A 114,393-nucleotide genomic window follows, 5' to 3' on the forward strand; every position below is an offset into this window, starting at 1 on the left:
ATCATTCCCACGCTGGCTGTGCCGGTGGTGCTGCTGGGCACGTTCGGCGTGCTGGCGGCCTTCGGTTATTCCATCAACACCTTGACCATGTTCGGCATGGTGCTGGCCATTGGCCTGCTGGTCGACGATGCCATCGTGGTCGTGGAAAACGTCGAGCGGGTGATGGCCGAAGAGGGCCTCACGCCCAAGCAGGCCACGCGCAAGTCCATGAGCCAGATCACCGGCGCGCTGATCGGCATTGCGATGGTGCTGGCCGCCGTGTTCATCCCGATGGCGTTCTTCGGCGGCTCCACGGGCGTCATCTACCGTCAGTTCTCGATCACGATCGTGTCCTCGATGGTGCTGTCCGTGATCGTGGCCATCGTGTTCACCCCGGCCCTTTGCGCGACGCTGCTCAAGCCCATTCCCAAGGGCCATCATGGCGCCAAGAGGGGCTTTTTCGGGTGGTTCAACCGCACGTTCGAACGCAGCAGCAACGGCTACGCCAACACCGTCGCGCGCGGCCTGAACCGCACCAAGCGCCTGATGGTCGTGTATCTGGCGCTGGTCATCGCGATGGGCTGGCTGTTCACCCGCATCCCGACCGCGTTCCTGCCGGCCGAGGACCAGGGCATTCTGTTCGCCCAGATCCAGACGCCCGCCGGCGCCACCGCCGAAGCCACCAAGGCCGTCATCGACGACGCCACCAAGTACCTGCTGACCGAAGAAAAGGACGCCGTCACCTCGGTGTTCGCGGTCAACGGCTTTAACTTCGGCGGCCGCGGCCAGAACGCGTCCATCCTGTTCATCAAGCTGCGCGACTGGGAAGAGCGCGGCGATGCCAGCCTGAAGGCCGCCGCCGTGGCGGGGCGCGCCAACGCGCATTTCGCCCAGACGGAACGCCGTGCGAAATTGTTCGTCGTGCCGCCGCCGTCCGTGATGGAACTGGGCAACGTCACCGGCTTTGACTTCCAGCTCATGGACCGCGCCGGCGTGGGCCACGAGAAGCTGCTTGCCGCGCGCAACCAGCTGCTGGGCGAGGCTGCCCAGAGCCCGGTGCTGGTGGGCGTGCGTCCCAACGGCATCGAGGACGCGCCGCAGTACCAGCTGGATATCGACCGCGAAAAGGCCCGCGCCCTGGGCGTGGCCGTGTCGGACATCAACAGCACGCTGGCCACCGCGTGGGGCTCGTCGTACGTCAACGACTTCATCGACCGCGGCCGCGTGAAGAAGGTGTTCGCGCAGGGCGAAGCGTCCTCGCGCATGCTGCCGGAAGACCTGAACAAGTGGTACGTGCGCAACAAGGATGGCGACATGGTGCCGTTCTCGGCGTTCTCCAGCGCCACCTGGAGCTTCGGCCCGCAGAAGCTGAACCGCTACAACGGCGTGCCGTCGTACAACATCCAGGGCCAGGCGGCGCCGGGCTACAGCTCGGGCGCAGCCATGGAAGAAATGGAGCGCCTGGCGGCCAAGCTGCCGGTGGGTGTCGGCTTTGAATGGACCGGCCTGTCGTTCGAAGAACGCCTGTCCGGCGCCCAGGCGCCCGCGTTGTACGCGATCTCGCTCATCGTGGTGTTCCTGTGTTTGGCGGCGCTCTATGAAAGCTGGACCATTCCGTCCGCGGTCATGCTGGTGGTGCCGCTGGGGATCATCGGCGCGCTGCTGGCCACGCTGATGCGCGGCCTGTCCAACGACGTGTACTTCCAGGTGGGTCTGCTGACGACAATCGGGCTGGCGGCCAAAAACGCCATCCTGATCGTGGAGTTCGCCAAGGAGCACTATGAATCGGGCGCCAGCCTGACGGAATCGGCCATCCACGCCGCCCGCCAGCGTCTGCGTCCCATCCTGATGACGTCCCTGGCGTTCATCCTGGGCGTGACCCCGCTGGCGATTTCCAGCGGCGCGGGCTCGGGCAGCCAGAACGCCATCGGCACGGGCGTGATCGGCGGCATGCTGACCGGCACGTTCCTGGCCATCTTCTTCGTACCGGCTTTCTTCGTCATCATGCTGCGCGTGTTCAAGGTCAAGCGCATGAGCGAAAACGTCGACAAGCACGACACCAGCGCCAAGGGGCCGCAGGACGTGCCGGCGGAGGGTCAACCGTAATGACATTCCCGATGAGAACCTTGCTGTCTGTATCCCTGGCGGCGGCCCTGGCGGGCTGCTCGCTGGCCCCCACCTACGAGCGTCCCGATGCGCCCGTCGACGCGGCTTACCCCACGGGGCCGGCCTACAACGCCGCCCAGACGGCCGCACCGGCCGGCATGGCCGTGGCCGACATCGGCTGGCGCGACTTCTTCGGCGATCCGCTGTTGCAACAGCTGATCGAGCAGTCGCTGACCAACAACCGCGACCTGCGCGTGGCCGCGCTGAACGTCGAGGCGGCGCGCGCGCAGTACCGCATCCAGCGCGCCGACCTGGCGCCCAGCATCGGCGTGGCGGGTCAGGGCTCGGCCCAGCGCACGCCGGCCGACCTGTCGCCCAGCGGCCGGGCCACCACCAGCCATAGCTACCAGGTCGGCGCCGCCATGTCCGCCTGGGAGCTGGACCTCTTTGGCCGCATCCGCAGCCTGAGCGACAAGGCGCTGGAGTCGTATCTGGCGCTGGACGAAACTCGCACCGCCACGCAGCTCACGCTGATCGCCGAAGTTGCGAACGCTTACCTTACGCTGCGCGCGGATCAGGAGCTGCTCAGCCTGACGCGCGACACGCTCAAGAGCCAGCAAGACTCCTTCAACCTGACCAAGCAGAGCTACGACCAGGGCCTGTCCACCGCGCTGGACCTGAGCCAGGCCGAAGTGTCGCTGCGCACGGCCGAGCGCAACCTGTCGCAATACACGCGCCAGGCCGCGCAGGACCGCAATGCGCTGGTGCTGCTGGTGGGCCAGCCGTTGTCGCCCGAGATGGCGGCGGCGCTGGACAACGCGGTCAAGCTGGACGACAGCATGCTGCCGACCACGCTGCCCGCCGGCCTGCCGTCCGATCTGCTGGCCCGCCGCCCGGACATCCGTGCCGCCGAGCATCAGTTGAAGGGCGCCAACGCCAATATCGGCGCGGCGCGCGCCGCGTTCTTCCCCACCATCAGCCTGACGGGCTCGGCCGGCACCGCCAGCGCCAGCCTGGGCGGCCTGTTCGACGGCGGTTCCGGGGCCTGGAGCTTCGCGCCCCAGATCACCGTGCCGATCTTCGCGGGCGGCTCGCTGCTGGCGGGGCTGGATCTGGCGAAGGTGCAGAAGAACATCCAGGTGGCGCAGTACGAGAAATCCATCCAGACGGGATTTCGCGAAGTGGCCGATGCGTTGGCCGGCCGCGGCACGCTGGACGAGCAGATCCAGGCGCAGCGGTTGCTGGTGGACGCCAATCAGCGCGCGTATGACGCGTCCGAGCAACGTTTCCGGCAGGGGATCGACGATTACCTGAGCGTCTTGGATTCGCAGCGCTCGCTGTACACCTCGCAGCAGGCGCTGGTCGACACGCGTCTGGCGCGGCTGACCAATCTGGTCACGCTGTACAAGGTGCTGGGCGGCGGCTGGACGGAACGCACGGTGGCCGCGCCTGCCGCGCCGGCCGCGGCCGCGGGCTGATTGCCTGGCGCGCGTTTGGCGGTTTGCCATGCAAAACGGGCCGATCTTGCGATCGGCCCGTTTTTTTTGCCTGTCGGACGCGCGGACGTCAGGTGCGCTTTCTGGCGATCAGGCCCACCACGAACAGCACGATGATCGCGCCGACGACGGATCCGATCCATCCCGCGGGTTCGCCGGGGGCGTACCAGCCCAGCGATTGGCCCAGGAAGCCGGCCACGACCGCGCCGATGATGCCCAGAATGGTGGTCATGATGATCCCCATGTTCTGGTCCCCGGGCATGATGGCGCGGGCGATCAGGCCCACGATGAACCCGACGATGATCATGATGATGATGCTCATGCGCGTACTCCTTACTAGGGGAAAAGGGGGCAATGTGGACTGATGATACCCACGGATACCCGCGCCCCGCGCGCCACCGTTGTAACAACTGGTGTGCGGACCCCGCCCGTCGGGTCAGGAGGTCAAGTCGATGAGCTGGCGCACGTCCTTGGTCAGCGCCTCGATGCTGTCGGTGTCAGATGCCAGCAGGCGCGCCTTTCCGTCCTTGTCGAAAATGTACACGCCGCGGCTGTGCGTCACTTCGTACATGTCGGCGTCGTCGCCCGGACGGGGCTTTTCGATCTGGTAGGCCACGCGATAGCGGCGCGCCAGGTCCGCGATCTGCCTTTCGTTGCCCGTCACGCCGATGGCGTTGTTGTTGAAGGCATTGACGTAGGCCTGCAGGATGTCTGGCGTGTCGCGGTGCGGGTCCACGCTGACAAAGAGAATCCGCACGTCCTTGGCCTTGTCGCCCAGGTTTTGCAACACCGCGGTCAACTGCGCCATGGTGGTGGGGCAGATGTCCGGGCAGCTGGCATACCCAAAAAAGAGCAGCACCGTCTTGCCCTTCAGGTCGTCGCTGCTGACCGTCTTGCCGCCCGCGCCCGGTAGCGAGAACTTCAGGTCCGGCAGGTGCCCCTTGACGTTGTAAAGCGTCCAGTCCACGTTCCTGTCGCCGCAGGCGGCAAGAAACACACACAAAGCCATCAGCAGTCCGCCAAAGAAGCGGCCGGTAATCGAGTGTCGCATGGGTCCAGTAGCCGGAAGGGGGTAAACCTTTCGGATTCTACCTGCTGGATCCGTGGAGAGTTTGCGCGGCCGCAATGCCTTGTGCCGGCGCAGGCTGAAATCAAAAAAATGGCCCGCTCGATGGCGGCCATCTTCCGGAGAGGCGAAATGTGCTGCAGGCGCTCAAGGTGTCAGACACCCGATGAAGGCCGCCGCGAGGTGCGGCGGTGCATCAGGGGTGTCAGACACCGTCATCAACTGACCGTCATTCCGCTATGGCGCAGCAACGCATCGATACGCGGCGCGCGGCCGCGGAACGCGGCAAACGAATCGGCCGCCGGGCGCGAGCCGCCCACGGCCAGCACTTCGCGGCGAAAGCGCGCGCCGGTTTCTGGATCCAGCGTGCCCAGCGCATTGCCCGCCTGTTTGGCAGCCGCTTCCTCGAAGGCCTCGTACGCGTCCGCCGACAGCACTTCGGCCCACTTGTAGCTGTAATAGCCCGCGCCGTAACCGCCCGCGAACAGGTGCGAGAAGGCGTGCGGCAGGCGATGCCATTGCGGCGGGAACAGCACCGCCACTTCCTGGCGCACTTCCTGCAGCAACGCCAGCACCTCGGAAATCGACGCGCCCTTGCTGCGGTCGTGCATCAGCATGTCGAAGAGCGCAAATTCGATCTGGCGCACCGTCTGCATGCCGCTCTGGTAGTTGCGGGCGGCGACCAGGCGGTCGTAGAGCGCGCTCGGCAGGGGTTCGCCGGTGTCCACATGCGCCGACAGCTTCTGCACCACGGCCCATTCCCAGCAGAAGTTCTCCATGAACTGCGAAGGCAGCTCGATGGCGTCCCATTCGACGCTGGCGAACGCCGCGGCGCCGGGCTCGTCGACTTCGGACAACAGCGCGTGCAGCGCGTGGCCGGTTTCATGGAAGAGGGTGATGACGTCGTCGTGCGTCAGCACGGCGGGACGATCGCCGTTGGGGCGCGAGAAATTGCACGTCAGGTAGGCAATGGGCGTCTGCACCGTGCCGGCCACGACGCGGCGCGTACGCTCGCTGTCGACCCAGGCGCCATTCTGCTTGCCGGCGCGGGCGTACAGGTCCAGATACAGATGGCCGATCAGCGCGCCTTCGGGGCTTTCGACGCGCACGCCGCGCACGTCCCCGTGCCACGACGACACGGGCGTTTCGGTCAGGCGCACGCCGAACAGGGTCTGGATCACGTCGAACAGGCCGGCCAGTACGCGCGGCTCGGTGAAGTACTGTTTGACCTCGTCTTCGGAGTACGCATAGCGCGATTCGCGCAGGCGTTCCGAGGCGTAAGCCACGTCCCACGGCTGCAGGCTGTCCAGGCCCAGTTCGCCGGTGGCGTAAGCCGTGAGTTCGGCCAGGTCACGCTGCGCAAAAGGCTTGGCGCGCGCGGCCAGGTCGCGCAGGAACGCGGTCACTTCCTTGGCGTCGCGGGCCATGCGCGTCTGCAAGCGCAGCGCGGCAAACGTGCCCAGGCCCAGCAGGCCCGATTCTTCGGCGCGCAGCGCCAGCAGTTCTTCGATCAGCGGCGAGTTGTCGAACTTGGCGTCGCCCTGCTCGGACGCCACCGTGCCGTAGCCGCGGTACAGCGCCTCACGCAGCGAGCGATCCTTGGCGTACTGCATGACGGGCAGGTAGCTGGGCATTTTCAGCGTGAGCTTCCAGCCGGCCTTGCCGTCTTCGTGGGCGGCGGCGCGCGCGGCGGCGATCACGTCCGCCGGAATGCCGGCCAGGCGGCTTTCGTCTTCCACGATCAGCGACCACGCGTCGATGGAATCGAGCACGTTTTCCGAGAACTTCTGCGAGGCCTGCGCCTCGCGATCGGAGATCTGGGCATAGCGTTCACGGTCCGCGCCTTGCAGTTCGACCCCGCTCAGGCGGAAATCACGCAGGGCCATTTCCACGATGCGGCGGCGCACCGGCGTCCAGGACGCGAAGTCGGGCGCGGCGGCCAGCCGCTGATATTGCTTGTACAGGCCTTCGTGCAGGCCCACCCAGGTCGAAAACTCGGTGACCAGCGGCAGCGCGGCGTTATAGGCCTCGCGCAGCTCCGGCGTATTGACGACCGCATTCAGATGGCCGGCCACCGACCAGGCGCGCCACAGGCGCTCGGACGCGGTGTCCAAGGGCTCGACCACGGCCTCCCAGGTGGGCGCGAGCGCGGGATCGGCAGCCTGGTCGACGGCCTTGCGGGCGATGCCCAGCAGCTCCTCGACGGCAGGCACGATATGCGCGGGTTTGACGGCCGCGTAATCGACCAGTTCGGACACGGGAGCGAGCAGGGGGTTCTGAGTCATGGTGTTACCGGCTTATTGAGTGGCGGACGACGCGCGCGGCGCGCCGGCGATAAGGATCAGGTGAGGGCGATCGTCCCGAACGCAAGGCCCGCCGGCGGACGGGGAGGGTGTCTGCCCCCAAAGTTGCGGCAGGTGTCTGACACCCTTGAGAGGCCCGCTCAAGCTGAAGCGCGTCTCACACGGGTGTCAGACACCGGGTTTCATGCGGGGCGCCAGGCACCCATTTGCGGCAGGTGTCTGACACCCTTGAGGCGCCCGTTCAAGCTGAAGCGCCTCTCACACGGGTGTCAGACACCGAGGTCTATGCAGTCAGCCCGCAGCGCGTTCCGCCGCTTCGACCGTGTTGACCAGCAGCATGGCGATGGTCATGGGGCCGACGCCGCCGGGGACCGGCGTGATGGCGCCGGCCACTTCCTTGGCGGACGCGAAGTCCACGTCGCCGCACAGCTTGCCGTCGGCGCCGCGGTTGATGCCTACGTCGATGACGACGGCGCCCGGCTTGATCATCGAGCCGTCGATCATGCCCGGCTTGCCGGTGGCCACGACCAGCACGTCGGCGCGGCGGGTCTGGGCCGCCAGGTCGCGCGTCTTGGAGTTACAGATCGTGATGGTGGCGCCGGCCTGCAGCAGCAGCATGGCCATCGGCTTGCCCACGATGTTGCTGGCGCCCACGATGACGGCCTCGGCACCGCGCAGGTTCACGCCTTCCGATTCCAGCATCTTCATCACGCCATATGGCGTGCAGGGACGGAACAGCGGCTGGCCGGTCATGAGCAGGCCCGCGTTGCTGATATGGAAGCCGTCCACGTCCTTTTCGGCCGCGATGGCCTCGATGACCTTGTGGGCGTCCATGTGCTTGGGCAGGGGCAGCTGCACCAGGATGCCGTGGATGCTGGGATCCTGGTTTAGGACCTGGATGCGGGCGAGCAGTTCGGCCTCGGTCATCTCGGCCGGGTATTGCTCTTTCACGGAATGCAGTCCGGCCTTTTCGCAGGCCGCGACCTTGTTGCGCACATACACCTGCGACGCGGGATCCGCGCCGACAAGCACAACGGCCAGGCCGGGGCGGGTGCCCTTGGCGGCCAGGGCCGAGACACGCTCGGCGACTTCTTCGCGAATGCGCTGCGAGAGCGCGGCGCCGTCAATAATCCTTGCGGTCATGCGTGTGCCTCGGGTTTGGCCAGAGCCACTTTCATCAAATCTGCAACGGTGGTCACTTCAAGTTTTTCCATGATGTTGGCGCGGTGCGCCTCGACGGTCTTGATGCTGATGCCCAGGTCGTCGGCGATCTGCTTGTTCAAGCGGCCCGCAACGATGCGCTCCAGCACCTGTTGCTCGCGCGCGGTCAGGCGCGCCAGCATGGCTTCGTGGTCCTTCTGAGCCTGGTGCTTGCTCACGCGCTGCGTGGCCTGCTCCAGCATGCGCGCCACGATCTCGCGCAGGTCGGATTCGTTGAACGGTTTTTCCAGGAAGTCGACGGCGCCCTTCTTCATGGTGGACACCGCCATGGGCACGTCGCCGTGGCCGGTGATGAACACGATGGGCAGCGGGGCATTGCGCGCGATCAGCTGTTCCTGAAGTTCCAGGCCGCTCATGCCGGGCATCCGCACGTCGGCGATCAGCACGCCGATCTGGCTGGCGTCGTAGTCTTCCAGGAACGATTCGCCGCTGGCGTAGGCGCGAACGCGGTATCCATTGGCTTCAAGCAGCCAACGCAGCGAATCGCGGACCGCTTCGTCGTCGTCGACAATGAATACCGTGCTCGACAGGTGGGGCGTGTTCATGCGTGCAACTCCTCGGACTGATCGTTCTGGGCCTGCGTCTGGGTCGCAGCGCAGGGCAGGGTGAAGCGGAAGATAGTACCGCCGGCCGGGTTGGGGTCAGCCCATAGGCGGCCGTGATGCGATTCGATAATGGTACGGCAGATATTCAGCCCCATGCCCAGGCCCTGGGACTTGGTGCTGAAGAACGGTTCGAACAGGCGCTCGGGTTCGGCCAAGCCGTGGCCGCGGTCCACCACGGCCACCTCGATATGCTGGTCGTGGAGAATTACGGCAACCTTAAGCTCGTCGGACTCGCTCTTTTCCATGGCTTCCAGCCCGTTCTTGAGCAGGTTCAGCAGTACCTGTTCAATAAGGATGGGGTCGGCCAGGACGTCGGGCGCGTTGGACGGCACGAAGCTGTCGATGCGGATCCGGCGCTTGCGGGCGTCGATCTCGGCAAAACCGATGGCGTTGTCGACAATGCGGCCGATCGCCACGCGCTGGCGGCGCGGCTCGCTGCGCTTCACGAATTCGCGGATGCGGCTGATGATCTTGCCGGCGCGCTCGGCCTGCGAGGCGGCTTTTTCCAGCGCGGGCAGCAGCATGTTGGGACTGGTGTGGCCGGCCTTGACCAGGGCCACCGCGCCCATGCTGTAGTTGGCAATGGCCGTCAGCGGCTGGTTCAGTTCGTGCGCCAGCGACGAGGCCATTTCGCCCATGGTGGTCAGGCGGCTGGTGAGCTGGATCTTTTCCTGCTGCACGCGCGACGCTTCCTCGTGGCCGCGGCGCTCGGTGATGTCGCGCGCCACCTGCATGCGCACGCGGCGTCCGTCGGTCCAGGCCAGCATTCGGTGGTGGACCTCGAACCAGCGCTGCACGGACGGCGCGAAGACTTCGACCGATTCGTCGGTAAAGCGGCCGCGGCGGCCGGCCAGCAGCTCGTCGTGACCGCCCGTCTGCGCGCCGAACACGCGGCGATAGGTGCGGTTGGCGAACAGCAGCTCCAGCCCGTCATGCGTGTCGGCGGTGACCGAGATGGCGTCGTCCAGGCCTTCCAGCACGGTCATGAAACGTTCGTGGGCGGCGGTCAGGGCCTCGCGGATGCGCTTGGGCTCGGTGATGTCCGTCATGGACGTCATCCAGCCGATCTGGTTGCCGTTGGGGTCCAGGAGCGGCGATACGTACATGCGCGCCGTAAAGCGCGATCCGTCGCGCCGCTGGGCCTCGACCTCCAGGCCGCTGCTGGGCGTCTTGCCCGACATCAGCACGTCCAGCGTGTGCTGGTGCTGTTCGTGGCGGCCCGGCACCCAATAGGGGAAGGGCGGGCTGCGGCCGATCAGGTCGGCCTCGTTCCAGCCGATCATCCGGCAGAAGGCCGGGTTCACATAGGCGATGCGACCCTCCATGTCGAGCACGCGCATGCCCGTGGACATGGAGTTTTCCATGGCGCGCCGGAACCCGGTCTCGGCAATGAGGGCGGCTTCGGCGGTGGACCGGAAGCGGGTATATCGCCACAGCATCAAAAGGCTGATGACGATGACGCACGACAGCGCCAGCACGACCCAGATCAGGCGTTGCTGGCGTAGTTCCTGGTCAATGGTGACAAACATGACGCTGTCGTCATGGATGCGCTGCAACCAGAAGAACACGCCCATCACACAGATATAGAGGATCAGCACCATGGCGGGCGTGACCCAGTACACCCCGCGCCGCCGGGTGCGGGCGTGATCGTGGAAAGGCGTAGGTATGTTGGACTTGGGCGCGCTGGACATGGAATTCGGGGCCGGTAGACCGCGCATTTTAGTGCGTGTTGGAACGGAATTGCCGGGAATCAAGTCCACCATTCGTCCTAGCCCATAAAAACGAGGGTGTTCAGCAATTCAGGTTCTATTCAATTTTCCGCATTATGAAATGCCGTACCGCAACATGAAATTTTCCTTGCGACCGGTTAATCTTCTTTCTTAGAATGCCGCCTGACAGGGAAACCGCCCCTGGCAGGTCCTTAGAACGCCCCGACCCCATTCATCACATGGTAGCCCGGATGATCCCGGCTACCATGCAATGTCCGCGAGCAGATCAATAAGCGGTTTGTGGTCACGAACGAACCCCAACAGGAGACACACGATGTCCTCTAACGCCCAGGCTGGCGCCGTGCAGGCCGCCAACGACGAAGACACCCTTGAAACCCAGGAGTGGCTCGAAGCCCTGGCAGCCGTCCTTGATCGCGAAGGACCGCAGCGCGCCCATTACCTGCTGGAACGCCTGATCGACGAAGCCCGTCGCTCCGGCGCTCACATTCCGTTCTCCCCCAATACCGCTTACGTCAACACGATTCCCCCCGGCCTGGAGCCGGCGCACCCGGGCAACCTGGAGCTGGAATCGCGCATCCGTTCGTACGTGCGCTGGAACGCCATGGCCATGGTGGTCAAGGCCAACAAGCACAACCCGCCCGATGGCGGCGACCTGGGCGGCCACATCGCGTCGTTCGCCTCGCTGGCCACCATGATCGGCTGCGGCCAGAACCACTTCTGGCATGCTGAAGACGAAGGCCACGGCGGCGACCTGGTCTACTTCCAGGGCCACACCTCGCCCGGCATGTATGGCCGCGCCTACCTCGAAGGCCGCCTGACCGAAGACCAACTGAACCATTTCCGCCAGGAAGTGGACGGCAAGGGCCTGTCCTCGTACCCGCATCCGAAGCTGATGCCGGACTTCTGGCAGTTCCCGACGGTGTCGATGGGCCTTGGCCCGCTGATGGCCATCTACCAGGCCCGTTTCCTGAAGTACCTGCACGCCCGCGGCATTGCCGACACCAGCAACCGTAAGGTCTGGGTGTTCTGCGGCGATGGCGAAATGGACGAACCCGAATCGCTGGGCGCCATCGCCCTGGCGGCCCGCGAAAAGCTCGACAACCTGATCTTCGTCATCAACTGCAACCTGCAGCGCCTGGACGGCCCGGTGCGCGGCAACGGCAAGATCATCCAGGAACTGGAAGGCGACTTCCGCGGTTCGGGCTGGAACGTCATCAAGCTGATCTGGGGCGGCTACTGGGATCCGCTGCTTGCGCACGACAAGGAAGGCATCCTGCGCCAGATCATGGAAGAAACCGTTGACGGCGAGTACCAGGCGTACAAGGCCAACGACGGCAAGTTCGTGCGCGAACACTTCTTTGGCAAGCACCCCAAGCTGCTGGAAGCCGTGTCGCGCATGAGCGACGAGGACATCTGGCGCCTGAACCGTGGCGGCCATGATCCCCACAAGGTGTACGCGGCCTTCAAGTCGGCCAGCGACCACACCGGCCAGCCCACCGTCATCCTGGCCAAGACCATCAAGGGCTACGGCATGGGCCACGTCGGCCAGGCCAAGAACCCGACCCACCAGCAAAAGAAGCTGGAGCTGGATTCCATCCGCGAATTCCGCGACCGCTTCGGCATCCCCATCCCGGACGACAAGCTGGCCGATCTGCCGTACTTCAAGCCGGCCGAAGACTCGCCCGAAATGAAGTACCTGCACGAGCGCCGCGCCGCGCTGGGCGGCTACCTGCCGCGCCGCCGCGCCAAGGCCGACGAACAGCTCAAGGCCCCCGCGCTGGACGCGTTCAAGGCCGTGCTGGAGCCCACCGCGGAAGGCCGTGAAATCTCGACCACCCAGGCCTTCGTGCGCATCCTGAACCAGGTCCTGCGCGACAAGGAACTGGGCCCGCGCGTCGTGCCGATCCTGGCCGACGAATCGCGCACCTTCGGCATGGAAGGCCTGTTCCGCCAGATCGGCATCTACGCGCCGGAAGGCCAGAAGTACACCCCGGTCGACAAGGACCAGGTCATGTACTACAAGGAATCGGCCGACGGCCAGCTCCTGCAGGAAGGCATCAACGAAGCGGGCGCGATGAGCTCGTGGATTGCGGCGGCCACGTCGTACTCCTCGAACAACCGCATCATGATCCCGTTCTTCATCTACTACTCGATGTTCGGGTTCCAGCGCATCGGCGATCTGGCCTGGGCCGCTGGCGACATGCAGGCGCGCGGCTTCCTCCTGGGCGGCACCGCCGGCCGCACGACGCTGAACGGCGAAGGCCTGCAGCACGAAGACGGCCACAGCCACATCCTGGCCTCGACCATCCCGAACTGCGTCTCGTACGACCCGACGTTCGGCCACGAGCTGGCCGTGATCATTCAGCATGGCTTGAAGCGCATGGTGGAAGACCAGGAAAACGTCTACTACTACCTGACGGTGATGAACGAAAACTACCCGCAGCCCGGTCTGACCAAGGGCGACGAGGAAGGCATCATCAAGGGCATGTACAAGCTCAAGTCGCACGGCAAGGGCAAGAATCGCGTGCAGCTCATGGGTTCGGGCACGATCCTGCGCGAAGTCATGGCCGCGCAGGAACTCCTGGCCGCCGATTGGGACGTCGCCTCGGACCTCTGGAGCGTCACCAGTTTCACCGAGCTGCGCCGCAACGGTCTGGACGCCGAACGCCACAACATGCTGCACCCCGACGAGAAGAAGCCGCAGGTCGCTTACGTCACGGAACAGCTGGCCAAGACGGAAGGCCCGATCATCGCGTCGACCGACTACATGAAGCTCTTTGCGGACCAGATCCGTCCGTTCGTGCCCAAGGGCCGCGAATACAAGGTGCTGGGCACCGATGGTTTCGGCCGCTCGGATTTCCGCGCCAAGCTGCGCGAGCACTTCGAGGTGGATCGCCACTTCGTCGTCGTGGCCGCCCTGCGCGCGCTGGCCGACGAAGGCAAGGTGCCGGTCGCCAAGGTGGCCGAAGCCATCAAGAAGTACGGCATCAATCCGAACAAAGCCAACCCGCAATACGCCTGAGGGTAAAGAGACATGAGCAACATCGTGCAAATCAAGGTTCCCGACATCGGCGACTTCAAGGAAGTGGAAGTCATTGAAGTGCTGGTTGCCGTGGGCGACACGATCAAGGCGGAACAAAGCCTGATCACGGTCGAATCCGACAAGGCCTCGATGGAGATCCCCGCGTCGCAGGGCGGCGTGGTGAAGTCCATTTCCGTGAAGGTCGGCGACAAGGTCGCCGAAGGCGCGGTCGTGCTGGAAGTGGAAGCCGCCGAGTCGGACGCTGGCGCCGCCAAGGAAGAGGCCGCCAAGGCCGAGTCCAAGCCGGCTGCCAAGGAAGAACCCAAGCAGGCGGCCGCCGCCGCGCCCAAGGCCGAGGCCTCGGCCCCCGCTGCCGCCAGCGGCCCGGTCGAGATCGAAGTGCCGGACATTGGCGACTTCAAGGAAGTCGAAGTCATCGAAGTCATGGTCGCGGTCGGCGACACCATCAAGGCCGAGCAAAGCCTGATCACCGTCGAGTCCGACAAGGCCTCGATGGAGATCCCGGCGTCGCAAGGCGGCGTGGTCAAGGAAGTGAAGGTCAAGGTGGGCGACAAGGTCGCCAAGGGTTCGGTCGTGGTGGTGGTGGAAGGCGGTGCGCAAGCCGCTGCCGCGCCGGCCGCCAAGTCCGAAGCCGCGGCCCCGGCCGCCAAGTCGGAAGCGAAGGCCGAGGCCAAGCCCGAGGCCGCCGCCTCGTCCGCCCCGGCCGCGCGCCCGGCCCCGGCTGCCGCCCTGGAAGACGCCAACCTCAAGCCCGGCCAGCTGCCGCACGCCTCGCCGTCCGTGCGCAAGTTCGCGCGCGAACTGGGCGTGAACCTCTCAAAGGTCAAGGGCACCGGTCCCAAGGAACGCATCACCGCCGACGACGTGCGCGGTTTCGTCAAGCAGGCCCTGTCGGCTGCCCCGGCGGCCGCCGCTGCCGGCGGTTCCGCCGATGGCGCCGCGCTGGGCCTCTTGCCGTGGCCGAAGGTCGACTTCACCAAGTTCGGCCCGATCGAAGCCAAGCCGCTGTCGCGCATCAAGAAGATCTCGGGCGCAAACCTGCACCGCAACTGGGTCATGATCCCGCACGTCACCAACAACGACGAAGCGGACATCACCGACCTGGAAGCGCTGCGCGTCACGCTGAACAAGGAAAACGAGAAGTCGGGCATCAAGGTCACGATGCTGGCCTTCCTGATCAAGGCCGTGGTTGCGGCCCTGAAGAAATTCCCCGAGTTCAACGCCTCGCTGGACGGCGACAACCTGGTGCTCAAGCAGTACTACCACATCGGTTTTGCGGCCGACACGCCCAACGGGCTGGTGGTGCCGGTGATCCGCGATGCCGACAAGAAGGGCATCCTGCAGATCGCCCAGGAAATGACCGACCTGTCCAAGAAGGCGCGCGACGGCAAGATTTCGCCCGCCGAAATGCAGGGCGGCTGCTTCTCGATCTCGTCGCTCGGCGGCATCGGCGGCACCTCGTTCACGCCCATCATCAACGCGCCGGAAGTGGCGATCCTGGGCGTGTCGCGTTCTTCGCACAAGCCCGTCTGGGACGGCAAGCAGTTCGTGCCGCGCCTGATGGTGCCGCTGTCGCTGTCCTACGACCACCGCGTCATCGACGGCGCCTCGGCCGCGCGCTTCAACGCCTATCTGGGTGCGTTGCTGGCCGACTTCCGCCGCATCGCGCTGTAAACGGGGAGCCCTATGAGCAATACCGTTCAAATCAAAGTGCCGGACATCGGCGACTTCAAGGAAGTGGAAGTCATCGAGGTGCTGGTGGCCGTGGGCGACACGATCAAGGCGGAACAGAGCCTGATCACGGTCGAGTCCGACAAGGCCTCGATGGAAATCCCGGCGTCGCAAGGCGGCGTGGTCAAGTCCATCGCCGTCAAGGTCGGCGACAAGGTCGCCGAAGGCGCGGTCGTGCTGGAAGTGGAAGCGGCCTCGGGTGCTGACGCTGGCGCCGCCAAGGAAGAGGCTCCCAAGGCCGAATCCAAGCCGGCCGCCAAGGACGCTTCCAAGCCGGAAGCCCCCAAGGCCGACGCGCCTGCCGCCAAGGCTGCAGCGCCCGCCGCCGCCACCTACAGCGGTTCGGCCGACGGCGAATACGACATGCTGGTGCTGGGCGCGGGCCCCGGCGGCTATTCCGCCGCCTTCCGCGCTGCCGACCTGGGTCTGTCCGTGGTCCTGGTCGAACGCTACAGCACGCTGGGCGGCGTCTGCCTGAACGTGGGCTGCATCCCGTCCAAGGCGCTGCTGCACAACGCCGCCATCATCGACGAAGCGCGCGAACTGGCTGCCCACGGCATCAGCTTCGGCGAGCCCAAGATCGACCTGGACAAGCTGCGCGGCTACAAGGACAGCGTGGTCGCCAAGCTGACCGGCGGCCTGGCCGGCATGGCCAAGGCGCGCAAGGTCACCGTGGTGACGGGCGTGGGCGAGTTCGCCGACGCCAACCACCTGACGGTCAAGGGCGCCGACGGCAAGTCGCAGACCTTGCGCTTCAAGCAGGCCATCATCGCCGCCGGCAGCCAGTCGGTGAAGCTGCCGTTCCTGCCCCAGGACGAGCGCATCGTCGATTCCACCGGCGCCTTGCTGCTGCGTGAAGTGCCCAAGAAGATGCTCATCATCGGCGGCGGCATCATCGGCCTGGAAATGGGCACGGTGTACTCCACGCTGGGCGCGCGCCTGGATGTCGTGGAAATGCTGGACGGCCTGATGCAGGGCGCCGACCGCGACCTGGTCAAGGTGTGGCAGAAGAAGAACGCCTACCGCTTCGACAACATCATGTTGAAGACCAAGACGGTGGGCGCCGAGGCCAAGAAGGACGGCATCTACGTCACCTTCGAAGGCGAGGGCGCGCCCAAGGAGCCGCAGCGCTACGACCTGGTGCTCCAGGCCGTGGGCCGCAGCCCCAACGGCAAGAAGATCGGCGCCGACAAGGCGGGCATCGCCGTGACCGACCGCGGGTTCATCGAGGTCGATCGCCAGATGCGCACCAACGTGCCGCACATCTTCGCCATCGGCGACATCGTCGGCCAACCCATGCTCGCCCACAAGGCCGTGCATGAAGGCCACGTCGCCGCCGAAGCCGCCGCCGGCCAGAAGTCCTTCTTCGACGCGCGCGTCATCCCGTCGGTGGCCTACACCGATCCGGAAGTGGCGTGGGTCGGCCTGACCGAAGACGAAGCCAAGAAGCAGGGCATCAAGATCGAGAAGGGCGTGTTCCCGTGGGCCGCCTCCGGCCGCGCCATCGCCAACGGCCGCGACGAGGGCTTCACCAAGCTCATCTTCGACGCCGAGACGCATCGCATCCTGGGCGGCAGCATCGTCGGCACCCACGCGGGTGACCTGATCAGCGAACTGGCCCTGGCCGTGGAAATGGGCGCCGACGTCGTCGACATCGCCAAGACCATCCACCCGCACCCGACCCTGGGCGAATCGGTGGGCATGGCCGCGGAAGTCGCCGAAGGCGTCTGCACCGATCTGCCGCCGATGAAAAAGAAGTAACGCGCCGCGGCTTGCCGCGGTCGCAACAAAAAGCGCCGCCCCTTTTTGAGGGGGCGGCGCTTTTTTTCGTGTGTGCGTGGTGGATGTGTGCGTTGTGGATGCGTGCGTTGTTTATCCGGCGTCGATTCGCCGATACGAGGCGGGCGAAAACCGCAGGGCCAGCGCCAGCAGCACGACCGCGCCGGCCAGCATCACGATCCATGCCTCGGTCAAACTTGCAAACCGATCGCGCAGGACGCCCGCCAGCAACGGCATGAAGCTTGCAATCAAGTAGCCTCCGCCTTGCACGAAAGCGGCCAGCATTCCCGCTTGCGCGGGATCGTCCAGGTGGTCCATCGCCACGATCAGCGACAACGGAAAGAGCGCGCCGATGCCGATGCCCAGGAGCAGGCACGCCAGCAGCGCCAGCTTGAGGGGGGCCAGGATCAGGCATATCAATCCGCAGATCAGAAGGGTCAACACGGCGGCCAGCGGCTTGCGGCGATCCGCAAACCTGCCGATCCATGCCGACACGGCCAGACCCGCCATCACTTCGGCCAGCGTCAGGCCGCCCAACAGAAAGCCCGCGGCGGAAGGTTCCCAGCCGAGACTGGTATAGAACGGCGGCAGCCACGCCAGCACCAGCGTGTAGGCCCCGGTGCCGATGCCAAAGAACAGCATCAGCTCCCACGCCCGCAGATTGCGCCAGAAGCTTCGCGGCGCCACGCGAGCCGGGCGATGAAGGGGCGATGTCGCGTCGGCTCGACCTTGCGCGGCCTTGAGCCACAGCGGCAGTGCGAGCAGGGCGGGTACGCTCCAGAAGGCCAATGCGGCGGGCCACCCGAAGCTGCCTGCAAGTCCCGCAGCGCTGGCCGCCGCCACGGCCGCGCCCGCCATGATGCCGGTGGTGTACAAGCCAAACACGCGTCCCATGTCATGCGCGAAATTGCGCTTGATGAAGGCAGGCAGCAAGGTCTGCACCAGCGCAATGCCGACCCCCGCCAGCACCGCCGTCAGCAGCAGCCCGTAGGTCTGCGTCCCGACGAAGCGCGCCGCGCAAGCAACGGCCACCAGCGCTACGCCCAGCGCGATCCCGATCCGCTCATTCAACCACCCCGAAATGCGTGCACCCGCCAGCGCGCAGACGCCCATGACGAACACGGGCAAGGTGGTCAACAGGCTGGCCTGCGTATTGGTTGCGCCGGTGGCCGTCTGGATCATGTCCAGCAACGGCCCGATGGCGGCCAGGGCGGGCCGCAGGTTCAGCGCCACGGCCACGATGGCGACGATGGCAAACAAGGGGCGTAACCTTACGCGCGTCATGGATATCTCGACATAAAGTTATTTGATGTCGAAGTATATAGACGACATGGTACGTTCAGCAACGGGATATCATTGCTGCCAACGCAAATAGCTTTACGCCGAGACAACCATGAATGACCGTGCAAGGCGCGCGCAGGAAGAATGGCAGCGCGAGCGGCCCGACATTGACGCCAACGTGATGGCGCTGGTGGGGCGTCTGCTGCAAGCCACGCATCTGCTGGAGCGCAACTGGTTCCTGCCCCTGGCCGCGCAATTCGAACTGCATCAAGGCGAATTCGACGTCATCGCCACGCTGCGGCGGTCGGGCAGCCCCTACGCCATGACGCCCACCGACCTGCATGAAGGCCTGATGCTGTCGTCAGGCGCCATGACCAGCCGCCTGGACCGCCTGGAGCGCAAGGGCCTCATCGAACGCGTGCCATCACCCAACGACCGGCGCAGCACGCTCGTGCGGCTTACCCCGGCCGGTCTGGCGCTCATCGACAAACTGCTGCCGCTGCACGTGGCGAATGAGCAGCAGGCACTGGCGTCGTTGACGCAGAAGGAGCAGGCGCAGCTGGATGGGTTACTGGCGAAGCTGCTTGTGGGGTTAGGGCGCAAGCCGGGGGATTGAAGCGGCGAACCCGGTATTGCGTTGCCAGCGGCGACTGCCGCACCAATGGCGCAAGTGTCTGGCACCGGTCTTCATGCAACGGAGTTTCGTGCTCCACATATTTCGCAGGTGTCTGACACCCTGGAAGCGCCGTCGCAATTTGAGCCGACGTCCCATGGGTGTCAGACACCGGTCTGGCTCAAGCACCATTTTTCATATTCTTTGCGCCTTGCTTGTGGGTCCGGTCCCATCGCTACATACAGGTCATGCAAATCCAGTTGTTTGTCGCTGACGATTCCCATCCGGGCCTGATAACTCGACCATCGGTATTCCGAGGCGGATGCGGTCAGGCCGGCTCGTACCGGATTCAGTTCGATATACATGCAGCATGCAAGCAGATACTGCTCAGTATCGATCACCCGCGATTTGAATCGGGCTTCCCATAGCGAGCCGGCGACGTCCCTGCGCGCATTCCAACGTCGCGTCGCACGTTGCGCGATTCGTTGCATTAGCATCGACACCGTACGCGGGTCGTCCTGCGGCGCGAGCAATAGATGCACATGGTTCGGCATCAGGCACCACGCGTACAACGCGACGCCCAGGGACTGGCGGTAGTCGTGGAGATCCTCAAGGTAAGCGCAATAGTCTTCCGGCTCATCAAACACAGCGCGCTGCCGATGGCCGCGCTGGACCACATGGTGAGGCTGATGCGCAATAAGAATTCGAGGTCTTCTGGCCATGGCTACACGTGAATGAATGGAATAGCAGGCAGGATAGCGATAGCCAGGTCTGCGGGGCGCGTGCGAGAGATAATTTTGGTGCTGCTGATGGCGGTGCGCCGGTGTCTGACACCCTGGAGACGGCGGTGAAATTCGAAGCGGATCTCTCCAGGGTGTCAGACACCTCATCAGATGATGAGCAATTTTGGCCCTGCGAATGCTGCCGCTCGGGTGTCTGACACCCTTGAAGCATTGGTGCAACTTGAAGCGGATCTCTCCAGGGTGTCAGACACCCATCCACTGCCGCGCCCAATAGAAAAGCCGCCCGTGGGCGGCTGTCTGGTGTGCGAGTCGTCGCGGCGTATTGCCGCGGGGTGCTGATTCAGGCGTGGGTGTTGATGCGCGAACCCAGCGTGCCGTCAATCGCCAGCACCGGCAGCGACTGCAGTAGCGTGGCGACCGAGTCGGCTTGCGCGTTGATCGCTTTTTTCGTGACCGAGGCCTGGACTTCCATCATGAGATTCGCGTCGCGCAGGGCCAGCGCGGAATTGACGGTGTTGTTGACGGAAGCATCCATGGTCTAGGTGTCCTGGTGATGTGAGGCCGGGTCAACGGCCGAAGCAAGTCGCATTATGCGGCACGCCGTTGGAATGATGCAAAACATTTCGCAATGATCGCGAGCCGTGTTGCATTGTGGCGCGAGTACGTGGCGGGTATGTGACATGTCCGATCCCTGCGGGTTATGGGCGCGCCGTGTCATGAGCGGTTTTGGCTCATTACGGTTGCGCCGGACATTCCTTCACTTTGCCCCAGCCTTGATTGGGTTCGCAGAATTGCTTGCGCGCTGCCCATGCGCATTCGGGACGCTCGAAGAAACCCAGTTCCGCGCACCGTTCCAGTTCGCCATCCAGCGCGGCGACCCACGCCATCGGGTCCGGCGCGGGAATGACGGTGATGCGCAGCGAAGGCTGCGGACCGGTGGGCGCGTGTTCGGAAGTCGATGGGGAGGCCGCAGCGCGAGCCGGTTCGGCGGATGCGGCCGCCGGGGCGGCATGATCCGACGCCGAAGAAGCCCCGTCGGCGCGTTCCGGCGCTGAAGAAGCCCCGTCGGCATGATCCGGCGCTGAAGAAGTCCCGTCGGCGTGATCCGCCGCTGCAGGAGCCGCGTCTGCACGATCTGGCGCTGAAGAAGCCGGCGCGGCCTGATTCGACGCGGAAGCAGCAGCGTCCGTCTCAGGCCGGTCTGCCGCGGAAGAGGAGGCGTCCGGCGCTGGCCGATCCGACGAGGAATCAGTCGCCTTGTTGTCTTGGCGTTCCTGCGGTGACGGCGCGGCGCGCTTGTTGGCCGCATCCGATTCAGGCGGCTGGGTCGGCAGGGGAGTCAGGGGCACGCGCACCGGACTGGCGGCTGTCGAGCCCGACGTTGCCGTGTTGGGCGAATTCCACGACACGACGAGCAGCACCAGCGCGCCATAAATGGCCAGCGTATAGATCACGGTCACCGCCGCACATCCCACGCTGCGGCGCGTGATGGGTTCGCCATCGTCGCGCCCGAAGAGGCCGCGCCACCCGACCAGCGCCGCGCCGGGCGCCGAGATCAGCCACCAGCCCAGGCGCCGAACCCAGCCCGGGTCCTGCCGCGGCAGCGACGCGTGCACCTGCGCGGCTAGCAATTCGCGCAGGGCGCGGTTTTCTTCCTGCAGGCGCTGGGTCCGCGTGTCCGCCGGCCCCTGGCCGTCTGGATCCGGAGTGCCGTCGTGCTGCGTAGCGAGTGGATCTGGAGGCGTGGCGGTCATCGGGTGAAAAATATGGATACAAAGGCGTGCGAGCGCAATTATGAAGTAAGGAAGAAGCGGGGCAAAGGGAGAATTGGGGGATAAAAGTCACGTTAGGACCGTGTGTCCCGTTCCCTTAAGGCAAGATTGCGCATCCGAACAAGATGGCGGCCAAGACCGGAGGCCGCCGCTGCGCAATAGCTGGCGCTTGTTCGTGAAGCCGTGGCCGTGAGCAGGCCGTGCACAGGGAGAAGGGACGCCTATTCCAGAATGGCGTAGCTGATGTGCGGCTCGTAGGTGAAACGTTGAATTCGCAGCTTGTTCAATCCGAGCTTTTCCATGACGGCGAGGGTTTCGCCTGGCCAGGTGCGGTTGTTCAATTCGTCGAACACGATCACGGCCCCTTTGGGCATGCGGGGTACAAAGTGCTCCAGGCAAATCTTCGTTGGCTCGTACAGGTCCAGGTCCAGGTGTAGCAGCGAGACCACCGTCTGCGGTTCGCGTTCGAGATAGCGGGGCACGCTTTCGGCCACGTCGCCCTTCACCAATTCAACTTTTTGTATATGCCCAATAAAGCGGTTTGCATCAAACAGTTCGATGGCGCGGTGAAGGTCGGAGTAGCTGTCCGCTTCATATCCGTGTACGCGCCGCTCGGTCGTTTGAATCACGGCGTGCTGGTCCTGCTCGGAGATGCCGGAAAAGCCCGAGAACGTATCAAACCCGACGATGCGCCGCTGCAGATTCACAGGTTCGAGCGTGGCGCTGAGTTGGGCAAACGTCATCAATCCACCGCCCCAATTGACGCCGCACTCCATGATGTCGCCCTGCACGTGCAACGCCATCTTGAACAGTTCTGATAGACACAGGAATCGCGCGATGGTTTGGCGTGGGACGAAGCAAGCAAAGTTCTCTAGCTTCTCCACGGCATTGCCGCGGGCGCCATTGAAGAAGTCACCCAGGTCGGCGCGGTAGTTGACTTCGCGGCCAGTGCTGCGGCCATCCTGGCGAAAGCGCGAAGGGTCGATGGTGTCGTTCATGCTGCTGTATTTTCCGTTTCGGCTTGGCGTCGCTTTTCGGCATCATGGCTCGGGTAGTCGACGTAGAAGATGTTGGTCCGGTCGCCGGTGGGAAACCGCTGGCGGCGATACTCTGGATCGGCCAGGTCGGTGACGCGAAGTTGGGTCGTCCAGCGAATTTGCTTGCCCAGATTGGGAGTACTGCGATGCAACAGCATCTGTTTGAAAATCACCACGTCGCCTCGGCTTGCCGTGATGGTTTCAGGCGCCTCGGTCACGTCCCAATCCAGGCTCAGATCCCGTTGCAGGAAGGGCACGTAGGGCGCGATTACCTTGTCGCTAATCCGTTTGAAGGGATAGATGCCGCGCTTGTGGCTGCCCGGGATCACCTGGATCGTACCGGATTGCAAATTGACGTCCTGAAAGGGTACCCAGAGTGTCACGGCGTTCGCGGATCCCAGCAGGTAAAGCGAATCTTGGTGCCAGGCAAAGAGGTGGCGCGAGTCGGCTGGTTTGTCCAGACGCATGTTGCAGCAGCCCATCAACGACGGGTGTGCCAAGCCAAGCTCCCGACATAGTTCATGCACTGCAGGGCTGCCGGACATGCGCGACAACGCGGGCAAATACTTCAGCCTGTCGTACAGGAGCGATTGCGTGGCGGGTTCCAAGTCGTATCGCTCGTAGTCCCGTGCATCGAACCGGGGGCCGACAATGCGTTGGCCCAGCTCCGTCAGCTGGTTCTCCAGTTCGATCAATTCGCCATGTTTCCAAAAGTCCTTCAAGACCAGATAGCCTTCGGATTCAAAGCGATCGCGCAGGGTGGTGCTCATGATGTTGTTACCGTTGTCTGAATTCTTCTGGCGTCTTCAAGCGCCGGTTTCTTCCCGCCAGCCCAGCACCTTCATCGGATTGCCGCCCTGGATGGAAAATGCCTCCACCTCACCGCGTACGACGGTGCCGGCGGCGACCACGCATCCTTCGCGAAGAATGGCGCCGTCCAGCAGCACGCAATTGGCCCCAATCCAGACATCGTCCTCAATGACGATCCCGCCCTTGCTGGGACGAAATCCCTGTTCACGAATGGGCTGGTCGCGGCGACGGAATTCGTGGTTTGCGGGCGCGAATGTGCAGTTCGCAGCGACAGCCACGCGCGCGCCCATGCGGATGCCGTGGCCCGTGTAAAGGACGCAGCCAGCGTTGATGACGCAATCTGGCCCGATCTCGACGTCGCCGGATCCGCCTGCAGGCTTGATCTTCACGAAAGCGTCGATCACTGCATTCGGCCCGATCAGGATGCGCGTGCCGCGTGTGGAATCTTCGATGTCGGCAAGCCGAGATACACGGGCGGTGGGATCGATGTGAATCATGGCGCTATCGGTGTGTCAGGCCACGCGGCGCAGGAAGCCGTCCGGCGCCGACGTGACGAGCAGGCGGTCTTCGACCGAGCGGTCGATCTTGAACTCGGGATGCTGCTTGATCCATTCCCACACGGCCGTCTTGGGGTTGTTGCCCTTGCCCCAGTGGCGGCCCGGCCACTCGTAGTCTGCCGGCATGTCTTCCACGAAGGTGTCGAACACGACGCAGTAGCTTCCCACGCTGACGAGATCCGCGTACGCGTTCAATTCAGCAAGCACGTGATCGTGGGTGTGGTTCGAGTCCAGGCACACCATGATGTTCTTCTTGCCTTCGGCATGCGCGCGCACTTGCGCAATCGTTGCCGGGTCGATGCTGGAGCCCTCGATGAGATGAATGCGCTTGGCCAGCGGATGGGCCTCGATAGCCTTGCGGTTGTGCTCGCGGATTTCGATATCCACGCCGACCACGTCGCCGGCGCCAAGCAGTTGCAGCATGGATGCCGACAGCATCAGCGAACCGCCGTGGGCAATGCCCGTCTCGATGATGAGGTCCGGCTTCACGGCCCAGATCAATTCCTGCATCGCCATGGCGTCCATCGGCAGCTGGATGAGCGGTCGGCCAGCCCACGAGAAGTTGTTCATGTACTTGCGCTCCAGCGCCATCTGGCGCCAGGCGATGGACAGCTCGCGGAACTCCTGGTCTTTGGCGAAGCCGGCAATGCGGGCTTCCTTCTCCTGGCGGTATTCCGGGTGCGCGTCGGGCGTGGTTTCAAGGTAGGACATTCAGATTCCTTTGTGCAGGCGGTACTGCGCTAGAAAATTCGGGAAAAATTCGGAAAACGGAAGGGGGGGGCGGCGGACAAGCGCTTGCGTGCGTTGCACGTCGATGTCGTCGAACGCCCACGCCGGCGCACCGGGCGCCACCGAGAACGGGTAGCCCAGCACGTCCCGCACGCAGGCGGCGACCTCGCGGTTCTCCACGCCGGCGCCGTGCGCGACGTTGAAGATGCCGGTCGCGTCCGACAGGGCGATGGCCATGATCTGCGACACGGCGTCGTCGATGTGCAGATAGTCCTTGCGGGATTCCAGCGCGGTGCGCAGCGTGATGCGGCCGTCGCGCGCCCCTTCCTCCAGCAGTTGGTCGATGAAGCTGTCCGGCGTGTCGCGCAGGCCGACGATGTTGGACAGGCGCGCCACCTTGGCCGGCCGTCCGCCATGCAGGCAAAGCGATTCGCCCATCAGCTTGGACAGGTTGTACAGGTCGCTCGGGTCGTTCGGATTGACGCGCAGCACTGCGTCTTCGCGCGTGCTGGCGGCGCCCGAATACACGCGCGTGCTGGACAGGTAGGTCAGGCTGTCGAAATCCCCGTGCGCGAGCAGGCTGCGCAACAGGCAGACGTGGGCCTCCACGGTATCCAGCGGACGGCTGCGAAAGTCCGACGTGAGGCCGACGGCGTAGATCACGTGTCCCAGCGGCCGGCTGAAAAGGTCCGCATCCTGGCGCGGCGGCGCGTCGCAGGCGACGCCATCGGCGCGCAGGCGCGCGACCAGGTGGCGGCCGATGAAGCCCGAGGCGCCCAGAACGGTGACCGGCCGGTGGTTCATGCGTGCGGACCGCTGTCGATGGAGAGCGACGGGATCGCCGTGACCAGCTTGGCGTTCCAATCATGGCGGGCGTAGGCAAGCTGCTCCGACACCTCGGTCTTCAGGTTCCAGGGCAGGATCAGGATGTACTCGGGCCGGTCCTCGCGCAGCCGGGCTTCGGCGACGATGGGAATATGGCTGCCGGGCAGGTACTTGCCCTGCTTGGCGGGGTTCAGGTCCACAACGTACGGCAAGAGGTCGGGGCGCACGCCGGCAAAGTTCAGCAGCGTGTTGCCCTTGGCCGCCGCGCCGTAGGCGGCGATGCGCTTGCCGCCGCGGCGCAGCTCGACCAGAAACGCCAGAAGGTCGTTCTTGACCCGCTCGGCCTGCTGCTGGAAGCACGCGTAGAAAACCGGTGTGGCGACGCCAGCCCGCTGCTCTTCGTCCAGGGTGCGCGCGACTTCGGCGCTAGTCTCGTGTTTGCCCGTGTCCAGCCGCTGCGCAAAGACACGCAGGCTGCCGCCGTGCGTGCTCAGGTGCTCGACGTCGAACACAGACAGGCCGTTGGCCGTGAAGATGCGCGATACCGCCGTGAGCGACAGGTAGGAATAGTGTTCGTGATAGACCGTATCGAACTGGCCTTCCTGCACCATGCGCAGCAGGTGCGGAAATTCGAACGTCGCCACGCCTTGCGGCTTGAGCAGCGCGGCAAAGCCCGACACGAAGTCGTTGATGTCCGGGACATGCGCCAATACGTTATTGGCGGCGATCAGGTCCGCGGCGCGTCCCGATTCGGTGAGCTCGTCGCCCAGCTCCACGCCAAAGAAACGCTGCACGATGTCGATGCCGCGGTCGCGTGCCGCTTGCGCGGTGCTGGCCGTGGGTTCCACGCCGTAGCAAGCAATGCCGGCGTCCTTGACGTACTGCAGCAGATAGCCGTCGTTGGCCGCGATCTCGGCGACCATGCTGTCCTTGCCCAGGCCGAAGCGGCCGATCATCGCGTCCACGTAGCGGCGCGAATGCGCCAGCCACGACGACGAGAACGAACTGAAGTAGGCGTAGTCGTCGGTGAACAGGGCTTCGCGGCCCGCGTGGTCTTCCGTCTGGACCAGCCAGCAGGATTCGCACACGAGAATGCGCAGGGGAAACCAGGTCTCCGGACCACGCAGCGCCGCTTCGCTCAGGTAGGCATTGGACGGCGGGGCGTGGCCCAGATCGAGAAAGGGCAGGCGCAGTTCGGCCTGGCAATGGCGGCACTTCACAGTGCGACTCCAGAATAAGCAGCGTCCAGGCGCGGGTGTTGCTGATCGCGCTCGGACACGAGGGTAGGGGGGGCGGGCCAGGAGATGCCGACGCGGGCCTCCTGGAAATGCAGGCCGGCCTCGGCCTGCGGGGCATAGGGTGCAGAGTGGCAGTACAGCATTTCCACGTCGTCGCTCAACGTCTGAAAGCCGTGGGCGAAGCCTTCGGGAATCAGCAGCGCGCGGCCGTTGTCCGCTGACAGGCGTTCCGCATGCCACTGCAGGAACGTGGGCGAACCCTGCCGCAGATCGATGGCGACGTCCCAGACCACGCCCCGGATGCAGCTCACGAGCTTCATCTCTGCAAAGGGCGGCAACTGGTAGTGCATGCCACGGAGGGTGCCGGCATGCGCGGTGTAGGTGTGGTTGACCTGGGCGACCGGCCCCGTCCAGCCGCAAGCGGCCAGATCGGATGCATCGAAGAGCCGCGCCAGAAATCCGCGGGTATCGCCGCGCGGATGGCGCTGCACGACCTTCAGGCCCGAAATCGGGGTGTCGAGAACGCCCAGGCTCATGGATGCGCCTCGTACTGGTCGATATCGGCATGGCAGAGCGGCAGCGCGTCCTCGCCCGCGTCAAAGCGACGGTACCAGTCCATGCTGCGCGAGACCGCCTGCGCCAGCGGCCATCGGGGCGCCACTTTCAGCACGGCGCGCGCCCTGGACGTGTCCAGCGTCAGCAGCCCTGCTTCATGGGGGCCTTCGATCTGCTCGGCATAGACCACGCGGCCCTTGCCATACGCGGCCTGGGCCAGATCCACGACGGTGCGCACGGACGCTGCCTCGGCCGCATCGGGCCCGAAGTTATAGGCGTCCGCGAGGTCAGGCGCGTTCCACAACGATTCCGCCAGGGTCAGGTAGCCGGCAAGCGGTTCCAGCACGTGCTGCCACGGGCGCACCGATTGGGGCCGCCGCACTTGAAGATCGCCGCCGCCTTGCCAGGCGCGCACGGCATCAGGCAGCAGGCGGTCAGCCGACCAGTCGCCGCCGCCGATCACGTTGCCCGCGCGCGCGCTGGCCACGGCCAGGCCCTGCTCACGCAGGAAGGCGTCGCGATAGGACGCAATGACCAGCTCGCTGGCGGCCTTGCTGGCGCTGTAAGGGTCGTGTCCGCCCAACGCGTCGTTCTCGCGGTACGGGTAGGGCCATTCGTTGTTGCGGTAGACCTTGTCGGTCGTGACCATGACCGCGACCCGGGCCGAGGGCGTGGCGCGCAGGGCATCCAGCAGATGGGCGGTGCCCATGATGTTGGCGGCAAACGTCTCCACGGGCTGCGCATAGCTCGGGCGCACCAGCGCCTGCGCGGCCAGATGCAGCACGATCTCCGGACGGGCGGCGAGCACCTGCTCGCGCAGTGCGGCAGCGTCGCGGATGTCGCAACGGCGGCTGTCGATCAGGTCGCCGATGCGGGCGGCTTCGTACAAGCTGGGTTGCGTGCACGGCGGCAGGGCAATGCCGGTCACCTGCGCGCCCAGCCGCTGCAGCCAGATCGCCAGCCAGCCGCCCTTGAAGCCGGTGTGACCGGTCACAAGGACGCGCTTGCCGCGCCAGAATCCTGCGCTGGGCGTTACCAGACTTTCCATGGCGCCTTGCCCGTGCTCCAGAGGGATTCCAGCAGGTTCTTTTCGCGCAGCGTGTCCATGGGCTGCCAGAAGCCCAGGTGTTCAAACGCGTGCAATTCGCCTTCCCGGCTAAGCGTTTCCAAGGGGCCAGCTTCCCAGGTCGTGTCGTCGTCGTCGATAAGCGATAGCACGCGGGGCGACAGCACGAAGAAACCGCCGTTGATCAGGCCGCCGTCGCCGCGCGGCTTTTCGGTAAAACCTGCCACTCTGTCGCCTTCGCGGCGCAACGCGCCATAGCGCCCCGGCGGCTGCACGGCCGTGACCGTCGCGGCCTTGCCATGCTTGCGGTGAAACGCGAGCAGGGCGGTGATGTCGATATCGGCCACGCCGTCGCCGTACGTGAAGCAGAACGCCTCGTCTTCCTTCACATAGTCGGCCACGCGCTTTAAGCGGCCGCCCGTCATCGTGCTCTCGCCGGTGTCCACCAGGGTCACGCGCCACGGTTCGGCCTTGCGCTGATGCACTTCCATGCGGTTGTCGGCCATGTCGAACGTGACGTCGGACATGTGCAGGAAGTAGTTGGCGAAGTACTCCTTGATCATGTAGCCCTTGTAGCCGCAGCAGATCACGAAGTCGTTCACGCCGTGGGCGGAATAGGTCTTCATGATGTGCCACAGGATGGGCCGCCCGCCGATTTCGATCATCGGCTTGGGACGCGTGTGAGTCTCTTCGGAAATCCGGGTGCCAAGGCCGCCGGCCAGGATGATTGCTTTCATGCTTGGGTTTCGCACCAGTTCTTGAACATTTCGCGCAGCGCGCCTTCGAACTTGCGCGCGAAGGCGGGTTCGTCCATCAGGGGGCTGGCATGCATTTCGTCGCGCAGGCCGGCGCGTATCTTTGCGAGGGCGGGCAGGTCGCTGGCCAGGGCGACGACCTTCTCCACATAGTCCGCCTCGGTTTGCGCAATCCATTCGGGGCGTCCCACCGCGGAAAGCACGGAGCTTCCGATGCGGCCCACGCTAGGCCTGTCGGCCAGGGTCACGTAGGGGACGCCCATGTACAGCGTCTCGACCAGCGTCACGCCGGAATTGTGAGGAAAGCAGTCCAGACCGATATCGATGCCGCGCAGGACATCCCAGGGAGGGGTGTGGTATCCGATGGACAACTGTTGAGCGCCGATGCCATGTGCCGCGAAGCGTGCAGCCAGCGACTCGCACATGTGACGATCGCGATAACTGTTGCTGTCAACCACAAGGCGGGCGTTCGGCAGGCGGCGCAATATTTCGCTCCATACCCCTATCGTCCGGTGGTTCATGCGGATGGCCCGGCTGAGCGTGCCCAACGTGACAACGCCGTTGCGAAGTGCGGGCAGGTCGCCGGGCGGCCCCATGTCTTGACCCGCGCGGTAAACGAAATTGCTCTGTTCGAGCCGCCAGGGCTTTTCGGCAAACAAGGCCTCGCTGCCAATAGGCGCCATATCCTCGTCCGTCATGATGTAGTCGATGGCGGACAAGCCCGTGGTGTAGCCAAAGCCGAGCCAGGTGAGCGATACCGGAGCGGGCTTGCGCGCAAACACGCCCAGGCGATTTCCCTGGGTGTGCCCAGCGACGTCGATCAGGACATCGATGCCATCAGCACGGATGCGTTCAGCCAGATCGGCATCGGTCAGGCGGGAAGTCGGAACCCAGTGATCGAAGTACGACTTCATGCGCGCCGTCACCAGGTCTTCGGATGCAAGCTCGGCATAGGCAGTGATTTCGAAGCGGCTCCGATCATGATTCGCGAACAATGGTTCGATGAAATGGTTGCCGGAATGCTTCTTGAGATCCGGGGATACGTACCCGATCTTCAAGCGTCGATTCCAATCTTTAGGGTTGGAATGCTTGCGCCATTTTTCCTTGAGATGGCTGAACAACCGGCGGTCGCACTCCTGGTACGCCTGAAACACCTCGCTGGCCGATTTGTCGGGCGCATAGTTGGTCGCGAACAACAAGTTGCTGTAACCGGTCGTGGAATCCGGATAGGCCGCGACCGATTCGCGGGCTGCTTTCTCGGCAGCGACGATATCTCCAGAATCGATCAACACCTTTGTCAGGTTCAGTCGCGATTTTCGGTGGGCCGGATCCCTCGTCAACGCATTTTCATAAGCGATGCGGGCTTCCTTGTAGCGGCGTTCAGCGCTCAGCGAATCGCCTAAGGCGGAATGGGCATGCGCACTGGCCGGCGCAAGTTCCACCGCCCGGCGGCTTGCATTGATGGCTTCCGAGGTGCGCTCCATGCGAGCCAGGCATATGCCTATCAGTACATAGCCACGCATGTCCGCGGGCGCACGTTGCAGCATTTGCATGGCCGCCAGCATTGCTGCTTCCAACTGGTTTGTGTTGAACAGGCATGCTGTCAGCACCTCCCAGGCGTCAATGAACCCCGGCATCGCTTGGGTGAGCTTGCGGGCGATCGTCTCGGCCTGCTGATACGCGTTCTCCCGCATGAGTTCCTGCATGCGGTTGGCTTGATTCAGCAGCGCATTCGGTGGTGGCGGGCTGTTGTCGTTGCCGCACAGCACGCCGGCCTCGAGACACGTCCTGGCCAACGCGCTTACATAAAGCCCGAAATAGGGCGCCTGGCCGTTGGCGGCTGCCAATCCGTCGCGCAACCACACTAGCCATGCGTTGGCGGGCGATTGGAGCAGGCCAAAGCGTTTCAGGAGGTGCAGAAACTCTGCGACGTCGGGCGTACCCGCGCTTAGCCCGAATGCGGAGGCATTATTTCCCTGGGACGTCGCCAGCGCGGCGAGCGCAGCCAACGGCATTTGCGCAGCCAGGGCGGATCCAAGCGCTTGTTGGACTTCGGTGATTTGAAGCTTGACGGGTTCGTGCCAGAAATTGAAGCCAACTTTCAAATTTTCGCCTGGCTGGCTCAGGGTCTTGAGCGACGGCAGAATCCGCAGGACGCCGTCTTTCGCCACGTCGTAGGGACTCGGGCCAAGGCAGTAATGTGCAACGCCGTTCTCGAGCAGTGTCTGCACGGCCTTGTCCAGCAGCTTTCGGGCGGCGGCATCGTCCAGACCCTGGCGAACCATGACGCATGCAAGCAGCGTCGTATAGGGCAGGGAGGCGGGCCATACATGCGCGAGCGTGTCAACGACGATCTGGACGGACTGCTCGGCAGTTGACAGCACCTGGCCGCATTGGTTGACATAGGTAACGGTGCCGGAAGCGTCGCCGCCCGCCAGACGTTGTAGACCGCTAGCCCAGCGCAGGTCCTTGAATCGGGCAGTGTCGAGGTTGAATGGTCCCGCCGTTGAGCGGCTGGCGGATATCCAAAGACTTTGGCGAAAGCCTCGGCCCGTCGCGAAATCAAGATATTGTTGCTTGAGGACGGGAGTCTGCCCCATCGTCAACAGGCTGTTTGACAAGGAAACACCAGGGCCGAAGCCCAGGGCAACTTCAGAGAGCGGCTGCGTGTCGCCGGCATAGGCCAAGCCAGCCTGGACGGCCTGACCCGCAAATTCAACGAAGTAGCATGGGTTGATGGTCAGCGGATTCGGCGCTGTAACTGTCGCTTCATTGAGATGCCCCTCCAGCCTTTTCGCGGTGGCGTTCAGCGCTGACGCGAACGGATTCGCCGGCGCGATGCCGTCCGTGAACAATGTCAGGGCGGCCTGGGCCGCTGCCTTGACCTCGGCGTCCGTCTGCGCCGCGTGCCCATGCAACAGGACGGCATCACGTACGACCTCAAATGCCTTCGCTCCCGGGTAGACGTGGTAGTCCACGTAAAGGACGCCGAGGGGCGAAAGGATTCGACCGCAGAAACTCAAGAGGGCCTGAGCTTCGTCCGCCGGGAGATAGCTATACAGCCCCGACACAATCACGTAGTCGAATGGCGCGAAGCCTTCGTCCAGTTCACCGTAGCCGCAATGGTGAAACACCACGTTGTTCGCATCCAATGCCTTGGCGGCTTCCCGGGCCAGTTCGATGGCCGCGAGTTCCGCGTCAATGCCGACGACTTGAGCCTCGGGATACGCCACCGCGAAAGGCAGCAACCCTTCCCCGCGGCCGCAGCCAATTGCCAGGACTCTTGCCTTGTCCAATGGGACCGACTCGACGCCGTAAAGGTGCGCACTGGCGCGAATGTGCCCGGGCGAATGGCTTGGGGCGAGACGCCCCGGATCCGTGTGGGCTTGGCGTTGAAGAAAGGCCGGAATCGACATAAATAGGGGGACGGGTAGGCGCAAACCGCTAAACAGTGATCGTGCAATTCTAAAAAGCGCCTGCACCCTTCATTCGGCGAATCAGCGTTGGAATTGCCCTTCAGTTTGGACAACATCTCCAAATGCTCGAGGAAATAAAAAAACCCGCCATATGGCGGGTTTCGGGGCGGCCGGTGCTGGCGCGAAGGACCAGCTCCGGCCCACGCTGAGGAGAAACATGCGTTCTCCTGAGCGCTCGGTGCTTTCCGCTGGAATTAACGCAGCAGCGACAGCACGGTTTGCGGCACTTGGTTGGCTTGCGCCAGAACCGAGGTGCCAGCCTGTTGCAGGATCTGAGCCTTGGACATGTTCGACACTTCCGTGGCGTAGTCGGCGTCTTGAATACGCGAACGAGCGTTGGAGAGGTTGTTGACCACGTTGTTCAGGTTGGCGATCGTCGATTCCAGACGGTTCTGCACAGCACCCAGTTCGCCGGTCAGCTTGTCCAGCTTCGTGAAGGCGGCGTCCAGCGTCTTCATCGGATCGGTCGTCTTCGTGCCCTTGCTGGTGTCTTCGGTCGTCAGGTTGCCGGCGCTGTTGACCTTGGCTTCCTTGCCAACTTGGGCAGCGTAGTCGCCCGTGCCCGTGCCGCTCTTGACGGTGACCTTACCCGTGTTGGGGTCAACCAGGTAGTTGGTGTCGTAGGTCTTGGTCGTGGTGAACGTGCCCTTTTCGTCGACGTACGTGTCGGTCGACTTGCCCGACGTGAACGTCAGGGTGGCGCTGGTGATGCCTTGGCCCAGGGTGACGGTCACGTCGTCGGCGGTGGCGTTCGCCTTCACGGTTGCCAGCAGAGCGTCGCTGCTGATCGTGTCGGTGAATTCCAGGTTGTTGGCGGTACCGGTGCTGCTGTAGGTCTTGCCACCGATCGTCACGCTGGCGTCGCCGGCGGTCGAAACGGCTGCAGCGGCCTTCATCACGCCGTCCAGCGTGGCGGCGGTCGTGCCCGTGCCAGCGTTGTTGGTCGTCAGGTTGCCAGCCGAATCCAGGAAGGCGTCTTGGCCGCCGATGGTGACCTTGCCCGTGGCGTCGACTTCGAACGACGTCGAGTTCGAACCGACGTTGTTGTACGTGCCCGAGACGGTGCCGGTGGCGGGGCGCAGCGAGGTGGCCAGATCGCCAACCGCGGTCGTGCCGACAGCCGAGTTCGTGAACGTGAAGTTCTTGTTGGTCGCGTCGTACGTGTAGACCGTGTCAGCGTTGGTGCCGTTGGAAACGGTAACCTTGTTGCCGTTTTCCAGCTTGCCGAAAGCTTGTTCAGCGGTCACGGCTTCGTGCGTCGTGGTGACCTTCCACTCGTTGGCGCCAACGGTGGTGCCGGAAGCGGCTTGCAGGTCGGACACGGTGGCCGAACGGTTCTGGGTCACGCCCGAGCCGTTGACGTTGAAGCCGTCCAGACCCAGGGTCTTGACGCTGATTTCGGTCAGGTTCAGGGTGATCGTTTCGCCGTCGTTGGCGCCGACTTGCAGCGTCAGGGGCTTGGCCGAATCCGACAGAACCTTCACGCCGTTGAAGTCGGTTTGTTGCGAGATGCGATCGATGTCCGACAGACGCTGGTTGATTTCGTCTTGCATCGAGTTCAGCTGTTCTTGCGAGTAGCTGCCGTTGGCGGCTTGCACGGACAGTTCGCGAACGCGTTGCAGGTGGGTGTTGACTTCGGAGGCAGCGCCTTCCGTCGTTTGAGCCAGCGAGATGCCGTCGTTGGCGTTACGAGCGGCTTGGGTCAGGCCCTTGACGTTCGCGGTGAAGCGGTTGGCAATCGCCATACCGGCGGCGTCGTCCTTGGCGCTGTTGATGCGCAGGCCCGACGACAGGCGTTCGATGGCGGTACCCAGGGAAGATTGCGACTTGTTCAGGTTGTTCTGAGCAACGAGCGACAAGTAGTTGGTATTGATGACTGCAGCCATGTTTAGGCTCCCAAGAGAGAAAGGCTTCTTCAAACCGGGCAGCGGGGCCGCCCATCTTTGTAACGGGAAGAACTCGGTGACTTGTGTCTTCGAATTTCTCCGTTGCCAGGATTACGGCAGCCTAAAAACAATCTTTAGGGTTTTTTTTGGGAGCAATCGTATTTCTGGTGGCGAATTACAGATTCCTGCCAATCCCTGGGGAGAAATTGGCAGGAGCACCAGGCTGTCAATTGAGCAAAAGGCCGTTGCGGCGCAGTTTGACCATAAGTGAATTAAGAAACTCCTGGGCTACCGGCTCAAGATTTCGAGCGCCCTTATATGTCTGGCCATTCGGATGAGGGTGCCGACCGGCTGTCAGCGCGTCCCGCACTGCGCTGCGCAATTCGGCCGTCGTGCGGGAACCATCCATCATGCCGATAATCTGCAGGCTGAGCGGATCGGACGGCGGCGTTACGCCTTGATGCCACAGATTGTGCATGCTGATTTGGCTGTCAGGCTTGGTCACTTCGGGCAGCAGATCCAGCGCCCCGGCGATGAGCTGTGGCTTGGGCTGCGAACGTCCATATGACGAGGGTTCCAGCCGATAGCTCAAGGCGTTGGACTGTACGAGGGCAATGACGTGGGCGAGCAACGCGTCGGTGAGCTCTTGCACAGACTTGCCCGTTGCATTTGCGGCCGCGGCTTCGCGAATTGCGTCGAATGTGACCGACTGCGGCCAGGATTCACCTAGCAGGTCCATCAGCGAGTGAGCGACCGGATCGCGAGAGCTCAAGGTCGCCCCGCGCGCGGTCATGTAATCCCGCTGCTGGGGCGGAGCGCCTGCGGGTGTGGGTTGCGGGCGCAGGTCGGCGGCAAAAAACATCTTGGTGAACGCGCCGCCCTCGGGTTGCTCCAGAATTGCGCCGGCGCGTTCAGCGTGTACCAGGAGGCTCTTTCGAAACGATCGGCCAACGGCAAAGTCCAGATACTGTTCCCGCATCTCGCGGCCAGCATTGACCGCCAGCCCGTTCAGACCCAGTGCAACCCTCGAGCCGTAGGTCGAGGGAAAGGTCAGTTGCGGTTCGGCGTCCGTCAGGTAGGCCAGCCCGGCCTGCTGAGCTGCGGCGGCAAACTCCAGGAAGTAGCAGGGCGTGTTGACGGCTTCCAGGTATTCGTGAAGCAGGTAGTGATCGCTCTGGCCCCGCAGCTTTTGCGCGGTGTGCTGCAACGCCGACTGCAAGGGATTGTTTTCCCAAAGCCCATTTTCAATCAGGTTCAGCATGTCCTTGGCGCGCGCCACCTTTTCTTGCGGCGTCTGCGCCCCGAAACTGTTGAGCATCATGGCGTCGCGAAGGACATCCGACGCCTTCCAGCCCGGGTAGGTGTTGTAACTGATATAGGCGATGCCCTCGGGCGCGAGGTTCTCCTTGCAGATGCGCAGGATCGCGTCACGCACTTCCGGCGGCACCCAACTGAAGACGCCGTGGCAGATGATGTAGTCGAACGTGCCGAATTCGGGCGTGATGTCCGTCAGGCTCATGGCGTGCAGATCGAGATTGCGTGCGCCGGCGGCTTCGGCCGCGCGCTGGCCCGCTTCGATCTGCTGGGGCGACAGGTCCACGCCGACCGCGCGGGCGTCGGGATAGGCTATCGCGAACGGCAACAGATTGCCCCCCGCCGCGCAGCCCAGTTCCAGCACGCGCGCGCGATTCAATTCAGGTGCGGAAATGCCATACAGGTGCGCCACGGCGCGCAGGCTGCCGGGCGCCGTGTAGGAAAACGGCAGGGAAAGATAGGGGGTTTCGTCGTAGGCGTCAGAAATGGCCTGCGTCAAGCGGTCGGGTGCGCTCATGGCGAAATTCCGGGAGGGTCGTGGTGCGCTGCGAGGCTTTTGCGGTTCGCGGCGCACAAGTTTGTGGGCTAGTCCGCAAGGCTAGCAGCCCCATCACGGCCCGGAAGGCGTGAACAAGGTCCGATTTTCCCCCTGAATCCGCGCTGGCCGAAAACCGCCCGGATTCCGCCGCCGGAGAAAATCAGATGATCTGCGCGATCTGCCCTTCCTGCGGCAATTCCTGCCAGGCCTGATCCTTCAACCTTGCCCGGATTCGCGCCGTCGCCTGCGACCTCAATTGGCAAACCCGCGCCTCGGTCACATTCATGATCGCGCCGATTTCCTTCAGGTTCAGCCCCTGCTCGTAACACAGCGACAGCAACAGCTTTTCGCGGTCGGGCAGGGCGTCGATGGCGTGAACCAAGGCCTGCCGGAAGTCGCCGGCCAATAGCGAGTCCAGCGGATTGCCGCTGGGCGCGCCGTGATTCAGCGTGGCGGACCAGTCCGCCTGATCCGATGCCGAATCGGGCTCGGTGGTGAAGTCTTCGTAGTGAACGATTTGCACGCCTTGCGCGTCGTGCAGCAGCGTCTGGTATTCGTCCAGCGGCAGTTCTAGCTGCTTGGCGATTTCGGCTTCGGTCGGCGCGCGCATCAAACGCTGTTCCAGAAACTGGATCGCCTGTTCGATCTTGCGGGCTTTCGTGCGCACGCTGCGCGGCAGCCAATCCTGGCCGCGAAGCTCATCGAGCATCGCGCCGCGAATGCGCGTCGTGGCGTAGGTCTCGAACTGAGCGTCCGCGGTTTCCTGGTAACGGCGGACGGCGTCGAGCAGGCCGATCATGCCGGCCTGTATCAGGTCATCGAGTTCGACGCTGGCGGGTAAACGGGCGAGCAATTGCAGGGCCAGCTTCCGAACTAGCGGCGCATATTCGACCAGGCTGTCATCTGCGTGGGGCATTGCGGGAATTCTGGCGGAGTCGATCGTGAAGCGCGGTCGATGTTGTCAATTTGCGACATTGTCGACAAGCGCGGCTACGGTGATGCGGGCGAATCTAGGGAATCGTCAAGATGGCATTGTCGGCAATGGGCGGCCGTTCATTTCAGGAAGTACGCAACGTTTTGAATGCTTATTTGGCAAATTGACCAAAATTTGTCACGAACTTGTATGTCAAGGTGTGTCTAGAAAGGCACGTTGCGCAACATCAACAAAGATTTGTCATATAAGTCATAGAAAATGACATGACCTGTGGTAAATTTTACTTAAATTGCGAACAAATGATACATTTCGCATTAAAACAGGATGCAGCGAGCGGACAGGTAACACACGTTGCCTGCGCTATGAGTAATCAAGCCCCTCGGGTGGGATAGGGATAGGGAGTACGGCGTGCAACAAGTAGAAAATTCTTTGCTGGCAGATATTCGCGAAGTGAATCTGTCATATTTGTTACTGGCTCAGCGGATGTTGCGTGATGACTATGCCGCATCGATGTTCCGCCTGGGGTTCAGCAATGAAGTCGCTGACATTCTCATGCGCCTTTCACCGGCGCAACTGGTAAAACTGGCCAGCTCCAGCTCGCTGCTGTGCCGCTTCCGTTTCGATGATTACAGCCTGCTGTCGGCGCTGACCCATGATGTGCTGGGTGGTGCGCTGCAACAAGCCCACGCCACCATTCTGCTCGCCAAGCAGCCTGTCGAAGAACTGGCCTGACGGCCCGCGAATCCCACTCGGACACACCTGCAATGGCCTCCAAGAGCGTTTCCCAGGAAGCGGACGACATCCTGCTTGCCAGCTCCATGATTACGCTGGGCGCGCGCCTTCAGGTGCTTGAGGCTGAAACCAGCCTCAGCCACGATCGCCTCGCCCGCCTGTATCGCGAGATCCGCGGCTGCTCGCCACCCAAGGGCATGCTGCCTTTTTCGGTCGACTGGTTCATGACCTGGCTGCCGAATATCCATTCCTCTCTCTTCTATAACGTGTATTCGTTTCTGAATACGCGCACCACCAGCAAAGGCATACGCGCCACCATCGACGCGTATCGCCTGTATCTCGAAAACGCGGGGCAGGAAGCCGCGGATGCCGAGCCCGTCCTGAGCTTTACCCGGGCGTGGATGCTGGTGCGATTCTTCGACAGCGGCATGCTGCAGCTTTCTGCGTGCCGGCAGTGTGGCGGCCATTTCATTGCCCATGCCCATGATCCCCAGTCGGATTTTGTGTGCGCCATCTGCCGTCCGCCACCCCGCGCGGGCAAGACGCGCGCGGCCGCCAAGGCACGTGCCGGCACCCGTGCAGCCCCCATTGCGACCGCCGCTCCGACCTGATCGGGCGTCCAAATACAGCAAAAGCCCTGGAAAACACCCCCTAACCCGCCTTTTTGGGGCAGGGGGGACAGGGGATCATTGACGCAAGTTATAGACTTCGTTGGCAGGGGCCCGTTGTGTTGATTGTTATCGGTTTTCTTGTGGTGATCGTGTCGGTCGTCGGCAGCTTCATGGCGCTGGGCGGACACTTGGGCGCGCTCTACCAGCCCTTCGAGCTGACGCTGATCTTCGGCGCGGCGTTCGGGGCTTTCCTGGCGGGCAACAGCAAGAAGTCGCTGATGCTGGTCAAGAAGGCGCTCCCCGACGCGCTCAAGAGTTCGCGCTACGGCAAGGACGTCTACATGGAGCTGATGGCGCTCCTGTACGTGCTGCTGAACAAGGCGCGCCGCGAAGGCCTGATGGCCATCGAATCGCACATCGAGGATCCGGGCTCCAGCCCGATCTTCAGCGAATATCCCCGCATCGCTAAAGACGAGAAGCTCATGGAGTTCATCACGGACTACCTGCGCATCATGATCAGCGGCAACATGAGCTCGTTCGAAATCGAGACGCTCATGGATGAGGAAATCGAAACCTACCGCCACGAGCGCGAAGTGCCGGCTCATGCGCTGCAGCAGATGGCCGACGGCTTGCCCGCGTTCGGTATCGTGGCCGCGGTGCTGGGCGTGATCAAGGCGCTGGCGGCCGTGGACCAGCCGCCCGCCATCCTGGGCGACCTCATCTCCAAGGCCATGGTCGGCACATTCCTGGGTATTTTGCTGGCTTATGGTTTCGTCGGTCCGCTGGCCTCCCGCGTGGAGCGCCGCACGGACGAGGCCATGAAGGTGCTTGAGTGCATCAAGACGACGCTGCTGGCCAGCATGAACGGCTATCCGCCTCAGCTTGCGGTGGAATTTGGCCGCAAGGTGCTGTTCTCGGCGGTCCGGCCCACCTTCGGTGAGCTGGAAGAGCACGTGCGCCAGACCAAGTCGACCGGCAAGGCCTGACGGAGCGGGCCATGAGCACGGTAAATAATCACCGTGTGGTGATCCGCCGCAAGAAGGTCAAGGGCGGCGGGCACCACGGGGGCAGCTGGAAGATCGCGTACGCCGACTTCATTACGGCGATGATGGCGTTCTTCCTGGTGATGTGGCTGGTCAGCATCGTGCCGAAGGAAGAACTCAAGGGGATCGCGGAATACTTCCGCATGCCGCTGCGCGTCGCCATTACGGGCGGGCCCAGCAGTTCGGCTGAAACCAGTGCCGTGCCGGGCGGCGGACAGGATCCGTTGCGCAGCGAAGGCGACGTCCGCCGCGGCCAGGGCAACCGGGTCGAATCCCAGCCCATGGGCGACGCCGAGCGCCGCGAGCAGCATCGCCTGGAAAATCTCAAGAAGCGCCTCGAGAACGTCATCGAGACCAGCCCCGTCCTGAAATCCTTCCGGCCGCAGCTGCTCATCGACCTGACGACCGAAGGCCTGCGCATCCAGATCATCGACAACCAGAACCGCCCGATGTTCGCGACCGGCCGCGCCGAAGTGCAGCCGTACATGCGCGACATCCTGCGCGAGCTGGGGCCGGTGCTCAATGAACTGCCCAACAAGGTCAGCATCTCGGGTCATACCGACGCGTCGCAGTATGCGCGCGGCGAGCGAGCCTACAGCAACTGGGAGCTTTCGGCCGACCGGGCGAACGCCTCGCGCCAGGAACTGGTGGCGGGCGGCATGAACGAAAGCAAGGTCATGCGCATCCAGGGTCTGTCTTCCAGCATGAGTCTGGTTAAAGATGATCCGTATGCAGCCGTTAATAGACGCATCAGCCTGGTGGTGCTCAACCAAAGCACCCAGAAGCGCATCGAGAGCGAGAACGCCGCAGCCGCGGATTTGAGCGCCAAGGATGCGCGCGAGGTGGGGACGGCCGTGCAGGCGGTGCAAGCCGCCAGCAAGGCCGCAACGGCAACCAAGCAGGGCGAGGCGGTGAACACCCCGCCCGCTGAAGGGGTTCGACAGCAATGACGGCAACGATACTCGTGGCGGACGATTCCACGACCATGCGGATGATCGTTCAGGCGACGCTGACCGGCGCAGGCTGGAAGGTGTTGACGGCCTGCAATGGCCAGGAAGCGCTCGAGGTGGCGATGGCCAACCCGGTGGACCTGGTCGTCAGCGACTGGAACATGCCTGTGAAGGGCGGTCTGGAGTTGATCCAGGGGCTGCGCGAAGAGGACCGGTACATGGATGTGCCGGTGCTGGTGCTGACCACCGAGGACGACGTGGACAGCAAGATGGCAGCCCGGGATCTGGGCGTTTGCGGCTGGCTTTCCAAGCCGGTGGATCCCGATGTGCTGGTGGAATTGGCGACCGAGCTGCTCGACGAGCAGGCCGGCGCGTAGCAGGTTCATTTAGAAAGGCGTACGGGTCATGAGTTCTGGTTTGGACCTCAGTCAGTTTTACGAGACCTTTTTCGACGAGGCGGACGAACTGCTTGCGCAAATGGAGCAGCTGTTGCTCGAGCTCGATGTGGGCTCGCCCGACATCGAGCAGCTCAACGCCATTTTTCGCGCGGCGCATTCGATCAAGGGTGGTGCGGCGACGTTCGGCTGTTTCAACCAGCTGGCGGGCACGACCCATCTGCTTGAGAACCTTCTGGACGCGATCCGGCGTGGCGAAATGGCGCTGCGCACGGACATGATTGATATTTTCTTGGAAACGAAAGACGTGCTCAAAAGCCAACTGGACGCCTATCGGGCCTCCGAAGAGCCCGATGACGCCGTGTTTGAGCGTATTTGCGCCGTATTGAGGCAGCTTGCGCTGGAGCATAAGGATCCCGCCGCGGCCGCCGCTGCTGCACCCGCGCCCGCTGCGCCGGCCGCCGCGCCGGCGCCGGCGCCCGCCCCGGTGCAGCAGGCGCCCCAGCCTGCGCCGGCCGCGCCCGCCGAGCCCGTGGCTCCGGCCACGGCGTCCGGTTCGCAGGACGGCCTGCCGCTGCGCGTGCGCATCACCAAGGTGTCGGACAAGGACGCCGCGTCCCTGCTCGAAGAGATGGGCAACCTGGGCACCGTCAAGGCAAGCGAACGCGCCAACGGCGTGCTGACGGTGTGGGTGGACAGCACCTGCACGCCGGAAGACATCGAGGCCGTTTGCTGCTTCATCGTCGACGGCGATCAGCTGAGCATCGCTCGTGAAGCCGCGCCGGCAGGCGGCGACGCCGCACCGGCGGCCGCCGCTTCCGCTGCGCAGCCGGCCCCCGCCGCAGCGCCGGCCGTGGCCGAAGCGCCCGAAGTGCATGCCGCGGAACCGGCCGCCGCTGAAGCCGGCGCCCCGGCTGCCCGCGCCGCGCGTCCCGCTGCGTCCGCTGCCGCGCACGCCGACAAGGAATCGACTTCGATCCGCGTCGGCGTTGAGAAGGTCGACCAGGTGATCAACCTGGTGGGCGAACTGGTCATCACGCAGGCCATGCTGGCGCAGACCGCCTCCACGCTGGATCCGGTGCTGCACGATCGCCTGCTGAACGGCATGGAGCAGCTCGAGCGCAATGCGCGCGATCTGCAGGAAGCCGTCATGTCGATCCGCATGATGCCGATGGATTATGTGTTCAGCCGCTTCCCGCGCCTGGTGCGCGACATCGCCGGCAAGATGGGCAAGCAGATCGAACTGCAGACCTACGGCCGCGCGACCGAACTGGACAAGAGCCTGATCGAACGCATCATCGACCCGCTGACCCACCTGGTGCGCAACAGCCTGGACCACGGCATCGAAACGCCTGAAAAGCGGATCGCCGCGGGCAAGGATCCGGTCGGCCAGCTGGTGCTGTCCGCGCAACACAACGGCGGCAACATCGTCATCGAAGTCAGCGACGACGGTGGCGGCCTGAGCCGCGAAAAGATCCTGAAGAAGGCCATGTCGCAAGGCCTGGCCGTCAACGAGAATTCACCCGACGACGAAATCTGGCAGCTGATTTTCGCGCCCGGCTTCTCCACCGCCGAGAAGGTCACGGACATCTCCGGCCGCGGCGTGGGCATGGATGTGGTGCGCCGGAACATCCAGGACATGGGCGGCCACGTGCAGCTGTCGTGCGAGCCGGGCCACGGCACCACGACGCGCATCGTGCTGCCGCTGACGCTGGCCATTCTGGACGGCATGTCGGTGCGCGTGGGTGAAGAGACCTTCATCCTGCCGCTGAACCACGTTACCGAATCGCTGCAGCCCACCAATGACCAGATCTACTCGGTCGCCGGCAACGAACGCGTCATGCATGTGCGTGGCGAATACCTGCCGCTGGTCGAGATGCACCGGGTGTTCTCGGTGGGCGAAGCCCAGACCGATCCCACCCAGGCGATCGCCGTCATCATGCAGGCCGAGGACCGCCGCTTTGCGCTGCTGGTCGATCACCTGATCGGGCAGCACCAGGTTGTGGTGAAGAATCTGGAATCGAATTACCGCAAGGTCCCGGGCATTTCCGCCGCCACCATTCTTGGCGATGGCAGCGTGGCCCTGATTGTCGACGTATTTGCGCTCGCGCGCGCCAACCGGGAACGCTGGTCGCAGCCCGAAGCCGTTCTGAATTGATGGAGCTCTAAAAATCATGGCAGCCAAACCGCAAGCGCAAGCCGCGCGCAATGAAGATGTCGGCAGCGAATTCCTGGTCTTCACGCTGGGCGACGAAGAATACGGCATCGACATCCTGAAGGTGCAGGAGATCCGCGGCTACGACGCCGACACGGTCACCCGCATCGCAAATGTCCCGCCCTTCATCAAGGGCGTGACGAACCTGCGCGGCATCATCGTGCCGATCGTCGACCTGCGCATCAAGTTCAACCTGGGCCGCGTCGAATACAACGAGCAGACCGTCGTCATCATCCTGAACCTCGACCGCCGTGTCGTGGGCATTGTGGTGGATGGCGTGTCGGATGTGCTGATGCTGAACGCCGGTCAGGTTCGTCCGGCGCCCGAGTTCGGCGCCACGCTGTCGACCGAGTACCTGACGGGTCTGGGCACCGTGGACGAGCGGATGCTGATCCTGGTGGACATTGAAAAGCTGATGACCAGCGATGAAATGGCGCTGGTGGAGAAGGTCGCCTCCTGATCGGAGTTCGGCCGGAATGCGGGGTTAAGGCGCCATATTGATCGCGATGTGGCGCTTTCCTTTAACGATTGCAGTCAAGGGATGGTTCTTGTGATGCGCAAGTTTTTCGCGAACATGACGATACGCAGCAGCCTGTTGTGGGTGCTGGCGTTCTTCTCATTCATGTTGGTGATCGGTGCCGCGCTGGGCGTGCTGTCGTTGCGCGTCAGCAACGGGACGCTGGCCGAGATCAAGCAATCGCAGGAACTGGATGACGCCGTCAGCCGCGTCGTGTCCAGCTACAAGGACACCCTGAACGGCCTGGGCCGTGCCGCGTCCTCCAACTATTCGGACATCGTGCGCAGCATCGGCCAGCCGACCTTGTTGGCGCAGGGGCTGTCCAGCGAGGCCGCAGGCCTCTTGGAGCGCGCCAAGGCATCCCAGAACAAGGGCCAGGCCGAGTTCGATTTCTTCAAGACGCTGCCGCGTCCCGCCGAGGCGGCCGAGGCGCTCAAGGAGATCGACGATTCGTATGTGGCCCTCGTGCAGCAGGGCATCACGCCGCTGGTCGCCGCGCTGGAAAAGGCCGACATGCCGGCCTATCAGACGCAGGTCCAGAAGGTGCAGGACGCGCTGGAAGGCCGCTTCTCGCGCGCCATCGAGAGCTTCGACTTCTGGCGCGCCAGCAAGATGATGGACGCCTTTGAAGTTGCACAGGTGCGCTACCAGTTCGTGCTGATGGCGGTGAGCGCCGGCGGCGTGATCGCCGCGCTGCTGGTCTTTGCCACCTATGTCTTCCTGCGCCGCCGCGTGCTGCAGCCGCTCAAGGAAGCCGGCCATCATTTCGACCGCATTGCCAGCGGCGACCTGACCGCCCGCGTCGAGGTCGGCAACACGAATGAAATCGGCCAGCTGTTTGCGGCCCTCAAGCGTATGCAGGAAAGCCTGACGCGCACGGTGGCCTCGGTGCGCCGTGGCGTGGACGAAATCAACGTGGGCTCGCACGAGATCGCCGCGGGCAACACGGATCTGTCCAGCCGCACGGAGCAGCAGGCGGCCTCGCTGGAAGAGACCGCCGCCTCGATGGAAGAGCTGGCCTCGACCGTCAAGCAGAACGCTGACAACGCCCGCCAGGCCAACCAGCTTGCAGCCAGCGCGTCGGACGTGGCCGAGCGCGGCGGCGCGGCGGTGTCGGAAGTGGTGCACACCATGGAAGGCATCTCTGCCAGCTCGCGCAAGATTTCAGAGATTGTCTCGGTCATCGACGGCATCGCGTTCCAGACCAACATCCTGGCTTTGAACGCCGCGGTGGAAGCGGCCCGCGCGGGTGAGCAGGGCAAGGGCTTTGCCGTGGTGGCGGGCGAAGTGCGCTCGCTGGCCCAGCGCAGCGCGCAGGCGGCCAAGGAAATCAAGGGCCTGATCGAGGACTCCGTGACCAAGGTGGGCGCCGGTTCTCAGCAGGTCGAGCGCGCCGGTTCCACGATGCAGGAAATCGTGGCGTCGGTAAAACGCGTGACGGACATCATGGGCGAGATCTCGGCGGCGTCCGAAGAGCAGTCCAGCGGCATCGACCAGGTGAACCGCGCGGTGTCGCAGATGGATGAAGTGACGCAGCAGAACGCGGCGCTGGTGGAAGAGGCCGCGGCCGCCGCCGGCTCGCTGCAGGAGCAGGCCCAGCGCCTGGCCGAAGCAGTGGCCGTATTCAAGATCAACACGGGCGAGGTCATCGAAGTGCCGGCGCATCGGCTGTCTTCGGTGCACGCCACCTATGACGACGCCCGTCTGCATGCGCCCGATGCGCCTGCACTGGGACGCTGAGGATACGCGTGGCAACTTCGGCGAATACGGCGCCGTCCATTCCGGTGGACCGCCAGTTTGATTTCCGGGACGCGGACTTTTCCCGCGTCCGCAAGATGATCCACGCGCGGGCCGGCATTTCGCTGGGCACGCACAAGCGCGAGATGGTCTACAGCCGCCTTGCGCGCCGCCTGCGTGCGCTGGGCGGGCAGGATTTCGCCAGCTATCTGGATAGCCTGGAGAACGCGCCTGACTCGGCGGAGTGGGAAGATTTCATCAACGCGCTCACGACGAACCTGACCGCGTTTTTCCGCGAATCGCATCACTTTCCCATCCTGGCCGACTTCGCGAAGAAGCGCGGCGGGCCGGTTTCGGTCTGGTGCTGCGCGGCCTCGACGGGCGAAGAACCTTACTCGATCGCCATCACGCTGACCGAGGCCCTGGGGCCGCGGGGCGCGGGTTCCACCGTGCTGGCGACCGACATCGACACCAACGTGCTGCAGCGCGCACGCACGGGCGTCTATCCGAACGAGCGCGTCGCGAAGATGGAGACCGAGCGCCTGCGCCGGTTTTTCCTGAAGGGCCGCGGCGCGAACGAAGGGCACGTGCGGGTGCGCCCCGAGATCGCCGAGATGGTGCGCTACGAGACGCTGAACCTGTTGTCGCCCTCGTGGGGGATCACCGAGAAGTTCGACGTGATCTTCTGCCGCAACATCATGATCTATTTCGACAAGCCGACGCAGGCCAAGATCCTGGAGCGGTTTGTGCCGCTCATGAAGCCGGGCGGCCTGCTGTTTGCCGGCCATTCCGAGAACTTCACGTACATCAGCCGCGATTTCCGTCTGCGCGGGCAGACGGTCTATGAATGCGCAAATAAGGCCTGACCGGGCCAGGGCAGCAAACAAGATGAAGAAAATTAGCGTTTTGTGTGTGGATGACTCCGCGCTGGTGCGCGGCCTGATGACCGAGATCATCAACAGCCAGCCGGATATGGAAGTGGTCGCGACCGCGCCCGATCCGCTGGTCGCCCGCGAGCTCATCAAGCGCCACAACCCTGACGTGCTGACGCTGGACGTGGAAATGCCCCGCATGGACGGGCTGGATTTCCTGGAAAAGCTGATGCGCCTTCGCCCCATGCCGGTGGTGATGGTGTCGTCGCTGACCGAACGTGGCGGCGAAATCACGCTGCGCGCGCTGGAATTGGGCGCGATCGACTTCGTGACCAAACCCAAGCTGGGCATCCGCGACGGGCTGCTTGAATACACGGAACTCATCGCCGACAAGATCCGCGCCGCGTCGCGCGCCAAGCTGCGCGCCCCGACGCCCCATACGGCGCAGGCCGCGCCGGCGCCCATGCTGCGCCGTCCGCTGTCCAGCTCGGAAAAGCTGGTGATCGTCGGCGCTTCCACTGGCGGCACCGAGGCCATCCGCGAAGTCTTGCAACCGCTGCCGCCGGACAGCCCCGCGATCCTGATCACGCAGCACATGCCGGCCGGCTTCACGCGGTCGTTCGCGCAGCGCCTGGACGCGCTGTGCGCCGTGACCGTGCGCGAGGCCGTGCATGGCGAGCGCGTGCTGCCCGGTCACGTGTACCTGGCCCCGGGCGGCGAGATGCACATGCGCCTGGGCCGCAGCGGCGCCAACTATGTCATCGAGCTGGAAGCCAGCGAACCGGTCAACCGCCACCGTCCGTCCGTGGACGTGCTGTTCAACTCCGCGGCCGTCGCGGCGGGCAAGAACGCCATCGGCGTGATCCTGACGGGCATGGGCAAGGATGGCGCCACCGGCATGCTGGCCATGCACCGGGCGGGCGCGCACACGATCGCGCAGGACGAAGCAAGCTGCGTGGTCTTCGGCATGCCCCGCGAGGCCATCGCTATCGGGGCTGCAAGTGAAGTGGTGCCGTTGTCGGCGATGAGCGAACGCATTCTGACTCGCCTGGGCGACCGTGGGCACCGCGTTTAACGCGGACTGACGCCACGATCGATCCCAAGCAAATTTTTTCTGGAGTGAAAGATGGTAGACAAGGGCCTGAAGATTCTGGTGGTGGATGATTTCCCCACCATGCGGCGGATCATCCGCAACCTGCTCAAGGAGCTGGGTTTCGAAAACGTGGATGAGGCAGAGGACGGCGCCATTGGCCTGGAGAAGCTGCGCAACGGCGGCTTCCAGTTCGTGGTGTCCGACTGGAACATGCCGAACCTGGACGGCCTGGAGATGCTCAAGCAGATCCGCGCCGACGCGTCGCTGGCATCGCTGCCGGTGCTGATGGTGACGGCGGAAGCCAAGAAGGAAAACATCGTTGCCGCCGCACAGGCGGGCGCCAACGGTTACGTGGTCAAGCCTTTCACCGCGGCGACGCTGGAGGAAAAGCTGAACAAGATCTTCGAAAAGATTGGCGGCTGAGGTGTGCGATGAGCTCAACGGAAACAGTTGATCCGACAGAGTCGCCCGACCTGATCCATCGGATCGCCTCGCTGACGCGCATGTTGCGCGACAGCATGCGCGAGCTGGGCCTGGACCAGGCGATCAAGGATGCCGCCAACGCGATTCCCGACGCCCGCGACCGCTTGCGGTACGTGGCGCAGATGACCGAGCAGGCCGCCAACCGCGTGCTCAACGCCACTGAACAGGCCGGTCCGATCCAGGACAACATGGCCCGTTCGGCGCAAGCGCTGGATAGCCGCTGGCAGGAGTGGTATGACCAGCCGCTGGAAATGCCGCAAGCGCGCGAACTGGTGAAGGACACCCGTGCCTTCCTGGCCGGCGTGCCCAAGCAGACGCAGCAGACGCAGTCCAAGCTCATGGAAATCATCATGGCGCAGGATTTCCAGGACCTTACGGGCCAGGTCATCATGCGCATGATGGACGTGGTGGGCGCCATCGAACGCGAACTGCTGCAGGTGCTGCTGGACAACGTGCCGCAAGAGCGCCGCGACGAAGCCAACAGCCTGCTCAACGGCCCGCAGATCAACCCGCAGGGCAAGACCGACGTGGTCACCAGCCAGGATCAGGTCGACGACCTGCTGGCCAGCCTGGGCTTCTGAGCCCGCGGCCCGCGATGTCCGCCGGCGGCGGAAAGACGGCGTCTTTCCGCCCGCATGCGCCAGCGCCGTGCGCGTGTCCCTCCTTCTCATGACGTATTCCCTAAGGGCGTAAACGTCTGCTGGCCGATAGACTCCTGCCAACAATAATCGGGGCCTTGCAGCGCGAGACAAGGCGCGCCCAGCGCGCCAGACCACGGATGCCCAAAGCAGGCGGTCCGGGTCAGGGAGAGGAGGTTCATGATGGCCAGATCCGTATTCCGCTTGGGCGGCATGTGGGGATTGTTGCGTCGGCTCAACCGCGGCGACGGGGTGCTATCCGAGCGCCCCTTGTCCTTCAGTCCGGCCGTCTGGCCGCTCTACCGGTTCCTGGCGCAGATCCGGCTTCGGATCATGACCGTGCGCCAATCCAGCATCGAGATTGCGCTGAACGCGGCGCGCACGCAATTCCAGGCGGGGCGCTGCTCATTGCTGGCGCGCGAGCAGGCGAGGGCGGCCGAGGCCCTGGCCGCCAGCGGGGCGCAGATCGCCGATCTGTCTGCGTCGACCTCCACCCACGCCCGCGACATTGCCGCGGTGTCGGGCCAGAACCTGCAGGCGGCGCGGCAGGCGCTGGCCGAGCTGACCGAGGTCAAGACGCGCGTGGACCGCATGACAAGCGAGATGGCCGCCTTTACCGAGGTGGTGGGGCAACTGGCGGCGCGCGCGCAGTCGGTGGGCGACATCAGCAAGACAATCAAGGGCATTGCGCTGCAGACGCAGCTGCTTGCCTTGAACGCCGGCGTGGAGGCCGCCCGCGCCGGGGACGCAGGCCGCGGTTTCGCGGTGGTGGCCAGCGAGGTCGGGCGGCTGGCCGAGCGCGTCAACACCGCCACCAGCGACATCGGCCGCCACACGACGCAGATGCTCGACCTGGTTGGCGCCACGCAGCGCCAGACGGGCACGCTGCGCGAGGACGTGGACGCCTCGGGCGCGGTGCTGGACCGGACCTCCCGCGGCTTCGAGCGCTTCGTGCGTGACTTCGACAGCATGAACCGGCAGGTGAGCGACGTGGTCCAGGCCATTGGCGAGGTCGATGCCACCAACCACGGCATGAGCGAGGAGGTCGGGCGCATCGCGGCCTTGAGCGCGGACGTGTTGGAACGCGTGGGCAGCATGTCGGGCGAGATCGACCGCATCCGGCGGCAGACCGAAAGCGTGCAGGAAGTGCTGGCCGACATGCGCACGGGCGGCACCGCGTTCGACAGCCTGTCGGAATCGCTGGAGGCGTTTGCCGGTGCGGCGGCCGGTCTGTTGCAGGACGCCCGGCGGCGCGGCGTGGACGTGTTCGACCGTCATTACCAACGCATTGCCGGCAGCGAGCCGCCGCGTTATCACACGGCCTACGACCGCGCGATCGACGAGCCGCTCACGCGGCTGCTCGACAGCGTGCTGGAGGCCGTGCCGGGCGCCATCTATACGATTCTGGTCGATAACCGGGGCTACGCGCCCGCTCACAATAGCCGGTTCTCGCTGGCGCCGACCGGCGATCCGAAGGTCGACATCGCGCGGGTGCGCAACAAGCGCATCTTCGACGACCCCGTGGGCGCCCGGCTGGCCGCCAACACCGGCGCGCAGTTGTTCCAGACGTATTCCCGCGACACCGGCGAGATCGTCAACGACATTTCCCTGCCCATTTATCTGGGGCCGGAACACTGGGGCGCCGTGCGCATCGGGCTGGATTACGCGCGCTTTCAGGCCACCCTGGACGGCCACGCCGCCAGCGGCCGGGTGGCTCAGGCGGCGGGCTGAGGCGGCTGCTCCCGGGGGGCTGGCCGGCAGCCGGCGGCGCATCTGGGAATAGCGCCGCTTTCCCCCCTTTTCTTGGCATATCGCCAACCCCCGGCGCCTCCTAGAATCTCGGCGGGCGGCTTGCATTCCCACGTCAGCGAGCCGCAACAATCCCGTAGAGCATGTCCGAAGAAAGCGACCTCGAGAAAACCGAAGCCGCCTCTCCCAGGCGCCTGGAAAAGGCGCGCGAGGAGGGGCAGATTGCGCGTTCCCGGGAACTGGGCACGTTCATGATGCTGGCGGTGGGCGTTGCGGCGATCTGGGCGGGCGGAGGATCGCTGTACCAGGGCCTGACCGGCGTGCTGCGCAGCGGGCTGGCGTTCGATCAACGCGTCGCGCTGGATCCGGGAGTGATGGTCGAGCAGGCGGTGAGCGGCTTCGGTCACGCGCTGATGGTGCTGTTGCCGATCTTTGGGCTGCTGGCGGTGGTGGCGGTGCTGTCCAGCGTCGTGCTGGGCGGCCTGGTCATTTCGACCAAGCCCTTGCAGCCCAATTTCTCCAAGCTCAGCCCGCTGGCGGGCTTGAAGCGCATGTTCTCGTCGCAGACGGTGGTGGAGCTGATCAAGGCGCTGGCCAAGGCCATGCTGGTCGGCGGCGTGGCCGTCTGGGTCATCTGGCGGTATCACGACGACATGCTCGGGCTGATGCACGTGGCGCCGTCGGCCGCGCTGACCAAGGCGCTCAGCCTGGTGGCGATGTGCTGCGCCTTCATCGTGGCCTCGCTCCTCATCATCGTTTTGCTGGACGTGCCCTGGCAGATCTGGAGCCATTTGAAGAAGCTTCGGATGTCCAAGGAGGACGTGCGGCAGGAACACAAGGAAAGTGAAGGCGATCCGCACGTGAAGGCGCGTATCCGGCAGCAGCAGCGCCAGGCCGCCCGCCGCCGCATGATGTCCGAGGTGCCCAAGGCCGATGTCGTCGTGACGAACCCGACGCACTACGCAGTGGCGCTGAAGTACGACGAGTCCAAGGGCGGCGCGCCGCGCGTGCTGGCCAAGGGCACGGGCCTGATCGCCGCGAAGATCCGCGAACTGGCCGCCGAGAACAAGATTCCCACATTGGAAGCGCCGCCGCTGGCGCGCGCATTGCATCAACACGTCGAGCTGGGACAAGAAATCCCGGCCGAGCTGTATACCGCGGTGGCGGAAGTGCTGGCATGGGTATTCCAGCTACGATCCTGGCGCTCGGGCTGGGGGCATGAACCGATGGCCCCCACGAAACTGAACGTGCCAGCCGAACTGGACCCGCAGGCAAAAACCGCAGCACAAGGAGTTTAAGGAATGAGCGCACTGCTCACCATGTTGAAGAGTAACGGCGGCACGCACGCGCGGCTGCTGGCGGGTCCCATCCTGATCGTGATGGTGCTGGGCATGATGGTGCTGCCCCTGCCCACGTTCCTCCTGGACCTGCTGTTCACCTTCAACATCGCGTTGTCCGTGATGATCCTGCTGGTGGCCATGTTCACGCGCAAGCCGCTGGATTTTGCCGCATTCCCGGCCGTGCTGCTGTTTGCGACGCTGCTGCGCCTGTCGCTGAACGTCGCGTCCACCCGCGTTGTGCTGCTGCATGGTCACACGGGTCCGGACGCCGCGGGCAAGGTGATCGAGGCCTTCGGGCACTTCCTGGTGGGCGGCAACTTCGCGGTCGGGATCATCGTTTTCATCATCCTGACCATCATCAACTTCATCGTCATCACCAAGGGTGCGGGCCGTATCGCCGAAGTCGGCGCGCGCTTCACCCTGGACGCCATGCCCGGCAAGCAGATGGCGATCGACGCGGATCTGAACGCCGGCCTGATCGGCGAGGACGAGGCGCGCAAGCGCCGCGCGGAAGTGTCGCAGGAGTCGGACTTCTTCGGCTCGATGGACGGCGCCAGCAAGTTCGTGCGCGGCGACGCCATCGCCGGCCTGCTCATCATGGCGATCAACGTCATCGGCGGCCTGGTCGTGGGCGTGGCGCAACACGACATGTCCATGGGCGAAGCCGGCCGCGTCTACACGCTGCTGACCATCGGTGACGGCCTGGTGGCCCAGATCCCGGCGCTGGTGATCTCCACCGCTGCCGGCGTGGTCGTGTCGCGCGTGTCGACGGACCAGGATATCGGCCAGCAGATCATCAGCCAGCTGTTCTCGAACCCGAGCGTGCTGTTCCTGACCGCCGGCATCATCGGCATCATGGGCCTCATCCCCAACATGCCCCACATCGCCTTCCTGACCCTGGCCGGCGCGCTGGGCTGGGGCGGCTGGGCATTGCTCAAACGCAAGCAGGCCGCCGCGGTGGCGGCCGAAGAGATACCGCCTCAGGCGATCACCCAGGCGCAGGCCGCGGCCGCCGAGGCAAGCTGGGAAGACGTGTCGATGGTGGACCAGCTGGGGCTGGAGGTCGGCTACCGCCTGATCCCGCTGGTGGACCACGCCCAGAACGGCGAGCTGCTGCACCGCATCCGCAGCCTGCGCAAGAAGTTTGCGCAGGACGTGGGCTTTCTGCCGCCGGTCGTGCACATCCGCGACAACCTGGAACTCAAGCCGAACGATTACCGCATCCTGCTGTCGGGCGTGGAAGTGGGCAACGGCGTGGCGATGCCCGGCCAGTGGCTGGCCATCGACCCGGGCGGCGTGACCATGCAGATCAAGGGCACCCCGACGACCGATCCGGCGTTCGGCCTGCCGGCGCTGTGGATCGACAGCTCGCTGCGCGACCAGGCCCAGGTGGCCGGCTATACGGTGGTGGATGCGGGCACGGTCGTGGCCACGCACCTGAATCACCTGATGCACCGCCACGGGTCGAACCTGCTGGGCCGCCAGGAAGTGCAGCAGCTGCTGGACCGCATCGGCCGCGACGCGCCCAAGCTGGTCGAGGACCTGGTGCCCAAGACGCTGTCGCTGACCGCGCTGCAGAAGGTGCTGCAGGGCCTGCTGTCCGAAGAAGTGCCGATTCGCGACATGCGCACCATCATCGACACGCTGTCCGAGCACGGCCCGCGTCTGGCGGCGCTGGCCGCCGGTTCGGGTGGCCAGCCCGACATCAACGAATTGATCGCGCTGACGCGCCGCGCGCTGGGCCGCGCCATCACGCAGCAGTGGTTCCCGGGCGAGGGCGAGCTGCGCGTGATCGGGCTGGATGTGAAGCTGGAACGCGTGCTGTCGCAGGCCATGACGACCAGCGGCGGCCTGGAGCCGGGTCTGGCCGACACGCTGCTGCGCGAGGCGCAGGCGGCGGTCGAACGGCAGGAATCGCAGGGCAATGCGCCGGTGCTGCTGGTGTCGCCGGTGTTGCGCGCGCCGCTGTCGCGCTTCCTGCGCCATCATCTGCCGCAGTTGGGCGTCTTGTCGAATACGGAAATTCCCGATGAGCGCATCGTCCGCGTGACGGCGCTGATCGGCGGGAGCAATGGGCAATGAAGATCAGCCGCTTTTACGGGGCAAACACCCGTGACGTGATGCGCCAGGTGCGCGAGGCCCTCGGGCCGGACGCGTTGATCGTGTCGAACCGCAGCGTCGACGGAGGCATCGAGGTGCTGGCCACCGTTGATGGCGCGTTCGACGATGCGCCGCCACCGCAGACGCCGCCGCGCGAGGCGCCGGCCAACATGCCGGCCATGCCGCCGGGGATGCCGCCAGCCATGTCGCCGGCCATGTCGCCGGCCAGCTACGCGGCGCCGGCGCGGTCCATTGCCGCCTACCAGTCCGCTTATGCGGCGTCCGCGCAGCCTGCGTCGGAAACGTTGGCATCGCCGATGGACTTCGCGCCGGCTTCTGCGATACCGGGTTCGGCAACGGCTGCGCCCGCCGCCGCCGTGCCGGTCGGGTCTCAGCCGGTCGGGTCTCAGCACGCCGCGCCTCAGCAGGTCGCGCCGCAGCCGGTAGCGCCTCAGCCGGCCGCACCTCAGCCGGCCGCGCCTGAGCCGGCCGCGCCCATCCGCGTCGAGTTGCCGCCGCTTGCGCCGATCCGTCCTTTGGCCGCCGCAGCCCCCGTCCCCGCGCCGGCCGCTCGCATGACGCCGGAACACGCCATGCCCGAGCGCATGGCCGCGTCCGTCGCGCCGGCGGCTGCCGCAATGGCCGCCGCGCCCGCGACCGCTTACCAGGCGCCGCGCGGTTACGCCGCGGCGCCCGTCACACCTGCGCAGCCGCCCGCCATGCCGCCGGCCGCGTCGCCCCTGTCCGCCGCGCCACCGGCCTCCTTGTCCGCCGCGCCTTCCATGGGCCGCATGCCGGACGCGCCGGTCCGCCCGCCGCAGGGTTTGCCGCCCGCGCCGCTGGCTGCCGATACCGCCGCCGGTCTGCAGGATGCCATCAGCGCGTTGCGCGGAGCGCTCGAAACCCGCATGGACGGCCTGCTGTGGGGCGGACGCCAGGGTCCGGGCCGGGAGCCGGCCGCCGCCGCGCTATTCCGCAGCCTGCTGGATGCTGGGTTCAGCACCAAACTGGTTCGCACGCTGGTCGAACGCCTGCCGCAGGGCCTCTCCGCCGAGGCGGCGCAGAGCTGGGCGCGTAATGAGCTGGTGACGCACCTGCCGGTGGTGCGTTCGGAAGACGAATTCCTGGCCGGCGGCGTGTACGCACTGGTCGGCCCCACCGGCGTGGGCAAGACCACGACGCTGGCCAAGCTGGCCGCGCGCTGCGTGGCCCGAGAGGGACGCGAGCAGGTCGCCATGCTGACGACCGACCTGTTCCGGATCGGCGCGCTGGAGCAATTGCAGATCTACGGCCGCCTGATGGGCGTGCCCGCGCATTCGGTGCGCGATGCCGGCGAGCTGCGCCGCATCCTGGCCGAGCTGGGCAACCGCAAGATCGTCCTGATCGACACGACCGGCATCAGCCAGCGCGACCGCCTGGTGGCCGAGCAGGCGTCGATGCTGTGCAACGCGGGCAAGCCGGTGCGCCGGCTGCTGGTGCTCAATGCCGCCAGCCAGGGCGACACGCTGGATGAGGTCGCGCACGCCTACCGCAATGGGGTCGGCGAGGATGTCGCCGGCTGCATCATCACCAAGCTGGACGAAGCCACGCGCTTGGGCGCGGCGCTGGACACGGCCATCCGCCACCGCTTGCCGATCCATTACATGTCCGTCGGCCAGAAAGTGCCCGAGCACATGGAGTTGGCGCGCGCAGACGTGCTGATCGACCGCGCGTTCTCGATGGTGGAGCGCGCCCGTGCGCTGTACACCCCGAGCGAGGCCGATCTCGCGTCGCTGGTGTCGTCGTCGCGCGAACCGGACGCCGTGGATCCGGCGCGCCGCCGCCAGCTGCTGGCCTCGGCGATCCTGCCGCAACAGGCGGGCGCGGGGTCGATCGCCGCGGCGCAAAGCCTGGACGACACGATTTCGTGGCTGGACAACGACCCGGCGTGCCTGCAGGCGCGCACCGCCTGGCGTGAATACGTCAGCGACGGCGCCGGTTCCAGCCTGGCCGCGCTGGGCGACGAGCCGTTGTCGATGGCGCGCCGTGAATTCTCCGCCGCCTGCACCCGCAACCTGCTTGTGATGCACGGCAAGACCGCCATGAAGGGCGATGCCTTGCCAGGCGGCGCGCTGCTCGGCGCACTGCTGATGAGCGATCGTGGCGCCGCGCTTGCGGCGCCCGCGCAGCAACTGGTGCTGCCGCACGGCATGCTGAGTTCGTTTGCACCGGCCGCGCCGGCCCAGCCGGATCCGGCGCTGGCCCTGCAATCGCGCGTGGCGTGGCTGGGCGAGCGCCTGCAGTCCGTGCCGCTGGTCCACATGCTGGAGGCAGGCACGGTTGCGCTGTGGCAACCCTTCTCCGAGCAGGGCGTGTCGTGGGTGGCTCGTTGCCCGGGTGGCCTGCGGGTGATCCAGGACGAGTGCCCGACCAACCTGAATGCTGTCGGCAAGAGCGTGGGCTATCTGCCCGTGGGCCAGCCCGGCGACATGCCGGGTCTGCGCCTCGCGGCGGGCGGCAAAACCGTGCCGCTCGCGCTGTGGGCATCGGGCACCGAAGTCGTGCTGCCGGGCAAGGGGCAGGGCGCCAGCGTGCGCCTGATCTGCGCGCGGCTGATCGACACCGTGACCGGCGAGGTCGCGGGCCAGTTGTTCGGCGCCACCAACCTGCCGGCCTCGCAGGCCGACGCCGCGACGATCGCGCGCTGGCTGGTCCTGCAAGACGAGGCCAAGGCCGCGTTCCGCTACATGGCCAATGCGTGGCAAGCGCTGCCCGCGGTCGACGGCGCCCACACGCTGGCGCGCCAGTCGCTGATGGCCGGTCAGCTGGGCGCCGCCTGCTGGCAACTGGCCCATTCGCCAGCGGCCGACGTCGTGCGCGGCCCGCTGTCGGGCATCGTGGGCACGGAACGCAAGCTGTCCGGCAAGATGCTGCCGGTGGCGCTGCTGAAGATGTTTGCGCTGCTGGAGATGACGGGCGGGGCGTGAAGCCGCGCCCGGCGACCGGGCGGCCGCAAACAAAAAAACGGCGTGCCAGGCACGCCGTTTTCTATTGGGAGGCTGGAGCGTTCAGCCCGCCACGATCGGCCGGCGGCCCGGCGCGCTGCGGGCGCCGCGGCCTTGCGCGTCGTAGGTCGAGGCGCTGCCGACGCCGACGTTGCGCAGGGCGTCCAGCGACTGCTGGGTATAGCGCAGGTGCACGTCGATCAGGGCGCCATTGCGCATGTTGATTTCGCTGGCGGAGGCCGACTTGGACAGGAGCGCCTGCCAGACGCCGGAGAGCTGCGGATATTGCGCCGCGGCCTGTTCGGTGCCGACATGGCCCGTGGGCAGGCCGATTTCGGTGAGCAGGGTGTCGCGGGTCTGGCTCAGGTCGACCAATTGCTGCGCGATGCCGCGCTTGCGTTCGGTGATCTGGTTCAGCGCCTCGACGCTGCCCTGGCTGACCAGGACCTCGGTTTCTTCCTCGAGAATCGAGGAGAACTCGGAGATCAGGGTGTCTTCCTGCTTCATGCAGGATTGCAGGGAATCGACGAGGCTCATGACAGACGGCTCTATATAAAGAAAGGGCAGGCTATTTCAGAAGGTCGCGGGCGCTGGCGATCAGGCTGTCGGCGATGCGGCCGGTGTCGATCTTGAGCTGCCCGGATGCGATCGCGGCGCGGATGGCGGCAACGCGCTCGACGTTGATGTCGTTCGAGCCGTCTTGCAGGGCCAGCATCTTGCGCGACGCCGAACTCAGCGCGACTTGCGAGCTGCTCGAGCCGGTGGCGCTGCCGGCGCCATAGGCCTGGCTGACCGCGGACTCGGCGCGTGCACCGACGGCGTCGGCCGCCAGGGGCCGGTTGGTGGTCGAATTGATTTTCAAGGTTTTCTCCGCAGGGCGTCCTGGGTCGGTTTGCGACGGATCCGCCTACTTATGTCTCTGTAACGACAAGGGGCGAAGGAACTTTAGGGTATATACACACCCGCCGCAACGCGATTTGTAACATTATCTAGAGCTGTATTTCCACCAGGGTGGCGTTTCGGACGATACCGCTGACCACTTGACCGCCCGCCGTCTTGACCTGGACCACCGCGCCGGGCGGGGCGTTTTCCAGGGCTTCGCCCTCGCTGCTGACCGTGAATCCCTTGCCTCGCGCGTTGATGCGCACGTTGGTGCCGCGCTGCACCGACTGGGCGTTGCGCAGCGAGGAGCTGCGGATGGGCTGGCCGGCGTTGATGCGGAACGCGGCGGTCATGCCGGCCACCGCCTGCGGGTCGGTGATGGCGCCGGGGGGCAGGGCGACCAGATCGCCGTCGCGGGCGTCCAGGTCTGCCGGGGTCAGGGCCTGGCCGGCGGCAATCAGGCGCGAGGCCACGTAATAGTGGCCGGCCACGCTGACGGTCGCCTGCACATAGGCGGTCCAGCCTTTGGCCGCATTGCAGCGCACGCCGACGGTCATGCGCGAGCGCAGCTTCATGCCGGAAGGCAGAAACGGGGACAAGGTGTCGCAGGGCGCCAGCCGGTCGGTGCGCGGCGGATCAATGGCAATGGACGCCTGGCCGGGCAGGGAGGCCAGCTGCTCCTGCAGATAGGTCTGGGCCGCCATGACGATCGCTTCCGGCGCCTGGGTGGCCGCCGCCTGGGCCTGGGCGGCGCCCGCCGAGGCCAGAAGCAGGACAGCCAGGCCTGCGCGCGCGTGAAGGAGTCGTGCGGAGATTTTCATGATGGATGAATTGTAGAAGTGGGCGGCTTTCGGCAATACGTGAATTGGATGAGAAATGACGGGTTATTTGGCTGATTGTGTTACCAGTCCGGCCCCTATCATGCCGTCATCCAATGGGATAACGGTGTGTCCGGTGTCCCTCGCTTTATCTGATTTGCAACGTATTCAAGGCGCCACGATGCTCGACAGGCTCAACGAAGATTTCCGGTTCTACCAGCAGGCTCTGGCACTGCGCGCGCAGCGCCAGGAAGTGCTTTCCTCGAACATCGCCAACGCCGACACGCCCAACTACAAGGCGCGCGACATCGACTTCAAGGCGGCGATGCAAGCCGCCATCGAAGGCACGATGCGCCTGCCCGACACGTCGCTCAAGCTGACCTCCGCCCGCCACATTCCGGCCAAGGCCGTGTCGCAGGGCCCGACGGATCTGCTGTACCGCCTGCCGTACCAGCCCAGCATGGACGGCAACACGGTGGACATGGACATCGAGCGCGTGCAGTTCGCCGACAACACGCTGCATTACCAGAGCACGATGCAGCTCATCTCCAACCGCATCCGCGGGCTGCAGACCGCCATTCAGGATTGATCTTTAAAGGGAGCAACAGGCAATGTCCTTGTTGAGCATTTTCGATATCGCCGGCTCGGCGCTGAGCGCACAGTCGCAGCGCATGAACGTGGCGGCCAGCAACATGGCCAACGCCGACAGCGTGGTGGGCCCGGACGGCCAGCCGTACCGTGCGCGCCAGGTCGTGTTCCAGGTCAACCCCGCCGCGGGTCAGGCGCTGGGCCAGGAGATCGGCGGCGTGCGCGTGGCCGGCGTGGTCCAGGACCAGTCGCCCCTCAAGCAGGTCTACGACCCGAAGCATCCCCTGGCCGACGCCCAGGGCTACGTCAGCATGCCCAATGTCGATCCGGTGGCCGAAACGGTCAACATGATCGCGGCATCGCGGTCCTACCAGGCCAACGTCGAAGTGCTCAACACCGCCAAGGCGTTGATGCAGAAGACGCTCACCATCGGCCAGTCCTAATTTCCAGCCAGAGTCTATCCATGACCACCGTCGATCAAACCACGAGCACCACGGCCATGGGCCTGGCGCAAACCGGCGCCAACAGCGCGAGCACCGCGCAGGGCCTGCAGGACCAGTTCCTGAAGCTGCTGGTCACGCAGCTCAAGAACCAGGATCCGCTGAACCCGATGCAGAACGCGGAGCTGACGTCGCAACTGGCGCAGATCTCCACGGTGGAAGGCATCACCAACCTGAAGAACACCATGCTGGCCATCAGCGGCCAGATCGACGTGTCCCAGTCGATGAACGCCGTGTCGATGATCGGCAAGGGCGTCCTGATCCCGGGCACGAAGGTCAAGGTCGGCGTGGACAGCGCCAATCCGGCGGACCGCGTGGTCACGCCCTACGGCCTGGACCTGCAGGGCGACGCCGCCAAGGTGCAGGTTCGCATTTCCGATTCGAACGGCGCGGTGGTTCGCACCATCGAGCTGGGCGAACAGAAGACCGGCGTGTACACGCTGGAATGGGACGGCAAGAACGACGCCGGGGTGGCGCTGGAAGCGGGCGCCTACAACGTGTCCGTGCTGGCCACCGACGCGGAAGGCGCGAAGGTGAATACGGAAGTGCTGAGCTACGGCAACGTCAAGAGCGTGGCGTACTCGACCAACGGCCTGCGACTGGATCTTGGCCTGGACGGCCAGACCAGCATGCTGGACGTGCGCAAGGTGATCGGCGCCTGAACGGGCGGATATGAATCGGTGCCGGCGCACGGGCGACGGCTTTTCCACTAAAGATTAGCGAGAGTAAACATGGGCTTCGGACAAGGATTGAGCGGCTTGAACGCCGCTGCGCAGAACCTGGACGTCATCGGCAACAACATCGCCAACTCGGGCACCGTCGGCTTCAAGTCGGCGACCGCATCGTTCGCTGACGTCTACGCCAGCTCGCGCGTGGGCCTGGGCGTCAAGGTTGCGGCCATCAACCAGCGCTTTACCGTTGGCGCGGTGACGGGCGGCGGCGGCGAATACGACATCGCCATCGATGGCGCCAAGGGCATGTTCCGCGTGACCGACCAGAGCGGCTCGGTCATGTACACGCGCAACGGCGAATTCCTCGTCGACAAGAACAACTTCATCGTGAACGCCCAAGGCTATCGCCTGACCGGCTACCCCGCGGGCGCGATCGGCGCGAACCCGGTCGAACTGCAACTGCCGACCGCCAACGTGGCGCCGCAGGCCACCAGCACCGCCACCACCGTGGCCAACCTGGACGCCAACGCCAAGGTCATCTACCAGGTCGACACCGTGACGTCGCCGGCCGTTCCCGGCTCGGTCACGCTGGGCGGCACCGCCTACACGTTCACCAAGGCCGCCGGCGGCGCGCTGACGTGGACCCCGGCAAACCCGCCCGCCAACACGTACGGCACGGCGCCCAACACCGTCACGATCGACGGCACGGGTCAGGTTACCGCTGGCGCGCTGGAAGACATCCCCGGCTTCGTGGACTACACCGCCGCCGTCACGGAAATCGGCAAGCCGTTCGATCCGAAGATCTCCAGCACCTACACGAACGCCTCGCCCATGACGGTGTTCGACTCCCTGGGCAACTCGCACCAGGTCATGCAGTACTTCGTCAAGCGTGAAGCCACGGCCGGCACCAGCGTGTACGACGTGTACTACACGATGGACGGCCAGGCCATGGCGCCCACGACGGAAGCCGGCGGCGTGTGGGGCAACCCCCAGCAGTTCACGTTCAACAACGCCGGCACGCTGACCAGCGCGCCGATCGTTAACCTGACGTTCGCCCAGCCTGGCGGCACCGCCACCCCGGCCGATCCGCTGAACATCGCGGTCAACTACACCGGCACGACGCAATACGGCAGCAACTACAAGCTGGTCGCCAAGCCCGACGGCTACACGTCCGGCGAATTCAGCGGCATCAACATCAGCAGCGACGGCAGCCTGGTCGCCAGCTACACCAACGGCGAAACCCAGGTTGTCGGCACGCTGGTCCTGGCCGACTTCTCGAATCTGCAGGGCCTGCAGCCCGTGGGCAACAACGCCTGGAAGGAAACGGCGGCCTCCGGCCAGCCGATCCTGGGCCAGCCCGGCACCAACAGCATGTCGACGGTGGTGGGCCAGGCAACGGAAGCGTCCAACGTGGACATGAGCCGCGAACTGGTCAACATGATCATTGCCCAGCGCACCTACCAGGCCAATTCGCAGACCATCAAGACCCAGGACGAAATCATGCAAGTCCTGATGAACCTGAAGTAATGCCCGCTGGGCAAGTGACGACACCGACGACACCCACGGAATAGGCAATGGATCGAATCATCTACACCGCCATGAATGGCGCAGCGCGGATCACGGAGCACCAGGCCGCGCTCTCCAACAACATGGCCAACGTGAACACGACGGGCTTTCGCGAGCAGATCGCGCTGTACCGCTCGGTTCCGGTGACGGACGGGGTGAGCCTGCCTACGCGTGTTTCGACGGTGGCGTCCACGCCCGGCAACAGCTTTCAGATGGGCACCATGCAGACCACGGGCCGCGACCTGGACGTGGCGCTGTCCAGCGAAGCCGGCTGGATCGCGGTGCAGACCCCGCAGGGCGAAGCCTATACGCGCGCCGGCAGCCTGCAGGTGGGCATCAACGGCCTGTTGCAGACGTCGCTGGGCCAGCCGGTCTTGTCGGACCAGGGCGGTCCCATCGACGTGCCCGACCAGGCCGCGCTGACCATCACGTCCGACGGCACGATCACGGCGCTGGGCGCCGGCGACGCGCCGAACAACATCCTGAACCTGGGCCGGCTCAAGCTCGTCAATCCGGACAACAAGCAGCTGGTGCACGGCGACGACGGTGTCTTCCGCATGGCGCCGGTCAATGGCCAGCCCGCGCCGCCGCTGCCTGCCGATCCCGGCCTGCGTCTCTTGTCGGGCGTGCTGGAAGGCAGCAACACCAATCCGATGGCGTCGATGGTGGGCATGATCGAAAACGCCCGCCGCTTCGAGCAGCAGATGCAGGTGATTCAGCAGTCGGACCGCAATGCGGAACGCGCCAACGGCATTTTGTCCGTAAGCGCCTGATTTAAATAAACATTTCGCTCGCGGCCAAGCCGCGGCACCGGAGTTTCTCATCATGATGCGTTCGCTGTGGATCGCCAAGACGGGCCTGGAAGGTCAGCAGACCTCCATGGACGTGATTTCCAACAACTTGGCCAACGTCTCCACCAATGGGTTCAAGCGCGGCCGTGCCGTGTTCCAGGACCTGATGTACCAGACGCTGCGCCAGCCCGGCGCCCAGGTGGGCGACGCCACGCAACTGCCGTCCGGCCTGCAGCTGGGCACCGGTGCTCGCGTGGCCGCGACCGAGCGCATCCACTCGACCGGCAACCTGAACAACACGGGCAGCGAAATGGACGTGGCCATCAACGGTCGCGGCTTCCTGCCGGTGGAACTGCCCGACGGCACGCAGGCCTACACCCGTGACGGCGCCCTGCAGCGCGACCAGAACGGCCAGCTCGTGACCGTCAGCGGCTACGTCATCCAGCCGCCGATCAACGTGCCGGACAACGCGCTGTCCATCACCATCGGCAACGACGGCATGGTGTCGGTGACGCAACCCGGCGCGGCCGGCGTGAACGTGCAGATCGGCCAGCTGCAGATCGCCACCTTCATCAACCCGACCGGCCTGCAAAGCATCGGCGAAAACCTGTACCTGGAAACCGACTCCTCGGGCCCGGCGAACCTGCTTCAGCCCGGTGTGGACGGCGCGGGCTCGATCATGCAAAAGTATGTCGAGACCTCCAACGTCAACGTCGCCGAGGAACTGGTCAACATGATCACGACGCAGCGCGCCTACGAAATGAACAGCAAGGCCGTCAAGACGTCGGACGAAATGCTGGCCCGCCTGACCCAACTGTGATGCCCATGTCTGTCCTGCGCCTGGTATTTGCGTCTGCGCTGGCTCTGCTGGCGGCTGGCTGCGCCATCATCCCGCCCGAGCCCATCGTGACCGGGCCGACGACGGCGGCGCCGCCGCCGCCGCCGATGCCGATGGCGCAGCCCACGGGCTCGATCTACCAGCCCACGACATACGGCAATTACCCGTTGTTCGAAGACCGCCGGCCGCGCAATGTGGGCGACATCGTCACCATCGTCTTGAACGAGCGCACCAATGCGTCCAAGAACGTGGCGACGAACACCAACCGCACCGGCTCGGCCACCCTGGGCATCGCCGCCGCGCCGTCCTTCATGGACAGCTGGGCGAACGCCAACCTGAACACGGAAGCCAACGGCGGCAACGTGTCGCAGGGCAAGGGCGACAGCAGCGCCAACAACGCCTTCACCGGCACCATCACCACCACGGTGGTGGGCGTGATGTCCAACGGCAACCTGCAGGTTGCCGGCGAAAAGCAGATCGCCATCAACCGCGGCAGCGAATACGTGCGCTTTGCCGGCGTGGTCGATCCGCGCTCCATCACGGGCACGAACACCGTGTCGTCCACGCAAGTGGCCGATGCGCGCATCGAATACCGCAGCAAGGGCGTCATGGACGAAGTCCAGACCATGGGCTGGCTGCAACGCTTCTTCCTGATCGCCTCGCCGTTCTAAATCATGAAACAACCGACTCCGATATCCACCTTGCTGTCCCTGTTGGCGCGGGTGTGCGTGGCCGTCGGCCTGGCCGCGGGCGCCGGCGCGGCGCACGCCGAACGGCTCAAGGATCTGGCAAGCATCCAGGGCGTGCGCGGCAACCAGCTGATCGGCTACGGCCTGGTCGTGGGCCTGGACGGCAGCGGCGACCAGGTGCGCCAGACGCCTTTCACGCAGCAGAGCCTGACGAACATGCTGTCGCAGCTGGGCATCACGGTGCCCGCCGGCAGCAACATGCAGTTGAAGAACGTGGCGGCCGTCATGGTCACGACCACCTTGCCGGCGTTTGCGCGGCCCGGCCAGACGCTGGACGTGGTGGTGTCCTCGATGGGCAACGCCAAGAGCCTGCGCGGCGGCACGCTTCTGATGACACCGCTCAAGGGCGCGGACAGCCAGGTCTACGCCATAGCCCAGGGCAACATCCTGGTCGGCGGCGCGGGCGCCTCCGCGGGCGGCTCCAGCGTGCAGATCAACCAGCTGAACGGCGGCCGCATCAGCGCGGGCGCCATCGTCGAGCGCGGCGTGCCGACCACGTTCACGCGCGACGGCTACGTGCATGTCGAACTGAACAACACCGACTTCGGCACGGCGCAGAACGTGGCCACCGCCCTGAACCGCAGGTTCGGGCAGGGCACGGCCACCGCGCTGGACGGCCGCGTGATCCAGGTGCGCACGCCCATGGAGCAGGGCTCGCAAGCCCGCTTCCTGTCGCAGATGGAAGACCTGCAGGTCACCCGCGCGCCCACGGTCGCCAAGGTCATCATCAACGCCCGTACGGGATCGGTCGTCATGAACCGCACGGTCATGATCGAAGAGGCCGCCGTCGCGCACGGCAACCTGTCGGTCATCATCAACCGCCAGAACGAAGTGGTCCAGCCGGACACGCCGTTCACGCAAGGCCAGACGGTGGTGGTGCCCAATACCCAGATCGAAGTGCGTCAGGACAACGGTTCGCTGCAGCGCGTGAGCACCAGCGCCAACCTGGCCGACGTGGTCAAGGGCCTGAACGCCCTGGGCGCCACGCCGCAGGACCTGCTGGCCATCCTGCAGGCGATGAAGAGCGCGGGCGCGCTGCGCGCCGAACTTGAAATCATCTGACGGACATGGCTTACACCAACGACGCGGCAGGCGCCAGCACCCGGCAGGACTCGGTCTTCGACATGGGCCGCCTGTCGGACCTGAAGCGCGACGTCAAGAAAGACCCCGCCGGCACCGAGCAGCAAAAACAGGTCGCCAAGCAGTTCGAGGCGCTGTTCCTGCAGATGATGGTCAAGCGCATGCGCGAGGCCACGCCGAAAGAGGGGCTGTTCGATTCCCAGCAGACGCAGATGCTGCAATCCATGGCGGATGAGCAGCTGGCGCTGCACCTGGCCTCGCCCGGCATCGGCCTGTCGCAGGCCATCCTGGCGCAGATGCAGCAGGGCACGCCCGGCGAGATGTCCGACGAAGCGATCAAGCGCATCGGGCAGGGCGGTGATCTGGACTTCCAGACGGGCGGATCGCGTGAGGTGTCCGCGTTGCTGAACGTGATGCGCAACAACCGGCCCGCGGACCGCGCGCTGGCCGCGGCGGAAGGCGCGCCCGGGCACGTGGTCGACTTTGTGTCCAAGATGTCGCGCGCTGCCAATCTGGCGTCGCAGCAAAGCGGCGTGCCGGCCCGCCTCATCATGGGCCAGGCGGCCCTGGAATCCGGCTGGGGCAAGCGCGAGATCAAGCACGCCGACGGCAGCACCAGCTTCAACCTGTTCGGCATCAAAGCCGGTCCAAGCTGGAAGGGCAAGGTCGTCAATGTGCTGACCACCGAATACGAAGACGGCGTTGCCCGCAAGGTGACGCAGCCGTTCCGGGCCTACGCGTCGTACGAGGAATCCTTCGCCGACTACGCCCGCCTGATCGGCAACAGCCCGCGCTACGAAAGCGTGACGACGGCCCGCAACGAGATCGAGGCGGCGCGCCGGATCCAGGACGCCGGTTACGCGACGGACCCGCGTTACGCCCAGAAGCTCATCGGCATCATGGGCCAGCTTCGGGGCGCGGCATCCAATGTGGAAAATTCGCGGCGGATGCTGGAAGGACTCTAAATTTGGGTGAGCTCCTGCCGTAAACGGAGTATCCAGAGATAACAGCTGCGGTTACATACGGGGCATTGTCAGCATGAATTTGTACAAAACGGCACTGGGCGGGTTGAACGCGGCGCAAGCGGGCCTGGCAACCACCGGCCACAACATCAACAATGCCACCACGGTCGGCTACAACCGCCAGCGCGTCATGACCTCGACCGCGGGCGCCCAGGCGACCGCCAATGGCTACATCGGCCGCGGCGTCCAGGTCGACACCGTCGTTCGCAGCTACGACAGCTTCCTGTACAAGCAGCTCGTCGGCGCGAACGGCAGCGGCGCCCAGCTCCAGGCGCAGCTTGACCAGGTTTCGCAGATCAACAACCTGTTCTCCGACCGCACCGTGGGCATCGCCCCGGGTCTGACCAATTTCTTCACCAGCATGAACACGGTGGCCAGCAAGCCGGCGGATCCCGCCGCGCGCGCCGACCTGCTCGGCCAGGCCAACAGCCTGACGACGCAGATCCGCTCGGCCTACTCGGAAATGCAGAAGCAGCGTGAAGGCCTGAACTCGCAGATCAGCACCACGGTCGACCAGGTCAACAGCTACCTGACCCGCATCGACGACCTGAACCAGCAGATCTCGCTGGCGGCCGGCAAGGCGGGCGGCAGCCCCCCCAACGACCTGCTCGACCAGCGCGACCAGGCCGTCATGGAACTGAACCAGCTCATCGGCATCACGACCTACGAGCAGGGCGACAAGATCAGCATCTCGCTCACGAAGGGCGGGCAGTCGCTGCTGTCGGGCAACACCCTCTACCCGCTGCAGGCCGTGCCGTCCGCCTCGGACGCGGGCCGCACGGTCATTGCCTACACGCTGCCCGCGGGCACCGGCAAGACCATCGCGGTCGAGATGAACGACACGGAAATCTCCGGCGGCAAGCTGGGCGGCCTGTTGCAGTTCCGCGCCTCGTCGCTGGACGTCATGCAGAACCAGCTTGGCCAGATGGCCGTCGGCCTGGCGCTGTCGTTCAACGAGCAGCACAAGCAGGGTCTGGACCAGGGCGGCAATCCGGGCACGGACTTCTTCAGTATCGGTTCGCCGCAGAGCGTGCCCAATACGGCAAACAAGAGCAACGCGCAGATCTCGGGCGAATTCACCGACCTGGCAAACGTCAATGCCAAGGACTACGAGATCTCGTTCGACGGCACCAATTACCAGGTCGTGCGCATGCCGGAAGGCTCGCAGGTCTACAACGGCCCGGCCACCGGCACCCCGCCCACCGCCACGCTGAATCTCGAAAGCGAGATGGGCGTGACGCTGACCATCAATGCGCCGCCCCAGGCCGGCGACAAGTGGTCGCTGTCGCCCACGCGTAACGCGGCCCGCGACATCAACGTGCTGATCACCGATCCCGACAAGGTTGCCGCGGCGGACCTGGACGGCGGCGATGCCAACGGCAAGAACGCCTTGAAGCTGGCGCAGCTGCAGACCAGCAAGGTGCTGAGCCACGGCACGATGAGCATCAACGACATGTTTGCGCAGGTCGTGAACACGGTCGGCGTGCAGACGCAGCAGATCAAGACCGCTGCCACGGCGCAGGTCAACCTGATCAAGCAGACGACGGCCGCGCAGCAGGCGGTGTCGGGCGTGAACCTGAACGAAGAATACGTAAGCCTGTCGCTGTACCAGGAGCAATACCAGGCCAGCGCCCGCATCATCGATGTGGCGAGCACCATTTTTGACACGCTGTTGGGCCTGCGCGGCTGATCAGAACGTTGACTGTGAATACTAGAAAGCATTTCGGAGCTGCACCATGCGTCTGAGCACCACGATGATGTACACGAACGGCCTGAGCGGCGTTCTCGCCCAGGAATCCGACATGAATCGCCTGGTGGAACAGGTTGGCAGCGGCCGCAAGTTCCTCACCCCCGCGGACGATCCGCTGGCGGCTTCCCTGTCGATCGGCGTCGCGCAGACGCAGAGCATGAACACGACGTACGGCCTGAACCGCAACACGGCCAAGACCAATCTCGGCCAGGAAGCCAACGTCCTGGACTCGATCACCACCGCGCTGCAGGACGTGCGCACGCGCGTCGTGCAGGCCGGTAACGGCACGTTTGCCGACAGCGACCGCCAGGCGCTGTCCACGGCGCTCAAGAGCGCGCGCGACGCGCTGCTGGGCCTTGCCAACAGCACCGACGGCAATGGCCAATATATGTTCTCGGGTTATGAAGGCAGCGTGGTGCCTTACGCCCAGGACGCGACGGGCAAGATCGTCTACAGCGGCGCCACCGGCGAGCGCACCGTGCAGGTCGACCAGTCGCGCCAGTTGTCCACCAGCGACCTGGGCAGCGACATCTTCAATCGCGCCAATCCGGGTTCGACGGCGTACGTGAGCACGGCGTCTGCGGCCAACGGCGGCACCGCGCAGTTCAGCACGGTCTCGGTCACGCCGGGCAGCCCCAACATCGGCAAGAATTTCAGCCTGCAGTTCGAATCGGACCCCGCCACGGGCAACATGGGCTATCGCGTCATCACGACCGACCCGTCCGCCACGCCGCCCGTGCCGCCGGTGATCACGCCCGCGCCGCCGGCCGGTCCCACGGAATACAAGGAAGGCGCCAGCATCGACTTCGGCGGCGTCGCCGTGGTGGTCAAAGGTACGCCGCAAAATGGCGACGTGATCGATGTCGAGAGCATCCAATCGGCCGATGTGGATCTGTTCAACACCCTGGACAACCTCATCAAGGTCCTGGACTCGCCGATCGCGGGCGATGAAAAGGCGCTGGCGCGCCTGAACAACGAACTGGCAACGGCGAACAAGAAACTCGCGACCAACTACGACAACGTCCTGACCGTGGGCGCGTCGGTGGGCGCCCGCCTGAACGAGCTGGAGGCGCTGGACGCCACCGGCACGCAGAAGGGCTTGTCGTACTCGAAGTCGCTGTCGGATCTGGAAGACCTGGACTACTACGCGGGCGCCAGCCAGCTCGCGCTGCGCCAGGTGGCCTTGCAGGCGGCTTCGGCTGCTTTCATGACCATTCAGGGTTCCAGCCTGTTCAGCCGCAAGTGATGCGGTAGGTTTCAGCGCGGCGCGGCGTGTCCGCACCGCGACAGGCGCACTTTTCGGACGCTGCCGGCCAAGGGCCGGGGCGTCCGTAGTGCGTATAGGGTGGGTTGTGTCGTTCTTCGTTGCTTAACGCTCGGATATTTCATGCTTGGAAATTTGAAAGTTCGCACTTGTATCATTCTGGTGCTGTTGCTCTTCACGGGCGCCATGTTCATTTCGAACGGGGTGGCGTGGATGGGGTTGAACTCCGGCAGCGACAAGCTGGCACAGGTCAACGAAGCCTATGCCAACCAGGCGACGCAACTGCAGCGCGCCTACAGCACGTTCCTGCGCGGACGCCTGCTGCTTGCCAATTCGCTGATGGACATGCAGCAGGGCAAGACCGAACAGTCGACCTCGCAGGCCCAACGCGCCGACGGCCTCATGGCCGATGGTTTGAAGTTGTTCGACGCCTTCCGCAAGGCGCCGCGCATGGCGGGGTCCGAAGAGATCGTGGCCAAGCTGGACGCCGCCTACAAGCAGTTCGATGACGTCTACCGCCGCCAGGCCGCCGCGCTGAAGAATCTGGCCATTCAAGACTACCTGGACCTGAACGACGCCGGCGCCGCCGCGAACACCGCGTTCCGCGAGGCCGTGAACAACGTGCTGCAGTTCACGGACACGCGCACCGACGAGCTCATCGCGCAGGCAGAGACGGATCACAACATTTCCCGCACCGTGACCCTCGTGATGCTGGCCATCGCCCTGGTTCTGGCGCTGGGCTGCTGGATTTTCATCAATCGCACCGTCCTGCGTCCGCTGCATGAAGCCGGCGACCACTTCGAGAAGATCTCGGCTGGTGATTTCACAGGCCGCATCGAAGTGCGCAGCACCAACGAAATCGGTCACCTGTTCGGCGCCATCAAGCGCATGCAGGAAAGCCTGACGCGCACCGTGGCCTCGGTGCGCCGCGGTGTCGAAGAGATCAACCTGGGCGCGCGCGAAATCTCCGCGGGCAACACCGACCTGTCCAGCCGCACGGAGCAGCAGGCCGCTTCGCTGGAAGAGACCGCCGCCTCGATGGAAGAGCTGGCCTCGACCGTCAAGCAGAACGCGGACAATGCCCGCCAGGCCAACCAGCTGGCCGCCAGTGCCTCTGACGTGGCCGAGCGCGGCGGTTCGGCGGTGTCGGAAGTGGTCAACACGATGCAGGAGATCTCCGCCAGTTCGCGCAAGATCTCGGAGATCGTGTCGGTCATCGACGGCATTGCGTTCCAGACCAACATCCTGGCGCTGAACGCGGCGGTGGAAGCTGCCCGCGCGGGTGAGCAGGGCAAGGGCTTTGCGGTGGTGGCGGGCGAAGTGCGCTCGCTGGCCCAGCGCAGTGCGCAGGCCGCCAAGGAAATCAAGGGCCTGATCGAAGACTCCGTGACCAAGGTGGGCGCCGGTTCGCAGCAGGTCGAACGCGCCGGTTCCACGATGCAGGAAATCGTGGCGTCGGTGAAGCGCGTGACGGACATCATGGGCGAGATCTCGGCAGCGTCCGAAGAACAGTCCAGCGGCATCGACCAGGTGAACCGCGCGGTGTCGCAGATGGATGAAGTGACGCAGCAGAACGCGGCGCTGGTGGAAGAGGCCGCGGCCGCCGCCGGCTCGCTGCAGGAACAGGCCCAGCGCCTGGCCGAAGCCGTGTCCGTGTTCAAGATCAACGCCGGCGAAGTGATCGAAGTGCCCGCGCGCCAGTTGGCGCAGCAACGCAGCGCGCCGCTGATGGCCGCGCCTAAGCCCGCACAGGAAGAACCCGCCAAGCCGGCCGCGCAGCCCGAGCCCGCGCCTACGCCTAAGGCCGCGCCGGCACCGCGTTTGACGCAAGTGGCCCGGCCCAAGCCGGCGGGCGCGACCGCCGCGCGCCCGATGCGCCGGCCGGCAGCGCGCGCCGCGGACGCCGCAGACGCGCCGGCAGCCGCGCCCAAGCCCGCCACGCGCCGTCCGCCACCCTCGGACGACGATTGGGAATCTTTCTGACGGTTGTTGTGGGCGTCAGTGCATTGAACAGGCAGTAGAGGAAAACCCCTTTTACGGCCCGGCGGCCACGAAAGCGCCGCCGGGACGGCTACCGGAACTACGGAAATGTTTAGCAATCTGAAGGTGCGCACCGGATTGATGCTGGCCCAGTTGGCAGTTGCCCTGGCCGCGCTCGTTGCCATTGTCCTGGGTTGGAACAGCATGCAGTCCAATACCCGGGCGATAGACGCCTTGGATTCTCTGAGCGTGCAGCAGAGCAATCTGATCAAGGATTCGTACACCCAGATGCTGCGCGCGACCGTGCGCGCCGACATTGCCGCCGCGCAACGCGCCGCGGGCGATACGAGCGGCGCTGCCGAGAACTCGCGCATCGTCCAGCAGTTGATCGCGGACTCCAAGAAGAAGATGGAGACCTTCAAGGCGATTCCGAAGACCACCGACGTCGGCCGCGCGTCGGAAGGCCAGCTGCTTTCCGCGTTCAACGGCTTTGCCGAGTCGCTGGAAAGCATGATGGCCGCCCTGGACAAGGGCGATGCCGCGACCTATCTGTCGCTCAAGAACACCAAGGCGGGCGCCGCCAGCGGCGCGTTCTTCAAGCAGCTCACCGACTTCTCCGCCAACATCAACAAATACAGCCAAGAGATGTTGCAGACGTCGCGCGCGCATGCGTCGACGATGACCTACGTGTATATCGGCCTGGCGCTGCTGATTCTGGCCGTGTCGCTGGGCGCGTTCCTCTTCATGAACCGCGTCGTGCTGCGTCCGCTGCGCGCCGTGGGCGAGAGCTTTGACAAGATCGCCGCCGGCGACCTGACCGTGCGGGTGGACGTCAATTCCACGAACGAGGTCGGCGCGTTGATGGCGGCAGTCAAGCGCATGCAGGAAAGCCTGGCGCGGACGGTGTCCGCGGTGCGCCGCGGCGTGGACGAGATCAACGTCGGCTCGCGCGAGATTTCCGCGGGCAACACGGATCTGTCCAGCCGCACGGAAGAGCAGGCGGCCTCCCTGGAAGAGACCGCTGCGTCGATGGAGCAGCTGGCTTCGACCGTCAAGCAGAATGCCGACAACGCCCGTCAGGCCAACCAGCTGGCGGCCAGCGCATCGGACGTGGCCGAGCGCGGCGGTTCGGCGGTGGCGGAAGTGGTCAGCACGATGGAAGGCATTTCGGCCAGTTCGCGCAAGATCTCGGAAATTGTGTCCGTCATCGACGGCATCGCGTTCCAGACCAACATCCTGGCGCTGAACGCCGCCGTGGAAGCGGCCCGCGCGGGTGAGCAGGGCAAGGGTTTCGCGGTGGTGGCGGGCGAGGTGCGTTCGCTGGCGCAGCGCAGCGCCCAGGCGGCCAAGGAAATCAAGGGCCTGATCGAGGACTCGGTTTCAAAGGTCGGCGCCGGGTCGCAGCAGGTCGAACGCGCCGGCGCGACGATGCAGGAGATTGTGGCCTCGGTGAAGCGCGTGACGGACATCATGGGCGAGATCTCGGCGGCGTCCGAAGAGCAGTCCAGCGGCATCGACCAGGTGAACCGTGCGGTTTCGCAGATGGACGAAGTGACGCAGCAGAACGCGGCGCTGGTGGAAGAGGCCGCGGCCGCCGCCGGTTCGTTGCAGGATCAGGCCCAGCGTCTGGCCGAAGCGGTGGCGGTGTTCAAGATCAATGCGGGCGAAGTCATCGAAGTGCCGGCGCGCCAGTTGGCCCAACAGCATCGGCCGGCCGCCCGCGTGGCGGCGCCGGAGGCTGCCGGGGCACCCGCGCGGGCGGCCGAGCCTGCGCCGGCGCCCGCCGCGCCGGCAGCCAGGCCCGCCGCGGTGCGGCTGGCGCACAGCACGGCCACCAAGTCCGAGCCGGCCGCAGGCGCCTCGGCCGCGCGGCCGCCGCGCAGACCGGCGGCGACGCGCTCCGCGCCCGCCGCGAAGACCGACCCGAAGCCCGCATCCGCACCGGCCGCAAGCCGGCGGCAGGCGCCTTCGGACGACGATTGGGAATCTTTCTGACGCCGGGTAGACCGGCAAATAGGCAGGGTATGCGAGGTTATCTACATCTTCTGGCAGCGGCCGCGATTGCGGCCTTTGTCGCGGGTTGCGCGGCAACGGGTCATAACTTCGATCCGAGCAAGCTGTCGACCCTGACGCCCGGTCAGACGACGGTGGAAGAGGCCGCGCGCGCGCTGACCGCTCCGCCTGCCCAACAGTTCAAACAGAGCGACGGCACGGTGCTGATGCTCTGGTCCCACAAAATCACCTTTGTCGCCGACGGCCTGTACAGCCGCAAGGAAGCGCTGCTGCAGTTCGGCCCCGATGGCCGGCTGATGCGGCTCGTCGACAGCACCAATATTCTGCTGGAACCCTGGGAACGCCAGAAATTGTTGGGACCGGCCCCTGCGCCTGAGATCACTCAGGACTGGGCCCAACCGGCCGTGGCTCCCGAGGTGCAAACCATCTACATTCCGGGTCCGGGAGAACCGGCCGGTCTGGCGCCGCAGGGCAAATAGCCCCGCAGTCCAGCAGAAGACATCGGGCCCCAAGCCCGATGTTCGTCGCCCTGAGTGCAAGCCCTGTGTAACAGGGCGTGTCCCACGGGTGGTTTTTCATTTGGTCAGAGCAGTTCCTGAGGGATGGGGAAATAAATGGAAGCGAGTCTCGAATCCGGCGCAAAGGCCGGCAAGGCGGGCAAGAAAAAAGCCGCGCGCGCACCCAAGGTCAAGCGCAAACTGAGGCTGCGCGATGCGCGCGTCGGCACGATGCTGCTGTGGGTGATGGCGTTTTTCGCGCTGCTGATCGCAGCGGTGGGGGGCTTGGCCGCCTACTTCCTGCAAAGCAACTATGAATCGATCCGAGAGGTCAATGCGCTGACCGAGCGCGCCAAGCAGGTCGAGATCATCAACAGCGACATGCTGCGTGCACGCGTGAGCCTGATGGTGGCCGCCCGCCACTTGCAGGAGTCCGGCTGGGGCAGCGGCGAGAATTCGGCGCGTGACGCGGCCGCCGCGCTCAAGGGCGCGACCGACCTCCTGACCGGCGTGCGCAGCCGCTTTGCCGATTTCCAGAAGAACATGCTCGAGGACGACACCGGCCGCCAGCTGTCGATGAACCTGGTGCGCCGCTATCGCTCGTACATCGACGACGGCGTGGACACGATGGTCGAAGCCCTGCGCAGCGAAGACTATTCGACGTTCTACATGGTGAACAACGAATACGGCACGCCGCGCAGCGCCGCCTTCATCGAGGCGATCGCCCAATTCGACAAGTACATCGCCGATCAGCAGCGCGAGACCATTGAGCAGGCTGAAGCGAACTTCAAGCTGGCCATGATCGCCGTGGGTGTCGCCGTGGTGCTGGCGCTGCTCTTGATGGTGCTTGCCCGCATCCTGTTCGGCCGCCTGGTCGTGCGCCCCTTGGTCGAGGCCGGCCAGCACTTTGACAAGATCGCCGCCGGCGACCTGACGGGCCGTGTGGAAGTGCGTTCGCACAACGAAATCGGCCAGCTGTTCGCCGCCCTCAAGCGCATGCAGGAAAGCCTGACGCGCACGGTGTCGACGGTGCGCCGCGGCGTGGACGAGATCACGGTGGGCTCGCGCGAGATTTCCGCGGGCAACACGGATCTGTCCAGCCGCACGGAAGAGCAGGCCGCTTCGCTGGAAGAGACCGCTGCCTCGATGGAAGAGCTGGCCTCGACCGTGAAGCAGAACGCCGACAACGCGCGCCAAGCCAACCAGCTGGCGGCCAGCGCGTCGGACGTGGCCGAACGCGGCGGTTCCGCCGTGTCGGAAGTGGTCAACACCATGGAAGGCATTTCGGCCAGCTCGCGCAAGATTTCCGAGATTGTGTCGGTCATCGACGGCATCGCGTTCCAGACCAACATCCTGGCGCTGAACGCCGCGGTCGAAGCCGCGCGTGCCGGTGAACAAGGCAAGGGCTTTGCGGTGGTGGCGGGCGAAGTGCGCTCGCTGGCGCAGCGCAGCGCCCAGGCCGCCAAGGAAATCAAGGGTCTGATCGAGGACTCGGTCTCCAAGGTGGGCGCCGGTTCGCAGCAGGTGCAACGCGCCGGCGCGACCATGCAGGAAATCGTGGCGTCGGTGAAGCGCGTGACGGACATCATGGGCGAGATCTCGGCGGCGTCCGAGGAACAGTCCAGCGGCATCGACCAGGTCAACCGCGCGGTGTCGCAGATGGACGAAGTGACGCAGCAGAACGCGGCGCTGGTGGAAGAGGCCGCGGCCGCCGCCGGATCGCTGCAGGAGCAGGCCCAGCGCCTGGCCGAAGCGGTGGCCGTGTTCAAGATCAACGCGGGCGAAGTCATTGAAGTGCCTGCGCATCAGCTCGGCGGTTATGCCGCGCCGTCGCTGAACTGATCGTTGTTGTTCCGGGCCGCGCCCGATCCCGCAAATGTGGGATCGGGCGCGGCTTTTTTACGTCCGTACTGCTCGGATCCGGCAGGAATCGCCTGTCATATTTCCAGCGGTTATAAGGGCGTTGATCGCGGTCATAAGCACGTTAAGTTTTCTGCTTTATGACCGTAAACATTGGCAACGCCTGATGCGTCAGGCCGAAAACACAGGGATCGATGGTGACCGGGGGATCGGGCGCCAGACGAAGCCGGCGGGAGTGCACCGTTGCCTCGCATCGCGTCCGTTGCATGCCGCTCAATCTGCTGTCGTATATGTTGTAAACCCGGAGACAAGCCGTGCGCGTCAACCTACCCGTCACCAATGTGGAAACCAAGCTGCGCGAGGATCAATACCTGATCTCGCGCACGGATACCAAGGGCCGCATCGTCTATGCCAACCCTGCGTTCGTCGATGTCAGCGGCTTCACGCGCGACGAACTCATCGGCAAGCCGCACAACATCGTGCGCCATCCCGACATGCCCCCGGAGGCCTACGCGGATCTTTGGGAGACCCTGGAGGCCGGCGAGTCCTGGCTGGGGGTCGTCAAGAACCGCCGCAAGGATGGCGGCTTTTACTGGGTGCTGGCCAACGCCACGCCCATTGTCGAGAACGGCGAGGTCGTGGCTTATTCGTCGGTGCGCGTGCGTCCGTCGGAAGAGCAGGTCGAGATGGCCGAGGAACTCTATGCGCGCATGCGCGAGGGCACGGCCAAGGGCGTGCGCATCCTGCGTGGCCGTCCCGTGCGCGCCGGCTGGCGCCGCGGGCTGGACGTGCTGGCCTTTCCGTTCCGGTCCGGCGTGCGCAACCGCATGCTGCGCCACGCCACGCTGTCGGCCGGCTTTGTCGCCGCGGCGGGCGCTTATGGGCTGCACGCCAATTGGGACAGCCTGTCGCCGTGGGGCGCGGGGCTGGGCTGCGGCGCGATAGCGCTGGCCGTTGCCGCCATCTACGGCATGGGCTGGAGCCTGTCGCGTTCGCTCCTGGATCCGATGCTGGACGCTGCCAACATGGCGCGCCAGGTCGCGGCTGGCAATCTCACGACGCAGATCGTGCCCGAGTCGGATGACGAGGTGGGCAGCCTGAAGTTTTCGCTGGAAGTGATGCGCAAGAGCCTGATCGGCATCGCGCACGATGTGTACCGCGGCATCGAAGGCACGACGCACGCCGCCGTGCACATTGCCCGCGGCAACCAGGAACTGGCCGGCCGTACTCAGGGGCAGGCGGCGTCGTTGCAGCAGACGGCCGCCAGCATGCAGCAACTGACCTCGACCGTGCGTCAGAACGCCGACAACGCGCGGCAGGCGAACGACCTGGCCGCCAGCAGCATGGACGTCGCGCGGCGCGGCGGCGTGGCCGTGGGGCAGGTGGTCAACACCATGCACGGCATTTCAGACAGCTCGCGCAAGATCGCCGACATCGTCAGCATCATCGAAGGCATCGCCTTCCAGACCAACATCCTGGCGCTGAATGCGGCGGTGGAAGCGGCCCGGGCCGGCGAATCCGGCAAGGGCTTTGCGGTGGTGGCGGGCGAGGTGCGCAGCCTGGCGCAAAAGAGCGCGCAGGCGGCCAAGGAAGTGAAGTCGCTGATCGAAGATTCGGTCGATCGCGTGACGGAAGGCTCGGCACAGGCCGAACAGGCTGGCGCGACGATGCAGGAGATCGTGGACGCCGTGCACCGCGTCACGGCCATCATCAGCGAGATCTCGCGCGCCTCGCAGGAACAGTCGACCGGCATCGAGCAGGTGGACACCGCGGTCTCGCAGATGGACGTGATGACCGAGCAGAACACGGCGCTCGTGCAGGAGCTGGGCGGCGCGGTGACGCAGTTGGGCAATCAGTCGGGCGCGCTGCGCGAGACCATCCGCGTCTTCCGCGTGGTGGGCCAGCACTGAGCGGCTGGCGGCAGGGCCGCTCGCCGGCCCCGCTAGCGTCCCGCCAGGGCGTCCACGACGCGGCTCATCGCGGTCAGGCCCGATTCGAAGAGCGATTCCAGGAACGGGCCGGCGTGAGGCAGCACGATGGTCAACACCGTCACGCCGATGATGAGCGTGACGGGAAAGCCCACCGAGAACACGGAAAGCTGCTGGGCGGCGCGGTTCAGGATGCCCATCGCCAGGTTGATGGTGAGCAGCGCGCAGATCAGCGGCAGCGCCAGCAGCAGGCCCGACACGAACACGGTCTTGCCCCATTCGACGACCGTGCCCCAGCCATTCTGGTGCAGCTGGATCGTGGCAATCGGCAAGGTGTCGAAGGACCGCACCAGGGCCGCCAGGACGAGAAGGTGGCCGTCCAGCGCCAGGAAGGTCAGCATCGCGACGATGTTGAACAGGCGCGACAGCACGGCGGTGTTGGCGCCCGAGCTGGGATCGAAGAACGACGCGAACGACAGACCCATCTGCAGTCCGACGAATTCCCCCGCGGTCTGCACCGCCGCGAACACGATGCGCATCGTAAAGCCCATGGCGATGCCGATCAGCACCTGCTGCATCACCATCCACAGGCCCGCGTACGATCCGGGCGCCACCGGCGGCATGGCATCGAGCGCGGGCCCGATCGCCACGGCCAGCACGAAAGCCAGGCCAATCTTGACCTTGACGGGAATGAGCGATTCGGAGAACAGGGGCGCGGTGGCCACGAGCGCCAGGATACGCACGAACGGCCAGAGAAACTGGCCGACCCAGCCGTTGAGCTGCTCGAGCGTGAAAGAGAACATGGCGTGGCAACCCGTGTCCGGCGGCGGGCGCCGCTCAGGACACCAGCATGGGGATCTGGCCGATGAGCTGCCGGATGTAGTCGACCATGACGCCGATCAGCCACGGGCCCAGCAGCACCAGCACGCCGCACATGGCCAGCAGCTTCGGAATGAACGACAGCGTCATTTCGTTGATCTGCGTGGCGGCCTGGAAAATGCTGATGACCAGACCCACCACCAGCGTGACGAGGAGCAGGGGACCGGCCATTGCCAGGACGACCTTCATCGCCTGGTAGGTCATGGTCATGACGGTTTCGGCAGTCATGGCGATCTCCTTGCGGCGTTACTGGTAGAAGCTCTGGGCAAGCGAGCCCATGAGCAGGTTCCAGCCGTCGGCCAGCACGAACAGCATCAGCTTGAACGGCAGCGCCACGGTGACGGGGGGCACCATCATCATGCCCAGCGCCATCAGGACGCTGGCAACCACCAGGTCGATGATGAGGAAGGGAATGAAGATCGTGAACCCGATCTGGAAGGCGGTTTTCAGTTCGCTGGTGATGAAGGCCGGGACCAGGATGCGCATCGGCACCTGCGAGGGGTCTTCCAGCGCCGGCTGTTTGGCCAGGTTGGCGAACAGCGACAGGTCGTTCTCGCGCGTCTGGTGCAGCATGAACGTGCGCAGGGGACCCGCGGCGCGTTCGACCGCGGCCTCGAACTGGATCGACCCTTCGGACAGGGGCTTGTAGGCGTCGGTGTAGATCTTGTCGAACACCGGCGACATCGTATAGAAGGTCAGGAACAGCGCCAGGCCGATCAGCACGTGGTTGGGCGGCGACATGGCGGTGCCCATTGCGCTGCGCAGCAGGCCCAGCACGATGATGATGCGCGTGAAGCCCGTCATCATCAGCAGCGCCGCCGGCAGGAAGGACAGCGACGTCATCAGCAGCATGGTCTGCATGCTGAGCGAGTACGTCTGCGAGCCGTCCGCGCCCGGCGTGGCCGTCAGCGCGGGCAGCGTGGCCTGGGCCACGACGCCGGCCGGGAAGAAGGCCAGGCCCAGCACCGCGGCGGCGGCCAGCATGGGCAGCGCGCGCTGGCCGGCGCGTGCGAATGTCGTGCGGGTAGGCAAACTCATGGGTATCGCTTGATTCGCGCCGGGGCGTTGTGCCTTAGCGGCGCTTGAGTGCCTGGCCCAGCTTGGCCGCAAAGGCGGCCGTGGGCAAAGGCGAACCCTCCGGCAACTGGCCGGCGGGCAGGGTATGCAGGGTGGTGAGCTGGTTCGGGCCAACGCCCACCACCAGCCAGGTGTCTTCGATCTCGACGACGACGACGCTTTGGCGCGGACCGACCGGCAGGCTGGCAACCTGGCGCAGCAGATTGCCGCCGCCGCGTTGCACCAGTCCGGCGCGCTTGGCTAGCCACGCCGAGACCAGGATGGCGGCCACCACCAGCACGAGGCCGACGATGACGCGCAGCAGAGCAGGTTCGGTCATGGCGCCAGGGTTCAACGACGGTTGTTCAAGCGGTTGATCCGCTCGGACGGGGTGATGATATCGGTCAGGCGGATGCCGTACTTTTCTTCGACGACCACGACTTCGCCCTGGGCGATCAGGTAGCCGTTGACGAAGATGTCCATCGGCTCGCCGGCCAGGCCGTCGAGTTCGACCACGGAGCCCTGGCCCAGCTGGAGCAGGTTCTTGATGGTCAGGCGGGTGCGGCCCAGCTCGACCGTCAACTGAACGGGAACGTCCATGATGAGGTCGATGTCGGTGCCTTGGCCGGACGTGGCGCCAGCCAGCGGCTTGAACACCGATTGCGCCGCGGATTGCGCGGGCGCAGCGGGTGCGGCGGCCGGGACCGGGGCGGCGGGCGCGGGGGCAGCCGCCGCCGGCGTGGCGGCCTGTTCCGCCATCGCGGCGGCCCAGTCGTCCTGCGGCTTCAGACCGTCGGCTTGCGTGGGCGGGTTGGCGCGGGATTGTTCGGCGAGCGCGTCGGCCCAGTCGTCGGCCGGGGACGAGCCAGTGCCGGGCTCGTTCTTGTCAGTCATGGTCAGAGGCCTCGTTGGGTTCTGTATCGTGGGTAAACAGGTTTTGTACGCGCAGGGCGTATTGGCCGTTGAAGACGCCGTAGCCGCATTCCATCAGCGGCACGCCGTCGACGTGGGCGATGACGGTTTCGGGCACGTCCACCGGAAGGACGTCGCCGACCTTCAGGCTCATCAGCTCGCGGATCGACGACGGGATGCGGGCAAATTCCGCGACCACGTCGATGTCGGCGCTGCGCACCTGGCGCGACAGCTGCTGCGACCAGCGCTGATCCACTTCCTCGAGCGTCGTTTCCTGCAACGGGCGCGTCAGCAGATCGCGCACCGGCTCGATCATCGAGTAGGGCAGGCAGATGTTCAGGTCGCCGCCGGTCGCGCCGAATTCAATGTGGAACGAGGAGACGACCACCACTTCGTTGTTGCCGGTGATGCTGGCGAACTTGGTGTGCATCTCCGAACGGACGTACTCGAACTCGATCGGATAGACCGGATCCCAGGACTTGCCGTAGCTTTCCAGGGTCAGGTTGAGCAGGCGCCGGATGATGCGCTGTTCGGTGGTGGTGAAGTCCCGGCCCTCGACCCGCGTGTGGTAGCGGCCATCGCCGCCGAACAGGCTGTCGATGACCAGGAACACCAGATTCGGGTCGTAGGTGAAGAGCGCCGTGCCGCGCAGCGGCTTCATCTGAATCATGTTCAGATTGCTGGGAACGGGCAGGTTGCGCTCGAAGTCCGCGTACTTCTGGATCTTGATCGAGCCGACGGTGATGTCGGCGCTGCGGCGCATGAAGTTCAGCAGAACGTTGCGCATGTTGCGCGCAAAGCGTTCGTTGATGAGCTCCAGCGTCTGCATGCGGCGGCGTACGACGCGCTCGGGCGAGCTCAAGTCGTAGGCGCGCGCGCCGGCGTTCTGGCCGTCGGATTCCTTTTTACTATCGCTCTCGCCGGTGACGCCGGCCAGCAGCGCATCGACTTCGTCCTGCGAAAGAAACGCCTCGTAGGCCATGCTTATTGCACCACGAACGCCGTGAACAGCACGTCGGTCACGTACTGGCCGTCAGGCAGGGGCGAGAAGGGACGGTTCACTGCCTGCTTGATGGCCGCGACCATGTCGTTCTTGCCTTGCTGCGTCTGCACGGCGGTGGGCGACTGCGACGACAGCACCATCAGGATGCGGCTACGCACTTCGGGCATGTACTTTTCCAGGCGCGTGCGGGTCTGTTCGTCGCTCACGCGCAGGGTCAGGCCGACGTGCATGATGCGTTCCGTGTCCGCGTTCTGCAGCGTGACCGTGAAGGCTTCGATCGGCACGAAGATGGGCGCGGGCACGGCGATCGGGGTGGCGGACGGCGCGACGAAGGTCGTCGGCGTGGCCTGCGGGCCTTGGCCGGGCTGGCCTTGCACGCCGCCGGCCTGACCGGGCTGACCCGGCTGGCCGGGTTGGCCGCCAGGCACCTGGCCCACGCCAAGCTGCACCGGGGCGCCGCCTTGCGGCTGCTGCAGGCGCTGCGTGATGAACCAGGTCGCGCCGGCACTGGCCGCGGCAACCAGCAGCAGCACCAGGATCGCCAGCAGCGGCCGAAGGATGCGGCCAATGCCGCCGGAGGACTTCGCGTCGCGCGCCGGCGCGGGAATGGGTTTGATAGTCGCCATCTGGAGTTCGATGCGTGTTTGCCGCTGGTGAAAACGGATTCTTAGTGGATGAAAGCATTCTGCCCGAATTCACGCCGCCGCTTGGAGGCGAAAAACAGGGCGAAAGCCGCGTATCTCAAGCTATTGCTGCACCGCCCGCATCCGTTGCCGGGCGCGGGCTGCCGGATCATTACGCGAACGTGTCGACCAACGCGTTGGCGTTGCGCGACACCGTCACCGCGGGCTGCGCGGACTCTGCCACGCCGTCCGCGACGACGGCATTGCCGCCTTGCTGACGCTGCGAGCCGCTGCCGTTCTGCTGCGCGAATTCCTGCTGCGCGGCCTGTTCGCCGACGCTGGTCTGGCCCAGCGAGATGCCGGCCTGGGCGAGCGCCTGCTGCAACTGCGGAATCGCCACTTCGATCGCCTGGCGCACGGAGGCGTGCGCCGACACGAACGAGGCGCTGGCCACGCCATCGGCCAGGTTCAGGCTGACGCGCAGCGGGCCCAGGTCCGGGGGATCCAGGCGCAGTTCCGCCGTCTGCATGCCCTGGCGCACGTTGTTGCTCATCATGACCATCTGCTGGCCCAGCTCGGTGCCCCAGTGGGTGGCGCCGACGGGCGTGGCCACTTGCAGCACGACGGGTACGACCGGCTGCGCGAGAGCGGCCTGGTTGACGACCGGCAGGGCCTGCCGCTGGGTGGCGGCGGCAAGGGCGGCGCCAAGCGCCTCGTGCGCCGTGGCGCCATGCTGCGGCGCCTGGAATTGCGGGGTTGTGCCGGCCAGCAGATCGGGCAGATCTTCGTCGGCGACGTGGGGCTGCGGCGCGGGCGCGGCGGGGTCCGCGGGCGTCTCGCGCGCGACGCGCGGCAGCGGCAGGTCGGCAGCCGCCTTGGGCGCTTCGGCCTTGACCGTCGCCTTGGGATCGGCAGGCGCCTGGGCAACGGGCGCGGAACCCGGCTTGACCGCGGCGGTGAGGACCGGCAGCGCGGCCTCGGCGTCGCGGGCGATCTGGGCGGCGGCGTCTTGCGCCTGGCCGGCGGTCGCGGCCACCGGCGTCTGCTGCGCGGCCTGCGGCGCCAACGTGTCGGCGGCATTGAGCGCGGCCGTCAGCACGGCGGCGCCCTGGTTCATGGCGGTGACGGCCGCAGCGGCATTGCCGCGGGCAAGCTGCACCTGTTCGGCGGCCTGGGCCGCGATCTCCAGGGCCTGTTGCGGCAGGTCGGACGGGGCCACGGGCAGCTGCGCCGCGACGGCCAGCGCGCCGGCTTCGGCCTGGGCGGCGGTCTGCACCGCGTCATTGATGGCGCCGGCGGCGGCGCCTTCGGCCGTGGCGGCCGGATCGCTGGGCTTGCCGTCCTTGGACGGCGTCTTGCTGTTGCCGGTCGCGGGGCGGGCGTCGGCGGCCTGGTTGGGCCGCTGCTGCGCCGGACGCTGTTGCGCCAGGACGTCGGAGAAGGCGGGGCCTTTATCTTTCTTGTTCCCGGCAGCCGGTTTGGCGCCGAGCGCGTCGTTGACCGGCGCCGGAGAGGCCGGCGCGATCGAAGGCAAGGGCAGGGGAGCGGTCATCTAAAGCTTCCTGTGAGGTATTGCTTAATGCTGCATGCCGCTGGCCTGGCGCTGGACCAGGCGGGCGGAGTATTCGTCGTTGGCGCGCTGTTCACGGCGCGACTCCACCAGCGCCTGGGCGCGCTGTTCGCGCTGCGCCAGGGCATCGTAGGAGTTGAGCTTGCGTTTTTCCTGCTGCCAATAGAGCTGTCCCTTGGACAGGTTTTCCTCGGCTTGGCGCAGCACGCCCTGCTGCTGGCCGATCGCGTCGTCCAGCGTGCCGATGAAGCGCTGATAGTTGTGGCAGTCGCTGGCGGCCATGCCCGTCGTCATCGCCGTCTGAAGGCGCTCGAGGTAGTCCTGGCGGTAGTCGTGCAGCATGGAAAGCTGGCGTTGCGCATTGCTGCGTTCGGCGGTCAGCCGGCCGAGCAGGCGCGCGGCTTCGTCCGTGCTTTCCTTGGCCAGGTTGATCAGCATGTCCAGAGGCAGTTGGCTAGGCATAAGTGTCCCGTGATTCGAAACTGGCTCGCAATTGATTGACGGCGTCTTCGTACCCGACGTTCTCGCCGATGTCCTGCTGCAGGAAGGCTTCCAGGCGCGGGTAGCGCGCGATGGCGTCGTCCAGCTGCGGGTCGTTGCCGGCGGCGTATGCGCCCACGGCGATGAGGTCGCGGTTGCGCTGGTAACGCGACAGGCTTTGCTTGAAGCGGCGCACGATGGAGAACTGCTGCGGCGTGATGAGCGAGGTCATCGCCCGCGAAATCGACGCTTCGATGTCGATGGCGGGGTAGTGGCCCGATTCGGCCAGGTGGCGCGACAGCACGACGTGGCCGTCCAAGATTGCGCGCGCCGAGTCGGCGATCGGATCCTGTTGATCGTCGCCCTCGGCCAGCACGGTGTAGAACGCCGTGATGGAGCCGGCCTTGCCGGACGGGCCGGGCGCGCCCATGCCCGCGCGTTCCACCAGCGTGGGCAGCTTGGCAAAGACCGACGGCGGATAGCCCTTGGTGGCGGGCGGTTCGCCGATGGCCAGCGCGATTTCCCGTTGCGCCATCGCGTAGCGGGTCAGCGAGTCCATGATCAGCAGCACGTCCAGGCCCTGGTCGCGGAAATGCTCGGCCAGGCGCGTGGCGTAAGCGGCGCCTTGCAGTCGCAGCAGCGCCGACACGTCGGCCGGCGCGGCCACCACGACCGAGCGCGCCAGGCCTTCCGGGCCCAGGTTGTGCTCGATGAATTCCTTGACTTCACGGCCCCGTTCGCCGATCAGGCCGACCACGATCACGTCGGCCTTGGTATAGCGGGCCATCATGCCCAGCAGCACGGATTTACCGACGCCGGAACCGGCGAACAGGCCCATGCGCTGGCCGCGGCCGACCGTGAGCAGGCCATTGATGGCGCGCACGCCGGTGTCCAGCACCGTATCGATGGGCGCGCGCGACAGCGGGTTGATCGGTTGGGCAGACAGGGGCGCCAGTTCGGCGCCGGTCAGCGGACCCAGGCCGTCGAGCGGACGGCCCGCGCCGTCCAGCACGCGGCCAAGCAGGGCGTTGCCGACAGGCAGGTGGCGGCCAAGCTGGGGCTTGGCGTTGCCGTTCAGTTCGGCCTTGCGCGGCAGCGGAATCTGGCGCTGCACGGGCGGTTCGCCAGGCACGACGCGCGCGCCGGGCGGCAGGCCGGAAATATCGGCTTGCGGCATCAGGTACAGCGTGTGACCGTCAAAGCCCACGACTTCGGCGTCGGCCCAATGGTCGTGACCGCGCGCGATCTCGATGCGGGCGGCGGCGCCGACGGGCAGGCGCAGGCCGGTGGCATGCAGCACGAGGCCGGTCGCGCGCGTGATCTTGCCGCTGACCAGCCACGGATCGGTGGACGCCGCACGAATCGAGCCGATCTCAAGCTGCGTTTGCCAGCGGTCGAGCACGGGCGCGGTCGGCTTGGCCGACGCGGAAACGGCCGGGGCGCCCGCGAGGGGCGCGCCAGCCTGGCCGGGTTGCTCGGAGGCCGGATTGCCGTTCACACCGGCTCCTCCCAGGAGGCGTTGCGGCCGAGCGAGGCGGCCACGCGGCGCCAGCGGGTCTGCAAGGTGGCGTCGATGTCGCCGAAAGGCGTCTCGGCGCGGCAGCCGCCACGCAGAATGGATTCATCGGCCAGCACGCGCCAGTGGCCTTCCTTCAATTCGTCGGCCAGGTGCAGGCGGATCAGTTCGATATCGTCCGGATTGGCCCACAGGCGCATCTGGCCGCCGGCCGTCGGATTGATGTGCAGCACGTCGCGCACGGCGTTCACCACCGTTTCGGGCTGTTCGGCGAGGGTGGTGCGCACGACTTGCTGGGCAATGTCCAGGGCCAGCGTCAACAGGCTCTGGCCCATCTTTTCTTCCAGCGCGCCGATCGAGACGGCGCAGGCTTCCACCAGCGCATGCAGGCGCTGCGCTTCGGCGGCGCCCTGTTCGCGGCCCTGGGCCAGGCCTTCGGCTTGGCCGGCTTCGCGGCCGGCGGCAAGACCGGCCTCATAGCCCGCCTGCTGGCCAGCTTCGAACCCGGCGGCATGACCGCGCGTGACGCCTTCCTCGTGGCCTTCCGCAATCGCTTGGGCGCGCAACTGCGCCATCACCACGGCGGGATCGGGGCCCGGGTCGGGTTCCGGCTCGGGTTCGACTTCGACGGGCGCCGGCTCGTCGAACGACAGCATCTGCCAGCGCCGCCAGGCGGCGCTGCGCGAGATGAGCGTCGCCGCGCCGTTGTCCGCTTCAGACATACGCGTCGTCTCCGGAGTTGCCCAACACGATCTGGCCGCTTTCCGCCAGGCGGCGGGCGATCTGCAGGATCTTCTTCTGTTCGGTCTCGACCTTCGACATGCGGATCGGGCCCTGGGCTTCCAGGTCCTCGCGCAGCATTTCGGCCGCACGGCTGGACATGTTGCGCAGGAACTTGGCGCGCAGCTCTTCCTGGGCGCCCTTGAGCGCCACCATGAGCGTGTCGTTGTCGATTTCCTTGAGGATGAGCTGGATCGCGCGGTCCTCGACGTCGAGCAGGTTGTCGAAGACGAACATCTCGTCGATGATCTTCTGCGCCAGGTCGTTGTCGCGTTCGCGCAGGCTGGCGACCACGGTCTCTTCCTGCGTCGAGTTCATCATGTTCAGGATCTCGGCCGCGGTGCGCACGCCGCCCATCTTGCTGCGCTTGGCGCCCTGGCCGGCCAGCACGGAGTTCAGCACTTCGGTCAGCTCGGACAGCGCGGCCGGCTGCACGCCGCCGAAGGTGGCGATGCGCAGCATGACGTCGTTGCGCAGGCGGTCGGTCAACAGCGCCAGCACGCCCGCGGCGCGGTCGCGCTCCAGGTGCACCAGGATGGTCGCGATGATCTGCGGGTGCTCGTCGCCGATCAGCTCGGCCACGGTGTTCGGATCCAGCCAGTTCAGCGCGTCGATGCCGCTGCCGCCGTCGCCGGCTTCCAGGATGTCCTCGATCAGGCCAGCTGCGCGGTCGCTGCCCAGCGCCTTGGTCAGGACGCTGCGGATGTAGTCGTCCGAGCCCAGCGTCACGGCCATGAACTGGTCGGCTTCCTGGCGGAACTCTTCCAGCACGACGGCGACGTCGTTGCGCGTGACCTGCTTGAGGCTCGCCATCGCGGCGCCGACCTGCTGCACTTCACGGGCGCTCAGGTACTTGAACACTTCGGCCGCGGCGTCTTCGCCCAGCGACATCATCAGGACGGCGCTGCGCGTCATGCCGTCCATCGGCAGGGAATCATTTTTCATCTTTGGTCATCCAGGTGCGCAGGACCATCGCGACGGCGCGCGGATCCTTGTTGGCCATGGTGCGAGCGCGTTCGAGGTTGTCCTGATAGCGATCGGTTTCCTTGGCGCGGGCCAGGTCCTGGGCCTCGCGGGCGGCTTCGGCGCGCTCGGCTTCGGCCTGCTCCGGATCCACCGGCGGGTACAGGTACTCGGTGACCGAGCGGCGAATCTTGCGGTACAGCCACAGGGCCAGGACGCCACCGACCAGCCAGAGCAGGATCGTCTTGAACAGCGCGATCATTTCCGGATCACGCCACATCGGCAGCGGCGGCGGGCCATCGTTGAACTGGCTGTTGACCAGGTTCAGCGAGTCGCCACGGCCTTCGGAATAGCCCATTGCCTCGCGCACCAGGTTGGTGAGCTTGTTCAGTTCCTCGGGCGGCAAGGCTTGCAGTTCGCCGTCCTTGTCGCGCACGTAGTTCACGACCACGGCCACCGACATGCGCTTGAGGTTGCCCACGGGCTGCTTGATGTGGCTGATGGTGCGGTCGACTTCGTAGTTCGTCGTCGCGTCGCGGCGTTCGTTCAGGTTGCCGGCGGGGGCCTGCGTGCCGGTCTGCTGCTGTTGTTGCTGCTGCTGCGCGTTGGCCGCCTGCGGAGGCTGGCCGGGGCGGGGCGGCTGTTGCTGCGGGGGATTGGTGATGGGCGCCTGCGCGTTGGCGGGCGCCTGGTTCGACAGCGCGCCGGGCACGCCTTGGGCCGGGCCGACGCCACGCTGGGTGGAATCGCTGGTCTGCTGGCTGCGCACGGCGGCCTGGCCAGGTTCCTGGTTCGGACGGTAGACCTCGGACGTTTCCTCGCGGCGCGAGAAGTCGACGTCGGCGGTGGCCTGGGCGTGCACGTTGCCGGGGCCGACCAGGGGATTCAGGATGGTGAGGATGCGCTCGACGGTGCGCTGCTCGATCTCGCGCACGAAGCGAAGCTGGTCGGCGTCCATGCCGCGGCCTTCGCCCAGCGGGGCGGACAGCAGGCGGCCGTTCTGGTCGACGATGGACACGCTTTCGGCGGTCAGTTCCGGCACGCTGGAAGCCACCAGCCAGGAGATCGCGGACACCTGCGCATCGCTCAGGCTGCGGCCCGGGTACAGGTTCAGCAGCACGGAGGCGGTGGGCGCCTGGCGCTCGCGCACGAACAGCGACTGGCGCGGCATGGCCAGGTGGACGCGGGCGCGCTGCACGGTGTTCATGGCTTCGATCGAACGGGCCAGCTCGCCCTCCAGACCGCGCTGGTAGTTGATCTGCTCCGCAAACTGGCTGGCGCCGAAACGGGCGTTGTCCATCAGCTCGAAGCCGACGGAGCCGCCGCGCGGCAGGCCTTGCGAGGCCAGCTGCAGCCGGGCGTCATAGACGCGGTCGGCGGGCACCAGCAGCGCGGTGCCGTTTTCGTTGTAGCGGTAGGGCACGTTCATCGTGCCCAGGGCCGTCACGATGGCGCCGCCGTCACGGTCGTCCAGGTTCGAGAACAGGACCTTGTACTTCGGTTCGCTGCTCCACATGGCCACGGCGACGATCACCGCGACAAGGGCCGCGGCGGCGCCGAGCAGGACGGGCTTGGGAAGCGCGCGGACCCGTTCCAGCACGGGGAACTTGGCCAGAAGCGACGAGCTCAGGGTAGCCTGCTGATTCATTGACGGCTCCCGCTAGCTTCGCGGAGCAGGGAAAATGACTTCATGTCTGGGTAGGGCCGATTACACATGCAACGTGCTTCTGGTCTGGGGAGAGCGTGGATTATTGCCCCTGAGACACCAATCCCAATCGATGAAAACAGCCGTTTTTTGGCGTTACTTAAGCCCTATGTCGATGGCCAGGCGCAAAGCGGGGCCGCATCCCCTGCGGGGGACGTTCGCATTCGTTGAAATATCGGGTTTTTTGGCGGTTCTTGTCGGCTATGGACCGCCCGAATCGGCGTTACGCTGCGTCTTCAATTTGGCGTAATCCCCACCAGCAAGGAATAGGTAATGGCTGTATCAGGCTTGTCCGGCATCGAAGGCATGCTCCAGCAGATGCGCGCGGTCGTGAGCAAGGCGGAGACGGGTAATCTGTCCGCCGGCGAGGGCGTCGCGCAACCCGACGGTTTTGCCGCGGAACTGCAGCGCTCCATCCGTCGCGTGACCTCCGCCCAGAACGCCGCCAGCAACCAGGCCAAGGCCTTCGAGCTGGGCGCGCCCGACATCTCGCTCAACGACGTCATGATCGACCTGCAGAAGGCCAGCTTGGGCTTTCAGACGGCGGTTCAGGTGCGCAACAAGCTGGTTGCCGCCTACAAGGAAATCTCGTCGATGGCCGTGTAAGGCCGGCAAGCAGTTCAAAGGCCTTCCCCGCGGGGAAGGCCTTTTGCGTTGCAGCGGTGCCATCAGGGGCGCGCCATCAGGGGCACGCCACGAGCCCGCAAGACGCCGTTTCAGTTGCGCTGCGCGCCTTTCTCCAGGCGCCACACCACCTGCTGCAGCCAGTTTTCCTGGCGGGCGTTCAGGTTCATGAAGAGGGCGCCCACATGGCTGACCGGGGGTTCGCCCGTCAGTGACACGTGCTTGGGCGCTTCACCGTCGCTGCCGTCGGCGGCGGCCATCGGCTGGCCCGACACCGGATAGATGTTGCGCACTTCCAGGTCGGCGCTCAGCTTGCCCAGTTCGCCGAAATCCAGCTCCACGTCTTGCATCACCGTGCCGCGCTCGGGCAGTTCGCCCACGGCCAGTCCCACGCGCAGGCCCACGCCGTCCACCGAAATGTCGCGCACGGTGAAAGTCAGCGGCTTGTCCGCCGGCGCCGCTTGCCATGTGGCGAAGCACCGGTTGGCGCTGGCGATCATCGAGGCGCGAAACATCTTGCGCCGCTGGATTCGGGCCAGGCGATCGGGGAAGGGCGACATCAGCGCCGCGCTGCCGTCATCGAAGTGGATGACGTCAGGACGCTGGACGCGAAAGCGGATCTGCACGCCGCCATAGGCGGTGGCGTGGAAGTGGAAGTTCGTGCCGCTCAGGAGGCCCATGCTGTCCGACTGCTCGAAGTCCGCGCCATCGTAGTCGCGCGGGCGCCAGAAGAACTGGCGCGTCTGCTTGTCGGCGCCCAGGATCAGCACGGCAATCTCACGGTCCGCGGCATCGCGCACCAGGATGTGGCTGTCGGGGTGCGTCAGCTCGAAAAGGGCTGAGCGCATGTCTTCCGGCCGGGTCAGCAGGAATTCCGGATCGGCGGCATCCAACACGGTGATCGTCCTTAGGTAGAGATTTCGGGCCGCGCGGCCTGGGGTATGTCGCGCGATTCCAGGCGGTAAAGCCAGGCGAGCAATTCTGCCACCGCGACATAGAGTTGGGGAGGAATATGCGCGTCCAGGTCGACCTGCATGAGCAAGCCCACCAGTTCGCGCGATTCGTGCACGTACAGTCCGTTTTCCTCGGCCGCGCGGACAATCGTGTCCGCCAGCTGGCCGTAGCCCTTGGCCACCACGCGGGGCGCGCCGTCGCTTTCGTCGTACGAGATGGCGACCGCCGCGTTGCGGTTGGCGTTCGGGCCGGCGTCCGCGGGGGAGGAAGGGGTGTTCATCAGAAATCGGTCGGGATGACGGGGCGGGGTTCAACCACGCTTACCGTCAGATTGCTCAGGGTCAGGCCGGCAGCCAGAAGGCGCGAGCGTAGCATGTCCGAGGAGTCGTTGATCTCGGAGGCGCTGTGCGGCGCGATGAGCTGCAGCACGATCTGGTCGCCCGCAAGGTTCAGGCGCGCGTCCACCAGGCCCAGGCGCGGCAGGTCCAGCTTCACGCGCGTGGCCCAGGTGGGAACCGCCGATTCGCGGTCGGCGCCGTAGGGGTCGCGTTCGACTTCCCATTCCATCTGCGTGCCGGGCCAGGCTTCGCCTTGCCAGTTCACCGTCTGATTGGCCAGCACGTCCAGCTGCTGGCGCACCAGCACCGTCAGATCCTGATGGATGCCGCTGATCGGCGCGCCGGGCGTGGACGATGCCGCCGAGCCGCCCGAGGACGCCGGCGCTTCTGCGCCGCCGGCAGACCGGCTGGCGCTGGCCGCTTCGGTGCGGCCGCGCGCCTGGACGTTGGCGTGCGAGGCCGTGTCGCGAGACAGGCGCGCTTGCGGCTCGTTCTCCAGCGTGGACGGATTCTTGCGGCCGAAGACCATGTCGGTCAGATGCGATTCGTAGAACAGGCCGCTGGTCTGCAACGCATTGCGCAAGGCCTGGCCGAGGGCGCGGGCAGACGGGCCGCCGGCGGCAAGCGAGGCGTGCGAGACGGCGTCGGCGCCTTTCGCGCCACCGGCTTGTCCTGCCGGATGCGTGGCCGGCTTGGCGCTGGCGGCGTCGGCGGCCGCAGAAAGCGGGGCGCCCGGGGTAGCGCCCGGAGTGGCGGCAGACGTGGCTGCAGACGTGGCGGCAGCGGGCAGCGGAGTTGCCGGTGCGGCGGCGGGCTGGCCGGGCTGGCCAGCCTGCGCGGGTTGGCCGGGTTGGGCCGGGCCGGCCTGGCTGCCTGGGGCGGCGCCGCCGGGTTGCTGTCCGCCCTGCGCGTCGGCGCTCCACAAAGGCGCTCGGCCTTGCACGGCCGGCGCGGCTTCGGGGTATTGGGCAAGCAGGGCCAGGATGGTGCGGGCCGTCGTGCCCAGCGTGGTCGGGGCCGAGGCGGTCGTGTCGCTGCTGGTGACCAGGCCGCGCGCGGCCAGTGCCAGCGCGGCGGCGGTTTTGGGGTCGACAACAGTATTCTGGCGGTCGCCTCGGGCGCCGCCAGTCTGTATGCCTTGCCGGGTATCGCGCGCCGAGCCGTCCGAAGGCCCGGCTTTCTCCGGGCTGCCGGGCTGGCTGACCGCGTCGGGCCGCGCGCCCGAAATCTGGTTGGCGTTCGCGGCGGACATCGTCGTGCCAAGCACGGCGTCCAACCGCTGCACCAGGACGTTGCCGAGCGCGGCGGGACCGATGCTCATTCGTCAGGCGCCTGGTTGCCGTAGGCGGACAGCAGGGTCTGCTGGCGCTTCATGCGTCCCAGCAGTTCGCCCAGCCGCGCCAACTGGGGCAGCGCCAGGTCACGCGTCATGGCATCGTTTTCAAGAATGCGCACGAGCAAGTCGTACTTCATGCTGCGCCCGGCTTCGTCCAGCGGATTGACGGGTTCGGCATGGCGCAGGCGCTCGACCTGCTCGCAATAGAGCTGGCCGTGCAGGAGTGCGGTGTCCCAGTCGCCGGCCTGGGCGGCCGTCAACATCTCGCTCGTTGAGAGCGCGATCTCCTGGTACTGTTCCAGGATGGTGGAAGACTGGGTGAGCGACGTCATAGAAATCTCGGGCGATCGATGGCTGGCAATAGCGGTTATGGGGGCCATCAAGGCGTTGCGCCCGGGGCAGGCCGATCGATGGAAGTCTGCCAGGCGTCGGCCAGGTCCGCCAGCAGGCGGTCCGCAATGTCCAACTGCTCGACGTCGGCTTTCAGGTTTGCCATGAGCAGGGTGCGGACGATGTAGTCGTAAAGCCGGCTCAGGTTGGCGGCGATGTCGCCGCCGGCTTCCATGTTCAGGCCCATCTTCAGGCCTTCGTCGACGATCTTGATGGCCTTGGTGATAGCAGCGCCGCGCTCGGCAACCCGCCCTTCCTGCAGATGCAGGCGAGCCTGTCCGATTGCCGCGCGCGCACCCTGGTAAAGCAGGGTGATCAGCCTTTCCGGTGTGGCGCTCATCACTTGGGTCTCCAGGCCGATATCGGCGTAGGAGCGGACAGAGTATGAGCCTGTGGGGCGGCGCGCGGCGTACGTCATTTAATGCATCTTCTCGGTTATCACTTCGTCGACTTGTTCATGGCCGCGAACTGCTGCGTCAGGTAGTTGGCCGTGACCGACTGCTGCGCAACGAATTTGTCCAACTGGACGAACTGCGCGCGCATCAGCTCCAGCGAAGCTTCGCCAGCGGCCTTGGCACGCGTGTACTGATCCTTCACGTTGGCGATCGACTTGGCCAGACCGTCGGTCTTGGTCTTGATCGAGCCGGTGTCGCTCAGGATGTCCTTGGTCGCCTTTTCAAAATTGGCGGCCAGGCCGTTTTCGCCCGTCAGCATGCGCGAGACGTCCGCGCCGTTCGTGGACAGCGCCTTGTCCAGCTTGGTCTGGTCCAGCGTCAGCTGGCGCGTCTGCGGGTTGGTCGTGATGCCCAGATCGGCCAGCGAACGCAGCGTGCCTTCGCCCGTCACGAACTGCAGGGCGCTGGCGAGCGACGACTGGATGGCGCGCGTCGTGCCGTCGCCGGTCAGCGGCTGGTTGGTGGCGGCGGCGGCGTCGAAAGCCGTCAGGTTCTTGATCGTCGTCTGCAGCGTGTTGTAGGCGGTCACGAAGCTCTGGATCGCCTTGCTGGCCACCGAGGGATCGCTTTCCAGCTTCAGCGTGATGGGCTTGCCGGCTTCGGTCTTGGACGACAGGTTGAGCGTGACGCCGTCGATGGCGGTCGAAATGTTGTTCGTGCCGCTCTTGACGGTGATGCCGTTGATGTCGATTTCAGCGTCGACAGCGGCGGTGGCCGTCATCTTCGCGCTGGTGTCGGCAGCGTCGGTGTTGTAGTTCAGGACGTCCTTGAGCGACTGGTCGCCCGTCACCGTGATGGACTTGACCGACGCCTGCACGCCCGTGCTCTTGGCGGTCATCATCAGGTAGCTCTTGCCGTCGCCGTCGGTGATGACGGTGGCGCGCACGCCCAGCGAGTCGTCGGCGTTGACCGCCTTGACGATGCCGTTCAGCGAGGTGTCGTCCTTCAGGTCGACGGTCTTCTTGGTGCCGTCGGCCAGTTCGATTTCAAAGGAACCGGTGGCGCCATTGGACGCCTTGCGGTCGGCGACCGCGCCCGATTGCAGGGTCTGGGAGGTGGCAACGTTCTTCACGTTGATCGTGTACTGGCCGGCCACGGCGCCTTCGGCGGCCACGGTCGCGGTCAGGGCGTCGCCGCCGGTCACGCTGCCTTTCACGGCGCCCAGCGTCTCGGGCTTGCCCAGCGCGGCGGCAGCCTTCTGCACGGCTTCCACGGCGCTCTTGAGCTGGCCGTATGCCGTAACGCGGGTTTCGAAGCTGGTCTGCCGTACGGTGTACTGCTGCAGCTTCTTTTCCTCGGCAGCTTCCAGCTTCGAGAGGATGTCCTCCAGGGGCAAGCCTGAATTCGAACCGAGGTTGGTGATGGTGGCCATGTGAAGTTCCTTCCTAGCGATGCAATTCTGACAAAAATGTGGTCCCGGCTATCGGCCGGGTAAAGGCATAAGGCGGGCCTATTTCGACGGTTCTCGTGCCGGGCCCCGCTTCAATCTTTGGCGAACGGCGTTTTAAGTGCCGGATCAGGCCGAGGTCTTGATACCGTTTCCCTGCATGTTCACGATCATTTTGGCGATCTTGAGCACCGCTTCGCTGGGGATGGTGCGCAGGACGTCACCCGACTCGGCGTCGATCACGGACACAACCACCTGGTGCACATTCGGGTCGATCTCGAACTGAAGCTGGGTCGACCAGGCCTTCATCTGTTCGTTGATCTCGTCCAGCGCCTTATCGAGCGGCATCTTCTGCGCATTGGCCTGATCCGACGTGGCGTTGCCGGAGCCGCTGCTGTTGCTGCTGGCGGGTGCAGGCGTGGCGGTGGCGGAAGGGTCGGGCGTGGCGATAACGGTCGAAACCGGTAACGACGCGAACGCTGCGGGGGCTAACGGGGTTACGGCCATGATCACTCCAACGGCGAGGGGGGCGTCTCGGAGAACGCGCTGTTTTCAGGAAATTCTCAGTTACCATAACGGCACCCTCGGGGCGAACTTTAGCCCCGCGCAACTGGATGGTTCACGTGCTAAGAGTCTGGATCGGGCAATGAGTGTCAAGACGGCGTTGCGAGTTATCGAAATCATCGAAACCTACGCCCGCGAGAAACGCGCGCTGCCCCTGTCGGAACTGGCTCGCCTGCTGGATGTGCCGGTCTCCAGCTGCCTGGCGCTGATCCGCACGCTCACCAGCCTGGGTTACCTGTATGAAACCGGACGGCGCCAGGGCTATTACCCCACTGGCCGGTTGCTCGCCATGGCCCAGCGCATCGCGCGGGCCGATCCCGTCCTGGACCGGGTGTATCCCAGCCTTGTCGAACTGCGCGACGCCACGCGCGAAACGGTGGTCTTCGCCAAGCTGTCGGCCGACGGCCGTGTCGTGTACCTGGATGTGCTTGACTCCCCCCATACGATCCGATACGCGCCGGTTGCCGGCGAGTTCAAGGACGTTCACGCCAATTCGCTGGGTAAGGCGCTGCTTTCGCTGCTGGACGACACGGCGCGCGATGCGCTGCTGGCGGGCATCCCCATGACGCGCTACAACGAGCGCACCCTGGTAACCCGCGAGGCGTTGCTCGCGGATTTGGACGCCTCGCGGCAGCGGGGTTGGTTCATGAATAGCGGCGAGTCGATCGCCGACGTGGGCGCGATCGCCTGGCCGGTCACGCTGTCCGGCGAACACTACGCCATTTCGGTGGGCGGCCCGATCTACCGGATCGAGCCGGAGCAGGAATCGTATGCCCGGATCCTGCGGGCGGCCTGCACGGGGCTGGAGCAGCAGGCCTGAATCGCGCCGCCTGCCGCCGTGGTCCGCCTAGTACGACTTGGGCAGGCCGAGCACCTTTTCCGCAATGAAGCACATGATGAGCTGCGGGCTGACCGGCGCAATGCGGGGGATGAAGCTTTCGCGCAGCAGCCGCTCCACGTGGTACTCCTTGGCGTAGCCCATGCCGCCCAGCGTCATCACCGCCGTCTGGCAGGCGTTGTAGCCCGCTTCGGCCGCCAGGTACTTGGCCGAGTTGGCGGCCGGGCCGCAGGGCTTGCCTGCGTCGTACAGGCTGGCCGCCTTGAACACCATCAGGTCCGCGGCTTCCAGCTGCATCCACGCCTGGGCAAGCGGGTGCTGGATGCCCTGGTTCTTGCCGATGGGGCGGCCGAACACGGTGCGTTCGCCGGCGTACTTGACCGCCCGGTCCAGCGCCGCGCGGCCAATTCCCACCGCTTCGGCGGCGATCAGGATGCGCTCCGGATTCAAGCCGTGCAGGATGTATTCAAAGCCGCGGCCTTCCTCGCCGATACGATCGGCCACCGGAATCCGCAGGCCATCGATGAACAGCATGTTCGAATCGACCGCCTTGCGGCCCATCTTCTCGATCTCCCGCACTTCGATCTTTTCGCGGTCCAGATCGGTGTAGAAGAGCGACAGCCCCTGCGTGGGCTTGTCCACCTCGGATAGTGGCGTTGTGCGCGCCAACAGCAGCATCTTGCTGGCCACCTGGGCCGTCGAAATCCAGATCTTGCGGCCATGGACGATGTATTCGTCGCCCTGGCGCACGGCGCGGGTGCTCAGTTTGGTCGTGTCCAGCCCCGCGTCGGGCTCGGTGACCGCAAAACAGGCCTTTTCCCGGCCGGCGATCAGCGGTTCGAGCCACCGCCCGCGCTGTTCATCGCTGCCGAACACCACGACCGGATTCAGCCCGAAGATGTTCATGTGGACGGCCGAGGCGCCGGTAAAGCCCGCACCCGACGCGGCGATGGTCTGCATCATCAGCGCCGCTTCCGTCATGCCCAGGCCCGCGCCGCCGTACTCCTGCGGCATCGCGATGCCCAGCCAGCCGTCGCGCGCCAGGTCCGCGTGCAGGGGTTCCGGAAACCCGCCCTCGCGGTCTCGTTCCAGCCAGTATTCGTCGGGGTAGCGGTCACAGATGCGCGAAACCGCGTCGCGCAGGGCGAGCTGGTCGGGGGTGAATTCAAAGTCCATCGTTGTTTCCGTCCTGGGTAATGCCACGGGCAAGCATGGCGTCGATCTGTTCCTGGCCGTAGCCCGCCTCGGCCAGCACCTCGCGGCTGTGCTGCCCGAGGCGCGGGGCGGGGCGCCGTATCGAAGTCGGCGTGCCTTCGTAGCGGCCCAGCGTTCCCGTGGTGCGAATGCGGCCTTCCGACGGGTGGTCCATTTCCTGGATGAAGCCGGTGGCGGTCAGGTGCTCGTCCTGCAGCAGGCCGTCGATGGTGTAGAGCTGCGAGGCGGGAATGTCGGCGCGCGCCAGTTCCGTCAGCCAGTCCTGGCTCGGGCGGGTGGCGATCACCTCGGCCACGAAGGCGTAGACCTCGCTGATGTGCGCCGCGCGGGCGCCGTGCGTGCAAAAGCGCGGATCCTGCGACAGCTCGGGACGCCCGATCAACGCGAAGAAGTTGCGCCAGTGCTTGTCGTTGTAGATCAGCAGGCAGATGTATCCGTCCGCGGTGGCGTACGGCCGGCGATGCGGCGCCAAGAGGCGCGCGTAGCCCGTGGGGCCCATCGGCGGGTCAAACGTCGCGCCGCCCAGATGGTCTCCCAGCACCAGGTGCGCCATGCCCTCGAACATCGGGATCTCCACCTGCTGGCCGCGGCCGAGCGTGCGGGCGCCCAGCACCGCGGACACCAGCGCGATGCCGACGTGCAGGCCGACCGCCCGGTCAGCCAGCGTCAGCGGCGCATAGCGCGGCAAATCGCCGCTCTGCTGCGCGGACAGCGCGGCAATGCCGGTCTGCCCCTGGATCAGGTCGTCGTAGGCGGGGCGGCCGGCATAGGGGCCGGCCTCGCCGAATCCATAAGCGCCGACATAGACAATTCGCGGGTTGCGCGCGGCCACCGCTTCGTACGACAGCCCCAGCCGCGCCATTGCCTGCGGGCGGATGTTGTAGAGCAGGGCGTCGCAGCCCTCCGCCAGTTTCAGGCAGGCCTCCCGGCCCTCGGGGGTTTTCAGGTCCAGGACGATCGACCGCTTGTTGCGGTTCAGGTGCAGGTAGAGGTGCCCCATGCCCGGGTTGCGCATGGGGCCGACGGCCCGCATGTTGTCCCCCGCCGGAGACTCCACCTTGATGACGTCCGCGCCCAGGTCCGCCAGGACCTGGGTCGCGTACGGCCCCATCACCACCGAGCTCAGGTCCAGAATGCGCACGCCGGTGAGCGGCCCGGCGGCCGGCGTGTCGGGCAGGGGCTGGTCGATCATTGCTGCTCGATCCCCGCGTCGCGGATCAGCTTGCCCCACAGGTCGCGCTGTTCACCGACGAACTGGGCGAAGGCCTCGGGGGTGCTGGAGAACGCATCAAATCCCAGTCCCGCCAAGCGTTTTTTCGTGTCGGGATCCGCGGCGATCTTGTTGATGGCCGCATTCAGCTTGGCCACGATCTCGGGCGGCATCCCGCCCGGGCCGAAGTAGCCATTCCAGGAATTCAGGTCGAAGTCGGGCACACCCGCTTCGGCCATGGAAGGCAGGTCGGGCACGATGGCGCTACGCTCGGCCGTGGACACGGCCAGGGCGCGCAATTGCCCCGACTGCACGAACGGCAGGCCCGAGGCCAGATCGGTAAACATGAAGTCCACCTGGCCGCCCACCACGTCCGTCAGGCTCTGCGGCGTGCCTTTGTAGGGCACGTGCAGGATATCGATCTTGGCGCGGTTGGCCAGTGTTGCGCCGGCGACGATGCCCGTGCTGTTGCCGCTGGCATAGGTGATGCGGCCGGGATTCTTCTTGGCGTCGGCCACCAGGTCAGCCACCGTCTTCCAGGGGCGCTTCGGGTTCACGACCAGGATGAAGGGCAGGTTGCCGCCCCGCGCGATGGGGGTGAAATCCTTCACCGGGTCGTATGGCACGTTCTTCATCAGCCACGGCGCGGCCGAATGGGACGTGTTGGTGGTGACGAAGAGCGTGTAGCCGTCCGGCTTGGCGCGCGCCACGTAGTTGGCCGCGATCGTCGCGTTGGCGCCGGGCTTGTTCTCGACCACGACCTGCTGGCCAAGAATGGTCGACAGTTCGGCCCCGAAGATGCGGCCCACGGCGTCCGTGCCGGATCCGGCGGGAAAGGGCACCACGAGGGTGATGGGCTTGGTGGGGTAATCGGCGGCGTGCGCGGGGCCAGCGGCCATCAAGGCGGCGCCGCTCACAAGCGCGGCGCCCAGCAGGCGTAGGGATTGCATGGGTGTGTCTCCTGTTTTTATGGAATGCGGCGCGGCTCTGCGGCCGCTGCCTGGGTCAAGCCGCGTCAAGCGGCCGAGGGTGACGCCGGAAAATCGCGTATCACGCGGTCGGGGGATTCTTCGTACGGGGGCGTGTAGATGACCAGCAGCCGGGCCGGCTCGTCGCTCGTCACCGTGAAGACGTGGGGGATGTCGGGCGGGAAGTAACAGCAGTCGCCCGGGCCCATGTCCGCCCATTCGTCCTGCACCTGGGCGCGAGCGGTGCCCGATATCAGGTAGCAGACCTGTTCAATGCCGGGATGCGCATGCGGCAGCGCGCCCTTGCCCTTGTCGATCACGCCCAGCAGGACTTCCACCCCGCGGGCGCCCACGGTCTCCGGGCTGATCAGCCGGCGGTTGAGGGTGCCGGTGTGGTTGGCCGGGTGGTAACCGGGGACGTCGGCTTCACGCACCAGCCAGCTCGGGGTATCACGCTGCGTCATGTCTCTTCCTTATATTTTTCATACATGAATTTATTTTTACGTATGAGAAAAACATGGGCAAGCACTTTTTGTTCCGGGATACCGGGCCGCGCCCTAGGGGATTAGGGAAAACACCGGGCGCGGACTGCTAAAATCGCAGGCTGATTTCCTTTCGCGAACCCGCCTCATGTCTTCTGTCCGCACGCCTGACGCCGCCGCCAACCTGTCTGATTGGCTGCAGTACCTGGAGTCCATCCACGCCGCGGCGATCGACATGGGTCTGGACCGGGTGCGCCAGGTCGCGGACCGCATGGCGCTGTCGCTGCCCGGCGTGAAGTTCGTCGTCGGCGGCACCAACGGCAAGGGTTCCACCTGTGCCATGCTCGAGGCCATCCTGCTTGCGGCGGGCTACAAGGTGGGCCTGTACACCTCGCCGCACCTCATCGACTTCAACGAGCGCGCCCGCGTCAACGGGCAGATCGCGTCCGACCAGGACCTCATCGCCCAGTTCCAGGCCGTCGAAGCCGCGCGCGGCGACGTCTCGCTGACTTACTTTGAATTCACCACGCTGGCCATTCTGCGCCTGTTCTCGCAGTCGCGGCTCGACGCCGTCGTCCTCGAAGTCGGCCTGGGCGGACGCCTGGATGCCGTGAACATCGTCGACGCCGACTGCGCCGTCGTCACCAGCGTCGACCTCGATCACACCGACTGGCTGGGCGACACGCGCGAAAAGATCGGTTTCGAAAAAGCCCATATCTACCGCAGCGGCCGGCCGGCCATCTGCAGCGACCCGGTGCCCCCGCAGTCGCTGCTGGATTACGTCCAGGAGATCGGCGCGGACCTGTGGCTTTTCGGACGCGACTACAACTATTCGGGCGACCGCCAGCAGTGGGCCTACGGCGGGCGCGAACAGCGCCGCAGCGCGATGGCTTATCCGGCGCTGCGCGGCGCCAACCAATTGCTCAACGCCTCGGCGGCGCTGGCCGCGCTGGAATCCGTGCGCGACCGGTTGCCCGTCCAGCAGCAGGCCGTGCGCCTGGGGCTGCTGCAAGCTTCGCTGCCGGGCCGCTTCCAGATCCTGCCGGGCCAGCCCACCGTTATCCTGGACGTCGCGCACAACCCGCACGCCGCCGCCGTGCTGGCGCAGAACCTGGACAACATGGGCTTTCATCCGTACACCCACGCGGTGTTCGGCATGCTGAACGACAAGGACCTCGCCGGCGTGGTGGCCAAGCTCGGATCCCGCGTCGACTACTGGTATTGCGCGGGCCTGCCCGGACCGCGCGGCACCCCGGGCCAGGCGCTCGCGGACCAGGTCGGCGCGGCGCTCCCGCCGCTGCCCGCCGGTAGCGAAAGCCCCGGCATCCAGGCCTACGCCGATCCTGCCCAGGCCTTTGCGGCAGCGCGCGAACGGGCAGGGGAGAATGATAGAATCGTCGTATTTGGATCGTTTCTCACCGTAGCCTCCGTTTTGCAGGCTCTGGGTCGCAAGGCATAGGCAAATCGGGCCATTCGCGTCATGGCGGCCGTGCCGCCGCAATGCCGCAAGGCGCCGCAAGGAATTCTCTTCCATGGGTTTTTTCAAACGCAAAGATCCTGCCGAGCAGGCGCAGGCCTCCAAACGGGCTGCCGTGCCCAGCGAGGTCCAGGCGGCCGAGTTGCGCGGCCGCGCGCGGCGCAGGCTTGCAGGCGCAGTGGCGCTGGTGCTGGCCGCAGTCATCATCCTGCCCATGGTGCTGGACTCTCAGCCCGCCCCGGTCGACGACAACATCCCCATCAAGGTGCCGGAACGCACGACGCCGTTCCAGCCTCAGGTCTCCGAACCCCAGGTTGCCGCGCCCGCCGACCCCTCGGCGTCCGGGGCCACCGACCCGGCCGCGGTGCCTACGCCTCCCGCCGTGAATTCCGTGCCGCCCGTGGCCGCCGCGTCCGGCACGCCCACCACGCCCCACACCACGCAGCCGGCTACCCCGCCCGCGACGCCTGCCGTCCCGCCGGCCACGCCGCCCAAGCCGGAAACCAAGCCCAAGCCCGAGCCCGCCAAGCCGACCACGCCGGCCAAGCCTGAAACGCGTTCTGACGACGGCGCGCGCGCCCTGGCGCTGCTCGAGGGCCGTAGTGCGCCGGCATCGGCGCCCAAGCCGGAAGCGTCCAAACCCGCCGCCGCGAAGGGCAATTTTGTGCTGCAGATCGCTGCCTACACGACTTCCGAAGACGCCCAGTCGCGCCGCGGCAAATTGCATCAGGCCGGCGTCACCAACGCCTTTGTCGAGCAGGCCACGATCAATGGCAAGCAGCAGTACCGTCTGCGCGTGGGGCCGTTCCCGTCGCGCGAGGCGGCCCAGGCGGCCCAGGCGCGGTTGCGCACGCTGGGCTATGACAATGGTTTCATTGCCGCCCAATAGTGACCGGCTTCGACTTCGTCGTGCTGGCCATCCTGGTGGTATCGGGTGTGCTGGGCCTGGTGCGCGGCCTGCTCAAAGAGGTGCTGTCGCTGGTCGCCTATCTGCTGGCCTTCGTGGCCGCGATATGGTGGGGGCCCACGGTGTACACCTGGCTGGAGCCCTATATTGAAACGACGCTGCTGCGCATGGGAGTCTCCTACGCGGCGGTGTTCATCATCGTGTTGCTCGGCGTGGGGTTGGTCAATATGACGCTTGCCGCCCTGATCCGCAGCACCGGACTCAGCCCCGCCGATCACGGCCTGGGCGGAATGTTCGGGCTGGCCCGTGGTCTATTGATCGTGCTGGCGCTGGTCGCCGCCGCAGGGTATACGCCGCTGCCGCAAGAGCCGTGGTGGCAGGACGCCATGTTTTCGCATTCGGCCATCGAGGCCATCAAACATATCAAGACGTGGCTGCCGCCAACCCTGGCGACGTGGCTGCCGTACTGATTAGCTTCAAATCAACCAGGAAATCTCACCATGTGTGGAATCGTAGGGGTCATCGGGCGCGGGCCGGTCAACCAGCTGCTCTATGACAGCTTGCTGCTGTTGCAGCATCGCGGGCAGGACGCCGCGGGCATTGCGACGTCGCAAGGCAACCAGTTCAATATGTACAAGGCGCACGGCCTGGTGCGCGACGTCTTCCGCACGCGCAACATGCGCGCGCTGCCCGGCACGTCGGGCGTCGGCCAGGTCCGCTATCCCACCGCCGGCTCCAGCGCCAGCGAGGAAGAGGCCCAGCCGTTCTACGTCAATGCCCCGTTCGGCATCATGTTGTCCCACAACGGCAACCTGACCAACTGGCGTGAGCTGCGCGAGTCGCTGTATCGCGTCGACCGCCGCCACATCAACACGAACTCCGATTCCGAAGTCCTCTTGAACGTGCTGGCGCACGAGCTGCAATCGGCCGCCAACGGCGTGTCGCTCGACGAGGACGCCATGTTCCGCGCCGTGTCGGCCCTGCACAAGCGCGTGCGCGGCGCCTATGCCGTCGTGGCCCAGATTTCCGGCTACGGCCTGCTGGCCTTCCGCGATCCCAACGGCATCCGCCCGCTGTGCATCGGCCGCCAGGAAACAGAAGAGGGCGTGGAATGGATGGTTGCCTCGGAATCCGTGGCGCTTGAAGGCAGCGGATTCACGTTCGTGCGCGACGTGGAGCCCGGCGAAGCCGTCTTCATCGACCTGGACGGCCGCATGGTGGCCCGCCAGTGCGCCGACAACCCGCAGCTGGTCCCCTGCATTTTCGAATACGTCTACTTCGCCCGTCCCGATTCGATGATCGACGGCGTGTCGGTGTACGACGCGCGCCTGCGCATGGGTGAGTACCTGGCCGACAAGGTCGCGCGCAACATGCGCCTGGGCGACATCGACGTCGTCATGCCGATTCCCGATTCCTCGCGCCCGGCCGCCATGCAGCTTGCCGCGCGCCTGAACCTGGACTATCGCGAAGGGCTCATCAAGAACCGCTACGTGGGCCGTACGTTCATCATGCCGGGCCAGGCCGTGCGCCGGAAGTCGGTGCGCCAGAAGCTCAATGCCATCGGCATGGAATTCAAGGGCAAGAACGTGCTGCTGGTCGACGACTCCATCGTGCGCGGCACGACCAGCCGCGAGATCGTCGACATGGCCCGCGCCGCCGGCGCCAACAAGGTGTACTTCGCCTCGGCCGCGCCTCCGGTGCGCTTCCCCAACGTGTATGGCATCGACATGCCCACGCAGAGCGAGCTCATCGCCACCGGCCGCACGGACGAGGAAATCGCCCGCGCCATTGGCGCGGACAGCCTGGTCTACCAGGACCTGCACGACATGCAGCAGGCCGTGCGCGACATCAATCCCAAGCTGACGCGCTTCGAGGCCTCGTGCTTCGATGGCCAGTACATCACCGGCGACATCACGCCCGAGTACCTGGCCCGCCTGGGGCAATCGCGCTCCGAGCCCGGCATAGACGAAGACGCGGGCGGCCTGCGCTTCAACATGGGGCACACCTCCGACGACGCCTGATCGCCTCCGGCGTTTCGCGCAGAACAAAATGCCGTCCCTTGGGACGGCATTTTTTTACCCGTTGCAGATGCGATCTAGCCTTTCGCTTCCCACAGCGGCGTGCGCGTGGCCTCCAGGTGCGTCAGGTACAGGCGCAGGTCGAATTCGTACTGGTGGTAGTGCGGCTCCATGCGCAGGCACATGTTGTAGAAGGCTTTGTTATGGTCCTTCTCCTTCAGGTGCGCCAGCTCGTGCACAGTGATCATCTTCAGGAATGGCGCGGGCACGTTCTTGAACAACGTCGCCACGCGGATCTCGTGCTTGGCCTTCAGCTTGCCGCCTTGCACCCGCGAAATGTAGGTGTGCTGGCCCAGCGCGTGCTGAATCACATGGATCTTGCTGTCGAACGCAACCTTGTTGATCTGGTCGCCATTGCGCATGTGGGCATTCTTCAGCTCGGTCACGTACTGGTACAGCGCCTTGTCGGTGCGCACGTCATGCGCGCCTTCCGGATAGCGCGCCAGGAGGGCCGCGCCCAGCTTGTCCTGGTCGAGCAGTTTCTGGGCCTGCGCCAGCAGCGGTTCCGGATAACCGGCAAGGTATTTCATTGTCTGCATGTGCACGCCGGGTTCAGGCGCGGCCGCGCCTGAACGCCACCGGCAGCGCCATGAAGAACAGGATCACAAAAAGCGCCAGGCTCCACAGAGCGTATTCAACGCCCAGCACCGGCACCTTCGCATCCATGCAGGTGGCGTAGATGCCGAACAGCGACGGGATGGCGCTTTCCAGGCCGATGCCGGTCATGAAACGATCGGCAAAGGTCTGGTCGCACGAGAGCATGTTGGCGGCTACGCTGTACTGGTACCAGGCGGCCACGATGCCCGACAGCGACAGCAGGGCGGCCAGAAAGCCGCAGATCCGCGTCAGGGCGCGTCCGCCGCCAAAGCCGCCCACCAGGGCGACGACGCCGATCACCAGGTAGATCAGGCGCTGCAGCACACACCAGGCGCAGGGCGGCATGTCGAAGACGTGCTGGGAAACGAGGGCGATGCCGACGGCGCCAAAGGAGAAGAGGGCGATCAGGCGGAGCAGGCGTTCTGAGCGAGAGGTCATTGTTGCGTTGGAATGGGTTAAACGAGGCCGGCGCGGCGGCCGGCCATGCTTAGGCCTTCGGGACGGGAATTGGTTGCATCACCTGGGTCAGCACGCCCAAAAGGAGTTCCCGGGCGCCCTCCCAGAAGATCTGCACCCCCAGGCACAGCATGATGAAGGCCGACAGCCGCATGAAGACAGCGGTGCCATTGTCGCCCAGGCGGTGCAGCATCTGGGCCGCAAAGCGCAGGCAGACATAAAGCGTGAGCGAAACGACGATGATGCCAGGAATGGAGCCGGCCAGGCGCACCAGGCTCAATGCGTGATTCTGGTCTCGCAGCGAGACCCCGACCGTGATGGCGGCCGCGATGGAGCCGGGACCGCAGCTGATGGGAAACGTCAGCGGATAGAACGCGCGGGCCTTGGCCATTTCGGGGGTGAACGATTCGGCCATGCGGGCGACGCGTTCGGTGTCGGCATCTGGCGAGTTCACCAGCCGCCAGGCGCTGGCGATCACCAGCATGCCCCCGCCCACGCGCACGATCGACAGCGAGATGCCGAAGAAGCTGAGCAGCACGTTGCCCGCCACCATGGCCACGATCAGCATCAGGCACACGTTGGTGGCGACCCGCTTGGCCAGCACCACCCGCGTGGCGGACGAAGCGCCCTCGGTCAGCGATAGGAAGATGGGGGCGATCGCGGGCGGGTTCAGAAACGGCAGCAGGGTGGCCAGCGCGAAGAAAAAGCTGCCACCGAAAACGCGCAGATAGTCATTGAGCTGCATGGGAGCAAGCATCGCCTGGCCGAAAACCCGGATTGTATGCGGTCCGGGCGGGGTCTGGCGATGCGGGCTCAGGCGGCGCGCTGCTGGGCCTCGTCGCCCGAAAGCGCGTCCAGGATGTCGCGTTCGAACTGCATCTGGCTGCGGGGGCGCGCCAGGGCGGATCCGTCCACGATGAACACGTCCTCGACGCGGTCGCCCAGCGTCATGATCTTGGCCATGAGCAGGTTGACCTCGTGGCGGGCGAAGACGCGCGCCAGGGCATGCAGCAGCCCCGGCCGGTCGGTCGCCGTGACGGACAGGCGCCACGATGTGCTGCGCTCGTCCGGCTGCAGTTCGGCCTGTGGCATGACCGGAAACACGCGAGACACCCGCGACTGCCGGCCGCGTCCGTACCATCCGCCGCGCCCGGGCTGGGCCTGCGCGGCTGCCTGCGGGTCCTTCAGCCGCTCGGCCAGTTCGTGTTCGACCAGCGTGGCCTGCGCCCGCAGGTCGCTGGCGCCTTCCGGCAGCAGCACGATGAAGCTGTCCAGCGCCCAGCCATGGCGGGTCGTGTGGATGCGGGCGTCCTGAATGGACAGGGATTTGGCGTCAAAATAGCCGCAGATCGCCACGAACAGGTCGGGGGCATCGCGCGTGTAGACCATGATCTGCAGGCCTTCGCCCTGCTCGGTGGGGCGCGCCTTGACCACGGCCCGCGCGGGCTCGACCTGGTGGTACAGGTGGCGCGTGTGCCAGGCGATATCCGAGGCGTCGTGCCGCAGGAAGTACGCCACGTCCAACTGATTCCAGAAGGCTTCGCGCGCGTCGTCGCGCAGACCGGCCAGGCGGGTCAGCCGCGCCGCTTCTTCCTTGCGTTCGGCCAGCACGGTATGGGCGTCGGCATGGGCGCCGCCCAGCGCGGCCAGCGTCAGCTTGTACAGGTCTTCCAGCAGCTTGCCCTTCCAGGCGTTCCAGACCTTGGGGCTGGTGCCGCGGATGTCGGCCACCGTCAGCAGATACAGCGCGGTCAGATGGCGTTCGTCCTTGACCGTCGCGGCAAACTCCTTCACCACGTCGGGATCGGACAGATCACGCTTTTGCGCCACCGCCGACATCAGCAGATGCTGACGCACCAGGAACTCCACCAGCTTGGCGTCTTCGGGATCCATGCCGTGGTCGGCGGCAAACTTGCGCACCTCGCGCGCGCCCAATTCAGAATGGTCGCCGCCGCGGCCCTTGGCGATGTCGTGAAACAGCGCGGCCACGTACAGCAGCCAGTGACGGTCCAGGCCCGCGATCAGCTGGCTGGCCAGCGGATATTCCTGCGCGTGCTCGGGCATGGTGAAACGGCGCAGGTTGCGCACCACCGCGAGCGTGTGCTGGTCCACCGTATAGGCGTGGAAAAGATCATGCTGCATCTGGCCCACGATGCGGCGGAACACCGGCAGGTAGCGCGGCAGGATGTTCAGCATGGTCATGCGCCGCAATTCGTGGACGATGCCGCGCGGCTGCTGCAGGATCTGCAGGAACAGCTTGCGGTTGACCGGATTGCGGCGGAACTGCGCGTCGATGCGGTGTCGCGAATGCCAGATGGCGCGCAGCGTGCGGGCAGACATGCCCGTCAGCTCGGGGTGCTGCTGCATCACCAAAAAGGCGCGCAGGAGCAGGGTGGGATTGCGCTCGAAGCCGTCGTCCCGAATGATGTCCAGGCGGTCGCGCAGGTTGCGGAAATCGTCGTCGATGTCGCGTGCGTCGCTGTCGGGGCGGGGGAACAGCCGCTCCTCGATGTTCTGCACCAGGATGCCGTTCAGCTGCGTCACCAGCCGTGCCGCCCAGTAGTAGCGCTGCATCAGCAGTTCGCTGCCGCGCCGCGTGGCGGTGGCATGGATGCCGTAGACCTCGGCCAGCGCGGGCTGCAGGTCGAACAGCACCCGGTCTTCGCGCCGGTTGGCAAGCAGGTGCAGTTCGATGCGCAGGCGCTTGAAGGCTTGCTCGGCCTTGCGCAGGTCGCGCGCCTCGGATGAGGTCAGCAGACCCGCCTGCGCCACCGAGCGCCAGTTGTTGCCAAACCCGGCGGCCCGGGCCATCCACAGGATGACCTGCAGATCGCGCAGCCCGCCCGGCGATTCCTTGCAATTGGGTTCCAGCGCGTAGGGCGTGTCGTGGTAGCGCCCGTGGCGCTGCTGCATTTCGACGCGCTTGGCCAGAAAGAAAGCTTGCGGATCGAGCCGCGACTTGGTGGCCGCGTCGAACTTGCGCATCAGCACGCGGCTGCCGGCCAGCCAGCGGGATTCCAGCAGGGCGGTTTCCACCGTGATGTCGGCATCCGCTTCGCGTTCGCAGTCCTCGATGGTGCGCACGCTGTGGCCTGGTTCCAGTCCCAGATCCCACAGCGACGCCACCAGCTTCTCGATCGCGCTTTCCTCGTCGGGCGTCGGCGCGTGCGGCAGCAGTATCAGCAGGTCGACGTCGGAGTGGGGATAGAGCTCGCCCCGGCCGTACCCGCCCACGGCCGCCAGCGTGGCGCCGACCGGCAGCGGGCAATGCTTGACCAGATCCCGCAGGGCGGCATCCACGATGCGCCGCAGCTCGGTCAGCAGGATATCGGGGCGTTCGTGTTCCCGGAACTGGGCCACCGCGGCCCGCCGGGATTCCTGAATGCGTTCGCGCAGCTGGGTAAGGATTTCGGCGGTCATGGGTGGCTACGGTGCTTCAGACGGCGGGGATGACGATGGGTTCGGTGATGAACGCGGGCGGCTGGGGCATGCCGGGCGACAGGGTCAGGACCTCGTAGCCGGTCTCCGTCACGCAGACGGCGTGTTCCCATTGCGCGGACAGGCTGTGGTCGCGCGTGACCACGGTCCAGCCGTCGGCCAGTTGGCGGATCTCGCGGCGCCCGGCGTTGATCATCGGCTCGATCGTAAACAGCATGCCGGTCACCAGCTTTACGCCCGTGCCGGGCTTGCCGTAGTGCAGGACCTGGGGATCTTCGTGAAAGCGCTGTCCGATGCCGTGGCCGCAGAATTCGCGCACCACCGAAAAGCCGTTGGACTCGGCGTGCTTCTGGATCGCATTGCCGATGTCGCCCAGGGTGGCGCCGTTCTTGACCTGCTGGATGCCCTTCCACATGCACTCGAACGTGATGTCGGACAGGCGCCGGGACAAAATGGACTGTTCGCCCACCGCGTACATCCGGCTCGTGTCGCCGAACCAGCCATCCTTGATGATGGTGACGTCGATGTTCAATGAGTCCCCATTTTTCAGCACCTTGTCGCCCGGAATGCCGTGGCACACCTGGTGATTCACGGAGGTACAGATGGCGCCGGGGAAGGGCGGGTAGCCGGGGGGGGCGTAGCCGACCGTGGCGGACTTTACCTTCAGTTCGTCGGTCAGGTACTCCAGGCAGAGGCGGTCGAGTTCGCCTGTGGTCACGCCCGGTTTGACGTGCGGCGTGATGAAGTCGAGAACTTTGGCGGCGTCCTGGCAGGCGGCGCGCATCTTGGCCAGGTCGGCCGGATCAGTGATTGTGCCCATGGAAAGCTTGCGATGTGTCGCTTGAATGTCTGCTTGAAAGAATAGTAGAATTATAGGCTTCCCTAAAAATTTGGGGAGCAATCGGGTTACCGGCAAGAAGGGTCTGCACCGCCAGCGCCATGGCAAGAGCTTCGGCAAAAGCCAACGCTCAGGCAGTCTGACCCCCAGCCAAACCCGGCGGGTGCTGGCCTTTGGGTCCAGGGCACACCCGGCAGGATTTTTCGGTCATGCGCGGTTCTTCTTAAGATCACGCGGCAGGCCCTGAAGTTTCACCGCAAGCGAAGGTTGTGGAGCGAATTCGGGCAAGCCGCAGGGTGTTGGGAAGCAGTCGGGCGTCGATCGGGATCCAGCCGGATGCGTTCGGGACATGAATGCTACCGCCAGCTGGGCGCGGTGTGCTTGCAAGCCCGGAAGTGTTTTCGAGCGGCGATGCAGGTTCGGTATGGGCGCTGGATTAAGTTCTTGGAAATGCGCTGAAAAGCGCACCCTGAAAAGGGCATTCCTGAAAAGGATCCTTAAGAACTGCCACAGCGGCCTGATGCGCGGGCTGGCCTAGCGGCCAGGTTTGCGAAGAACTGGATTTCGCCGCCAACAAAACAATTCCGGGTGCGTCTCGAAGAAACTTCCAGGAGTCTCCTGGAGTGTCGGAAAGACGCAATGCAAGAATCTTGTGGTGGCGGCCGTCTGGGTTTATCGCGGCAGCGTAGTAGAAGTCGTTAAAGGCGAGCCGCTACAGGCAACGCGCCTGGAGCGTCGTAGTTATTGCGGCAGTGATCGGCCGGCCCGGTTAAAATCTTTGTCATCCCGCGTTTTGCGGGAAATCGCGCGCAACACCACCCAGGGTGTCAGCAAGATGCTGATGCAGGTGCGGCGCAAGAAACCAACCCTTGGAGAATTAAATGTCTTTGATGCGCGAAATGCTGGAAGCGGGTGTCCACTTTGGTCACCAGACCCGTTACTGGAACCCCAAGATGGCTCAGTACATCTTCGGTCACCGCAACAAGATTCACATCATCAACCTCGAAAAGACGGTTGATAAGTACCAGGAAGCCACCAAGTTCGTGAAGCAGCTGGCTGCTCGCGGCGGCAACATCCTGTTCGTCGGCACGAAGCGCGCCGCTCGCGAGCTGGTCGCTGCTGAAGCCGCCCGTTGCGGCATGCCCTACGTCGACGCCCGCTGGCTCGGCGGCATGCTGACCAACTTCAAGACGGTCAAGACCTCGGTCAAGCGCCTGAAGGACATGGAAGTCGTGGTCGCCGAAGGCGGCGCCGAGCGCATGATCAAGAAGGAAGGCCTGCTGTTCCAACGCGAACTGGATAAGCTGAACAAGTCGATCGGCGGCATCAAGGACATGAACGGTCTGCCCGATGCCATGTTCGTGATCGACGTCGGCTACCACAAGATCGCCATCGCCGAAGCCAAGACCCTGGGCATCCCCGTGGTCGCCGTGGTTGACACCAACCACTCGCCCGAAGGCATCGACTACGTGATCCCCGGCAACGACGACTCGGCCAAGGCCATCGCGCTGTACGCCAAGGGCATCGCCGACGCCGTCCTGGAAGGCCGCGAGCAAAACCTGAACGGTCTGGTCGAAGAGCTGGGCGAAGGTCAGGAAGAGTTCGTCGAAGTGCAAGACAACCAGGCCTAAGCCTGTTGTCATGTCCGGCGGGTAAGGTCTGGAAGCGGCGCCGAATCTGGTCCGCTTTCGCCCCGCCGGCGCTGCGAAGCTGGGCTCCCATCTTCCAGGCCCGCCACGTGCGGGCGTCTCATCGAATCAAATCACAGCCCCGGCCCGCCGGGGCGTGTCTTAGCAAAATTTGGAGCAAACATGGCTGAAATTACCGCTGCCCTGGTCAAGGAACTGCGCGAAAAGACTGACGCGCCCATGATGGAATGCAAGAAGGCCCTGACGGAAGCCGAAGGCGACCTGGCCCGCGCCGAGGAAATCCTGCGCGTCAAGCTGGGCAACAAGGCCAGCAAGGCCGCCGCCCGCGTCACCGCCGAAGGCCTGATCGGTCTGTTCATCTCCGCCGACGCCAAGAAGGGCGCCGTCATCGAAATCAACTGCGAAACCGACTTCGTCGCCAAGAACGACGACTTCGTCGGCTTCGTGAACAAGCTGGCGGAGCTGGTCGCCACGCAGAACCCGGCCGACGTGGCCGCGCTGTCGGCGCTGCCCTTCGGTGAAGGCACCGTCGAAACCACCCGTACCGCCCTAATCGGCAAGATCGGCGAAAACATCTCGATCCGCCGCTTCGAGCGCATCGAGACCGCCAACTCGCTGGCCAGCTACGTGCACGGCGGCAAGATCGGCGTGCTGGTCGAATACACCGGCGCCGAGGAAGTGGGCAAGGACCTGGCGATGCACATCGCCGCCACCAAGCCCAAGGCCCTGAACGCCGACGGCGTGAACCCCGCCGACATCGCCGCCGAGCGCTCGGTTGCCGAGCAGAAGGCCGCCGAATCCGGCAAGCCGGCCGACATCGTCGCCAAGATGGTCGAAGGCTCGGTCGTGAAGTTCCTGAAGGAAGTGACGCTGCTGTCGCAGCCGTTCGTCAAGAGCGACAAGCACACGGTCGAACAGCACCTGAAGGAAAAGGGCGCGTCGATCAGCAAGTTCGTGCTGTTCGTCGTCGGCGAAGGTATCGAGAAGAAGACCAGCGACTTTGCCGCTGAGGTTGCCGCCGCCGCCGCTGGCGCCGCCTGACCTCTAGGTAGTGCTTAAAGGCCGGCGCTAGATTAAATTCTAGTCCGGCCTTTTTCGCCGCATGGGCCCCCAAAGGCAGACGCCGATGGGGCAGCCAACCCGCCAGGCGGGCGCGGTGCTGGGGGTCAACCCCATTCTTGTCTTACACTTTCGTCGGATTGTTCTTCGGGATATCACCTATGAGCAGCAGGGCATACAAACGGGTTCTTCTCAAACTTTCCGGCGAGGCGCTGATGGGCGACGATGCATTCGGCATCAATCGCTCCACCATCGTCCGTATGACCGATGAGATCGCTGAAGTCGCCGCCGCAGGCGTCGAATTGGCCATCGTCATCGGCGGAGGCAACATCTTCCGTGGCGTCGCCCCGGGTGCGCAGGGCATGGACCGCGCCACCGCCGACTACATGGGCATGATGGCCACCATCATGAACGCGCTTGCGCTGCAAGACGCGCTCAAGCACAAGGGTATCGACACCCGGGTACAATCCGCGCTGAATATCGATCAGGTCGTCGAGCCCTACATCCGGCCCAAGGCCTTGCGTTACCTCGAAGAGGGCAAGGTCGTGATCTTCGCCGCGGGTACCGGCAATCCCTTCTTCACCACCGACACGGCTGCGGCACTGCGCGGCGCCGAGATCGGCGCGGAGATCGTGCTGAAGGCCACCAAGGTGGATGGCATCTACAGTGCGGATCCCAACAAGGATCCCACCGCGACGCGTTACGCGCGCATCAGCTTCGACGAGGCGATCGTTCGCCGCCTTGAAGTCATGGACGCCACCGCCTTCGCGTTGTGCCGCGACCAGAAATTGCCGATCAAGGTGTTTTCGATCAATAAGTCCGGCGCGCTCAAGCGAGTCGTGAGCGGCGAGGACGAAGGCACGTTGGTACACGTTTAAAGAAAAGGAAATTCCATGAGCGCAGCAGAAATCCGCAAATCCGCCGAAGCCAGGATGGCCAAGTCGCTTGATACGCTCAAGACCAACCTGGCCAAGATCCGCACGGGCCGCGCCCACACCGGCATCCTGGACCACGTGCAGGTCGAATACTACGGCTCGCCCGTGCCGGTCGGCCAGGTTGCCAACGTGAACCTGGTCGATGCCCGCACCATCAGCCTGCAGCCGTACGAAAAGCACATGGCCGGCCCGATCGAAAAGGCCATCCGTGAGTCGGACCTGGGCCTGAACCCCATCTCGATGGGCGACACGATCCGCGTTCCGATGCCCGCGCTGACCGAAGAACGCCGCCGCGACCTGACCAAGGTCGTGCGCAGCGAAGGCGAAGACGCCAAGATCGCGGTGCGCAACCTGCGCCGTGAGGCCAACGAAGCGCTCAAGAAGCTGGTCAAGGACAAGGAAATCTCCGAGGACGACGAACGCCGTTCGCAGGACGACGTCCAGAAGCTGACGGATCGCGCCGTCGCCGACATCGACAAGATGGTCGTCCAGAAAGAAGCCGAAATCATGACCGTATAATCCCAACACGCCGCGCGGCGCCGCTTTGTCGCGGCCCGCGTGGCGTCAGGATTTCGTTGCACATGCGCCGTCCTGTCCATTGCCTCGCGGTACTTCCTCGTAGCGATGGAAACGACGGCGCAGGTTTTTTCCCGTATTCGTGTCTTTCGCCGGTCCGCCGCGCGCAGCCCCCAAACTAATGGCAACAAGTTCGACTCAGGTGGTTCCCGATATCCGCGACATCCCCGAGCACGTCGCTATCATCATGGATGGCAACGGCCGCTGGGCGACGCGGCGTCTGCTGCCTCGCACGGCCGGGCATGCCAAAGGCGTGCAGGCCGTCCGCCGCGTGGTCGAGGCCTGCGGTCGCGCGGGTGTGCGCTACCTGACGCTGTTTGCGTTCAGTTCGGAAAACTGGCGCCGTCCGGCCGAAGAAGTCTCGCTCCTGATGCGCCTGTTCGTGCAGGCGCTCGAGCGCGAGGTCGGCAAGCTGCAAGAGCAGGGCGTGCGCCTGCACGTCATCGGCGACCTGAGCGCCTTCGAGCCGCGCCTGCGCGAGCTGATCGCCGCTGCGCAAGAGCGCACCGCACATAACGACAGGCTGCACCTGACCGTCGCCGCCAACTACGGCGGCCGTTGGGACATCCTGCAAGCCACCCGCGCCATGCTGGCGGCCGAGCCCGACCTGGCCGCGCACCCAGAACGGGTGGACGAGGAGCGTCTTTCCAGGCACCTTTCCATGGCATGGGCCCCCGAGCCCGACCTGTTC

Annotated in this window: 104 protein-coding genes (2 of these 104 cut by a window edge); 49 read left to right on the forward strand and 55 right to left on the reverse strand. The window is 65.4% G+C overall.

Translation table 11 applies throughout. The features are described 5' to 3' along the window. Both LN047_RS10935 and adeC read left to right on the forward strand, forming a co-directional pair. Positions 1-2,085: the 3' portion of an efflux RND transporter permease subunit gene (locus tag LN047_RS10935; protein WP_373981753.1), read on the forward strand. Its footprint begins 1,095 nt before the window's first position; only the last 2,085 of its 3,180 coding nucleotides appear in the window; its start codon lies off the left edge, out of view; it ends in the stop codon at positions 2,083-2,085. After that, positions 2,085-3,563, forward strand: a complete 1,479-nt coding sequence (gene adeC / locus LN047_RS10940) for an AdeC/AdeK/OprM family multidrug efflux complex outer membrane factor (protein ID WP_373981754.1) — start codon at positions 2,085-2,087, stop codon at positions 3,561-3,563. Before LN047_RS10935 ends, adeC begins: the two co-directional genes overlap by 1 nt. Positions 3,564-3,651: 88 nt before the next feature. On the opposite strand, the gene LN047_RS10945 is transcribed toward adeC, so the two are convergent. From LN047_RS10945 to LN047_RS10970, 6 genes are all read right to left on the reverse strand, one after another. Further along, a complete protein-coding gene (locus LN047_RS10945; RefSeq protein ID WP_056316497.1) occupies positions 3,652-3,903 on the reverse strand; it encodes a GlsB/YeaQ/YmgE family stress response membrane protein in 252 nt (83 codons plus the stop codon). Between the two features lie 114 nt (positions 3,904-4,017). Then, positions 4,018-4,632, reverse strand: a complete 615-nt coding sequence (locus LN047_RS10950) for an SCO family protein (protein ID WP_373981755.1) — start codon at positions 4,630-4,632, stop codon at positions 4,018-4,020. Between the two features lie 233 nt (positions 4,633-4,865). Then, positions 4,866-6,932, reverse strand: a complete 2,067-nt coding sequence (locus LN047_RS10955) for a M3 family metallopeptidase (protein WP_373981756.1) — start codon at positions 6,930-6,932, stop codon at positions 4,866-4,868. 309 nt (positions 6,933-7,241) lie between these two features. Beyond that, positions 7,242-8,093 carry a bifunctional methylenetetrahydrofolate dehydrogenase/methenyltetrahydrofolate cyclohydrolase FolD gene (gene folD, locus LN047_RS10960; RefSeq protein WP_056316504.1) on the reverse strand — a complete coding sequence of 284 codons (852 nt, stop codon included), beginning with the start codon at positions 8,091-8,093 and terminating at the stop codon, positions 7,242-7,244. Next, positions 8,090-8,716 carry a response regulator transcription factor gene (locus LN047_RS10965; protein WP_006219003.1) on the reverse strand — a complete coding sequence of 209 codons (627 nt, stop codon included), beginning with the start codon at positions 8,714-8,716 and terminating at the stop codon, positions 8,090-8,092. Before LN047_RS10965 ends, folD begins: the two co-directional genes overlap by 4 nt. After that, positions 8,713-10,467, reverse strand: coding sequence for a PAS domain S-box protein (locus LN047_RS10970; RefSeq protein ID WP_056316505.1), 1,755 nt, complete (start codon positions 10,465-10,467; stop codon positions 8,713-8,715). Before LN047_RS10970 ends, LN047_RS10965 begins: the two co-directional genes overlap by 4 nt. Before the next feature lie 352 nt (positions 10,468-10,819). Between LN047_RS10970 and aceE the strand changes: the two genes are divergently transcribed. The 3 genes from aceE to lpdA are packed head-to-tail and all read left to right on the forward strand — an operon-like array spanning position 10,820 to position 17,041. Further along, positions 10,820-13,528, forward strand: a complete 2,709-nt coding sequence (gene aceE, locus LN047_RS10975; protein ID WP_056316508.1) for a pyruvate dehydrogenase (acetyl-transferring), homodimeric type — start codon at positions 10,820-10,822, stop codon at positions 13,526-13,528. Between the two features lie 12 nt (positions 13,529-13,540). After that, a complete protein-coding gene (gene aceF, locus LN047_RS10980) occupies positions 13,541-15,223 on the forward strand; it encodes a dihydrolipoyllysine-residue acetyltransferase (protein ID WP_373981757.1) in 1,683 nt (560 codons plus the stop codon). Positions 15,224-15,235: 12 nt separating this feature from the next. After that, positions 15,236-17,041, forward strand: a complete 1,806-nt coding sequence (gene lpdA, locus LN047_RS10985) for a dihydrolipoyl dehydrogenase (protein ID WP_373981758.1) — start codon at positions 15,236-15,238, stop codon at positions 17,039-17,041. 111 nt (positions 17,042-17,152) lie between these two features. Here lpdA and LN047_RS10990 read toward each other — a convergent pair whose 3' ends face one another. Next, on the reverse strand, positions 17,153-18,343 hold the full coding sequence (locus LN047_RS10990; protein ID WP_373981759.1) for an MFS transporter: 1,191 nt from the start codon (positions 18,341-18,343) through the stop codon (positions 17,153-17,155). Positions 18,344-18,452: 109 nt separating this feature from the next. Between LN047_RS10990 and LN047_RS10995 the strand changes: the two genes are divergently transcribed. Continuing rightward, positions 18,453-18,956, forward strand: a complete 504-nt coding sequence (locus LN047_RS10995) for a MarR family winged helix-turn-helix transcriptional regulator (RefSeq protein WP_152384159.1) — start codon at positions 18,453-18,455, stop codon at positions 18,954-18,956. A gap of 161 nt (positions 18,957-19,117) precedes the next feature. Here LN047_RS10995 and LN047_RS11000 read toward each other — a convergent pair whose 3' ends face one another. From LN047_RS11000 to LN047_RS11075, 16 genes are all read right to left on the reverse strand, one after another. Beyond that, positions 19,118-19,675: a transposase gene (locus LN047_RS11000; RefSeq protein WP_373981760.1), complete on the reverse strand. Its 558-nt coding sequence runs from the start codon at positions 19,673-19,675 to the stop codon at positions 19,118-19,120. A 361-nt stretch (positions 19,676-20,036) separates the two neighbouring features. Beyond that, positions 20,037-20,231: a putative motility protein gene (locus LN047_RS11005; RefSeq protein ID WP_056316520.1), complete on the reverse strand. Its 195-nt coding sequence runs from the start codon at positions 20,229-20,231 to the stop codon at positions 20,037-20,039. Between the two features lie 199 nt (positions 20,232-20,430). Next, positions 20,431-21,450, reverse strand: coding sequence for a hypothetical protein (locus LN047_RS11010; protein WP_373981761.1), 1,020 nt, complete (start codon positions 21,448-21,450; stop codon positions 20,431-20,433). A gap of 239 nt (positions 21,451-21,689) precedes the next feature. Further along, the gene (locus LN047_RS11015) at positions 21,690-22,466 is read right to left on the reverse strand and encodes a class I SAM-dependent methyltransferase (protein ID WP_226848979.1); all 777 of its coding nucleotides are present in this window, start codon (positions 22,464-22,466) and stop codon (positions 21,690-21,692) included. Further along, positions 22,463-23,275, reverse strand: a complete 813-nt coding sequence (locus LN047_RS11020; RefSeq protein ID WP_226848981.1) for a phytanoyl-CoA dioxygenase family protein — start codon at positions 23,273-23,275, stop codon at positions 22,463-22,465. The genes LN047_RS11015 and LN047_RS11020 overlap by 4 nt, the downstream gene beginning before the upstream one ends. 36 nt (positions 23,276-23,311) lie before the next feature. Continuing rightward, positions 23,312-23,812 (reverse strand): DapH/DapD/GlmU-related protein, encoded by a 501-nt coding sequence (locus LN047_RS11025; RefSeq protein ID WP_373981762.1) that lies wholly within the window; start codon positions 23,810-23,812, stop codon positions 23,312-23,314. Between the two features lie 15 nt (positions 23,813-23,827). Further along, positions 23,828-24,583 (reverse strand): cephalosporin hydroxylase family protein, encoded by a 756-nt coding sequence (locus LN047_RS11030; protein ID WP_373981763.1) that lies wholly within the window; start codon positions 24,581-24,583, stop codon positions 23,828-23,830. Then, a complete protein-coding gene (locus LN047_RS11035) occupies positions 24,584-25,405 on the reverse strand; it encodes an NAD-dependent epimerase/dehydratase family protein (RefSeq protein ID WP_373981764.1) in 822 nt (273 codons plus the stop codon). Further along, a complete protein-coding gene (locus tag LN047_RS11040) occupies positions 25,402-26,646 on the reverse strand; it encodes a methyltransferase domain-containing protein (protein WP_373981765.1) in 1,245 nt (414 codons plus the stop codon). The genes LN047_RS11035 and LN047_RS11040 overlap by 4 nt, the downstream gene beginning before the upstream one ends. Further along, positions 26,643-27,200 carry a dTDP-4-dehydrorhamnose 3,5-epimerase family protein gene (locus LN047_RS11045; protein WP_373981766.1) on the reverse strand — a complete coding sequence of 186 codons (558 nt, stop codon included), beginning with the start codon at positions 27,198-27,200 and terminating at the stop codon, positions 26,643-26,645. Before LN047_RS11045 ends, LN047_RS11040 begins: the two co-directional genes overlap by 4 nt. Beyond that, positions 27,197-28,267 (reverse strand): CDP-glucose 4,6-dehydratase, encoded by a 1,071-nt coding sequence (rfbG, locus tag LN047_RS11050; protein ID WP_373981767.1) that lies wholly within the window; start codon positions 28,265-28,267, stop codon positions 27,197-27,199. Before rfbG ends, LN047_RS11045 begins: the two co-directional genes overlap by 4 nt. After that, entirely contained in the window at positions 28,252-29,022 is a 771-nt protein-coding gene (gene rfbF / locus LN047_RS11055) for a glucose-1-phosphate cytidylyltransferase (RefSeq protein ID WP_180099986.1), read from the reverse strand. Before rfbF ends, rfbG begins: the two co-directional genes overlap by 16 nt. Next, a complete protein-coding gene (locus LN047_RS11060) occupies positions 29,019-32,336 on the reverse strand; it encodes a methyltransferase domain-containing protein (protein WP_373981768.1) in 3,318 nt (1,105 codons plus the stop codon). The genes rfbF and LN047_RS11060 overlap by 4 nt, the downstream gene beginning before the upstream one ends. A gap of 374 nt (positions 32,337-32,710) precedes the next feature. After that, positions 32,711-34,402: a flagellin gene (locus LN047_RS11065; RefSeq protein ID WP_373981769.1), complete on the reverse strand. Its 1,692-nt coding sequence runs from the start codon at positions 34,400-34,402 to the stop codon at positions 32,711-32,713. 226 nt (positions 34,403-34,628) lie between these two features. Continuing rightward, positions 34,629-36,080, reverse strand: coding sequence for a methyltransferase regulatory domain-containing protein (locus LN047_RS11070; protein WP_373981770.1), 1,452 nt, complete (start codon positions 36,078-36,080; stop codon positions 34,629-34,631). A 334-nt stretch (positions 36,081-36,414) separates the two neighbouring features. Then, positions 36,415-37,170, reverse strand: coding sequence for an RNA polymerase sigma factor FliA (locus LN047_RS11075; RefSeq protein WP_373981771.1), 756 nt, complete (start codon positions 37,168-37,170; stop codon positions 36,415-36,417). A gap of 426 nt (positions 37,171-37,596) precedes the next feature. On the opposite strand from LN047_RS11075, the gene flhD reads away from it, so the two are divergent. The 16 genes from flhD to flhF all read left to right on the forward strand — a co-directional run bounded on the left by flhD (position 37,597) and on the right by flhF (position 56,629). Then, positions 37,597-37,920, forward strand: a complete 324-nt coding sequence (flhD, locus tag LN047_RS11080; RefSeq protein ID WP_006219025.1) for a flagellar transcriptional regulator FlhD — start codon at positions 37,597-37,599, stop codon at positions 37,918-37,920. A 32-nt stretch (positions 37,921-37,952) separates the two neighbouring features. Then, entirely contained in the window at positions 37,953-38,531 is a 579-nt protein-coding gene (flhC, locus tag LN047_RS11085; protein ID WP_056316560.1) for a flagellar transcriptional regulator FlhC, read from the forward strand. Between the two features lie 116 nt (positions 38,532-38,647). Continuing rightward, positions 38,648-39,517, forward strand: a complete 870-nt coding sequence (gene motA, locus LN047_RS11090; protein ID WP_062840907.1) for a flagellar motor stator protein MotA — start codon at positions 38,648-38,650, stop codon at positions 39,515-39,517. Positions 39,518-39,528: 11 nt separating this feature from the next. Continuing rightward, positions 39,529-40,524: a flagellar motor protein MotB gene (motB, locus tag LN047_RS11095; protein WP_056316565.1), complete on the forward strand. Its 996-nt coding sequence runs from the start codon at positions 39,529-39,531 to the stop codon at positions 40,522-40,524. Beyond that, complete coding sequence (locus LN047_RS11100) at positions 40,521-40,901, forward strand: response regulator (protein ID WP_056316568.1); 381 nt, start codon at positions 40,521-40,523, stop codon at positions 40,899-40,901. The genes motB and LN047_RS11100 overlap by 4 nt, the downstream gene beginning before the upstream one ends. A 28-nt stretch (positions 40,902-40,929) precedes the next feature. Next, entirely contained in the window at positions 40,930-43,077 is a 2,148-nt protein-coding gene (gene cheA / locus LN047_RS11105; protein ID WP_373981772.1) for a chemotaxis protein CheA, read from the forward strand. A gap of 16 nt (positions 43,078-43,093) precedes the next feature. After that, positions 43,094-43,594 (forward strand): chemotaxis protein CheW, encoded by a 501-nt coding sequence (cheW, locus tag LN047_RS11110; protein ID WP_056316575.1) that lies wholly within the window; start codon positions 43,094-43,096, stop codon positions 43,592-43,594. Between the two features lie 93 nt (positions 43,595-43,687). Continuing rightward, positions 43,688-45,391, forward strand: a complete 1,704-nt coding sequence (locus LN047_RS11115) for a methyl-accepting chemotaxis protein (RefSeq protein ID WP_373981773.1) — start codon at positions 43,688-43,690, stop codon at positions 45,389-45,391. Positions 45,392-45,399: 8 nt separating this feature from the next. Further along, positions 45,400-46,254, forward strand: a complete 855-nt coding sequence (locus LN047_RS11120) for a CheR family methyltransferase (protein ID WP_175236699.1) — start codon at positions 45,400-45,402, stop codon at positions 46,252-46,254. 22 nt (positions 46,255-46,276) lie between these two features. Further along, positions 46,277-47,335 (forward strand): chemotaxis response regulator protein-glutamate methylesterase, encoded by a 1,059-nt coding sequence (locus LN047_RS11125; protein WP_056316581.1) that lies wholly within the window; start codon positions 46,277-46,279, stop codon positions 47,333-47,335. A 51-nt stretch (positions 47,336-47,386) separates the two neighbouring features. Continuing rightward, a complete protein-coding gene (gene cheY, locus LN047_RS11130; protein WP_056316584.1) occupies positions 47,387-47,776 on the forward strand; it encodes a chemotaxis response regulator CheY in 390 nt (129 codons plus the stop codon). Positions 47,777-47,784: 8 nt separating this feature from the next. Next, the gene (cheZ, locus tag LN047_RS11135) at positions 47,785-48,417 is read left to right on the forward strand and encodes a protein phosphatase CheZ (protein ID WP_373981774.1); all 633 of its coding nucleotides are present in this window, start codon (positions 47,785-47,787) and stop codon (positions 48,415-48,417) included. Between the two features lie 237 nt (positions 48,418-48,654). Further along, the gene (locus LN047_RS11140; protein WP_373981775.1) at positions 48,655-50,205 is read left to right on the forward strand and encodes a methyl-accepting chemotaxis protein; all 1,551 of its coding nucleotides are present in this window, start codon (positions 48,655-48,657) and stop codon (positions 50,203-50,205) included. A gap of 161 nt (positions 50,206-50,366) precedes the next feature. Further along, on the forward strand, positions 50,367-51,521 hold the full coding sequence (gene flhB, locus LN047_RS11145; RefSeq protein WP_056316590.1) for a flagellar biosynthesis protein FlhB: 1,155 nt from the start codon (positions 50,367-50,369) through the stop codon (positions 51,519-51,521). A 3-nt stretch (positions 51,522-51,524) separates the two neighbouring features. Continuing rightward, positions 51,525-53,645, forward strand: coding sequence for a flagellar biosynthesis protein FlhA (gene flhA, locus LN047_RS11150; RefSeq protein WP_175212083.1), 2,121 nt, complete (start codon positions 51,525-51,527; stop codon positions 53,643-53,645). Beyond that, positions 53,642-56,629: a flagellar biosynthesis protein FlhF gene (gene flhF, locus LN047_RS11155; RefSeq protein WP_373981776.1), complete on the forward strand. Its 2,988-nt coding sequence runs from the start codon at positions 53,642-53,644 to the stop codon at positions 56,627-56,629. Before flhA ends, flhF begins: the two co-directional genes overlap by 4 nt. Before the next feature lie 81 nt (positions 56,630-56,710). On the opposite strand, the gene LN047_RS11160 is transcribed toward flhF, so the two are convergent. The 3 genes from LN047_RS11160 to flgA all read right to left on the reverse strand — a co-directional run bounded on the left by LN047_RS11160 (position 56,711) and on the right by flgA (position 58,350). After that, positions 56,711-57,184, reverse strand: coding sequence for a flagella synthesis protein FlgN (locus LN047_RS11160; protein WP_062840916.1), 474 nt, complete (start codon positions 57,182-57,184; stop codon positions 56,711-56,713). A 31-nt stretch (positions 57,185-57,215) separates the two neighbouring features. After that, on the reverse strand, positions 57,216-57,509 hold the full coding sequence (gene flgM / locus LN047_RS11165) for a flagellar biosynthesis anti-sigma factor FlgM (protein ID WP_056316603.1): 294 nt from the start codon (positions 57,507-57,509) through the stop codon (positions 57,216-57,218). A 127-nt stretch (positions 57,510-57,636) separates the two neighbouring features. Continuing rightward, positions 57,637-58,350, reverse strand: a complete 714-nt coding sequence (gene flgA / locus LN047_RS11170) for a flagellar basal body P-ring formation chaperone FlgA (RefSeq protein ID WP_056318671.1) — start codon at positions 58,348-58,350, stop codon at positions 57,637-57,639. Positions 58,351-58,528: 178 nt separating this feature from the next. On the opposite strand from flgA, the gene flgB reads away from it, so the two are divergent. The 16 genes from flgB (at position 58,529) to LN047_RS11250 (ending at position 77,426) form a co-directional block, all read left to right on the forward strand. Then, positions 58,529-58,936 carry a flagellar basal body rod protein FlgB gene (gene flgB, locus LN047_RS11175; protein ID WP_056316606.1) on the forward strand — a complete coding sequence of 136 codons (408 nt, stop codon included), beginning with the start codon at positions 58,529-58,531 and terminating at the stop codon, positions 58,934-58,936. Between the two features lie 22 nt (positions 58,937-58,958). Continuing rightward, a complete protein-coding gene (flgC, locus tag LN047_RS11180) occupies positions 58,959-59,378 on the forward strand; it encodes a flagellar basal body rod protein FlgC (protein ID WP_056316609.1) in 420 nt (139 codons plus the stop codon). A gap of 20 nt (positions 59,379-59,398) precedes the next feature. Beyond that, a complete protein-coding gene (locus tag LN047_RS11185; RefSeq protein ID WP_056316612.1) occupies positions 59,399-60,097 on the forward strand; it encodes a flagellar hook capping FlgD N-terminal domain-containing protein in 699 nt (232 codons plus the stop codon). A 69-nt stretch (positions 60,098-60,166) separates the two neighbouring features. Continuing rightward, positions 60,167-61,633 (forward strand): flagellar hook-basal body complex protein, encoded by a 1,467-nt coding sequence (locus LN047_RS11190; RefSeq protein ID WP_056316614.1) that lies wholly within the window; start codon positions 60,167-60,169, stop codon positions 61,631-61,633. A 47-nt stretch (positions 61,634-61,680) separates the two neighbouring features. Continuing rightward, the gene (locus LN047_RS11195; RefSeq protein WP_056316617.1) at positions 61,681-62,445 is read left to right on the forward strand and encodes a flagellar basal body rod protein FlgF; all 765 of its coding nucleotides are present in this window, start codon (positions 61,681-61,683) and stop codon (positions 62,443-62,445) included. 52 nt (positions 62,446-62,497) lie between these two features. After that, positions 62,498-63,283, forward strand: coding sequence for a flagellar basal-body rod protein FlgG (flgG, locus tag LN047_RS11200; protein WP_056316620.1), 786 nt, complete (start codon positions 62,498-62,500; stop codon positions 63,281-63,283). Then, the gene (locus LN047_RS11205; protein WP_056316623.1) at positions 63,283-63,972 is read left to right on the forward strand and encodes a flagellar basal body L-ring protein FlgH; all 690 of its coding nucleotides are present in this window, start codon (positions 63,283-63,285) and stop codon (positions 63,970-63,972) included. Before flgG ends, LN047_RS11205 begins: the two co-directional genes overlap by 1 nt. Positions 63,973-63,975: 3 nt before the next feature. Continuing rightward, a complete protein-coding gene (locus LN047_RS11210; protein ID WP_056316626.1) occupies positions 63,976-65,112 on the forward strand; it encodes a flagellar basal body P-ring protein FlgI in 1,137 nt (378 codons plus the stop codon). 5 nt (positions 65,113-65,117) lie between these two features. Further along, the gene (gene flgJ, locus LN047_RS11215) at positions 65,118-66,095 is read left to right on the forward strand and encodes a flagellar assembly peptidoglycan hydrolase FlgJ (protein ID WP_142055718.1); all 978 of its coding nucleotides are present in this window, start codon (positions 65,118-65,120) and stop codon (positions 66,093-66,095) included. 73 nt (positions 66,096-66,168) lie between these two features. After that, positions 66,169-67,842, forward strand: a complete 1,674-nt coding sequence (gene flgK / locus LN047_RS11220; RefSeq protein WP_056316633.1) for a flagellar hook-associated protein FlgK — start codon at positions 66,169-66,171, stop codon at positions 67,840-67,842. 46 nt (positions 67,843-67,888) lie between these two features. Continuing rightward, complete coding sequence (gene flgL / locus LN047_RS11225) at positions 67,889-69,148, forward strand: flagellar hook-associated protein FlgL (protein WP_373981777.1); 1,260 nt, start codon at positions 67,889-67,891, stop codon at positions 69,146-69,148. Between the two features lie 141 nt (positions 69,149-69,289). After that, positions 69,290-71,149, forward strand: coding sequence for a methyl-accepting chemotaxis protein (locus LN047_RS11230; RefSeq protein WP_373981778.1), 1,860 nt, complete (start codon positions 69,290-69,292; stop codon positions 71,147-71,149). 105 nt (positions 71,150-71,254) lie between these two features. Next, positions 71,255-73,141 carry a methyl-accepting chemotaxis protein gene (locus LN047_RS11235; RefSeq protein WP_373981779.1) on the forward strand — a complete coding sequence of 629 codons (1,887 nt, stop codon included), beginning with the start codon at positions 71,255-71,257 and terminating at the stop codon, positions 73,139-73,141. Positions 73,142-73,170: 29 nt separating this feature from the next. Further along, positions 73,171-73,638, forward strand: a complete 468-nt coding sequence (locus LN047_RS11240) for a hypothetical protein (RefSeq protein WP_056316644.1) — start codon at positions 73,171-73,173, stop codon at positions 73,636-73,638. Positions 73,639-73,773: 135 nt separating this feature from the next. Continuing rightward, entirely contained in the window at positions 73,774-75,498 is a 1,725-nt protein-coding gene (locus LN047_RS11245) for a methyl-accepting chemotaxis protein (protein WP_373981780.1), read from the forward strand. Between the two features lie 332 nt (positions 75,499-75,830). Beyond that, a complete protein-coding gene (locus LN047_RS11250) occupies positions 75,831-77,426 on the forward strand; it encodes a methyl-accepting chemotaxis protein (protein WP_373981781.1) in 1,596 nt (531 codons plus the stop codon). Between the two features lie 32 nt (positions 77,427-77,458). Here the strand turns inward: LN047_RS11250 and fliR are convergent, their stop codons facing one another. The 13 genes from fliR to fliF form a co-directional block, all read right to left on the reverse strand. After that, positions 77,459-78,247, reverse strand: a complete 789-nt coding sequence (gene fliR, locus LN047_RS11255; RefSeq protein WP_128828151.1) for a flagellar biosynthetic protein FliR — start codon at positions 78,245-78,247, stop codon at positions 77,459-77,461. Positions 78,248-78,281: 34 nt separating this feature from the next. Further along, on the reverse strand, positions 78,282-78,551 hold the full coding sequence (gene fliQ, locus LN047_RS11260) for a flagellar biosynthesis protein FliQ (RefSeq protein ID WP_056316656.1): 270 nt from the start codon (positions 78,549-78,551) through the stop codon (positions 78,282-78,284). 18 nt (positions 78,552-78,569) lie between these two features. Beyond that, positions 78,570-79,361 (reverse strand): flagellar type III secretion system pore protein FliP, encoded by a 792-nt coding sequence (gene fliP, locus LN047_RS11265; RefSeq protein ID WP_373981782.1) that lies wholly within the window; start codon positions 79,359-79,361, stop codon positions 78,570-78,572. Between the two features lie 34 nt (positions 79,362-79,395). Further along, positions 79,396-79,719 (reverse strand): flagellar biosynthetic protein FliO, encoded by a 324-nt coding sequence (fliO, locus tag LN047_RS11270; RefSeq protein ID WP_056316659.1) that lies wholly within the window; start codon positions 79,717-79,719, stop codon positions 79,396-79,398. An 11-nt stretch (positions 79,720-79,730) separates the two neighbouring features. Then, on the reverse strand, positions 79,731-80,273 hold the full coding sequence (fliN, locus tag LN047_RS11275) for a flagellar motor switch protein FliN (protein ID WP_373981783.1): 543 nt from the start codon (positions 80,271-80,273) through the stop codon (positions 79,731-79,733). Further along, positions 80,266-81,273 carry a flagellar motor switch protein FliM gene (gene fliM, locus LN047_RS11280; RefSeq protein WP_152384178.1) on the reverse strand — a complete coding sequence of 336 codons (1,008 nt, stop codon included), beginning with the start codon at positions 81,271-81,273 and terminating at the stop codon, positions 80,266-80,268. The genes fliN and fliM overlap by 8 nt, the downstream gene beginning before the upstream one ends. A gap of 2 nt (positions 81,274-81,275) precedes the next feature. After that, positions 81,276-81,920 carry a flagellar basal body-associated protein FliL gene (gene fliL, locus LN047_RS11285; RefSeq protein WP_056316670.1) on the reverse strand — a complete coding sequence of 215 codons (645 nt, stop codon included), beginning with the start codon at positions 81,918-81,920 and terminating at the stop codon, positions 81,276-81,278. Positions 81,921-82,089: 169 nt separating this feature from the next. Continuing rightward, positions 82,090-83,469 carry a flagellar hook-length control protein FliK gene (locus LN047_RS11290; protein ID WP_373981784.1) on the reverse strand — a complete coding sequence of 460 codons (1,380 nt, stop codon included), beginning with the start codon at positions 83,467-83,469 and terminating at the stop codon, positions 82,090-82,092. Positions 83,470-83,493: 24 nt separating this feature from the next. Continuing rightward, a complete protein-coding gene (gene fliJ, locus LN047_RS11295) occupies positions 83,494-83,949 on the reverse strand; it encodes a flagellar export protein FliJ (RefSeq protein ID WP_056316675.1) in 456 nt (151 codons plus the stop codon). Then, on the reverse strand, positions 83,942-85,369 hold the full coding sequence (fliI, locus tag LN047_RS11300; protein ID WP_056318674.1) for a flagellar protein export ATPase FliI: 1,428 nt from the start codon (positions 85,367-85,369) through the stop codon (positions 83,942-83,944). Before fliI ends, fliJ begins: the two co-directional genes overlap by 8 nt. A gap of 92 nt (positions 85,370-85,461) precedes the next feature. Continuing rightward, positions 85,462-86,205, reverse strand: coding sequence for a flagellar assembly protein FliH (gene fliH / locus LN047_RS11305; RefSeq protein WP_373981785.1), 744 nt, complete (start codon positions 86,203-86,205; stop codon positions 85,462-85,464). Beyond that, positions 86,198-87,208, reverse strand: a complete 1,011-nt coding sequence (gene fliG, locus LN047_RS11310; protein ID WP_056316680.1) for a flagellar motor switch protein FliG — start codon at positions 87,206-87,208, stop codon at positions 86,198-86,200. The genes fliH and fliG overlap by 8 nt, the downstream gene beginning before the upstream one ends. Next, positions 87,198-88,874, reverse strand: coding sequence for a flagellar basal-body MS-ring/collar protein FliF (gene fliF / locus LN047_RS11315; RefSeq protein ID WP_373981786.1), 1,677 nt, complete (start codon positions 88,872-88,874; stop codon positions 87,198-87,200). The genes fliG and fliF overlap by 11 nt, the downstream gene beginning before the upstream one ends. 330 nt (positions 88,875-89,204) lie before the next feature. Between fliF and fliE the strand changes: the two genes are divergently transcribed. Beyond that, positions 89,205-89,537, forward strand: a complete 333-nt coding sequence (gene fliE / locus LN047_RS11320) for a flagellar hook-basal body complex protein FliE (protein WP_056316686.1) — start codon at positions 89,205-89,207, stop codon at positions 89,535-89,537. Positions 89,538-89,647: 110 nt separating this feature from the next. On the opposite strand, the gene LN047_RS11325 is transcribed toward fliE, so the two are convergent. From LN047_RS11325 to LN047_RS11355, 7 genes are all read right to left on the reverse strand, one after another. Continuing rightward, on the reverse strand, positions 89,648-90,451 hold the full coding sequence (locus tag LN047_RS11325; RefSeq protein ID WP_373981787.1) for a flagellar brake protein: 804 nt from the start codon (positions 90,449-90,451) through the stop codon (positions 89,648-89,650). Positions 90,452-90,462: 11 nt separating this feature from the next. Then, on the reverse strand, positions 90,463-90,789 hold the full coding sequence (locus LN047_RS11330) for an EscU/YscU/HrcU family type III secretion system export apparatus switch protein (protein ID WP_056316694.1): 327 nt from the start codon (positions 90,787-90,789) through the stop codon (positions 90,463-90,465). Next, positions 90,789-92,168 carry a flagellar hook-length control protein FliK gene (locus LN047_RS11335; RefSeq protein WP_373981788.1) on the reverse strand — a complete coding sequence of 460 codons (1,380 nt, stop codon included), beginning with the start codon at positions 92,166-92,168 and terminating at the stop codon, positions 90,789-90,791. The genes LN047_RS11330 and LN047_RS11335 overlap by 1 nt, the downstream gene beginning before the upstream one ends. Next, the gene (locus LN047_RS11340) at positions 92,165-92,515 is read right to left on the reverse strand and encodes a flagellar protein FliT (RefSeq protein WP_056316700.1); all 351 of its coding nucleotides are present in this window, start codon (positions 92,513-92,515) and stop codon (positions 92,165-92,167) included. Before LN047_RS11340 ends, LN047_RS11335 begins: the two co-directional genes overlap by 4 nt. A gap of 47 nt (positions 92,516-92,562) precedes the next feature. Beyond that, a complete protein-coding gene (gene fliS, locus LN047_RS11345) occupies positions 92,563-92,991 on the reverse strand; it encodes a flagellar export chaperone FliS (protein WP_056316703.1) in 429 nt (142 codons plus the stop codon). A gap of 20 nt (positions 92,992-93,011) precedes the next feature. Then, on the reverse strand, positions 93,012-94,400 hold the full coding sequence (fliD, locus tag LN047_RS11350; protein WP_280023468.1) for a flagellar filament capping protein FliD: 1,389 nt from the start codon (positions 94,398-94,400) through the stop codon (positions 93,012-93,014). A gap of 144 nt (positions 94,401-94,544) precedes the next feature. Further along, positions 94,545-94,922: a flagellar protein FlaG gene (locus LN047_RS11355; protein WP_056316709.1), complete on the reverse strand. Its 378-nt coding sequence runs from the start codon at positions 94,920-94,922 to the stop codon at positions 94,545-94,547. A gap of 139 nt (positions 94,923-95,061) precedes the next feature. On the opposite strand from LN047_RS11355, the gene LN047_RS11360 reads away from it, so the two are divergent. Beyond that, complete coding sequence (locus LN047_RS11360) at positions 95,062-95,799, forward strand: IclR family transcriptional regulator (protein ID WP_142055703.1); 738 nt, start codon at positions 95,062-95,064, stop codon at positions 95,797-95,799. Between the two features lie 27 nt (positions 95,800-95,826). Here the strand turns inward: LN047_RS11360 and LN047_RS11365 are convergent, their stop codons facing one another. The 4 genes from LN047_RS11365 to LN047_RS11380 all read right to left on the reverse strand — a co-directional run bounded on the left by LN047_RS11365 (position 95,827) and on the right by LN047_RS11380 (position 99,674). Continuing rightward, positions 95,827-96,993 carry an acyl-CoA dehydrogenase family protein gene (locus LN047_RS11365; protein ID WP_142055701.1) on the reverse strand — a complete coding sequence of 389 codons (1,167 nt, stop codon included), beginning with the start codon at positions 96,991-96,993 and terminating at the stop codon, positions 95,827-95,829. Next, positions 96,983-98,224 (reverse strand): CaiB/BaiF CoA transferase family protein, encoded by a 1,242-nt coding sequence (locus LN047_RS11370; RefSeq protein ID WP_373981789.1) that lies wholly within the window; start codon positions 98,222-98,224, stop codon positions 96,983-96,985. The genes LN047_RS11365 and LN047_RS11370 overlap by 11 nt, the downstream gene beginning before the upstream one ends. After that, a complete protein-coding gene (locus LN047_RS11375) occupies positions 98,221-99,192 on the reverse strand; it encodes a Bug family tripartite tricarboxylate transporter substrate binding protein (RefSeq protein WP_373981790.1) in 972 nt (323 codons plus the stop codon). Before LN047_RS11375 ends, LN047_RS11370 begins: the two co-directional genes overlap by 4 nt. A gap of 65 nt (positions 99,193-99,257) precedes the next feature. Then, entirely contained in the window at positions 99,258-99,674 is a 417-nt protein-coding gene (locus tag LN047_RS11380) for a cupin domain-containing protein (RefSeq protein WP_062841386.1), read from the reverse strand. A gap of 166 nt (positions 99,675-99,840) precedes the next feature. Here LN047_RS11380 and folC point away from each other — a divergent pair, with 166 nt between their 5' ends. From folC to purF, 4 genes are all read left to right on the forward strand, one after another. Further along, positions 99,841-101,151 (forward strand): bifunctional tetrahydrofolate synthase/dihydrofolate synthase, encoded by a 1,311-nt coding sequence (gene folC, locus LN047_RS11385; RefSeq protein ID WP_373981791.1) that lies wholly within the window; start codon positions 99,841-99,843, stop codon positions 101,149-101,151. 73 nt (positions 101,152-101,224) lie between these two features. After that, entirely contained in the window at positions 101,225-102,058 is an 834-nt protein-coding gene (locus LN047_RS11390) for an SPOR domain-containing protein (protein ID WP_062841384.1), read from the forward strand. Beyond that, complete coding sequence (locus tag LN047_RS11395) at positions 102,058-102,546, forward strand: CvpA family protein (RefSeq protein ID WP_056316730.1); 489 nt, start codon at positions 102,058-102,060, stop codon at positions 102,544-102,546. Before LN047_RS11390 ends, LN047_RS11395 begins: the two co-directional genes overlap by 1 nt. A 30-nt stretch (positions 102,547-102,576) precedes the next feature. Then, the gene (gene purF / locus LN047_RS11400) at positions 102,577-104,097 is read left to right on the forward strand and encodes an amidophosphoribosyltransferase (RefSeq protein ID WP_373981792.1); all 1,521 of its coding nucleotides are present in this window, start codon (positions 102,577-102,579) and stop codon (positions 104,095-104,097) included. A 74-nt stretch (positions 104,098-104,171) separates the two neighbouring features. Here purF and LN047_RS11405 read toward each other — a convergent pair whose 3' ends face one another. The 5 genes from LN047_RS11405 to map all read right to left on the reverse strand — a co-directional run bounded on the left by LN047_RS11405 (position 104,172) and on the right by map (position 109,465). Then, positions 104,172-104,693, reverse strand: a complete 522-nt coding sequence (locus LN047_RS11405; RefSeq protein ID WP_373981793.1) for a YgjP-like metallopeptidase domain-containing protein — start codon at positions 104,691-104,693, stop codon at positions 104,172-104,174. A 13-nt stretch (positions 104,694-104,706) separates the two neighbouring features. Further along, positions 104,707-105,189, reverse strand: coding sequence for a disulfide bond formation protein B (locus LN047_RS11410; RefSeq protein ID WP_062841381.1), 483 nt, complete (start codon positions 105,187-105,189; stop codon positions 104,707-104,709). Positions 105,190-105,238: 49 nt separating this feature from the next. Next, entirely contained in the window at positions 105,239-105,952 is a 714-nt protein-coding gene (locus LN047_RS11415; RefSeq protein WP_056316742.1) for a MarC family protein, read from the reverse strand. A 68-nt stretch (positions 105,953-106,020) separates the two neighbouring features. Further along, the gene (locus tag LN047_RS11420; protein WP_056316745.1) at positions 106,021-108,627 is read right to left on the reverse strand and encodes a [protein-PII] uridylyltransferase; all 2,607 of its coding nucleotides are present in this window, start codon (positions 108,625-108,627) and stop codon (positions 106,021-106,023) included. Positions 108,628-108,643: 16 nt separating this feature from the next. Then, entirely contained in the window at positions 108,644-109,465 is an 822-nt protein-coding gene (gene map / locus LN047_RS11425; RefSeq protein ID WP_056316747.1) for a type I methionyl aminopeptidase, read from the reverse strand. Positions 109,466-110,364: 899 nt separating this feature from the next. Between map and rpsB the strand changes: the two genes are divergently transcribed. The 5 genes from rpsB to uppS form a co-directional block, all read left to right on the forward strand. Further along, positions 110,365-111,114, forward strand: coding sequence for a 30S ribosomal protein S2 (gene rpsB / locus LN047_RS11430; RefSeq protein ID WP_056316750.1), 750 nt, complete (start codon positions 110,365-110,367; stop codon positions 111,112-111,114). 180 nt (positions 111,115-111,294) lie between these two features. Continuing rightward, on the forward strand, positions 111,295-112,173 hold the full coding sequence (gene tsf, locus LN047_RS11435; protein ID WP_056316754.1) for a translation elongation factor Ts: 879 nt from the start codon (positions 111,295-111,297) through the stop codon (positions 112,171-112,173). A gap of 179 nt (positions 112,174-112,352) precedes the next feature. Then, positions 112,353-113,069, forward strand: coding sequence for a UMP kinase (gene pyrH, locus LN047_RS11440; RefSeq protein WP_056316757.1), 717 nt, complete (start codon positions 112,353-112,355; stop codon positions 113,067-113,069). Between the two features lie 15 nt (positions 113,070-113,084). Further along, positions 113,085-113,645: a ribosome recycling factor gene (gene frr, locus LN047_RS11445; protein WP_056316760.1), complete on the forward strand. Its 561-nt coding sequence runs from the start codon at positions 113,085-113,087 to the stop codon at positions 113,643-113,645. A 178-nt stretch (positions 113,646-113,823) separates the two neighbouring features. Then, on the forward strand, positions 113,824-114,393 hold the 5' portion of the coding sequence (gene uppS / locus LN047_RS11450) for a polyprenyl diphosphate synthase (protein ID WP_373981794.1). 195 nt of this gene lie beyond the right edge of the window; only the first 570 of its 765 coding nucleotides appear in the window; the start codon lies at positions 113,824-113,826; its stop codon lies beyond the right edge, outside the window.

It is taken from the genome of Achromobacter sp. JD417 (assembly GCF_041879325.1).
GTDB classification, from domain to species: Bacteria; Pseudomonadota; Gammaproteobacteria; order Burkholderiales; family Burkholderiaceae_B; genus Achromobacter; species Achromobacter mucicolens.

Excerpts from the sequence above, each read along its gene's own strand:
- map (WP_056316747.1), bottom strand. The coding sequence starts at position 109,465 with ATGGGCACAATCACTGATCCGGCCGACCTGGCCAAGATGCGCGCCGCC.
- fliL (WP_056316670.1), bottom strand. The coding sequence starts at position 81,920 with ATGGCGACTATCAAACCCATTCCCGCGCCGGCGCGCGACGCGAAGTCC.
- LN047_RS11375 (WP_373981790.1), bottom strand. The coding sequence starts at position 99,192 with ATGCAATCCCTACGCCTGCTGGGCGCCGCGCTTGTGAGCGGCGCCGCC.
- aceF (WP_373981757.1), top strand. The coding sequence starts at position 13,541 with ATGAGCAACATCGTGCAAATCAAGGTTCCCGACATCGGCGACTTCAAG.
- purF (WP_373981792.1), top strand. The coding sequence starts at position 102,577 with ATGTGTGGAATCGTAGGGGTCATCGGGCGCGGGCCGGTCAACCAGCTG.
- LN047_RS11230 (WP_373981778.1), top strand. The coding sequence starts at position 69,290 with ATGCTTGGAAATTTGAAAGTTCGCACTTGTATCATTCTGGTGCTGTTG.
- LN047_RS11420 (WP_056316745.1), bottom strand. The coding sequence starts at position 108,627 with ATGACCGCCGAAATCCTTACCCAGCTGCGCGAACGCATTCAGGAATCC.
- fliS (WP_056316703.1), bottom strand. The coding sequence starts at position 92,991 with ATGACGTACGCCGCGCGCCGCCCCACAGGCTCATACTCTGTCCGCTCC.
- fliO (WP_056316659.1), bottom strand. The coding sequence starts at position 79,719 with ATGACCGAACCTGCTCTGCTGCGCGTCATCGTCGGCCTCGTGCTGGTG.
- fliH (WP_373981785.1), bottom strand. The coding sequence starts at position 86,205 with ATGTCTGAAGCGGACAACGGCGCGGCGACGCTCATCTCGCGCAGCGCC.
- LN047_RS11330 (WP_056316694.1), bottom strand. The coding sequence starts at position 90,789 with ATGAACACCCCTTCCTCCCCCGCGGACGCCGGCCCGAACGCCAACCGC.
- cheZ (WP_373981774.1), top strand. The coding sequence starts at position 47,785 with ATGAGCTCAACGGAAACAGTTGATCCGACAGAGTCGCCCGACCTGATC.
- folC (WP_373981791.1), top strand. The coding sequence starts at position 99,841 with ATGTCTTCTGTCCGCACGCCTGACGCCGCCGCCAACCTGTCTGATTGG.
- flgC (WP_056316609.1), top strand. The coding sequence starts at position 58,959 with ATGTCCTTGTTGAGCATTTTCGATATCGCCGGCTCGGCGCTGAGCGCA.
- LN047_RS11010 (WP_373981761.1), bottom strand. The coding sequence starts at position 21,450 with ATGACCGCCACGCCTCCAGATCCACTCGCTACGCAGCACGACGGCACT.
- flhF (WP_373981776.1), top strand. The coding sequence starts at position 53,642 with ATGAAGATCAGCCGCTTTTACGGGGCAAACACCCGTGACGTGATGCGC.
- LN047_RS11415 (WP_056316742.1), bottom strand. The coding sequence starts at position 105,952 with ATGCAGCTCAATGACTATCTGCGCGTTTTCGGTGGCAGCTTTTTCTTC.
- LN047_RS11380 (WP_062841386.1), bottom strand. The coding sequence starts at position 99,674 with ATGACGCAGCGTGATACCCCGAGCTGGCTGGTGCGTGAAGCCGACGTC.
- LN047_RS10950 (WP_373981755.1), bottom strand. The coding sequence starts at position 4,632 with ATGCGACACTCGATTACCGGCCGCTTCTTTGGCGGACTGCTGATGGCT.
- cheW (WP_056316575.1), top strand. The coding sequence starts at position 43,094 with ATGGCAGCCAAACCGCAAGCGCAAGCCGCGCGCAATGAAGATGTCGGC.
- adeC (WP_373981754.1), top strand. The coding sequence starts at position 2,085 with ATGACATTCCCGATGAGAACCTTGCTGTCTGTATCCCTGGCGGCGGCC.
- LN047_RS11020 (WP_226848981.1), bottom strand. The coding sequence starts at position 23,275 with ATGAGCACCACCCTGCGCGATCGCTTTGAATCCGAAGGCTATCTGGTC.
- fliE (WP_056316686.1), top strand. The coding sequence starts at position 89,205 with ATGGCTGTATCAGGCTTGTCCGGCATCGAAGGCATGCTCCAGCAGATG.
- LN047_RS11210 (WP_056316626.1), top strand. The coding sequence starts at position 63,976 with ATGAAACAACCGACTCCGATATCCACCTTGCTGTCCCTGTTGGCGCGG.
- rpsB (WP_056316750.1), top strand. The coding sequence starts at position 110,365 with ATGTCTTTGATGCGCGAAATGCTGGAAGCGGGTGTCCACTTTGGTCAC.
- folD (WP_056316504.1), bottom strand. The coding sequence starts at position 8,093 with ATGACCGCAAGGATTATTGACGGCGCCGCGCTCTCGCAGCGCATTCGC.
- LN047_RS10995 (WP_152384159.1), top strand. The coding sequence starts at position 18,453 with ATGAATGACCGTGCAAGGCGCGCGCAGGAAGAATGGCAGCGCGAGCGG.
- LN047_RS11140 (WP_373981775.1), top strand. The coding sequence starts at position 48,655 with ATGATGGCCAGATCCGTATTCCGCTTGGGCGGCATGTGGGGATTGTTG.
- fliJ (WP_056316675.1), bottom strand. The coding sequence starts at position 83,949 with ATGCCTAGCCAACTGCCTCTGGACATGCTGATCAACCTGGCCAAGGAA.
- LN047_RS11160 (WP_062840916.1), bottom strand. The coding sequence starts at position 57,184 with ATGAGCCTCGTCGATTCCCTGCAATCCTGCATGAAGCAGGAAGACACC.
- tsf (WP_056316754.1), top strand. The coding sequence starts at position 111,295 with ATGGCTGAAATTACCGCTGCCCTGGTCAAGGAACTGCGCGAAAAGACT.
- LN047_RS11015 (WP_226848979.1), bottom strand. The coding sequence starts at position 22,466 with ATGAACGACACCATCGACCCTTCGCGCTTTCGCCAGGATGGCCGCAGC.
- LN047_RS11405 (WP_373981793.1), bottom strand. The coding sequence starts at position 104,693 with ATGCAGACAATGAAATACCTTGCCGGTTATCCGGAACCGCTGCTGGCG.
- flgB (WP_056316606.1), top strand. The coding sequence starts at position 58,529 with ATGCTCGACAGGCTCAACGAAGATTTCCGGTTCTACCAGCAGGCTCTG.
- fliN (WP_373981783.1), bottom strand. The coding sequence starts at position 80,273 with ATGACTGACAAGAACGAGCCCGGCACTGGCTCGTCCCCGGCCGACGAC.
- fliQ (WP_056316656.1), bottom strand. The coding sequence starts at position 78,551 with ATGACTGCCGAAACCGTCATGACCATGACCTACCAGGCGATGAAGGTC.
- fliR (WP_128828151.1), bottom strand. The coding sequence starts at position 78,247 with ATGTTCTCTTTCACGCTCGAGCAGCTCAACGGCTGGGTCGGCCAGTTT.
- LN047_RS11065 (WP_373981769.1), bottom strand. The coding sequence starts at position 34,402 with ATGGCTGCAGTCATCAATACCAACTACTTGTCGCTCGTTGCTCAGAAC.
- flgK (WP_056316633.1), top strand. The coding sequence starts at position 66,169 with ATGAATTTGTACAAAACGGCACTGGGCGGGTTGAACGCGGCGCAAGCG.
- flgG (WP_056316620.1), top strand. The coding sequence starts at position 62,498 with ATGATGCGTTCGCTGTGGATCGCCAAGACGGGCCTGGAAGGTCAGCAG.
- lpdA (WP_373981758.1), top strand. The coding sequence starts at position 15,236 with ATGAGCAATACCGTTCAAATCAAAGTGCCGGACATCGGCGACTTCAAG.
- fliD (WP_280023468.1), bottom strand. The coding sequence starts at position 94,400 with ATGGCCACCATCACCAACCTCGGTTCGAATTCAGGCTTGCCCCTGGAG.
- LN047_RS11365 (WP_142055701.1), bottom strand. The coding sequence starts at position 96,993 with ATGGACTTTGAATTCACCCCCGACCAGCTCGCCCTGCGCGACGCGGTT.
- LN047_RS11030 (WP_373981763.1), bottom strand. The coding sequence starts at position 24,583 with ATGTCCTACCTTGAAACCACGCCCGACGCGCACCCGGAATACCGCCAG.
- LN047_RS11205 (WP_056316623.1), top strand. The coding sequence starts at position 63,283 with ATGCCCATGTCTGTCCTGCGCCTGGTATTTGCGTCTGCGCTGGCTCTG.
- motB (WP_056316565.1), top strand. The coding sequence starts at position 39,529 with ATGAGCACGGTAAATAATCACCGTGTGGTGATCCGCCGCAAGAAGGTC.
- LN047_RS11290 (WP_373981784.1), bottom strand. The coding sequence starts at position 83,469 with ATGACCGCTCCCCTGCCCTTGCCTTCGATCGCGCCGGCCTCTCCGGCG.
- LN047_RS11335 (WP_373981788.1), bottom strand. The coding sequence starts at position 92,168 with ATGAGCATCGGTCCCGCCGCGCTCGGCAACGTCCTGGTGCAGCGGTTG.
- flgL (WP_373981777.1), top strand. The coding sequence starts at position 67,889 with ATGCGTCTGAGCACCACGATGATGTACACGAACGGCCTGAGCGGCGTT.
- LN047_RS10970 (WP_056316505.1), bottom strand. The coding sequence starts at position 10,467 with ATGTCCAGCGCGCCCAAGTCCAACATACCTACGCCTTTCCACGATCAC.
- flhA (WP_175212083.1), top strand. The coding sequence starts at position 51,525 with ATGAGCGCACTGCTCACCATGTTGAAGAGTAACGGCGGCACGCACGCG.
- LN047_RS11355 (WP_056316709.1), bottom strand. The coding sequence starts at position 94,922 with ATGGCCGTAACCCCGTTAGCCCCCGCAGCGTTCGCGTCGTTACCGGTT.
- aceE (WP_056316508.1), top strand. The coding sequence starts at position 10,820 with ATGTCCTCTAACGCCCAGGCTGGCGCCGTGCAGGCCGCCAACGACGAA.
- flhC (WP_056316560.1), top strand. The coding sequence starts at position 37,953 with ATGGCCTCCAAGAGCGTTTCCCAGGAAGCGGACGACATCCTGCTTGCC.
- LN047_RS11245 (WP_373981780.1), top strand. The coding sequence starts at position 73,774 with ATGGAAGCGAGTCTCGAATCCGGCGCAAAGGCCGGCAAGGCGGGCAAG.
- LN047_RS11115 (WP_373981773.1), top strand. The coding sequence starts at position 43,688 with ATGCGCAAGTTTTTCGCGAACATGACGATACGCAGCAGCCTGTTGTGG.
- LN047_RS11075 (WP_373981771.1), bottom strand. The coding sequence starts at position 37,170 with ATGCCCCACGCAGATGACAGCCTGGTCGAATATGCGCCGCTAGTTCGG.
- flgA (WP_056318671.1), bottom strand. The coding sequence starts at position 58,350 with ATGAAAATCTCCGCACGACTCCTTCACGCGCGCGCAGGCCTGGCTGTC.
- fliM (WP_152384178.1), bottom strand. The coding sequence starts at position 81,273 with ATGGCCTACGAGGCGTTTCTTTCGCAGGACGAAGTCGATGCGCTGCTG.
- flgJ (WP_142055718.1), top strand. The coding sequence starts at position 65,118 with ATGGCTTACACCAACGACGCGGCAGGCGCCAGCACCCGGCAGGACTCG.
- LN047_RS11005 (WP_056316520.1), bottom strand. The coding sequence starts at position 20,231 with ATGGATGCTTCCGTCAACAACACCGTCAATTCCGCGCTGGCCCTGCGC.
- pyrH (WP_056316757.1), top strand. The coding sequence starts at position 112,353 with ATGAGCAGCAGGGCATACAAACGGGTTCTTCTCAAACTTTCCGGCGAG.
- LN047_RS11035 (WP_373981764.1), bottom strand. The coding sequence starts at position 25,405 with ATGAACCACCGGCCGGTCACCGTTCTGGGCGCCTCGGGCTTCATCGGC.
- fliG (WP_056316680.1), bottom strand. The coding sequence starts at position 87,208 with ATGAAAAATGATTCCCTGCCGATGGACGGCATGACGCGCAGCGCCGTC.
- LN047_RS11000 (WP_373981760.1), bottom strand. The coding sequence starts at position 19,675 with ATGGCCAGAAGACCTCGAATTCTTATTGCGCATCAGCCTCACCATGTG.
- fliP (WP_373981782.1), bottom strand. The coding sequence starts at position 79,361 with ATGAGTTTGCCTACCCGCACGACATTCGCACGCGCCGGCCAGCGCGCG.
- LN047_RS11240 (WP_056316644.1), top strand. The coding sequence starts at position 73,171 with ATGCGAGGTTATCTACATCTTCTGGCAGCGGCCGCGATTGCGGCCTTT.
- LN047_RS10945 (WP_056316497.1), bottom strand. The coding sequence starts at position 3,903 with ATGAGCATCATCATCATGATCATCGTCGGGTTCATCGTGGGCCTGATC.
- fliF (WP_373981786.1), bottom strand. The coding sequence starts at position 88,874 with ATGAATCAGCAGGCTACCCTGAGCTCGTCGCTTCTGGCCAAGTTCCCC.
- LN047_RS11125 (WP_056316581.1), top strand. The coding sequence starts at position 46,277 with ATGAAGAAAATTAGCGTTTTGTGTGTGGATGACTCCGCGCTGGTGCGC.
- LN047_RS11390 (WP_062841384.1), top strand. The coding sequence starts at position 101,225 with ATGGGTTTTTTCAAACGCAAAGATCCTGCCGAGCAGGCGCAGGCCTCC.
- cheY (WP_056316584.1), top strand. The coding sequence starts at position 47,387 with ATGGTAGACAAGGGCCTGAAGATTCTGGTGGTGGATGATTTCCCCACC.
- LN047_RS11185 (WP_056316612.1), top strand. The coding sequence starts at position 59,399 with ATGACCACCGTCGATCAAACCACGAGCACCACGGCCATGGGCCTGGCG.
- LN047_RS10955 (WP_373981756.1), bottom strand. The coding sequence starts at position 6,932 with ATGACTCAGAACCCCCTGCTCGCTCCCGTGTCCGAACTGGTCGATTAC.
- flhB (WP_056316590.1), top strand. The coding sequence starts at position 50,367 with ATGTCCGAAGAAAGCGACCTCGAGAAAACCGAAGCCGCCTCTCCCAGG.
- LN047_RS11025 (WP_373981762.1), bottom strand. The coding sequence starts at position 23,812 with ATGATTCACATCGATCCCACCGCCCGTGTATCTCGGCTTGCCGACATC.
- LN047_RS10990 (WP_373981759.1), bottom strand. The coding sequence starts at position 18,343 with ATGACGCGCGTAAGGTTACGCCCCTTGTTTGCCATCGTCGCCATCGTG.
- LN047_RS11340 (WP_056316700.1), bottom strand. The coding sequence starts at position 92,515 with ATGACGTCGCTCACCCAGTCTTCCACCATCCTGGAACAGTACCAGGAG.
- LN047_RS11360 (WP_142055703.1), top strand. The coding sequence starts at position 95,062 with ATGAGTGTCAAGACGGCGTTGCGAGTTATCGAAATCATCGAAACCTAC.
- LN047_RS11235 (WP_373981779.1), top strand. The coding sequence starts at position 71,255 with ATGTTTAGCAATCTGAAGGTGCGCACCGGATTGATGCTGGCCCAGTTG.
- LN047_RS11195 (WP_056316617.1), top strand. The coding sequence starts at position 61,681 with ATGGATCGAATCATCTACACCGCCATGAATGGCGCAGCGCGGATCACG.
- LN047_RS11190 (WP_056316614.1), top strand. The coding sequence starts at position 60,167 with ATGGGCTTCGGACAAGGATTGAGCGGCTTGAACGCCGCTGCGCAGAAC.
- LN047_RS11045 (WP_373981766.1), bottom strand. The coding sequence starts at position 27,200 with ATGAGCCTGGGCGTTCTCGACACCCCGATTTCGGGCCTGAAGGTCGTG.
- rfbG (WP_373981767.1), bottom strand. The coding sequence starts at position 28,267 with ATGGAAAGTCTGGTAACGCCCAGCGCAGGATTCTGGCGCGGCAAGCGC.
- LN047_RS10965 (WP_006219003.1), bottom strand. The coding sequence starts at position 8,716 with ATGAACACGCCCCACCTGTCGAGCACGGTATTCATTGTCGACGACGAC.
- LN047_RS11100 (WP_056316568.1), top strand. The coding sequence starts at position 40,521 with ATGACGGCAACGATACTCGTGGCGGACGATTCCACGACCATGCGGATG.
- cheA (WP_373981772.1), top strand. The coding sequence starts at position 40,930 with ATGAGTTCTGGTTTGGACCTCAGTCAGTTTTACGAGACCTTTTTCGAC.
- LN047_RS11370 (WP_373981789.1), bottom strand. The coding sequence starts at position 98,224 with ATGATCGACCAGCCCCTGCCCGACACGCCGGCCGCCGGGCCGCTCACC.
- rfbF (WP_180099986.1), bottom strand. The coding sequence starts at position 29,022 with ATGAAAGCAATCATCCTGGCCGGCGGCCTTGGCACCCGGATTTCCGAA.
- frr (WP_056316760.1), top strand. The coding sequence starts at position 113,085 with ATGAGCGCAGCAGAAATCCGCAAATCCGCCGAAGCCAGGATGGCCAAG.
- LN047_RS11410 (WP_062841381.1), bottom strand. The coding sequence starts at position 105,189 with ATGACCTCTCGCTCAGAACGCCTGCTCCGCCTGATCGCCCTCTTCTCC.